General features: G+C 62.7%; 106 protein-coding genes and 2 other RNA genes (2 of these 108 running past the window's edge). 41 read left to right on the top strand and 67 right to left on the bottom strand.

All coding sequences use genetic code 11. The annotated features are described in order from the left end of the window. From CO676_RS08285 to CO676_RS08275, 3 genes are all read right to left on the bottom strand, one after another. Positions 1 to 2,664 carry the 5' portion of an AAA family ATPase gene (locus tag CO676_RS08285; protein ID WP_144340123.1) on the bottom strand. 411 nt of this gene lie to the left of the window's left edge, so 2,664 of the gene's 3,075 nt are visible here — the first part of the coding sequence; it begins with the start codon at positions 2,662 to 2,664; the stop codon falls past the left edge of the window. Positions 2,665 to 2,945: 281 nt separating this feature from the next. Then, positions 2,946 to 3,578, bottom strand: coding sequence for a LysE family translocator (locus tag CO676_RS08280; protein WP_097520366.1), 633 nt, complete (start codon positions 3,576 to 3,578; stop codon positions 2,946 to 2,948). Between the two features lie 36 nt (positions 3,579 to 3,614). Further along, on the bottom strand, positions 3,615 to 4,742 hold the full coding sequence (locus CO676_RS08275) for an ATP-dependent RecD-like DNA helicase (protein WP_097520280.1): 1,128 nt from the start codon (positions 4,740 to 4,742) through the stop codon (positions 3,615 to 3,617). A 295-nt stretch (positions 4,743 to 5,037) separates the two neighbouring features. Between CO676_RS08275 and CO676_RS08270 the strand changes: the two genes are divergently transcribed. The 4 genes from CO676_RS08270 (at position 5,038) to CO676_RS08255 (ending at position 8,036) form a co-directional block, all read left to right on the top strand. Further along, positions 5,038 to 6,126 carry an AbrB family transcriptional regulator gene (locus CO676_RS08270; RefSeq protein WP_097520278.1) on the top strand — a complete coding sequence of 363 codons (1,089 nt, stop codon included), beginning with the start codon at positions 5,038 to 5,040 and terminating at the stop codon, positions 6,124 to 6,126. 188 nt (positions 6,127 to 6,314) lie between these two features. Beyond that, a complete protein-coding gene (locus tag CO676_RS08265) occupies positions 6,315 to 6,689 on the top strand; it encodes a hypothetical protein (protein ID WP_097520275.1) in 375 nt (124 codons plus the stop codon). Then, positions 6,673 to 7,227, top strand: coding sequence for an RNA polymerase sigma factor (locus tag CO676_RS08260; protein ID WP_097520273.1), 555 nt, complete (start codon positions 6,673 to 6,675; stop codon positions 7,225 to 7,227). The genes CO676_RS08265 and CO676_RS08260 overlap by 17 nt, the downstream gene beginning before the upstream one ends. After that, a complete protein-coding gene (locus tag CO676_RS08255; protein ID WP_097520271.1) occupies positions 7,224 to 8,036 on the top strand; it encodes an anti-sigma factor in 813 nt (270 codons plus the stop codon). The genes CO676_RS08260 and CO676_RS08255 overlap by 4 nt, the downstream gene beginning before the upstream one ends. Before the next feature lie 284 nt (positions 8,037 to 8,320). On the opposite strand, the gene CO676_RS08245 is transcribed toward CO676_RS08255, so the two are convergent. The 4 genes from CO676_RS08245 to CO676_RS08230 all read right to left on the bottom strand — a co-directional run bounded on the left by CO676_RS08245 (position 8,321) and on the right by CO676_RS08230 (position 10,670). Further along, a complete protein-coding gene (locus tag CO676_RS08245; protein WP_161623539.1) occupies positions 8,321 to 8,716 on the bottom strand; it encodes a nitrile hydratase accessory protein in 396 nt (131 codons plus the stop codon). After that, on the bottom strand, positions 8,685 to 9,344 hold the full coding sequence (gene nthB, locus CO676_RS08240) for a nitrile hydratase subunit beta (RefSeq protein WP_097520269.1): 660 nt from the start codon (positions 9,342 to 9,344) through the stop codon (positions 8,685 to 8,687). The genes CO676_RS08245 and nthB overlap by 32 nt, the downstream gene beginning before the upstream one ends. Then, the gene (nthA, locus tag CO676_RS08235; protein WP_014765094.1) at positions 9,341 to 9,985 is read right to left on the bottom strand and encodes a nitrile hydratase subunit alpha; all 645 of its coding nucleotides are present in this window, start codon (positions 9,983 to 9,985) and stop codon (positions 9,341 to 9,343) included. The genes nthB and nthA overlap by 4 nt, the downstream gene beginning before the upstream one ends. Positions 9,986 to 10,076: 91 nt before the next feature. Next, positions 10,077 to 10,670, bottom strand: coding sequence for a LysE family translocator (locus CO676_RS08230; protein ID WP_014765095.1), 594 nt, complete (start codon positions 10,668 to 10,670; stop codon positions 10,077 to 10,079). A gap of 447 nt (positions 10,671 to 11,117) precedes the next feature. On the opposite strand from CO676_RS08230, the gene CO676_RS08225 reads away from it, so the two are divergent. Then, entirely contained in the window at positions 11,118 to 11,792 is a 675-nt protein-coding gene (locus CO676_RS08225; protein WP_014765096.1) for a hypothetical protein, read from the top strand. Between the two features lie 82 nt (positions 11,793 to 11,874). Here the strand turns inward: CO676_RS08225 and CO676_RS08220 are convergent, their stop codons facing one another. Then, complete coding sequence (locus CO676_RS08220; protein WP_014765097.1) at positions 11,875 to 12,102, bottom strand: hypothetical protein; 228 nt, start codon at positions 12,100 to 12,102, stop codon at positions 11,875 to 11,877. Between the two features lie 151 nt (positions 12,103 to 12,253). Beyond that, positions 12,254 to 12,463: a cold-shock protein gene (locus tag CO676_RS08215; protein ID WP_014765098.1), complete on the bottom strand. Its 210-nt coding sequence runs from the start codon at positions 12,461 to 12,463 to the stop codon at positions 12,254 to 12,256. Between the two features lie 305 nt (positions 12,464 to 12,768). On the opposite strand from CO676_RS08215, the gene CO676_RS08210 reads away from it, so the two are divergent. Beyond that, positions 12,769 to 13,614 carry an aldo/keto reductase gene (locus CO676_RS08210; RefSeq protein ID WP_097520266.1) on the top strand — a complete coding sequence of 282 codons (846 nt, stop codon included), beginning with the start codon at positions 12,769 to 12,771 and terminating at the stop codon, positions 13,612 to 13,614. Between the two features lie 160 nt (positions 13,615 to 13,774). Here CO676_RS08210 and ilvN read toward each other — a convergent pair whose 3' ends face one another. Both ilvN and CO676_RS08200 read right to left on the bottom strand, forming a co-directional pair. Beyond that, complete coding sequence (gene ilvN, locus CO676_RS08205; RefSeq protein ID WP_012708543.1) at positions 13,775 to 14,347, bottom strand: acetolactate synthase small subunit; 573 nt, start codon at positions 14,345 to 14,347, stop codon at positions 13,775 to 13,777. A gap of 21 nt (positions 14,348 to 14,368) precedes the next feature. After that, positions 14,369 to 16,147, bottom strand: coding sequence for an acetolactate synthase 3 large subunit (locus tag CO676_RS08200; protein WP_097520263.1), 1,779 nt, complete (start codon positions 16,145 to 16,147; stop codon positions 14,369 to 14,371). A gap of 383 nt (positions 16,148 to 16,530) precedes the next feature. On the opposite strand from CO676_RS08200, the gene CO676_RS08195 reads away from it, so the two are divergent. Together CO676_RS08195 and CO676_RS36975 are read left to right on the top strand one after the other, a co-directional pair. Then, complete coding sequence (locus tag CO676_RS08195; RefSeq protein ID WP_179875435.1) at positions 16,531 to 18,513, top strand: ATP-binding protein; 1,983 nt, start codon at positions 16,531 to 16,533, stop codon at positions 18,511 to 18,513. A gap of 443 nt (positions 18,514 to 18,956) precedes the next feature. Then, positions 18,957 to 19,388: a hypothetical protein gene (locus tag CO676_RS36975; RefSeq protein WP_041415502.1), complete on the top strand. Its 432-nt coding sequence runs from the start codon at positions 18,957 to 18,959 to the stop codon at positions 19,386 to 19,388. A gap of 13 nt (positions 19,389 to 19,401) precedes the next feature. Here CO676_RS36975 and miaA read toward each other — a convergent pair whose 3' ends face one another. Then, positions 19,402 to 20,313: a tRNA (adenosine(37)-N6)-dimethylallyltransferase MiaA gene (gene miaA / locus CO676_RS08185; RefSeq protein WP_086018022.1), complete on the bottom strand. Its 912-nt coding sequence runs from the start codon at positions 20,311 to 20,313 to the stop codon at positions 19,402 to 19,404. Here miaA and serB point away from each other — a divergent pair. Next, positions 20,312 to 21,199: a phosphoserine phosphatase SerB gene (serB, locus tag CO676_RS08180; RefSeq protein ID WP_097520258.1), complete on the top strand. Its 888-nt coding sequence runs from the start codon at positions 20,312 to 20,314 to the stop codon at positions 21,197 to 21,199. The two genes, miaA and serB, sit on opposite strands and share 2 nt — an antisense overlap. Then, complete coding sequence (locus CO676_RS08175; protein WP_097520257.1) at positions 21,196 to 21,756, top strand: GNAT family N-acetyltransferase; 561 nt, start codon at positions 21,196 to 21,198, stop codon at positions 21,754 to 21,756. Before serB ends, CO676_RS08175 begins: the two co-directional genes overlap by 4 nt. A gap of 109 nt (positions 21,757 to 21,865) precedes the next feature. Here CO676_RS08175 and CO676_RS08170 read toward each other — a convergent pair whose 3' ends face one another. The 8 genes from CO676_RS08170 to CO676_RS08135 all read right to left on the bottom strand — a co-directional run bounded on the left by CO676_RS08170 (position 21,866) and on the right by CO676_RS08135 (position 28,456). Next, positions 21,866 to 23,371 carry a Do family serine endopeptidase gene (locus CO676_RS08170; RefSeq protein ID WP_014765105.1) on the bottom strand — a complete coding sequence of 502 codons (1,506 nt, stop codon included), beginning with the start codon at positions 23,369 to 23,371 and terminating at the stop codon, positions 21,866 to 21,868. A gap of 201 nt (positions 23,372 to 23,572) precedes the next feature. Continuing rightward, entirely contained in the window at positions 23,573 to 23,959 is a 387-nt protein-coding gene (locus CO676_RS08165) for an ACT domain-containing protein (RefSeq protein ID WP_014765106.1), read from the bottom strand. Positions 23,960 to 23,965: 6 nt separating this feature from the next. After that, a complete protein-coding gene (locus CO676_RS08160) occupies positions 23,966 to 24,151 on the bottom strand; it encodes a DUF2065 domain-containing protein (protein ID WP_012708553.1) in 186 nt (61 codons plus the stop codon). A gap of 7 nt (positions 24,152 to 24,158) precedes the next feature. Beyond that, positions 24,159 to 25,091 (bottom strand): protease modulator HflC, encoded by a 933-nt coding sequence (locus CO676_RS08155; protein ID WP_014765107.1) that lies wholly within the window; start codon positions 25,089 to 25,091, stop codon positions 24,159 to 24,161. Further along, a complete protein-coding gene (gene hflK, locus CO676_RS08150; RefSeq protein ID WP_041414515.1) occupies positions 25,088 to 26,170 on the bottom strand; it encodes an FtsH protease activity modulator HflK in 1,083 nt (360 codons plus the stop codon). The genes CO676_RS08155 and hflK overlap by 4 nt, the downstream gene beginning before the upstream one ends. A gap of 204 nt (positions 26,171 to 26,374) precedes the next feature. Beyond that, the gene (locus CO676_RS08145; protein ID WP_097520254.1) at positions 26,375 to 26,914 is read right to left on the bottom strand and encodes a dihydrofolate reductase; all 540 of its coding nucleotides are present in this window, start codon (positions 26,912 to 26,914) and stop codon (positions 26,375 to 26,377) included. Then, a complete protein-coding gene (locus tag CO676_RS08140) occupies positions 26,907 to 27,512 on the bottom strand; it encodes a glutathione S-transferase (protein ID WP_097520252.1) in 606 nt (201 codons plus the stop codon). The genes CO676_RS08145 and CO676_RS08140 overlap by 8 nt, the downstream gene beginning before the upstream one ends. Positions 27,513 to 27,661: 149 nt before the next feature. Next, entirely contained in the window at positions 27,662 to 28,456 is a 795-nt protein-coding gene (locus CO676_RS08135; RefSeq protein ID WP_097520364.1) for a thymidylate synthase, read from the bottom strand. Between the two features lie 178 nt (positions 28,457 to 28,634). Here CO676_RS08135 and CO676_RS08130 point away from each other — a divergent pair, with 178 nt between their 5' ends. After that, positions 28,635 to 29,063 carry a gamma-glutamylcyclotransferase family protein gene (locus tag CO676_RS08130; protein WP_097520250.1) on the top strand — a complete coding sequence of 143 codons (429 nt, stop codon included), beginning with the start codon at positions 28,635 to 28,637 and terminating at the stop codon, positions 29,061 to 29,063. A gap of 39 nt (positions 29,064 to 29,102) precedes the next feature. Here CO676_RS08130 and CO676_RS08125 read toward each other — a convergent pair whose 3' ends face one another. From CO676_RS08125 to CO676_RS08115, 3 genes are read right to left on the bottom strand one after another with little or no spacing between them, the layout of a single operon-like run. Further along, on the bottom strand, positions 29,103 to 29,321 hold the full coding sequence (locus CO676_RS08125) for a hypothetical protein (RefSeq protein ID WP_097520363.1): 219 nt from the start codon (positions 29,319 to 29,321) through the stop codon (positions 29,103 to 29,105). Positions 29,322 to 29,371: 50 nt separating this feature from the next. Continuing rightward, positions 29,372 to 29,614, bottom strand: a complete 243-nt coding sequence (locus tag CO676_RS08120) for a hypothetical protein (RefSeq protein ID WP_097520248.1) — start codon at positions 29,612 to 29,614, stop codon at positions 29,372 to 29,374. Positions 29,615 to 29,633: 19 nt separating this feature from the next. Beyond that, positions 29,634 to 29,840 carry a hypothetical protein gene (locus CO676_RS08115; protein ID WP_097520361.1) on the bottom strand — a complete coding sequence of 69 codons (207 nt, stop codon included), beginning with the start codon at positions 29,838 to 29,840 and terminating at the stop codon, positions 29,634 to 29,636. Positions 29,841 to 30,239: 399 nt separating this feature from the next. Here CO676_RS08115 and ssrA point away from each other — a divergent pair. The 4 genes from ssrA to CO676_RS08095 all read left to right on the top strand — a co-directional run bounded on the left by ssrA (position 30,240) and on the right by CO676_RS08095 (position 31,866). Beyond that, positions 30,240 to 30,597: a transfer-messenger RNA gene (gene ssrA / locus CO676_RS08110) on the top strand. Between the two features lie 198 nt (positions 30,598 to 30,795). Further along, positions 30,796 to 31,314: an SspB family protein gene (locus CO676_RS08105; protein WP_097520247.1), complete on the top strand. Its 519-nt coding sequence runs from the start codon at positions 30,796 to 30,798 to the stop codon at positions 31,312 to 31,314. Between the two features lie 16 nt (positions 31,315 to 31,330). Beyond that, a complete protein-coding gene (locus tag CO676_RS08100; protein ID WP_097520245.1) occupies positions 31,331 to 31,540 on the top strand; it encodes a DUF4169 family protein in 210 nt (69 codons plus the stop codon). Positions 31,541 to 31,635: 95 nt separating this feature from the next. After that, positions 31,636 to 31,866, top strand: coding sequence for a ribbon-helix-helix domain-containing protein (locus tag CO676_RS08095; RefSeq protein ID WP_097520243.1), 231 nt, complete (start codon positions 31,636 to 31,638; stop codon positions 31,864 to 31,866). Between the two features lie 40 nt (positions 31,867 to 31,906). Here the strand turns inward: CO676_RS08095 and CO676_RS08090 are convergent, their stop codons facing one another. Together CO676_RS08090 and CO676_RS08085 are read right to left on the bottom strand one after the other, a co-directional pair. Further along, a complete protein-coding gene (locus tag CO676_RS08090) occupies positions 31,907 to 35,638 on the bottom strand; it encodes an AsmA-like C-terminal region-containing protein (RefSeq protein WP_097520241.1) in 3,732 nt (1,243 codons plus the stop codon). A 63-nt stretch (positions 35,639 to 35,701) separates the two neighbouring features. Then, a complete protein-coding gene (locus tag CO676_RS08085) occupies positions 35,702 to 37,108 on the bottom strand; it encodes an FAD-linked oxidase C-terminal domain-containing protein (RefSeq protein WP_097520239.1) in 1,407 nt (468 codons plus the stop codon). 484 nt (positions 37,109 to 37,592) lie between these two features. On the opposite strand from CO676_RS08085, the gene CO676_RS08075 reads away from it, so the two are divergent. The 8 genes from CO676_RS08075 (at position 37,593) to CO676_RS08040 (ending at position 44,550) form a co-directional block, all read left to right on the top strand. Continuing rightward, positions 37,593 to 38,033, top strand: a complete 441-nt coding sequence (locus CO676_RS08075) for a DUF1772 domain-containing protein (RefSeq protein ID WP_097520236.1) — start codon at positions 37,593 to 37,595, stop codon at positions 38,031 to 38,033. A 225-nt stretch (positions 38,034 to 38,258) separates the two neighbouring features. Further along, on the top strand, positions 38,259 to 39,458 hold the full coding sequence (locus CO676_RS08070) for an ABC transporter substrate-binding protein (RefSeq protein WP_014765122.1): 1,200 nt from the start codon (positions 38,259 to 38,261) through the stop codon (positions 39,456 to 39,458). A 119-nt stretch (positions 39,459 to 39,577) separates the two neighbouring features. Then, the gene (locus tag CO676_RS08065; RefSeq protein ID WP_014765123.1) at positions 39,578 to 40,444 is read left to right on the top strand and encodes a branched-chain amino acid ABC transporter permease; all 867 of its coding nucleotides are present in this window, start codon (positions 39,578 to 39,580) and stop codon (positions 40,442 to 40,444) included. 4 nt (positions 40,445 to 40,448) lie between these two features. Then, positions 40,449 to 41,435 (top strand): branched-chain amino acid ABC transporter permease, encoded by a 987-nt coding sequence (locus tag CO676_RS08060; RefSeq protein WP_014765124.1) that lies wholly within the window; start codon positions 40,449 to 40,451, stop codon positions 41,433 to 41,435. Positions 41,436 to 41,437: 2 nt separating this feature from the next. After that, positions 41,438 to 42,217 (top strand): ABC transporter ATP-binding protein, encoded by a 780-nt coding sequence (locus CO676_RS08055; protein ID WP_014765125.1) that lies wholly within the window; start codon positions 41,438 to 41,440, stop codon positions 42,215 to 42,217. Between the two features lie 3 nt (positions 42,218 to 42,220). Next, positions 42,221 to 42,943: an ABC transporter ATP-binding protein gene (locus tag CO676_RS08050; RefSeq protein ID WP_014765126.1), complete on the top strand. Its 723-nt coding sequence runs from the start codon at positions 42,221 to 42,223 to the stop codon at positions 42,941 to 42,943. 9 nt (positions 42,944 to 42,952) lie between these two features. Further along, the gene (locus CO676_RS08045) at positions 42,953 to 43,708 is read left to right on the top strand and encodes an aspartate/glutamate racemase family protein (RefSeq protein ID WP_097520234.1); all 756 of its coding nucleotides are present in this window, start codon (positions 42,953 to 42,955) and stop codon (positions 43,706 to 43,708) included. 131 nt (positions 43,709 to 43,839) lie between these two features. Further along, the gene (locus CO676_RS08040; RefSeq protein ID WP_161623540.1) at positions 43,840 to 44,550 is read left to right on the top strand and encodes a GntR family transcriptional regulator; all 711 of its coding nucleotides are present in this window, start codon (positions 43,840 to 43,842) and stop codon (positions 44,548 to 44,550) included. Between the two features lie 18 nt (positions 44,551 to 44,568). Here CO676_RS08040 and CO676_RS08035 read toward each other — a convergent pair whose 3' ends face one another. Continuing rightward, the gene (locus tag CO676_RS08035) at positions 44,569 to 47,709 is read right to left on the bottom strand and encodes an efflux RND transporter permease subunit (RefSeq protein ID WP_014765129.1); all 3,141 of its coding nucleotides are present in this window, start codon (positions 47,707 to 47,709) and stop codon (positions 44,569 to 44,571) included. Beyond that, positions 47,706 to 48,899 carry an efflux RND transporter periplasmic adaptor subunit gene (locus CO676_RS08030; protein WP_097520231.1) on the bottom strand — a complete coding sequence of 398 codons (1,194 nt, stop codon included), beginning with the start codon at positions 48,897 to 48,899 and terminating at the stop codon, positions 47,706 to 47,708. Before CO676_RS08030 ends, CO676_RS08035 begins: the two co-directional genes overlap by 4 nt. A gap of 257 nt (positions 48,900 to 49,156) precedes the next feature. Here CO676_RS08030 and CO676_RS08025 point away from each other — a divergent pair, with 257 nt between their 5' ends. The 3 genes from CO676_RS08025 to CO676_RS08015 all read left to right on the top strand — a co-directional run bounded on the left by CO676_RS08025 (position 49,157) and on the right by CO676_RS08015 (position 53,182). After that, complete coding sequence (locus CO676_RS08025) at positions 49,157 to 49,978, top strand: cyclase family protein (RefSeq protein WP_097520228.1); 822 nt, start codon at positions 49,157 to 49,159, stop codon at positions 49,976 to 49,978. A 21-nt stretch (positions 49,979 to 49,999) separates the two neighbouring features. Then, on the top strand, positions 50,000 to 50,410 hold the full coding sequence (locus tag CO676_RS08020; RefSeq protein WP_097520226.1) for a carboxymuconolactone decarboxylase family protein: 411 nt from the start codon (positions 50,000 to 50,002) through the stop codon (positions 50,408 to 50,410). Between the two features lie 126 nt (positions 50,411 to 50,536). Next, a complete protein-coding gene (locus CO676_RS08015) occupies positions 50,537 to 53,182 on the top strand; it encodes a UvrD-helicase domain-containing protein (RefSeq protein WP_097520359.1) in 2,646 nt (881 codons plus the stop codon). Positions 53,183 to 53,192: 10 nt separating this feature from the next. Here CO676_RS08015 and CO676_RS08010 read toward each other — a convergent pair whose 3' ends face one another. Next, positions 53,193 to 53,654 (bottom strand): GNAT family N-acetyltransferase, encoded by a 462-nt coding sequence (locus tag CO676_RS08010; protein ID WP_014765134.1) that lies wholly within the window; start codon positions 53,652 to 53,654, stop codon positions 53,193 to 53,195. Positions 53,655 to 53,740: 86 nt separating this feature from the next. Continuing rightward, positions 53,741 to 54,451, bottom strand: a complete 711-nt coding sequence (locus CO676_RS08005) for a phosphoribosyltransferase (RefSeq protein ID WP_014765135.1) — start codon at positions 54,449 to 54,451, stop codon at positions 53,741 to 53,743. Positions 54,452 to 54,734: 283 nt separating this feature from the next. Here CO676_RS08005 and CO676_RS08000 point away from each other — a divergent pair, with 283 nt between their 5' ends. Beyond that, positions 54,735 to 55,970 carry a GGDEF domain-containing protein gene (locus CO676_RS08000; protein ID WP_097520224.1) on the top strand — a complete coding sequence of 412 codons (1,236 nt, stop codon included), beginning with the start codon at positions 54,735 to 54,737 and terminating at the stop codon, positions 55,968 to 55,970. 83 nt (positions 55,971 to 56,053) lie between these two features. Beyond that, entirely contained in the window at positions 56,054 to 56,554 is a 501-nt protein-coding gene (locus CO676_RS07995) for a CreA family protein (protein ID WP_097520222.1), read from the top strand. A 100-nt stretch (positions 56,555 to 56,654) separates the two neighbouring features. On the opposite strand, the gene CO676_RS35950 is transcribed toward CO676_RS07995, so the two are convergent. From CO676_RS35950 to CO676_RS07975, 4 genes are all read right to left on the bottom strand, one after another. Next, a complete protein-coding gene (locus CO676_RS35950; RefSeq protein WP_097520221.1) occupies positions 56,655 to 56,957 on the bottom strand; it encodes a hypothetical protein in 303 nt (100 codons plus the stop codon). Positions 56,958 to 57,245: 288 nt separating this feature from the next. Next, on the bottom strand, positions 57,246 to 57,629 hold the full coding sequence (locus CO676_RS07985; RefSeq protein ID WP_097520219.1) for a hypothetical protein: 384 nt from the start codon (positions 57,627 to 57,629) through the stop codon (positions 57,246 to 57,248). Between the two features lie 266 nt (positions 57,630 to 57,895). Then, complete coding sequence (locus CO676_RS07980; protein WP_097520217.1) at positions 57,896 to 58,360, bottom strand: chemotaxis protein CheW; 465 nt, start codon at positions 58,358 to 58,360, stop codon at positions 57,896 to 57,898. A 2-nt stretch (positions 58,361 to 58,362) separates the two neighbouring features. Then, entirely contained in the window at positions 58,363 to 60,441 is a 2,079-nt protein-coding gene (locus CO676_RS07975) for a methyl-accepting chemotaxis protein (RefSeq protein WP_097520215.1), read from the bottom strand. Positions 60,442 to 60,695: 254 nt separating this feature from the next. Between CO676_RS07975 and CO676_RS07970 the strand changes: the two genes are divergently transcribed. The 4 genes from CO676_RS07970 to CO676_RS07950 all read left to right on the top strand — a co-directional run bounded on the left by CO676_RS07970 (position 60,696) and on the right by CO676_RS07950 (position 64,990). Beyond that, positions 60,696 to 60,842, top strand: coding sequence for a hypothetical protein (locus CO676_RS07970; protein ID WP_179875415.1), 147 nt, complete (start codon positions 60,696 to 60,698; stop codon positions 60,840 to 60,842). A 152-nt stretch (positions 60,843 to 60,994) separates the two neighbouring features. Then, the gene (locus tag CO676_RS07965) at positions 60,995 to 61,594 is read left to right on the top strand and encodes an SCO family protein (protein ID WP_014765143.1); all 600 of its coding nucleotides are present in this window, start codon (positions 60,995 to 60,997) and stop codon (positions 61,592 to 61,594) included. A 131-nt stretch (positions 61,595 to 61,725) separates the two neighbouring features. After that, a complete protein-coding gene (locus CO676_RS07960) occupies positions 61,726 to 62,601 on the top strand; it encodes a 50S ribosomal protein L11 methyltransferase (protein WP_014765144.1) in 876 nt (291 codons plus the stop codon). A gap of 553 nt (positions 62,602 to 63,154) precedes the next feature. Further along, positions 63,155 to 64,990: an aminopeptidase P family protein gene (locus tag CO676_RS07950; RefSeq protein WP_097520211.1), complete on the top strand. Its 1,836-nt coding sequence runs from the start codon at positions 63,155 to 63,157 to the stop codon at positions 64,988 to 64,990. 236 nt (positions 64,991 to 65,226) lie between these two features. On the opposite strand, the gene CO676_RS07945 is transcribed toward CO676_RS07950, so the two are convergent. The 5 genes from CO676_RS07945 to panC all read right to left on the bottom strand — a co-directional run bounded on the left by CO676_RS07945 (position 65,227) and on the right by panC (position 68,583). After that, complete coding sequence (locus CO676_RS07945; RefSeq protein WP_041414520.1) at positions 65,227 to 65,466, bottom strand: hypothetical protein; 240 nt, start codon at positions 65,464 to 65,466, stop codon at positions 65,227 to 65,229. A gap of 113 nt (positions 65,467 to 65,579) precedes the next feature. After that, complete coding sequence (locus CO676_RS07940; protein WP_097520209.1) at positions 65,580 to 65,888, bottom strand: AzlD family protein; 309 nt, start codon at positions 65,886 to 65,888, stop codon at positions 65,580 to 65,582. 3 nt (positions 65,889 to 65,891) lie between these two features. Further along, positions 65,892 to 66,608 carry an AzlC family ABC transporter permease gene (locus tag CO676_RS07935; protein WP_014765150.1) on the bottom strand — a complete coding sequence of 239 codons (717 nt, stop codon included), beginning with the start codon at positions 66,606 to 66,608 and terminating at the stop codon, positions 65,892 to 65,894. A gap of 275 nt (positions 66,609 to 66,883) precedes the next feature. Continuing rightward, positions 66,884 to 67,705, bottom strand: coding sequence for a 3-methyl-2-oxobutanoate hydroxymethyltransferase (gene panB, locus CO676_RS07930; protein WP_097520207.1), 822 nt, complete (start codon positions 67,703 to 67,705; stop codon positions 66,884 to 66,886). Between the two features lie 2 nt (positions 67,706 to 67,707). Further along, entirely contained in the window at positions 67,708 to 68,583 is an 876-nt protein-coding gene (gene panC / locus CO676_RS07925) for a pantoate--beta-alanine ligase (protein WP_097520205.1), read from the bottom strand. A 369-nt stretch (positions 68,584 to 68,952) separates the two neighbouring features. Between panC and CO676_RS07920 the strand changes: the two genes are divergently transcribed. Further along, the gene (locus tag CO676_RS07920; RefSeq protein WP_014765153.1) at positions 68,953 to 69,357 is read left to right on the top strand and encodes a VOC family protein; all 405 of its coding nucleotides are present in this window, start codon (positions 68,953 to 68,955) and stop codon (positions 69,355 to 69,357) included. Positions 69,358 to 69,465: 108 nt separating this feature from the next. On the opposite strand, the gene ligA is transcribed toward CO676_RS07920, so the two are convergent. The 25 genes from ligA to CO676_RS07790 all read right to left on the bottom strand — a co-directional run bounded on the left by ligA (position 69,466) and on the right by CO676_RS07790 (position 99,817). Beyond that, positions 69,466 to 71,619 (bottom strand): NAD-dependent DNA ligase LigA, encoded by a 2,154-nt coding sequence (gene ligA / locus CO676_RS07915; protein WP_097520204.1) that lies wholly within the window; start codon positions 71,617 to 71,619, stop codon positions 69,466 to 69,468. Positions 71,620 to 71,788: 169 nt separating this feature from the next. Next, positions 71,789 to 73,462: a DNA repair protein RecN gene (gene recN, locus CO676_RS07910; protein ID WP_014765155.1), complete on the bottom strand. Its 1,674-nt coding sequence runs from the start codon at positions 73,460 to 73,462 to the stop codon at positions 71,789 to 71,791. A 35-nt stretch (positions 73,463 to 73,497) separates the two neighbouring features. Then, complete coding sequence (locus tag CO676_RS07905) at positions 73,498 to 74,364, bottom strand: outer membrane protein assembly factor BamD (RefSeq protein WP_097520202.1); 867 nt, start codon at positions 74,362 to 74,364, stop codon at positions 73,498 to 73,500. Positions 74,365 to 74,701: 337 nt separating this feature from the next. Then, positions 74,702 to 75,655 carry a UDP-3-O-acyl-N-acetylglucosamine deacetylase gene (lpxC, locus tag CO676_RS07895; RefSeq protein WP_097520198.1) on the bottom strand — a complete coding sequence of 318 codons (954 nt, stop codon included), beginning with the start codon at positions 75,653 to 75,655 and terminating at the stop codon, positions 74,702 to 74,704. 328 nt (positions 75,656 to 75,983) lie between these two features. Next, entirely contained in the window at positions 75,984 to 77,753 is a 1,770-nt protein-coding gene (gene ftsZ / locus CO676_RS07890) for a cell division protein FtsZ (RefSeq protein ID WP_097520196.1), read from the bottom strand. Between the two features lie 101 nt (positions 77,754 to 77,854). After that, positions 77,855 to 79,186, bottom strand: coding sequence for a cell division protein FtsA (ftsA, locus tag CO676_RS07885; protein WP_097520195.1), 1,332 nt, complete (start codon positions 79,184 to 79,186; stop codon positions 77,855 to 77,857). Continuing rightward, the gene (gene ftsQ, locus CO676_RS07880) at positions 79,183 to 80,112 is read right to left on the bottom strand and encodes a cell division protein FtsQ (RefSeq protein ID WP_014765160.1); all 930 of its coding nucleotides are present in this window, start codon (positions 80,110 to 80,112) and stop codon (positions 79,183 to 79,185) included. The genes ftsA and ftsQ overlap by 4 nt, the downstream gene beginning before the upstream one ends. Beyond that, positions 80,100 to 81,026: a D-alanine--D-alanine ligase gene (locus CO676_RS07875; RefSeq protein ID WP_014765161.1), complete on the bottom strand. Its 927-nt coding sequence runs from the start codon at positions 81,024 to 81,026 to the stop codon at positions 80,100 to 80,102. Before CO676_RS07875 ends, ftsQ begins: the two co-directional genes overlap by 13 nt. Before the next feature lie 347 nt (positions 81,027 to 81,373). Continuing rightward, a complete protein-coding gene (gene murB, locus CO676_RS07870; RefSeq protein ID WP_097520193.1) occupies positions 81,374 to 82,348 on the bottom strand; it encodes a UDP-N-acetylmuramate dehydrogenase in 975 nt (324 codons plus the stop codon). Between the two features lie 3 nt (positions 82,349 to 82,351). Then, entirely contained in the window at positions 82,352 to 83,761 is a 1,410-nt protein-coding gene (gene murC, locus CO676_RS07865; protein WP_097520191.1) for a UDP-N-acetylmuramate--L-alanine ligase, read from the bottom strand. Beyond that, entirely contained in the window at positions 83,758 to 84,879 is a 1,122-nt protein-coding gene (gene murG / locus CO676_RS07860; RefSeq protein WP_097520189.1) for an undecaprenyldiphospho-muramoylpentapeptide beta-N-acetylglucosaminyltransferase, read from the bottom strand. The genes murC and murG overlap by 4 nt, the downstream gene beginning before the upstream one ends. Before the next feature lie 3 nt (positions 84,880 to 84,882). Beyond that, entirely contained in the window at positions 84,883 to 86,037 is a 1,155-nt protein-coding gene (gene ftsW, locus CO676_RS07855) for a putative lipid II flippase FtsW (RefSeq protein WP_014765165.1), read from the bottom strand. Positions 86,038 to 86,122: 85 nt separating this feature from the next. Beyond that, complete coding sequence (gene murD / locus CO676_RS07850) at positions 86,123 to 87,514, bottom strand: UDP-N-acetylmuramoyl-L-alanine--D-glutamate ligase (protein ID WP_097520188.1); 1,392 nt, start codon at positions 87,512 to 87,514, stop codon at positions 86,123 to 86,125. Positions 87,515 to 87,519: 5 nt separating this feature from the next. After that, complete coding sequence (mraY, locus tag CO676_RS07845) at positions 87,520 to 88,620, bottom strand: phospho-N-acetylmuramoyl-pentapeptide-transferase (protein WP_014765167.1); 1,101 nt, start codon at positions 88,618 to 88,620, stop codon at positions 87,520 to 87,522. Between the two features lie 110 nt (positions 88,621 to 88,730). Further along, complete coding sequence (locus CO676_RS07840) at positions 88,731 to 90,206, bottom strand: UDP-N-acetylmuramoylalanyl-D-glutamyl-2,6-diaminopimelate--D-alanyl-D-alanine ligase (protein ID WP_097520186.1); 1,476 nt, start codon at positions 90,204 to 90,206, stop codon at positions 88,731 to 88,733. Position 90,207: 1 nt separating this feature from the next. After that, positions 90,208 to 91,668 (bottom strand): UDP-N-acetylmuramoyl-L-alanyl-D-glutamate--2,6-diaminopimelate ligase, encoded by a 1,461-nt coding sequence (locus tag CO676_RS07835; RefSeq protein ID WP_097520184.1) that lies wholly within the window; start codon positions 91,666 to 91,668, stop codon positions 90,208 to 90,210. 67 nt (positions 91,669 to 91,735) lie between these two features. Beyond that, the gene (locus CO676_RS07830; RefSeq protein ID WP_097520182.1) at positions 91,736 to 93,484 is read right to left on the bottom strand and encodes a penicillin-binding protein 2; all 1,749 of its coding nucleotides are present in this window, start codon (positions 93,482 to 93,484) and stop codon (positions 91,736 to 91,738) included. Further along, positions 93,484 to 93,885, bottom strand: coding sequence for a hypothetical protein (locus CO676_RS07825; protein WP_014765171.1), 402 nt, complete (start codon positions 93,883 to 93,885; stop codon positions 93,484 to 93,486). Before CO676_RS07825 ends, CO676_RS07830 begins: the two co-directional genes overlap by 1 nt. A 6-nt stretch (positions 93,886 to 93,891) precedes the next feature. Continuing rightward, entirely contained in the window at positions 93,892 to 94,917 is a 1,026-nt protein-coding gene (rsmH, locus tag CO676_RS07820) for a 16S rRNA (cytosine(1402)-N(4))-methyltransferase RsmH (RefSeq protein ID WP_097520180.1), read from the bottom strand. Positions 94,918 to 94,931: 14 nt separating this feature from the next. Continuing rightward, positions 94,932 to 95,372, bottom strand: coding sequence for a division/cell wall cluster transcriptional repressor MraZ (gene mraZ, locus CO676_RS07815; protein ID WP_097520178.1), 441 nt, complete (start codon positions 95,370 to 95,372; stop codon positions 94,932 to 94,934). Positions 95,373 to 95,753: 381 nt separating this feature from the next. Next, an RNA gene (gene rnpB / locus CO676_RS07810) (RNase P RNA component class A) lies at positions 95,754 to 96,151 on the bottom strand. Between the two features lie 72 nt (positions 96,152 to 96,223). After that, on the bottom strand, positions 96,224 to 97,411 hold the full coding sequence (locus CO676_RS07805; RefSeq protein WP_097520176.1) for an FAD-binding oxidoreductase: 1,188 nt from the start codon (positions 97,409 to 97,411) through the stop codon (positions 96,224 to 96,226). 177 nt (positions 97,412 to 97,588) lie between these two features. Further along, entirely contained in the window at positions 97,589 to 98,122 is a 534-nt protein-coding gene (locus CO676_RS07800; protein ID WP_014765175.1) for a transglycosylase SLT domain-containing protein, read from the bottom strand. Between the two features lie 226 nt (positions 98,123 to 98,348). After that, a complete protein-coding gene (locus tag CO676_RS07795; RefSeq protein ID WP_097520174.1) occupies positions 98,349 to 99,113 on the bottom strand; it encodes an N-acetylmuramoyl-L-alanine amidase in 765 nt (254 codons plus the stop codon). Continuing rightward, positions 99,110 to 99,817, bottom strand: a complete 708-nt coding sequence (locus CO676_RS07790) for a DnaJ family molecular chaperone (protein ID WP_014765177.1) — start codon at positions 99,815 to 99,817, stop codon at positions 99,110 to 99,112. The genes CO676_RS07795 and CO676_RS07790 overlap by 4 nt, the downstream gene beginning before the upstream one ends. 317 nt (positions 99,818 to 100,134) lie before the next feature. Here CO676_RS07790 and CO676_RS07785 point away from each other — a divergent pair, with 317 nt between their 5' ends. From CO676_RS07785 to CO676_RS07775, 3 genes are all read left to right on the top strand, one after another. Beyond that, positions 100,135 to 101,349: a pyrophosphate--fructose-6-phosphate 1-phosphotransferase gene (locus CO676_RS07785; protein WP_097520172.1), complete on the top strand. Its 1,215-nt coding sequence runs from the start codon at positions 100,135 to 100,137 to the stop codon at positions 101,347 to 101,349. Positions 101,350 to 101,452: 103 nt separating this feature from the next. Next, entirely contained in the window at positions 101,453 to 102,094 is a 642-nt protein-coding gene (locus CO676_RS07780) for a LysE family translocator (RefSeq protein ID WP_097520170.1), read from the top strand. A 116-nt stretch (positions 102,095 to 102,210) separates the two neighbouring features. Then, positions 102,211 to 103,218: a lytic transglycosylase domain-containing protein gene (locus tag CO676_RS07775; RefSeq protein ID WP_097520168.1), complete on the top strand. Its 1,008-nt coding sequence runs from the start codon at positions 102,211 to 102,213 to the stop codon at positions 103,216 to 103,218. Positions 103,219 to 103,266: 48 nt separating this feature from the next. Here CO676_RS07775 and CO676_RS07770 read toward each other — a convergent pair whose 3' ends face one another. Then, entirely contained in the window at positions 103,267 to 104,634 is a 1,368-nt protein-coding gene (locus tag CO676_RS07770; protein ID WP_097520166.1) for a serine hydrolase, read from the bottom strand. Between the two features lie 213 nt (positions 104,635 to 104,847). Here CO676_RS07770 and CO676_RS07765 point away from each other — a divergent pair, with 213 nt between their 5' ends. The 5 genes from CO676_RS07765 to CO676_RS07745 all read left to right on the top strand — a co-directional run bounded on the left by CO676_RS07765 (position 104,848) and on the right by CO676_RS07745 (position 110,165). Beyond that, positions 104,848 to 106,098 carry a DUF3419 family protein gene (locus CO676_RS07765; RefSeq protein WP_097520164.1) on the top strand — a complete coding sequence of 417 codons (1,251 nt, stop codon included), beginning with the start codon at positions 104,848 to 104,850 and terminating at the stop codon, positions 106,096 to 106,098. Beyond that, a complete protein-coding gene (locus CO676_RS07760) occupies positions 106,095 to 106,787 on the top strand; it encodes a class I SAM-dependent methyltransferase (RefSeq protein ID WP_097520162.1) in 693 nt (230 codons plus the stop codon). Before CO676_RS07765 ends, CO676_RS07760 begins: the two co-directional genes overlap by 4 nt. Positions 106,788 to 106,940: 153 nt before the next feature. Continuing rightward, positions 106,941 to 107,720: a GH25 family lysozyme gene (locus CO676_RS07755; RefSeq protein ID WP_097520160.1), complete on the top strand. Its 780-nt coding sequence runs from the start codon at positions 106,941 to 106,943 to the stop codon at positions 107,718 to 107,720. 147 nt (positions 107,721 to 107,867) lie between these two features. Further along, a complete protein-coding gene (locus tag CO676_RS07750; protein ID WP_097520357.1) occupies positions 107,868 to 109,085 on the top strand; it encodes a lytic murein transglycosylase in 1,218 nt (405 codons plus the stop codon). A 141-nt stretch (positions 109,086 to 109,226) separates the two neighbouring features. Then, positions 109,227 to 110,165, top strand: coding sequence for a DMT family transporter (locus CO676_RS07745; RefSeq protein WP_014765186.1), 939 nt, complete (start codon positions 109,227 to 109,229; stop codon positions 110,163 to 110,165). Positions 110,166 to 110,662: 497 nt separating this feature from the next. Here the strand turns inward: CO676_RS07745 and metF are convergent, their stop codons facing one another. The 3 genes from metF to ettA form a co-directional block, all read right to left on the bottom strand. Beyond that, positions 110,663 to 111,595 carry a methylenetetrahydrofolate reductase [NAD(P)H] gene (metF, locus tag CO676_RS07740; protein WP_097520158.1) on the bottom strand — a complete coding sequence of 311 codons (933 nt, stop codon included), beginning with the start codon at positions 111,593 to 111,595 and terminating at the stop codon, positions 110,663 to 110,665. A gap of 2 nt (positions 111,596 to 111,597) precedes the next feature. Then, entirely contained in the window at positions 111,598 to 112,617 is a 1,020-nt protein-coding gene (locus tag CO676_RS07735; RefSeq protein ID WP_014765188.1) for a metalloregulator ArsR/SmtB family transcription factor, read from the bottom strand. Between the two features lie 307 nt (positions 112,618 to 112,924). Next, on the bottom strand, positions 112,925 to 114,014 hold the 3' portion of the coding sequence (gene ettA, locus CO676_RS07730; RefSeq protein WP_014765189.1) for an energy-dependent translational throttle protein EttA. Its footprint extends 560 nt past the window's final position; 1,090 of the gene's 1,650 nt are visible here — the last part of the coding sequence; its start codon lies off the right edge, out of view — the gene reads right to left on this strand; it ends in the stop codon at positions 112,925 to 112,927.

Genomic DNA, 114,014 nt, shown 5'->3' with positions numbered 1-114,014 from the left:
CCCGGAGAGCGACCGCATTTCATGCTTTCTCGCGAAGTCCGCCATGCGTTCAGCCACGTCAGTGAGGCGCGCGAAATCCTCCCGATAGAATGCGGACACCGCTTCCGTGTCGAGCGAGTGCGCCTTGCTCGGTGCGTGCCCGATCCGGTCAACGAAAGTGATCATTCTTGAAAGCGCCGCATCCGATGCGCTTGTCCTGCCTGTTAACCACAGTGACAATGCCAACTGCCCCAGACCGCAAACCTTGGCGTCGTGCCCGCCATAGAGCGTCCGGTTCGTCTTTGCCGTACGCTCGTCATAAAGTGCCAGTCCCGCCAGGATAGCGTCTTGCGTCTGCCGGTGGTGGCCAAGGTTAAAATCGATTGCCCAAATGCAATGGTTGATCTGCAGCCTTATCTCCGGGTCCTCGGCCTCGGCCAGCATCGATTGCACCTCGAGTGCACGATCATGCATGACCCGAAAATCCGAACCGGTAAGCCACCATCCCCAGTGTATGGGAAACCATCTGGACTGCTCCGACATTGGCTGCCGGCGCGCAATCGCCACACCGTCCTCGTACAGCTGACGCGCCGGTTGCGAACTCATCCCGACCATCCCGATAAGAATCGGCCCCAGCGCCGTCAGCGCGGCAAGCTGCAAGGTCTCGACCGGGCGCCCATCGCCCAATTGGCTGCAAAGTCTCAGCGCATGTTCCAGATACTGTCGCGCCTCGATCATTGCCGAGCGGCTCGAACTCTCCTTTCCGGCGGCAATAAGCAGTTCGATCGCATTTTCGAGGAGACCGGCCCGCTCCGCATGTTCGGCAAGCGCGCCGGTGTCGATCCAGGCGGCCATGCCGCGGTTCTGGTTGACGGCGCCAAAGAGCCGCCGGTGCAGCATCTGCCGTTGCTTGCGCAACAGTGCATTGTAGATCGTCTCCTGGATCAGTACGTGGCGAAAGCCGTAGGCTACGCGTCCGGGCGCCCGAACGCGCGTCAGGAAGCCGGTCTCGCATAGCATGTCGGCTGCACTGGCGATTGCCTTCTTGCTGAAGTCGGGTAGAAGCAGGCGCAGCAGCGGCAAGGTCACCAGCGTACCGGCCGCAGCCGCCGCTCGCGCCACCTCTCTGGCCGGACCTAAATGCTGCAGTCGCGCATCCAGTATGGATTCGAACGCCGACAGATGAACCGGTTTCATGTTTTCCGACAGGCTCGCCTCATCTGCTTCGGCATTCTGGGACGCCCACTGGCAGATTTCCTCGATGAACAGGGGAACGCCACCGGATATCCGTTCGGCCACTTCGAAGAGCTCCGGCAGCCTCTCCAACTGATGCGCCGGCCACTTCGCCCTGATCGCCAGCTTCGTCTCGTCGCTGTCGAGTGGCCGCAGCGACAGCCGCAGCAGGTTTGCCGCGTCCAGCCATTCGACAGGCGAACCGCGACGCGCCGTCAAGATAAGGAAGATTGGAAACTGACCGATGAGACGGGCCGCTTCGCCGAGTAGGTCCCGCGAGGTCGGGTCTATCCAATGGATGTCCTCCACGGCCACGACCACGGGGCCGCTTCGGCAGATTGCTTCAAGCGTTCGCAAGAGCGCCCGGTGCGCCTTTTCGCGAATCGTCTTGGGATTGTCATTCGACAGAAGCTGGTTTCGCCCCTCTGCTCCAAGCAGATAGGCGAAGACATCGATCGCCTCCCTGTCCTCAATGCCGTTACGCCCGAACAACGTCGCCACTTCGGAAGCCGTGACGCCCATCTGGCCGCCCCTCGCCATCGAACCGGGAAAGCTGTGTAGCAGGGGATGAAGCGTCGAGCGCAATCCCCCGGGCAGGCACTGGAAGAAGAACAGCTTCGACCGCCGATCCCGCGTCCTCCTGCGGATCTCCCGCAGCAGCCGGGACTTGCCAATACCGGCGTCGCCCTCGATGAGCAGACTTGCGCCCCGCCCGGCAATAACGCCATCCCAGGTACGAACGATCGTATTCAACTCGCTCTCGCGGTTGATGAAAGGGCCGCCGAGCCGGCCATAGGCATGGAAGCGACCGACCTCGATCTTATGTCCCAGCGCCCGCCATACTTTTTCGGGCGCCGAGAAGCCCTTGAGCGCCTTGCTGCCCTGGAAGACGAAGGCATGTGATCGCCCGGCGAGGTTGCGAGTCTCTTCGGAAACCAGGACGCTGTTTGGCTCGGCGATGACTTGAAGACGAGCCGCCATGGCGAGCGCAGCACCGGTGACGGGCTCCTGGAGCCAACTCTCGCGCTCCATGTCGCGGATAAGTGCCGCCGACGTTGCGATGCCGACGCGGACCCGAAGATCGTCCCGCCCGCGCTCTTGACCAACACGCTTGCAGGCGTCGACGATATCCAGGCCGGCTCGGATGGCGAGCGAAGCCGCATCCTTGGCGTCGAGGTCGATCGGAAACAGCGCCACACCTCCATCGCCAGCCTCGTGCTGCATCACGCCGGAGTGCGAGGCGATCGACTGCCTGCTCGCCCCCTGAAAGGCGGACATCAGTTCCTGATAATCCTCGATATCCATGACGTGCAGAAGGTCGGTCGACCCGACGAGGTCGTAGCAGAGTGCCGTAACGATATGGCGCTCGCTGCCATGCGCCGAAGCACCGCCGGCACGCGCCGTGCGACTGACCGCTTTTCGTGGTGTATTGGTCCGGCTTTCGCGCAGCATGCACCACCACCCCATTTTCGGCAGCGCGCTCCCCTCGGACTTAAACGCGCATGTTCAACACAAATATTCTGCTTCTTGTAATTCCTGAAATATCTGGTTTGAGGAGGCGCGCTGCAAAGCCCACTTCGCTCTTTTTCCCTTAGCGTGACCAAGGCTGATCGCCGAACCGGTCTATGTCAATCGGCGGAGAGTTGCAACGATCCGATCTCTCTATTTGAGCCTGCACGATGGCATGTCGAGATCAAAGTGATCGCTGCCGTATGACGAAAGCGGCCATTCTGTCAGCTCTTCTGCAGGGCGAGATGGGCGCCCAATCCGATGAGCGTGGCGCCGCCGACGCGCTGAACCAGGCGCTGGGTGCGACTTGAATGCCTGATCCTCGATACGAGCACGCTGGCGAGCATGACGCAGAGGATGTCCGCCGACGAGAACATCAGGTTGACGATCGACCCGAGGACAACGAATTGCACCCATACGGGAAGTGTGGCAGACGTGTCGATGAACTGCGGCAGGAAGGCAACGAAGAAGATCGCGGTCTTCGGATTGAGAACCTCGACTGTGACGCTCTCGAAAAGGGCACGCCGGCCCGATTTCGCCTGCACCTCCGGCAATACCACGTCGCCTTGAGCCTTGGCACGGAAGAGCGAAACACCCATCCAGATCAGATAGGCGGCACCGGCCAGCTTGACGGTCAGATAAAGTGTCGGCACGGCATGAAAGAGGGCCGAAAGCCCTGCAGCAGCCGCAGCGACGTGCACATAGCCGCCGATGTGAATGCCGAGCGTCGCCATCACACCGGACCAGCGGCCGCGCGCCACTGTCTGGGCGGCTGCGTAGAGCATGGCCGGTCCCGGCACATAGGCGAATACGGCGGTGGTGACGAGAAAGGTGATCAGCAAACCGGTCGACGGCATTAGCGGCTCCATTGGAGGCAACTCTTCGCAGAACGATTACCTGACGATCGTCAGCCGCTCCGCCGCGCGGGTGATCGCCGTGTAGAGCCAGCGTTCGCGCGTATCGCGGAAGGCCCAGCTCTCGTCGAAGAGCACGACATTGTCCCATTGCGAACCCTGTGCCTTGTGCACGGTCAGCGCATAGCCGTAGTCGAACTCGTCGTAACGTTTGCGGGTGGACCAAGGAATCTCGCCCTCGACCTCCTCGAAGGCCGCTTTCAACAGCTTGATCTTCGCCGCGCCGCGATCCATGTCATCGTCTTCGGGACGGATCATCAGGTTGATCCCCGGCTTCACCGTCTCTTTCGACGAGCTCATCACCTGCCAGAGAGAACCGTTGAGCAGGCCTTTGGCCGGATCGTTCCTCAGGCAGACGAGCTTGTCGCCCGATTGCGGATACTCGCTCGAAAAACCCTTCAGCTCGCGCAGACGTTGGTTGTAGCGCCGCCGCGTCCGGTTGGTGCCGACAAGCACCTGGTCGGCTTCCAGCACCAGCGGCTGGGTGACCTCACTCTTGGAGATGATCTGTGCCGTGCCGTAGTCGCCCTGCATGATCTCCTTGCCCTCGCGCACATGCATGGCGAGCTGGATGATAGGGTTGTCGCGCGCCTGGCGGTGGATATCGGTCAGCAGATAGTCCGGCTCGTGATTGGTGAAATAGCCGCCGCCCGACACGGGCGGCAACTGACCCGGATCGCCGAGCACCAGGATTGGCGTGCCGAAGCTCATCAGGTCCTTGCCGAGCGCCTCGTCGACCATCGAGCATTCGTCGATAATGATCAGCGCCGCCTTGGCGACGGGGCTCTGGCGGTTGATCGCGAACATCGGCGCGATCGAGGTCTTGCCGGTCTCCTCGTCCTCGACTTCCTCCTCGCCGCGTGGCCGGTAGATCAGCGAGTGGATCGTCTTGGCGTTGCTGGCGCCCTTCGAGCGCAGCACCTGCGCAGCCTTGCCGGTGAAGGCCGCGAACAGGACCTCGCCGTCGACATGCTCGGCGAAGTGCCGGGCGAGCGTCGTCTTGCCGGTGCCGGCATAACCGAACAGTCGGAAGAGCGGCGAACGGCCTTCCTTCAGCCAACGCGAAACGGCCTTCAGGGCCTCATCCTGTTGCGGAGCGAATTGCATGGCCTGAAGTGTCAGGATTCGGTGTCTTGGCGCAAGCCCGGATTTCTATCTGCCCCTCGACGGCGACGCCTCGGCGCTCACAATGCCGCCCGGCGGCGCTTGCGCGAAATCTTCTGCGGCTCGAGAGCCTTCAATCAGTCTCATGCGCTGCGTCCGGAAGCCCACTCTCGATGAATATCGCTGTGGCAGTTTCTTGCCTCGGCACCTTGAATCGGCGCGCGCGATGCTGCTAACAAACCGGCGGCTGCATACAGTGTGCACGCGCAGCGAAAGCCGTCCTCGCCGGAGAACGCCCTTGAAGCCGGAACAGCCCGCAACGCCGATGACGCCTGAAAGCACCGGGCTGGGTCGCTTGCCCCGCGTAGGGCAATGGTGTCTGCTGGCCGTGCTTTCACTGATTTTTGCTACCCTTCTCGAATTAGTGGGCATTCCGGCCGGGCTTCTGATGGGACCGATGGTTGCCGGCGCGTTGGTCGGCATGAACGGCGGCACGATCCGCCTGCCCCGCCAGTTCTTTTTCTGCGTGCAGGTCATCCTGGCGATGATGATCGCCGGCTCGATGCGACCCGACCTGTTCGCCACCTTTTCCAGCAATTGGCTGCTCTTCCTCGCGGTCATCTTGTCGGTGATCGGCGTCAGTACGCTCTGCGGCTGGACGATCACCCGGATGCGCATCCTGCCCGGAACGACAGCGATCTGGGGCTCTTCGGCCGGCGCCGCCTCGACCATGCTGCTCATGGCCGACGCCTATGGCGCGGATACCCGTCTGGTTGCCTTCATGCAATATTTGCGGGTCGTCTTCGTCGCCGGCGCCGCGACGATGGTTGCACATCTCTGGGTCAGCGGCACAGCAGCCGAGACCGCGACCCGCTGGTTTGCGCCGGTCGCCGGCCTGCCCTTCCTCGCGACGCTTGCCGTCGGGATTGTCGGCGGCTTCCTCGGCAAGGTCCTGCGTGTACCGGCCGGTGCCTTCCTCGTCCCCTTTGCCATCGGTTCGGCTCTCAACGTCTCCGGCATGTTGACGATTGAACTGCCACAATGGCTGCTGGCGCTGTCCTTCGCGCTGCTCGGCTGGAACATCGGGCTGAGCTTCACCCGCAGCATCATTGCGCATGCGCGCCGCGCCTTCGTGCCGACGCTCATCTCCATTCTCGTGCTCATGGCGTTTTCCGGCGCGCTCGCACTGCTGCTCATCAGGGTGGCCGGCATCGATCCGCTCACAGCCTATCTCGCCACCAGCCCCGGCGGCCTCGATTCCATTGCCGTCATCGCCGCCTCGAGCAATGTCGATCTCCCCTTCGTCATGGCGCTGCAGACCGCGCGGCTCTTGATCATTACGCTTATAGGCCCGGTCCTCGCCCGCTTCGTCGCCGACCGCGTCTGACCGAGAAACCGACCGCCCGCTCCTTCGTCACGCTCACAACTATCGCGGGCGGGCGGGGAATAAATCCGGCACCATTCGTGTCTCATCCGTGAACCTGAAACGGGTTCCGCGTATGACGCATACCGTCGGCCACCCGTCGGGAGCGTGGCATTGCGCGAACTTCATCCGATTGAGGAAGGAAAGCTCCCATGAGAACGTTTGCATTGGCCATAGCGATTTCGTTTGCCATGACGGCCTCGGCTTTGGCGGCACCGCCGGTCAAAACGGTCGAGAGCGAGAAAGGTCCGGTCCTCGCCGCGGCAAACGGCATGACGCTTTACACGTACAAAGACGACCAGAAGGGTGTCTCCAGCTGCTATGATGCCTGCGCAAAGAACTGGCCGCCCTTCATGGTGGAGGGCGACGGAATGGCAGAAGGTGCCTATTCCATCGTCGAGCGCAAGGACGGCAGCAAGCAATGGGCCAAGGACGGTATGCCGCTCTATTTCTGGGTCAAGGACAAGAAGATGGGCGACATCACCGGTGACGGTGTAAAGGGCGAATGGGATGTCGCACGGCCGTGACGGTTCGGAGGCGGACGCGGGTGCGGACGCTTCCGCGCCCGACGCCTTCGAAGAAAACGTCCTCACTCTGATGCCGGCGCTCAGGCGCTACTCGCGCAGCCTCGCCCGGTCCGATTCGGACGGCGAGGACCTGTTGCAGGACTGCGTCGAAAAGGTGCTGGCGCGGCGTCAGCAATGGCGAGGCGTGAACCTGCGTGCCTGGGCTTTCACGATCATGACGAACCTCTATCGCAACCACCACCGCCATCGCGCGCTGCATCCCGAGGTCGAGTACGAAGAGGCGCTGGCCCTCGTTGCCGAAGACCAGGACGCCGATCCCTTGCAAAGCCGCCGGCTCGAACGCGCGCTGGACCGGCTGTCGGCGGAGAACCGCTCCGTGCTGATGCTCGTGGTGATCGAAGGCTATCGCTATCAGGATGTGGCGGAGATGATGGCCATTCCGATCGGCACGGTGATGTCGCGCCTGTCGCGGGCCCGCCGCCAGCTCGCCGAAGCGATGAAAGCCGACAATGTGATTGCCCTGCGGAGACCGAAATGACGGACGAATTCAACACCGTCTCCGAAGACGAACTGCATGCCTATGTCGACGGCCACCTCAACCAGCCGGAGCGGGGGCGTATCGAAGCCTGGCTGGAACGGCATCCGGCCCGCGCGGAAGAAGTCCGCGAATGGCAGGCCCAGACGGCAGCGCTTAAAGAACATTTCGCACCCTATGCCCGCGACGAAGCGGGCGATCGGCAGCTGCTTTCCGCCCGTCGGCACCAGGGCAAGGCCGTCGCCTCATCCCCCGTCCCCTTACTGCGGCGCATCGCCGCCGGTCTTCTGATCTTCGCCGCAGGAGCCCTTGCGGGCGTCTACACTCCCGGGATTCTCGCCCCGGATCGGCCGCCTGAGACGGCTGAGGGCCCCGACAGCCTGCCCCGCCAGGCGCAATCCGCCTTCCAAGTCTACGCGAGCGAGGTGCGCCATCCGGTCGAGGTCGGCGCCGACCAACGGGTGCATCTCGCGACCTGGCTCGGCAAGCGGCTCGATTATGGACTGAAGATCCCCGATCTTGCGGCGCTCGGATTTTCGCTCGTGGGCGGCAGGCTGATCCCCGTCAACGACACGGCGGGCGCGATGCTGATGTACGAGGATGGCTCCGGCCAGCGGGTAACCGTTCTTCTTGGGCGCAACAGGGACAATCGCGAAACGAGTTTCCGTATTGCGCGCCAGGGCGGCCTAGAAACCTTCTACTGGATCGACGGCGAGATCGGCTATGCTGTCACCGGCGAAGTGCCGCGCGATCTCCTGCAGAAGGTCGCCAACGAATGCTATCGCCAGTTCGAGGGGTCTGAAGCCTCCTAGAGCCTTTCCTGGTTAAATTGAACCATTCTGTTGGCTCAAGCGGAGCGGAATGTTTGCTCGGCTGGCGCGCGGCGTAGCCAACGCTACGGCGAAGCCGGCCGAGCAAACAGGCCGCCCGCTTCAGCCAACCCGAAGGGCCGGGCATCTTTCCGCAAGGATCAGAGGCGATCGCCTCGGCCGTACGTCCGAGTACGACTCTCGGCAATCGCCTCTGCCCTGTCGAAAACCTGCTCCGGCAGAATGTTTCCATTTAACCAGGAAAGGCTCTGGCGCCCCGACTTGACCTAATCTTGTCGCAGCGGATCGTTCTCAAGGACGATGGGCTTGCCATGCGGCGTGGCTTCGGCAGCACGCTGCCAGCTTCGGACCAGCGCCTCGAGTTCCGGACCCGAGGTGATGGAGAGCTTCGCGACCAGGTGGCTGAGCGCCGCCACCCAGCAATCATAATAGTCGCTGCCATCCACCTTTCGGCCGGGCCTATGGAGTTCCGTCGAAAGCGCCTCGGCCCATTCATGCCAGGAAAACACGCCCTGCTCATGCAGCCGGACGGTCATGGCAAAGGCGGCCGCCTGCCAAGGCTCGGCAAAGATTGGATCGCCGTCCGCCGATTTAGGCAGTTCGGCGGAGGCGACCAGCGGAGATGTGGTGTTACACGCGCTCAAGATAGCTCTCCCAGGCATCGATCGAGACAGTGAGCGTCGGATCGGCGCCCTCGCCCCAGATCTCTCCGCCATCAAAGACGACCGTGTAAACCCATTGTGGGTTCTCGCCCCTGCCATGGGCGTTATCGTCCGGGAAAACAAAACTGCCCTGCACCGCTTCCACCACGCCCGTCTTGGCACGGGCATAGCGCGGCAGGCGCGTATGAGTCTCGGGATGGAAATTTTTCGTACGCACGGTTTCCCCGACGACGAAACGCGGTGGCGTTTGCACCGGTCGGTCACAAGGCCCCCCCTTGGCGAGCACGCCCGCGACCATATCGGCCTTCAGCACCCGCTTCGGCTCCCGCCCCTTTTCAAGCATTTGGCCGACATCAAGCTCCGCTTGGGTCACGAAACCGTGGCGCTTCAGAAGCGTTTCCAGCGCACGAGTCCAGATCTCGTAATAGCTCGCCGCAAGATAGGTCGCAGGCGGCAGGCTCTCGCGCGCATGACGGCTCTCATCGATCGTCCAGGCACCAAAGGCACCGCAGGAGAGCGTTATACCGAGGGCCCGCTTCTCCCAATCCGCGTGGAAATAGGGCTCATCCTTTTCCGGTGCGATCGGGCCGAGGCCGTGCTGGCCGCCAAGGTCATGCGGTCCGTTCATCGCGCAGCCTCCGGTGACAAAGCCAACCCGGTCCCAATCATCGCGTCGCGCGTGACAAGAGCGGCCAGTTCCTCCTCTCCGAAGCCTTCCGTGCCGTCGGGCCGTTCGGGGACGACGATGTATCGCAGTTCCGCTGTCGAATCCCAGACGCGGACCTTCTTCTCCGCCGGCAGCTCGAGCCCGAATTCGGCAAGCACGCCGCGCGGATCGATGACGGCGCGCGAGCGATAAGGCGGCGCCTTGTACCAGACGGGCGGCAGGCCGAGCACGGCCCATGGGTAGCAGGAGCAGAGCGTGCAGACGACGAGGTTGTGCGTATCGGGCGCGTTGAAAACGGCGCGCATATGTTCGCCCTGCCGCCCGGTGAAGCCGAGGCTGGCGATCGCGGCAGTGGCGTCGCGCTTCAGCCAGCTGGCAAAGTCCGCATCACTCCAGGCCTTGGCGACGACGCGGGCGCCGTTGCGTGGCCCCACCTTCGTCTCGTAAGTCTCGACGATCGCATCGATTGCCGCCGGGTCGATCAGCCCCTTTTCCGTCAGCACCGTTTCCAGCGCTTTCACACGCGCTTCCATATCGGTGAAACGGTTGTCGTGCTCGTGATGGCCGTGATCGTCTTCATGACCATGATGATGCTCGGCCATTCGGTCGCTCCTCTACCGGAAATCCGATTATTTCTAATGCACTAGGGTGAAGATCGGAATCACTATTTGAAGAATTTTCCGGTCATTGTCTTTACTTCAACATCGGCCAAAGACTGACGACGAGCAGTACGGCCATGGTTATGTTGAACCATTTGAGCCGCGTCGGCTCCGCGAGCCATTGCCGGAGCGCCGACCCGAAGCCTGCCCAGGTCGAGACACTCGGCACGTTGACGAGCGCAAAGACCAGACCGACGACGAAGACGCTCAAGAGATAGCTGTCGCTGCTCGTATAGGTGGCCATCGCCGAGACCGCCATTACCCAGGCTTTCGGATTGATCCACTGGAACGCGGCCGCCTGCAGAAAGGTCATTGGCGCCGCACTCGCCTTGCCCTCGCCAAGCGAGCGCGAGGATCCGATCTTCCAGGCGATCCAGACGAGATAGGCACCCCCGGCGAATTTCAGCGCGGTATGGAGCAACGGCACGGAGTGAAGCAGTGCACCAAGCCCCAGGCCGACCGCGATCAACAGAACGAAGAAACCGCTGCCGATGCCGAGCATATGTGGGATCGTACGGGCAAAACCAAAACTCACGCCCGAGGCAAACAGCATCATGTTGTTCGGACCGGGCGTGATCGATGTCGTGAAGGCGAACAGGAACAGCGCCAGTAGCGTATCCAGTTGCATGCATTTCCTCCTGCAAGCGCGGCGCGGCACGGCCGTAGCGATGCGCCCTATCTCGCTGATTTGACGTGGCATTCTGCCCGAGCCGGAATCCGGCCGCGCAATTTAGGTCAGCCTACCTGACCCAAATGCTAAGACCAGCCATTTCTTGTCATGGTAACAAACCGGATTGAAGAGACCGACTGGCTCACCGGCCGATGGGACGATGCACGGCGCTTTCGCCATCGCAACCCCGACGCACATTTCGGCTCGTAGCGTTGTCGTTCCTTAAACGGCGGTAACGCGTTGCATAAACAAGGTGCTGGCGACTAATATGCGGTGCTCCGACGGAGACCTGACGAAATAGTGTTGATTTGGCGGCAGGCGTACTCTGAAGGAGCACGCGCAATTTGCTCGTGGGATCAAGATGATCGCGCCGTACGAGCTAGACAGCGAGCGTTCGCGGCAGCAATGGGCGTTGAAATGGGGGATGCATCTTCACGCAAGGCAAAGGCATGGCACGGCTTCGCTTGCCTGATCTTCCTGCTCGGTCAGCCGCAAGCCGTTCGTGCTTCTGACTGGTTCGATTGGTATGGCATTACAGGGCCATGCGATGGCGACTGCAGTTTCATGATCTTTGGCGGCAAATTCGTCGAGACGCCGATGGATGAAGTCTTCCTCCAAGGCAACCTGGCTCCGTCCGAATGGAATTTTGGCGACAGCGGATTGCTGGGCATTGCGGCATCCCGAAGGGTCGCAGGCCTTCTCGACAACACATTTCAAGTCGAGGCCGAACTCGGATTGGCAAAGCGTTTTGGCGCAATGGATGAGTATGAGGCATGGGCGGCAGCCTATCTGAGATATGCCTCTTTTCCCTGGAACGACTATCTCTACACCACTGTGGCCGTTTCAACCGGCCTTAATTACGCCAGTGGCATCGCGGAATTCGAGACGGAAAAGTCAGACGATGGCGATGGCAGCCGGCTTCTACATTATTTCGCACCCGAAATTACCTTCGCTGCGCCGGAGGACAAGTCCAAGGAACTGGTGATACGATTCCATCATCGCTCCGGTATCTTTGGCCTGGTGAACGATACCGGCGGTGGTGTGCAGTACCTGACTGTCGGCCTAAGGTTCAGATTTTGAGCAGGCCCGCCCGTCGCTCTCTGGTTATGGTTACAAGCCGGATCAGGCAAGCTTGCGGGGGGGAAGCGTCCGGCAGGCTCGCTTACTTGCGCTTTCGCGTATCCCTCTTCTTTGTAGGTTCGGCAACGGAATTCGCCGCCTCCGCGGCTTCCTTTTCCAGCCTCAGCTCCCTGAGGCGGGCCGTCTTTTTCAGCCGCGCCGCCGCCTCCTGTTCGATGATTGCGCGCGAAGCAAGCGTCGCCTGGTCCGCGCGGTCCGACGGATTTTTCTTTTCATTCTTGAACAGACGATTGGTAGCGGTGTCCTTCATTGCGTTCTCCTTTCCGAGAGCAATAAAAAAGGCCGGGCGAACCCGACCTTCCCTATCATCTCAACCGGCCAGTGCCAGTACATCCGTGGTCAAAGGCTGGGAGATGATAATCCTGTGGGATGCGATGATGAGCACAATCGCGAGCGCACACTTAAAGGGCGCGCAAATTTTCCGCCGACGTCTTGCCCGTACGACGATCCTGCGCAAGCTCATAGCTAACTTTCTGACCATCCTTGAGGGTGGATAGCCCCGCGCGCTCTACCGCCGAGATGTGTACAAACACATCTGCCGCGCCGTCATCAGGCTGGATGAACCCAAAGCCCTTGGTGCTGTTGAACCATTTTACTGTACCAGAAGCCACGTGGCTACCTTTCAATCGCTTATTGAAGAACAACGCCGCATTTCAGCAACGTATTGCTACCGATTTGTCAGGATTTTCGTGACAATGCGCAGCAGCGCAGAAACAAATACCGTCGATCAACATCGTTGGTCAATATGTAGGTCAGGAGTATGTTTCTTACAAGCCAGGATATGATTTTTCTCTTGCCTCTCCATAATTGCCTTAACGGTGACGAGAGTCGTAGTGTGGCTTGAGCCTTGACCCCTCCGGTGGACTTTTTGGGACCGGATTCTAGGGGGAGTTGAACCATTCGCAGGACATCCTCCATGCACGATCCGATTTCCTCCATCACTTTCCCCGATGGACGCAAGGTTCCGGTTCTCGGTCAGGGAACCTGGCGGATGGGCGAGATCCGAACAAAGGCGGCTGACGAAATCCGCAGCCTGCAGCTCGGACTCGACCTCGGCATGACGCTGATCGATACGGCCGAAATGTACGGTGACCGCGGCGCCGAACGGATTGTCGGCGAAGCGGTCGACGGCCGGCGCGACGAAGCATTCATCGTCAGCAAGGTACTGCCCTCCAATGCCAGCCGATCGCGCACGATTGCGGCCTGCGAGCGCAGTCTGCGCAATCTCGGCACCGACCGTATCGACCTCTATCTGCTGCATTGGCGCGGCGGCCATCCGCTCGCCGAAACCGTCGCCGCTTTCGAAGACCTGAAGAAGGCCGGCAAAATCCTCGCCTGGGGCGTTTCGAATTTCGACGTCGACGACATGAAGGAGTTGCAGTCGGTTCCGAACGGCGGCAGCGTCGCGGCAAACCAGGTGCTCTACAATCTCGCCCGCCGCGGCATCGAGTACGACCTGTTGCCCTGGTGCCGGGACCGTGGCGTGCCCGTCATGGCCTATTCGCCGCTCGACGAAGGACGTCTGCTGCACGATGCCGACCTGGTCCATATCGCCAAGGCGCATCAGGCAACTCCCGCCCAGGTCGCTCTCGCGTTTCTCAAGACCCGCTCCGGCGTAATCTCCATACCGAAGACCGGCTCTGCCGAGCGTGCCCGCGAAAACCGCGATGCCATGGATATCCATCTGACCGCGGAAGACCTCGCCGAGATCGACCGGCTCTTCCCGCCGCCAAGGAGGAAAATGCGGCTCGACGTGATTTGATTTAAAGAGTTCGAGGGGTGAGCGGCCCCTCATGCCGCTGCCGCGACCTTCTCCCCGTTTTCATCGGGGAGAAGGAGCAAACCGCAATCACCCAAGTCCCCTCTCCCGCTTGTGGGCTAGGGGCAATACGCCAGCCCAGCAGGTCAATCGAGCACGCGCATTACATTCCCTGCGGCCCGCGGTTCATCGCGGCAATACCGGTGCGGCAGACCTCGATCAGGCCGAGCGGCTTCATGATGGCGATGAATTGCTCGATCTTCGAAGGCTTGCCGGTGATTTCGAAGACGAAGTGATCGATATTGGCGTCGATGACCGAAGCGCGGAAGGCATCGGCAAGCCTGAGTGCCTCCACGCGATGCTCGCCCGAACCGTGCACCTTGACGAGCGCCAGCTCGCGCTCGACCGGTCGGTCATGACCGAGCCCGGCGGCCCGCACGGTGAGATCGACGACGCGATGCACCGGCACGAGCCGTTCGAGCTGGTTCTTGATCTGCTCCAGCACGTGCGGCGTGCCGCGGGTCACGATAGTGATGCGTGACAGATGCGCCTCGTGCTCCGTTTCTGAAACCGTCAGGCTCTCGATGTTATAGCCGCGGCCGGAGAAGAGGCCGATGACACGGGCGAGGACGCCCGGCTCGTTGTCGACGAGGACGGAGAGCGTGTGCGTCTCCGCAAGTTCCGTCTCCTTGGCGATGAAATAGGCGGAGCCGGTCGGCTGAAGATGTGCACTCATTTTTTCTTTCCTACCTTTTCATCAAACGAGTTGGCGGCCCTTGGCGTCGATCGCGTTCGCTACCGCTTCGTCGGTCGCCTCGTCGGGGAGCAGCATTTCGTTATGCGCCTTGCCGGACGGGATCATCGGGAAGCAGTTGGCGAGGTTGGCGACGCGGCAGTCGAAGATCACCGGTGCCGGCGTGTCGATCATCCGCCGGATCGCATCGTCCAGGTCGGCGGGCTTCTCGCAGCGGATCCCGACGCCGCCATAGGCTTCGGCCAGCTTGACGAAATCGGGCATCGCTTCCGTGTAGGAATGCGACAGGCGGTTACCGTGCAGGAGCTGCTGCCATTGCCGGACCATGCCCATGTACTGATTGTTGAGAATGAAGATCTTGACCGGCAGGCCGTACTGAACGGCGCAGGACATCTCCTGGATGCACATCTGGATCGAGGCGTCACCGGCAATGTCGATGACGAGGCTTTCCGGATGCGCCACCTGGACGCCGATCGCGGCCGGAAAGCCGTAGCCCATCGTGCCGAGGCCGCCCGATGTCATCCAGCGGTTCGGCTGCTCGAAGCCGAAGAACTGCGCCGCCCACATCTGGTGCTGGCCGACCTCGGTGGTGATGTAGGTCTCGCGGCCCTTGCTGAGCTCGTAGAGCCGCTGGATCGCATATTGCGGCATGATGACGTCGTCGTTTGGCGTGTAGGCCAGCGAATTACGCGCCCGCCACTTCGCAATTGAGCCCCACCAATCGTTCAGGCGTGCCTTGTCGACCGTCTTTGCGGCGGCCCGCCAGAGCCGGACCATGTCTTCGAGGACGTTCGCGACATCGCCGACGATCGGAACGTCGACGCGGACGTTTTTGTTGATGGAAGACGGATCGATGTCGATGTGGATCTTCTTCGAGTTCGGCGAAAAGGCATTGAGGCGGCCGGTGATCCGATCGTCGAAGCGCGCCCCGATGCAGATCATGATGTCGCAATCATGCATCGCCATGTTGGCCTCGTAGGTGCCGTGCATGCCGAGCATGCCGAGCCAGTTCTTGCCGGAGGCCGGATAGGCGCCGAGGCCCATCAGCGTCGAGGTGATCGGGAAGCCGGTGAGCTCAACCAGTTCGCGCAGGAAATGCGAGGCCTCAGTCCCGGAATTGATGACGCCGCCACCGGAGTAGATGACCGGCTGGCGCGCCGACTTCATCAGCGCGATGGCTTCTTCGATCTTCTTCAGGTCGCCCTGGGTCTTCGGCTGGTAGCTCTTTTGCGTCGGAACGGCTGATGGCGGCGTGTAGGTGCCGGTCGCGAACTGGATGTCCTTCGGAATGTCGACGACGACCGGGCCGGGACGGCCGGACTGGGCGACGCGGAACGCCTCATGGATGATGCGGGCGAGATCGTTGACGTCCTTGACCAGCCAGTTGTGCTTGGTGCAGGGCCGCGTGATGCCGACCGTGTCGCACTCCTGGAAGGCATCAGAACCGATCAGCGGCGTCGGAACCTGACCCGAGATGCAGACGAGCGGGATCGAATCCATCAGCGCGTCCTGGAGCGGCGTCACGGCGTTGGTGGCGCCTGGACCGGAGGTGACCAGCATGACGCCGACCTTGCCGGTGGAGCGGGCATAGCCTTCGGCCATGTGGCCGGCGCCCTGCTCGTGGCGAACGAGAATGTGCTGAATGTCTTCCTGCTGGAAAATCTCGTCATAGATTGGAAGCACGGCGCCACCGGGATAGCCGAAGATGTGTTCGACGCCATTGTCCTTCAGAGCCTGGAGAACGATCTCCGCCCCTGTCATCTGGTTTTCAGTTCCGCTCATTGGCCTGCTTCCGTCCCTTTTGTAAGGTTTGGGGTGATTAGCTTGTTTGAGGACATAAAAAAAGGCCCCATCAGGAGCCTCGTTCAGCGCATGGGTGGCTACCGCCGGATGGTTACACCATCCTGCCCATGCGCCGTCCCACCACAAGAATAACCGCGAAGTTTTTCATGGGCCGATTTGATAAACAGAAATCCGTGACCCGTCAACGCCGATTTGCCGGGTTTCTCCCGCCACACGTTTGTCGTGAACCGAGTGGAAGGGACACCGCAACCACTTATTAAAGCCGCTCCACTATTCTGGAACGCTATTAGTCGAGGTGTGCATTGCCCAACAGTGAAACTCAAGCGCCGATCAGCGCCGGAGAACAGGAACGCCGCGACGGCATGAAGCCGGGAAACCGTTTCCTCGGCCGGGTCGTCGCCTGCAGCGGCTCGCGCGCTACGATCGCGGCGATCGCCGAGCAGGGAGAGACTTCGCTCACCGAACTCTGGTCGGTCGGCCGGCTGATCTCGATCTCGGTCGGCACAAACCGTGTCGTCGCTCTCGTCTGTTCCATGCAGACCGCCGCCGAAGAATGGAGCGAGGAGACCAACATCACTTTTCGCATCGAAGTCGAATTGATGGGCGAAGTCTTCAAGGGCCCCGACGGACGCGAAGAGTTCTCAGCCGGCATCAGCCGCTATCCCTATCTTGGCGCGATCGCGCATCGGATCCGAGCCAGCGACCTGGCACGCATCTATGATTCCCGGCAGTTGGACAGTTGCGTTATCGGTAAGCTGACGCAGGACGAAAGCCTCGATGCCACCATCCACGTGCCTTCGATGCTCGCCAAGCATTTCGCCATCGTTGGCACGACAGGCGTCGGCAAGTCGACGGCAGTCACCCTGCTCCTCAACAAGGCGATCGCCGCCGATCCGAAGCTGCGCGTCTTGATCCTCGATCCGCATAATGAGTTCGCCGCTGCCTTCCCGGAGAACGCGGTGGTCATCGAGACCGACACGCTCGACCTGCCCTTCTGGCTCTTCCGCCTGGAGGAATTCGCCGAAGTGATCTTTCGCGGACGGCCGCCGGCGGCGGAAGAGCTCGACATCCTGCGCGACGTGATCCCGGATGCGAAGAAAGCCTTCAAGGGCGGAGAGACCGGCCTGATGCGCCGCCAGACCGAGAAAAGCTCGATCACGGCCGACACGCCGGTCCCTTACCGCATCGCCGATCTCCTGGCGATGATCGACGAGCGCATCGGCCGGCTCGAGGGCCGCACCGACAAGCCGCACCTGCGCTCGCTGAAGGTCAAGATTGTCTCGGCAATCAACGATCCGCGCTATCATTTCATGTTCTCGTCGAACACGATCACCGACACGATCCAGGATACGATCGCCAAGATCTTCCGCATACCCGGCGAAGGCAAGCCGATCGCCACCTTCGAACTCGCCGGCATCCCTTCCGAGGTTGTCAATTCCGTCGCTTCGGTGCTCTGCCGCATGGCGTTTGAAATTGGCCTCTGGAGCAATGGCGGCATCCATATGCTGGTCGTGTGCGAGGAGGCGCATCGTTACGTGCCGGCCGACCCGACGCTCGGTTTCCTGCCGACGCGCCAGGCGATCGCCCGCATCGCCAAGGAAGGTCGAAAATACGGCGTGTCACTCGGCATCATCACGCAGCGCCCCGGCGAGCTCGACCCGACCATCCTGTCGCAGTGCTCGACCGTTTTCGCCATGCGGCTGGCCAATGACCGCGATCAGGAAATCATCCGCTCGGCGATTTCCAATTCGTCGATTTCGACCACCAGCTTCATCTCCTCGATCGGCAATGGCGAGGCGATCGCCTTCGGCGAGGCCGTGGCGGTGCCGATGCGCATGCGCTTCAGCCGGGTCGAAGAGGAGCGGCTCCCCCGTGCTCACGGCATCATCGACAAGGTTGACGAGGATGCGCCGCCGGTCGTCGACCTTCGTTCGATCGTCAGCCGCATGCGCGCCATGAACGGACCGGATATTACGAGCTTCCAGCAAAGCTACCTCGCCGCACAAGGCAGCCCGGCGCCGCTCCACGAGGATGATGCCGCCGATGCCCTCGACAACGCCGAGCCTGCCGAGTTCGGCTACGATCCGCCGGAGCGCGCACTCGAATCCTATCGCCCGGACATGTTGCCGCGCAGGCCGGAGCCGACCGATCCGCAACTCGACCGCTTCAATCAGATCCGCGAGCAGATCCTGTCCGGGCAGGCGGAAAGAGACGCCGCGCGATCGCTGCACATGCCGGCACAGCTGGAACGTGGCTTCACGGCGCCCCCAACCGAACCGCATCGCCCGGGATCATTGCGCGAAAGCCTGTTGAAGCGCCCTCTCGGCAGCATCATCCGCAAATAACAGCGATCTCCACGGATCGGATTTCGACCTCCGACGTTGTTGCATAGACGCCTGGCGTGACCAACACGACGGAGGATCTCATGGACGACCGCGAGGCCTGGGAACTGGAACGCAGGCTGTGGCTCGAAGGAGCCGGAGCATACCAGCACCTGCTCGATGACGAATGCCTGATGGCCTTTGCGCCGGTGGGCATCCTCGTTGGGGTGGAAATCATCCGGGCTCTTGATGGCGCCCCGCGATGGAAGAATGTCGAGATGACGGAGCAGAGGAGCGCTCGGCCCAACGATAGCGTCCTGGTGCTCGCCTATCGGGCCGAGGCCCGACGCGAACCCGATGTCTTCTATGCGGCCTATTGCACGTCGACCTATGCACGAACCGGCGAGGACTGGCGCCTCATTCAGCATCAACAGGCGTCGATCACGCCATCGCAACAGGAGGAGGCGATGGACGACGTCCTTCGGAGCTTTTTCGCACGCTATGAAAGCATGGCAAATCGGGTGCTCGCCAGGAAAATGGATGTAGGCGATACGACCTTTGCCTTCGCATCGGATTTTATCGCGGCTTCGCCGGTGGGCGTCATGGCCGGAAAGAACGACGAGAGCCTGAAAACGTCGATGGAGAAGGGCTATGCCCGTTACCGGGCGATTGGCACCAGGGAGCTCAAGATCCGCGACCTCAAGATCACGCCGATCGATGCGCTGCATTTCCTCGTCCGGGTCGACTGGCGTTCGGTCTATGAGCGGGATAAGAAGCCGGATGTCACAATCGATTTCGAGGTCCACTATTTCGTTCAGCTGCGCAATGGCGAGCCGAAAATCTTCGGCTGGGTGAGCGGTGACGAGGAGGCGGTGCTCCGGGAACATGGGATAGGTTGAGAAAAACCGCCCGCTATAAAACTTCATCTGGTTGCGCAATCCGCTGCCAGCTGTCATCGAGTTGGTTGCGGAACCAGGTCATCTGCCGCTTGGCATATTGCCGTGTCGCCGCTGCTCCCGTCGCGATCACCTCTGCCTCATTCATTTTGCCCTTCAGCATCGCGGCGATCTGCTGCACGCCGATCGCCTTCATCACCGGCATGTCCGGCGGGAGCTTCAGACCGAGGAGCGCCCGCACCTCTTCCACGGCGCCGCTTGCAAGCATCATCTCGAAGCGCCGGTCAATGCGGCTGTGGAGAAGCGTACGGTCCGGCAGGACGACGATCTTCTGCGCTCGGGTCGGATCGACGATCACCGGGCCGCGGCTCTGCTGATAGAGACGAATGGGCTTGCCGGTCGCCTCGACGACCTCGAGCGCCCGCACGATCCGCTGACCGTCGCCGGGCCGCAACTGTTCTGCCGTCTGCGGGTCGCGCCGCTCAAGCTCGGCGTGGAGGGCCGCCGCCCCCTCTAGCTTTAACCGCTCTCGCAACCCCTCGCGGATCTTCGCAGGAATCTCGGGCATGTCCGACAGGCCGCCGGTCAGGGCCTTGAAATAGAGACCGGTTCCGCCGACGAAGACGGGCAACCGGCCCTCGCCGCGCAGCTTGGCGTTCAGCGCCTCGGCGTCCCGCAGCCAGGCGCCGGTCGAATAGAGCCGCCCCGCGGGCACATGGCCGTAGAGAAAATGCTCGATGCCGCCCATCTCGGTCTCATCCGGACGCGCGGTCAGCACCTTCAGGGTGTCGTAGACCTGCATGCTGTCGGCATTGACCACCACCCCGCCGTGCCGCTTAGCCAGCGCCACCGCAAGCGCGGACTTGCCGCTGGCGGTTGGCCCGGTTATCAGGATCGCATCCATATCTCGATCAAGGTTTTTCATCATGGCTCTCGTTGCCACGCTTATCGCCAATCCGTCAAATCCTGTCCTGACGCCCGCGCTGGCGGAGGCGGCGGCCGAAGCCATCCAGGCGTCCGGGCTCTACTGGCTGGCCGACGGCATTGCCTGCGACCTCGCGCTCAAGGACGGCACCGATCCACATGAGGCCGAAGCGCGGCTGCGGGCTTCAGTGGATGGAGCGGCCGTTGACGTCGCCGTGCAGGATGCCGAAACCCGCCGCAAGAAGTTTCTGATCGCAGACATGGATTCGACCATGATCGGACAGGAATGCATCGACGAACTCGCCGCCGAAGTCGGTCTCAAGGAAAAAGTCGCGGCGATCACCGCCCGTGCCATGAATGGCGAGATCGCCTTCGAGCCGGCGCTGATAGAGCGCGTGGCGCTTCTGAAAGGCCTCCCCGCCACGGTTATCGCCGAGGTGATCGCCAAGCGCATCACGCTCACCCCCGGTGGGCGCGAGTTGATTGCCACCATGAAGGCGAAGGGCCACTACACGGCGCTCGTTTCCGGCGGCTTCACCGTCTTCACCGGTCCGATCGCCGAAAAGCTCGGCTTTGACGAAAATCGTGCCAACGAACTCCTGGAAGAGGACGGAGCCCTGACCGGCGAAGTCGCCCGTCCGATCCTCGGCAAGCAGGCCAAGGTCGACGCGCTTATCGAGATTTCCGAACGGCTCGGCATCTCGACGGCGGATACCATTGCTGTCGGCGACGGAGCCAACGATCTCGGCATGTTGCAGCTTGCCGGCAGCGGCGTGGCGCTGCACGCCAAGCCGGTCGTTGCCGAACAGGCGAAGATCCGCATCGATCATGGCGATCTCTCCGCCCTTCTCTATCTCCAGGGTTATCGCAAGTCGGATTTCGCGAGGTGATCATCCGCGAGACCGAGCGTCTGAGAATCCGCAGCTGGTGCGAGGGCGACCGCGATCTCTTCGCCGAGATCAACAGTGATCCGAAGGTAATGGAGTTTTTTCCGCTTCGACGCAGCCGCTCGGAGTCCGACGCACTGTTCGACCGCAACGCTCGGAGGATCGGCGAGACCGGTTTCGGGTTCTTCGCTCTTGCGCTGCGTGACAGCGACTTGCCGATCGGCTTCTGCGGCCTGGCGCGGACCGATCTTGAGCCGCATCTGCCCGACGGCACGATCGAGATCGGCTGGCGCCTCGCCGTCTCCCATTGGGGCAAGGGCTACGTGACCGAGGCGGCGCTGGCGCTTCTCGAGCACGGTTTCGGCGAAAGGAGGCTGAGCGAGATCGTCTCCTTCGCGGTGGCGAAAAATATCCGCTCGACGGCCGTGATGAAGCGAATAGGCATGCGGCCGGACCCTCTGCGCGACTTCGATCATCCAACCGTGCCCGACACGCATGCGCATCTGAAGCGTCACGTGCTTTATGCGATCACAGACAAGGAGTGGAAGCGCCGAGCGTAGACGGAGACTCCCGCGCCGACGTGCCGTGATTGACGCACAGCGCCACGCTTTTCTCGGACTTGCAAGCTTGCCAGCTCTTCACCGATGTCCAGGGTCGACTTTCGCCTGGCTACTCCATCCGCACCGTAACGAAGCGCAGCTCGCCGGTCTTGTTGGCGATCATCAGCAATGCGTTGCGGCGGCCGTCGGACTTCAGTGCCTCGACGCGCGATGTGACGTCCTCCGGTTTGTCCATAGCCTCCTGGCCGACTTCGACGATGACGTCACCCGCCTCGACGCGGCGCTCGGCCGCCGGCGAATTCGGCTGGACTTCGGTCACGACGACGCCGTTGACGTTTTCGGCAATGCCGAAGCTCTTGCGGCGATCGGCGTCGAGCACGGCGAGTTTCATGCCGAGTATGACGTCCGTCGCCGGTAGTGTGGCGGCGGGCGGTTCGCTTGGCTTGACGCTCTCACCCTTCAGTTCCCCGCTGCCCCCCGCGCGCGCCAGGTGTTCGCCATCCTCAAGCCGGCCAAGCGTCACGCGCACCGTCTGCTCCTTGCCGTCCCGGATGATCACCACCTCGACCGCCTTGCCGACAGGGCTTTCTCCGACCGCGCGCATGAGATCGCGCATTTCTCCGACCTCGTTGCCATCGAAGCGGATGATGATGTCGCCCGCCTTGATTTCGCCATGCGCAATCGGGCCGCCCTCGATGATGCCGGAAACCAGCGCCCCCCGGGGCGCCTCCATCTTCAGGCTTTCGGCGATGTCGTCGGTGACCGGCTGAATCCGCACGCCAAGCCAACCGCGCCGCGTCTCGCCGAACTCCTTGAGCTGGTTGACGACGTTCATCGCAAGCTCGGTGGGCACTGCAAAGCCGATGCCGACCGACATGCCGGTTTGCGAAAGGATCGCCGTGTTGATGCCGATCACCTCGCCCTGCATGTTGAACAGCGGTCCGCCGGAATTGCCGCGGTTGATTGCGGCATCGGTCTGGATGAAGCTGTCATAGGGTCCGGCATTGATGTTACGGCCGCGCGCCGAAACCACGCCGACCGAGACGGATACGCCGAGGCCGAAGGGGTTGCCGACGACCATCACCCAATCGCCGATCCTGATCTTTCGTGAATCGCCGAAGGACACCGCCGTGAGCGGCTTCTTCGGTTCGACCTTGAGCACCGCCAGATCGGTCTTGGTATCGGTGCCGACGAGCTTCGCCTTCAGCCTGGTTCCGTCGGAGAGGTTGATCTCGATATCGTCGGCATCTTGGATCACATGGTTGTTGGTGACAACGTAGCCGGACGGGTCGATGATAAAGCCGGACCCCAACGAGTTGACCGTGCGAGGGCGTCCGCCCTCGCCTTGGCCCTTGAAGAATTCGTCGAAGAACTCCTGGTGCGGCGATCCCTCCGGCACCTGAGGCATCGGCGCATTGTCATCCTCGCCCTTGACGTTCTGCGAGATGGAGATGTTGACCACGGCGTCGAGCAGGCTTTCGGCAAGATCGGCGACCGAGGGTGGGCCGGCGGCCGGCCGCGGCAGCGCCGTCTCGGCAAGAGCCGTATTGGAAAAGAGCAGTGCCGTCGCAGCCGCCAGCATCAGGCCGCGGAAGATTTCAGGTCGTTTCGACAAGTCGCTGTGCTCCTCATTCCATCACGCCGACCATGGCTTTCGGTGGTCCGCGATCACTGCGCAATCCGTTCCATCCGTTTCGGCGAATTATACCACTGCCGCAAGGCGTTGCGGCGGCTACTTTGCGCAGCAAACGATCGTCTTCTGAAGATACGGCGGATTTCCGGAGCGTCCAGACACGATTTCCTGATCTTTGACAGATCAGGTGGTGATTTCGTGGCCGTGTTCCTTCAGCGCCTGCACCGCCTTCTCGAGATCGGAGCCGGCAACGAAGATGTAATCGGTGCTGAAGGTCGAATTGGCGAAAACGCCCACACTGGCTGCCGAGAGCGGGCGAAGCACCGAAGACAGGACACCCGGCACGTCGAAGCTGAAATGCTGCTCTATGCGGAAACAGCGCCAGCCAAGCGAACTTTGAACGCTCGAAGGGACGCGGGCGGCGCGGCAAACAAGTGTCATTTCCTCGCGCGAACTCGAAACTGTCCAGAACCCCGGGCCGGGCAGCCACTCCGGAATAGCGGACCCGATGTTCAGGCGGGTAATCGCATATTCGGCATCGACCAACCGGATCAGCAGTCTATGTGTCATTTCGCATTACCCTCGAAGCAACCAAACAAGTCCGACGCCAACGGCCACAGATGTGAGTCCGGCGAGGCGCAGCTGATGCTCCGGGACATACGGCAAACGCTTCGCCAATTCCACAAGAACCAAAGGGGCCAGTGCGTACACCAGCCCCTCGATGATCAGGAAGAATGCAAAGCCGGTCAGAAGATCGGACATTGCCCGCTCAATCTGCGGTCGCAGGTGCCGCCGGCACGGTTGGCGACAGCGGCGGCGTTGCCCCGTCCGCGCTGTTGAAATAACGGAAGAATTCCGAATGGGGCGACAGCACCACGGTTGTATCCGGATTTCCGATCGCCTGGGCATAGGCCGCCATCGAGCGGTAGAACTCGAAGAAGCCGGGATCGCGTGTAAAGGCGTCGGCAAATATTCCCGTCCGCTCGGCTTCGCCCTCGCCTCGAAGAATTTCCGAATCACGCTGGGCTTCCGCGACGATCTCGACCACCTGGCGGTCGGCAATCGCGCGGCGTCGCTGGCCCGCTTCATTGCCGCGGGCGCGGATCAGTTCGGCTTCAGCCAGGCGCTCCGCCTTCATCCGCTCGAAGGTCTGTTGCGACACTTCCTGGGTCAGGTCGGTGCGGCGGATGCGAACGTCCTCGATATTGAGACCCAGCGATTCGGCGTCTGCCCGAAGATCGGTACGGACCTCGCGCATCATCGATGCGCGCTCGTCCGATAGCGCCGCCTCGAAGCCCCTCAGGCCGTAGACGCGGCGCAGCGACGCATCGAGACGCGTGCGAAGGCGCGCTTCGGCAGATTCCCGGTCGCCGGAAACCGTTTCGCGGAAACGGCGAGGGTCGGCGATCCTGTAGACCACGAAGGCGTCCACCTCGTAGAACTTGCCGCCGGAAACCTGCACACGGATATTGTCGAGGTCGAAGCGAAGTGCCTGGTCCTCGACATACTGCACGCGGTCGGCATCCATGAAGGCGAAGGGAAGCTTGAAATAAAGGCCCGGCTCGGTCTTCACGTCGCGGATTTCGCCGAAACGAACGACGATCGCCTGCTGGCGCTCATTGACCACGAACACCGACGAGTAGACGACGACCAGTACCGCTGCGACAACGATGAGGATGATTGAACTGCGATTGTTTATCATTGGGTACCTCCCGACTGCGAGGGTCTACCGATTTCGTTGAGCGGCAGATAGGGCAGCACGCCCTGGCCGTTCTTCTCATCGAGAATGACCTTCTTCGACTTGCCGAGAACATCCTGCATGGTTTCGAGATAAAGCCGCCTGCGCGTGACTTCCGGCGCCTTGGAATAGGCGTCATAGACCGAAATGAACCGCTGCGCCTCACCCTGGGCTTCCTTGACGACGCGGTCCTTGTAGGCGGCCGCCTCTTCACGGATCTGCGCTCCCTGACCTCGCGCCTTGCCGAGTATCTGGTTGGCATACTGATTGGCTTCCTCGAGGAAACGATCCTCGTCCTGCTCGGCGCGCTGCACCTCGTCGAATGCGTCGGCCACTTCGCGTGGCGGCGCCGCGTCCTCGATCGCAACCGTGTTCACCGAGATGCCGGCACCATAGGTATCCATGGTCGCCTGGATCGTGTTCTTGACGTCGGCAGCGATCGCCTGACGGTTGTCGCGGAAGATGTCCTGCGCCGGGCGACGGCCAACGACCTCGCGCATGGCGCTTTCGGCCACCTGCTGCAACGTGTCGGCCGGGTTCTCGACGTTGAAGAGATAGGATTTCGGATCGGTGACCGAGAACAGTACGGAGAACTGCACATTGACGATATTCTGGTCGCCGGACAGCATCAGGCCCGCGCTCGACTGGGCGCCGACGCGGCTGCCGATATTGAGCTGCTGCTCCGTCACCTTGACGATCTCGACGGTCTCGAGCGGCCAGAAGTGATAGTGCAGGCCGGGCATGGAGATTTCCTCCTTCGGCTTGCCGAACCGCATTTCGACGCCGCGTTCATCCGGTTGGACGGTGTAGATCGAATTGAGCAGCAGGAAGCCGACGATCAACAGACCGACGATGACGAAGACGCCGCCGTTGAAGCCGCCCGGAACCACGTTCTTCAACTGATCCTGGCCGCGACGGATGATCTCTTCCAGATCCGGCGGCCCGCCTCGGCCGCCGCGCGGCTTATTTCCCTGACCCCATGGCCCTTGATTGCCGCCGCCGCCCCAAGGGCCGCCGCCGCCATTCTGATTGCTCCAGGGCATCAAAACCTCTCTTCAAAGAAAATTCTCTCGCTCAACGCCCCGCAGATTTGCGGCCGGTCGCGACGTGATCCCGTTATAGGTATCATGTGCATTGCTTTCAACGCGATACGGGCGAGTTCACGGTAAATGGCTAAAAATAGTTGACGGCTTCTCGACGCGACCGGAAAGGAACGAAGCGGGGATGCTCCGCCGCTGAGACTTCTGCTATTTTGACAGCGTTTCGCGTCGCCGCCACGTGACAAAATGCATCGCATGGCTGTCCTTCTCGCCACGCGGCAGGTCCTCTTCGAATACCTTCTCGAAAGACCGAGGATCGATCGGCGGGAAACGCGTATCGCCCTCCACCTCCGCCTGCACCTCCGTCACGTGCAGCACGTCGGCGAGATCGACCGACTGCCGGTAAATCTCACCCCCGCCGATGATACAGATCTCGTCGGCATCGAGCGCCGCGGCATGCGTCCGCGCCCTCTCGAGCGCTTCCGGAACTGACGAGACAGTCTCGGCTCCGGCAGCCGTGAAACTGGGGTCACGGCTGATGACGATGTTCGGCCGGCCGGGTAGCGGACGACCGAGCGACACCCAGGTCTTGCGTCCCATGATAACCGGCTTGCCGATCGTCAACGCCTTGAAACGCTTCAGATCCGTTGAAAGCCGCCACGGCAGGTCGCCCTCGCGTCCGATCACGCCATTGGTCGCGACCGCAACGACGATGGCGATCTTCGGTTCCGGTCTTGCATCAGTCATGGAAGCCACTCGGTTTGCTGTCGATTTCGCGGGCCCGCAGAAGCGCCGGGCGATCGGTGACGACGCGAATGTAATGATCGATGACGTCGCTTTCCGGCAGGATCTTGCGCATCCATTGCAGAGCGCTTGCGAGCAGCAGGTCGGCCGCACTCATCCTCTCGCCAATGAGATAGGGTTGGCGCGTCAAGACATCGATCACATGCGCGCACATCTCGGTGTAAAGGCGCGCCAGCGCCGGGTTGTTGACGGTCACGCCGGAAATATGCGCAAGCGCCGTCGGCTCCATCACGCCGGCATAATAGGCGAGCCAAGACAGGTAGGCGCCGCGATCCTGGTGACCGGGCGGTCGCCCAAGGCTGCAGTCCGGGTAGAGATCGGTCAGATATTGCGCCACCGCGGCCGACTCCCAGACCAGTGTCCCGTCGTGCAGGAGGGCCGGCACCTGCTTGTGCGGATGCGGATTGTTCTCGTCCGGCCCGCCGGAGCCGTCCCAGCGGCGAATATTGACGTAGCGAATTTCGTATTCGGCCCCGAGTTCCTCGAGCAGCCAGATGATCCGCGACGAGCGCGACAAGGGTGCATGGATCAGCGTCAGCATCAAAACCTCCCGTCCCCGCCGGTCGTCGCCGGCTTTTTCGGAGCATGGCCGGGTCGATCAGGCGGCCCCATGCTTCGCTTATTCGCAGAACATATGGGCCGCGCTCGACAAATCCAGTCCGGATGCCACCTGTCACGTTCGCGTCGTGATCAGACCGCGACGGGCGCCTTTATATGTGAATCGGCTTCGTAGCCAACGAGCGTAAAGTCTTCGAACTTGAAGGAAAATATGTCCTTCACCGCCGCATTGATCTCCAACTTCGGCAGCGCCTTCGGCGTTCTCGTCAGTTGCACCCGCACCTGTTCGAAGTGGTTATGGTAGATATGCGCGTCGCCGAGGGTGTGCACGAAGTCGCCGGGTTTCAGCCCCGTCACCTGTGCCACCATCATCGTCAGCAGCGCATAGGACGCGATATTGAAGGGCACGCCCAGGAAGATGTCGCCGGAGCGCTGATAGAGCTGGCAGGAGAGCTTGCCGTCCGCCACGTAGAACTGGAAAAGGCAGTGGCAGGGCGGCAGCGCCATCTCGTCGACGAGCGCCGGGTTCCAGGCCGAGACGATGTGCCGGCGGGAATTCGGATTGGTTTTCAGGCCCTCGATCAGCCCGGCGATCTGGTCGATGTGGCCGCCGGCCGGCGTCGGCCAGGACCGCCACTGGTAGCCGTAGACCGGACCGAGTTCGCCCCGTTCATCCGCCCATTCGTCCCAGATGCTGACGCCGTTTTCCTTGAGGTAGGCGATATTCGTTTCGCCCTTCAGGAACCAAAGGAGTTCGTGAATGATCGAACGCAGGTGCAGCTTCTTGGTCGTCAGCACCGGAAAGCCTTCCGAGAGATCGAAGCGCATCTGATAGCCGAAAACAGAACGCGTGCCGGTGCCCGTCCGGTCGCCGCGGTCGGTTCCATTGCTCATCACGTGGTCGAGAAGCTCGAGATACTGCCGCATGGTCCTTCGCACCGCCGATTCGTTCGTGTCTTGAAAATAGGACGAAGCCACCGGGGAACCAATGGCGCGGCGACGTTTTCCCGCAATTTGGCGTTACATGGGATGTGGCGCTGTGCGAAGGCCCGCGAAACAGCCGGTAGCCTTACGTGTTGGGAGGACCAACGCTCGGAGCTTACGCTTGATAGCCACACCTCAGCTCGTCTTCGTCTTCGGCACATTGAAGAAAGGCTTCCCACTGCACAGGCGCGGCCTGGCCCATGCCAACTTCATTGGGCTTTATCGCACCGCCGCGAGCTACCCGATGCTAATCGCCGGCCCGTGGTTCGCCCCGATGATGTTTTTTGAGCCGGGCCGTGGCTTGCGTGTCAGCGGCGAACTCTATCAGGTCGACCCCGCTACGCTCGAGCGTCTCGATCGCATGGAGTCCATCGGCAGGCCGGGCAATTTCCGGCGGCGTATACGCATCGTGCCGAGGCGGCCGGGCCGCAGTTGCCGGGCCCTCGCCTATTTCAAGGCGAGGTTTCTGGCTGCCTCGGTCCACAGCGGATATCTGCGATCCTATGAAGACAGACACTTCGTGCCGCCATGGCGTCGTGAAGCTCCTTAACGTCCGTGCGCCGGACGCGCGCCTGTTCCGACAAACCGCCTATTTCGCAGGCCGCCGGTTACCGGCATGGTCCTGGTATTGCTCTGTCTTCGTCGCGTTCTGGTCGAGGCCCCGCGCTCCTGAGTGTTGTGCCTTGTCGCGGTTGGACAGGACATCGTTCTCGCCGAGCATCCCTTCTTTCAGGTCTGTCCGGGCGCCGCTGCCGGCGCCCTTTCCCTTATCCGGTTTTCCCATGTTCTTGCGACTGGCATTGGCCATGGCCATCTCCTTTCGCCGTAAAAACTTTCGAATTTGTCGAACCCGGCGATCTATCGGCCGGTGTCCTTGTGGTGCCTGCTTTCCTGGTTTTCTCCTCTCAGGATGCTGCGGTCATTCTCCTCGCGCGCATCCGCATGCGCCGTGTCGAGCTTGTGCCCCTTGCGCTCGGCCCTGCGCAAGGCATCGGAACGTTTGAGCTCCGCTTCGGCATCGAGGTCCTTGCCGGCATTCGATGTGTTCTCGCGGGCTTGAATGATACGTTGCTGCTGTTCGTGCGTCTTCCTGCCGACCATGATCAGATCTCCTGATTGCTCATTTGTTCGTTCGGCCGCGGTGGCCAGGATTCGCGCCGCCTTGGGGCGTCGGGTCATTCGCCACATCGCCTTCGGTCGTGTTGTCTCGCTTGAGGCTTTCGTATTCCGATGGTCCGCGAATGCCCTTGGACTGACCGATTCCGGGATCCTGCTTGAGGTCCTTGTCGCTCGGCCGCTGTGTTTTCGGATGCTTGGAAGATGTCATCAGCGTGCCCTTCCCTTCCTGCCGATCTTGCCGCACCAACGAGGTCGTGGCCCGGTCTCCCTTCTTAACCGGAGCCGGCAGCGAATGTTCCGAGAATGGCGCGCCTCGCAGAAACGAACACGGAAGCGTTTCCGTCCACTTGCGATTAGAGCTCTGAGGAGAACGGGGATTGAAAGGGTGACGATGCGCGAGCTCGGTGTCGACGTCTCGACAAAACCCTGCACGAGACGAGTGCCTGGCTCCGGAGGATCTTCGCCATGCCGCAGGGTAGGCGCCCGAGCAAGGGGGTGGGTAATGCCCCATCCCCTTGCCTCTTCCGATCACTCTTTTCGAGCATGTCAAGCAATTTGGAGGCGGCCGCGGACGGCGAGAACTATCGCCCTCATTTCCCTTTCCCCACCCCTTTTCTTGGGCGTCGGAAAGACCTATATGACAGAAGCCGTCTTCGGGCGGCTATGGCAATAAACGGGCGATGCAATAAACCCATTGGACCCGGGGGCGGTACCCGGCGCCTCCACCAAAAACCGGTCGGCTGGACCGGCTTTTGATGGGGGCGAAATAGGATCGACAAGGGCGTAAAGATCGACTTTTTGCTCGGCATTGTACCACCGTTATCGGGCTAAACTTATAGTTGCAAACGACAACTATGCTGAAGCACGTCTCGCTGCCTAACGGCGGTGCGGCACTTCAAATCAAGCCCTTCCGGGTAGCACCGTAAGGCGGGGTCCGAAGGCACCTGGCAACAGAAGCCTTCACCTTCTCCCCCGTGCTGAAATGGTCTATAGATGCCTCGATAATTGACTCGTCACAGACAGACGGGCAATGAGACGAGAAACGGCTAGGGCATTCGCCCTTACGCCGACAGCCCGAACAGGGCATTGAATTGCTGTATGAAACGCGATTTCGATCCGAGCCATCATGCGGTACAGTGAGTTTGAAGAGAGACGGGGATCACATGGGCCAGGACCACATCCGCTACGACATTCTGGCGCAGGACGCGCTTCGCGGCGTCATCCGCAAGGTGCTGACCGAAGTTGCCGCTACCGGCCACTTGCCTGGTGACCACCATTTCTTCATCACCTTCCTGACCGGGGCTCCCGGCGTACGCATCTCCCAGCACCTGAAGGCGAAGTACCCGGAACAGATGACGATCGTCGTCCAGCATCAGTTCTGGGATCTGAAGGTTTCCGAGACCGGTTTCGAAATCGGCCTCTCCTTCTCCGATACGCCGGAGAAGCTGGTGATTCCCTTTAATGCGGTCCGTGGTTTCTACGATCCATCCGTAAATTTCGAGCTCGAGTTTGATGTCGCCGCCGGCGAGGAAGACGAGTCGGAATCGGCGGAGATCACCGCTTACCCGGTCAGCGAAGCCGATGAGCCGACTTCGCAGAAGGGCCCCGAAAAGCCGGGCGACAGCCCGAAGGGCGGCGGCGGCTCGGTCGTCTCGCTCGATTCCTTCCGCAAGAAGAACTGATCACTGGAGCGTCGTAATGACCGGCGACGTCGTCAATCTGCGTCAGTTCCGCAAGCGCCAGGCCCGGGCCGAGCGCGAGAAGCAGGCCGAACAGAACCGGCTTTCATTCGGCCGAACGAAAGCGGAGAAGTCCCTCACGACGGCGTTGAACGAAAAGGCATCGAAGACGCTTGATCAGGGCCGCTTGGAGGCGCACCGGCCTGTCTCGGACGGGGACGAGGACTGACCCGCCCGAACGGAAAAGCGATTCTCCCACAAGGGCTTGGAAACGTTTCCGGAATCGGTTTGCCAACGCGCTCAATCGACTTGTGAGGCCAGGGGATGATCGCCAAGCATTCGGCGACACTGCACGGACACCGCACCAGTTTCACGCTTGAGGAACCCTTTTGGCAGGAACTGAAGTCGATCGCCAAAAGCCGCGGCCTGCCGCTCGCGCGATTGATCGCGGAGATCGACGACGGCCGCGACCCCGAGGGAAACCTGTCCTCTGCATTGCGGCTTCACGTGCTCGCTTGGATCAAGGCCCAGGCAAAAGCCGCGGACGCCCTTTGAACTGCCGGGCTTCGGTCGCCTGCAAGCTCCATTCTTAGACCTACCGCACCGTGATGTCGGGCAGCATGTCGAAGTTCAGCCCCTGCCCCGCTGGCGGACCTGCGTTCTGCCTGGCGGGGGGTAGCTCATTGCGCTGAACGTCCTGGGCCGGCGCTCCTTGAGGCGGCGCAGCGCGCGGCGGGAGTTGCCGCAAGCGCTGGCGTTCCTCTTCGGCCATCCGGCGCGCGGCTGCTGCCTCGGCCTTCATCCGCGCCGCTTCCACCGCCGCGGCCTGGCGTCGGCGTTCTTCAATTATCGTCCGCCGCCGCTGGAGCTCGCGCTCGGCCGCCCGTGCCCTGTAAAGCGCGACCTCGCGGCGCAGGCGCTGCTTTTCAAGAACGTTCGCCTGCAGTATCTCCACCCGCCGGCGCTCCCGTTCGTAAGCACGAAGCGACAGGAAATTGGCAAGGTCGGTGACATCCACGCTGACACCCGGCGCCGCAAGGAGCCCGGCATAGCCGAAACGCACGCGCGGCTCGGCGCCGGCAAGGGTCTCTTCGCCTGGCCGGAAGGTAAGGTCGATCGCGCCACTCATGCGTTCGGCCGGAAGGTCGAAGGAGACTTCTCCGGAGAAGGCGGCGTTGCCGTCCGCAGCGGTTACGTTCTGCGCCCTGACGGTCCCACCGGCGATGCTGAAAGGCACCTTGACCGCACCGACGACCGATTGCCCGCCGAAAAGAATGTCTTCAGCGGCTTTGCGGATGGCGTCCGGCGAGATCTCGGTTTTCATCGCGTCGGCCGCTGCCATCAACTGCGGCAGCGCCGCCGTGTTGATGCCATTGAGCGTCACGCCATTGAACGTCGCCGTTCCCGAACCACTGACCGAACTTGCCATCGCCTTCGGCGTGGCACCTGAAGCTTCCATCGCGACGGAAAGGTCGAAACGACCGGTCGCCACGGGCCCGTTCTGCCGCGCCCAGCCGACAGCAGCCAGATCGCCGCCCTTCAGGTCGAAGCGCGAGCGCAGGAAACCCGAGCCGTTTGCATTGCCCACTTGCAGCCGCCCCTCGAGCTTGCCCCCCAGCCAGTCTCCCGCCGCATCGGTCAAGGCGAACTCATCGCCCTTCCATGCGAGCTTTCCGCTGAAACCGGCAACGTCACCATAGAGGCCGGGCCAAAACCGCTTCGCCGTGAGGTCGATGGCGACATCGAGACCGGTCCAGGCGGGCGGTGCCAGCGGCGCCGTCGACAATCCGCCGACCGAGGCGTCGTGAACCTGTCCGAGAATCCCTTCGCCCAGCCAGCCGAGATCGAGCATATCGAGCGCCAGTTCGCCTCGCGCCGTCCCCTGAACCTTGCGGTCGATGGTCAACGCCCCGGTAAATCCGTTCTGGTCGGCTTTGCCTTCGATGGCCGAGAACGCGACCTTCTCCGGATCGGCAACGAAGTCGGCGGACAGCTTCATCGGCAGCCCGCTGCCCATCTGCGGCAGTGCGATGCCTTGCAGCAACAAATAGGGCTCGAAATCCTCCGTCTGAAGCGTCAGCTTGCCCTGCCCCTCCAGATAGTGATCGCGCGAAAGATCGACGGTACCCTTGGCGGCGACCTGCGTCTTTTCGGTCGTGAAGGTCAGCGAGCCATTCGCCTGGGACCCTTCCGTGCTCTGCAGTTTGACGGCGAGAATACCGTTGGCGTCCGCATCGAACGGCAGCGGGTCGAGTCCGGCCTGGCCGAGAAGAACGGGGGTCTGCGGGTTCTCGAGCGTCGCCTCCAGCAGCATGCCTTTGCCGGCAAGGGCCTGCGCGACGTCCGGCGCCTGGTAGCTGGCGGCAATCTTGCCGCCATTGGCTGTGCCGATCACCCCGAAGGTGAAGGGCGCGTTCCCCTCCTTGCTGCCCGCCGTCAAGGTCATGTCGAGGGCCGCGTCCGAATAATAGGGCCCGGCCTTGACCAACCGGGCCAAGGCCGGGTGAGCGATCGTGTGCCGTCCGACCAGTTCCAGGAATGGCGTCAGCTCCTCGGCGGCAAGCTTCATCTTCGCCGAAATCACCGGCTTCTCGAAGCCGCCGCTCATGCGACCGGAAAAGGCGAGCTGGGCGCCGGACAAATGACCGATTGCCACCCGTTCGGCCTGCAACTGACCGTTCTTCAGCGTCAGGACCGCCTGCACCTCGCGCGCCTCCTCGCCGAAGGCGGAGAACGTCTCGGCGGAAAGTTCGGCGGCGATGGCATGACTAAGCAAGGTTGCGGTCGAAGCATCCCCGGCGACGAGACCGGCCAGCGCCTGCAGCGCCTCCAGGTCGATACGGTTGCCCTTGAGCTGCAGCGACAGCGTCGGCTGCTGTTCGGCAAAGGACTGGCGCTCCAGCCTCCCCTTGAGCGTCGCCGGGCCCGCAGCCACTTCGAGCTTTTCGAATTGCTGCAGGGTGTCGGTGAGATTGACGGTCGCGGCAAAGCCCGCCGTCTTCAGCTGGCGGATGGCGGGGTCGACCGAGCCGGCCAACCAGTTGGCGAGCCCCGACGGTTGGTTCGAGGCGACGACGATGTCGCCGCGAAAGGCGCGCTGTCCCTTGAGGTTCAGCCGGCCCTTGGCCTCGAGTTGGGTACGGCCGGGCAGGAGCGCCACCGCGTTGTCGATGACCCAACCCGCACCGTCAGGCCTGACATCGAGACGAATGTCGCGCACCGTGGTGTCGCCAATGACGATTGCCGGAAGTTTCAGGCTCGCACGGCCGGGCACCTGCGGAATAGGAATATCCGCCGCGATCGCCATCATCCTTTCCACCCGCTGTCGCAGGGAAACAGCCGGATCGCGGCCGGTCTTGCCGCCTCGGCCGGAATTGCCGATGCGGCTGACGTCGATCTGCTGCCCGTCGGCGATCAACAGGAACTTCTGATCCTTGCCGGTGTCGAGCGTTGCCTCGCCGGTGACGATATAGGGATCGTCCGGCGGGCCCACTTCGAAGTGATATTCCGGCACGCGGATGCTTTCATTGGTGAGCTGGAATTCGCCGTTGATGCGCAGCGCCCGGCCGGTCTTCGCCTCGTCGGCCGGCCGATTTTCCGTCAGCGTGAACCGGCCCGCGTAGAGCGGCCTGAAATCGACGACCTTGAGTTCGCCCTCGAGTTCGACCCCGAAGGGCCGCTTGTCCGGCGTCAGCCGCGCCCGGAGGCCAAGCGCCCCTTCCTCGTTTACCGCGTTGCTCGTGAAGGAGAAGCTGCCCGCCTCGCCATCGAGCGCGGCACGGCCCTCGACCTTCCAGGGACCCGCCAGCGAGCGTGCCGAGACATCGGCGGAAAGGTCGCTAACACGGCGCGTCCGCCCGGTCTGCTCGTCGACGAACTCGATCTCGCCGTCGGCGATCTCGACATTTTCCAGCACCACGGTGTTGGCCGGGATCGCCGCGCGCGGCCCACGCGCCCAATCGAGCGTACCATCCGGCTGCAGCCGCAGTCTCGCCTTGGGGCGGTCGAGGCGCATATCGAAGATCAGCGCCTCGCCGCTCAGAAACGGTGCGAGTTCGGCGCTCATCGAGAACTGGGCGACCTGAATCAACGGCGCCCCGCCGTCTTCAGCCCCGACGCGCACGTCATTGAGCGTCACCGTCGGGAAGGGAATGAGGCGCGCATCGACGCTGCCGTGCACGACCACGGGCTTGCCCATGATTCGGCTCGCCTCACGCTCGAAATCGGTGCGGAAATCGGTCCAGTTTATGAACAATGGTGCGATCAGCGCCACGAAGAGCGCGACAACCAACAGGCCGCCAATGATTACGAAGATTCGCGCCAGCACCGTGTCACATTCCCATCTGTTCCGTTCGCGCCCCTCTTGCGAGTTTCATCCCATCCGCCTGGATCACGCAAAAATCTTGCCTGGGTTGAAGATGTTGTCCGGATCGAGCGAACGCTTGATCTGCCGCATTAGATCGAGCGCCCCGCCAAGCTCTGCTTCCAGGAACGGCATCTTGCCCTGGCCGATCCCGTGCTCACCCGTACAAGTACCATCCATCGACAACGCGCGGCTATTCAGCCGTTCGACGAAGGCCTCGACCCGCGCCACGTCGGCGGCGTCCTTGTCATCGAAAAGCACGCCGACGTGGAAATTGCCGTCGCCGGCATGGCCGACGATCGGCGCGATCAGCCCATGTGCGGCGATATCCTCGTGTGTCGCCGCGACGCAATCAGCAAGACGCGAAATCGGCACGCAGACATCGGTCGCCAGGATGGCGGCGCCAGGCTTGAGGCTCTTCTGGGCCCAATAGGCGTTGTGCCGCGCCTTCCAGAGCTGCGCGCGCGCTTCCGGGTTGGTGGTCCAGACAAACCCTGTAGAACCGAATTCCGACGCTATTTCGGCGAACTGGCGTGATTGCAGCTCGACGCTCTCGGCGCTGCCATGAAACTCGACGAAGAGCGTCGGCGTCTCGGCATAGTTCAGGCCGGAATAGGCGTTGCAGGCCCTCATCTGCAGCGCATCGAGCAGTTCGATACGGGCCACCGGTATCCCGGACTGGATCGTCAGGATGACTGCGTTGCAGGCGTCGGCAATCGTCGGGAACGGGCAGACGCCGCCCGATATCACCTCCGGAATGCCTTGCAGGCGCAGGGTGATCGAGGTGATGATGCCGAGCGTTCCCTCCGCCCCGACGAAGAGCCGCGTCAGGTCATAGCCGGCCGAGGACTTGCGGGCCCGGTGCGCGGTTCTGATTTCTCGTCCCCCGGCGACGACCGCGGTGACCGCAAGCACGTTCTCCTTCATGGTGCCGTAGCGCACCGCGTTTGTCCCGGAGGCACGCGTCGAGGCCATGCCGCCGATCGAGGCGTTCGCGCCGGGGTCAATCGGAAAGAAGAGGCCCGTGTCGCGCAGATAGGTGTTTAGTTCCTCGCGCGTCACGCCCGGCTCGACGGTGCAGTCAAGGTCTTCGGCATTGACCGAAAGGACGCGGTTCATCCGCATCATGTCGACCGATATGCCGCCATGGGGCGCATTGACATGGCCTTCCAGCGAGGAGCCGGTGCCGAAGGCGATGAGCGGCACGCGATGCGCCGAGGCGACCTCGACGATCGCGCGGACTTCGGCGGCGTTTTCGGGAAAGACGACCGCGTCCGGAAGCTGTGCCGGGATGTAGGTGGTCGTGTTGGCGTGCTGGGTCCGGATTGCCTCTCCCGTCTGGAAGCGATCACCGAACCGTTCACTGAAAAGCACCTTGGCCGCAGCGATCCCGCTTTCGTTCCTCGACCCTGCCTTGATCGCCTTCAACGGCACGACATGTCCCTTCCCATGCGACGTACACCCTGACAACGCAGATCGTCGCAACGTTTTGAACGCCCGCACAATCTATCCTCAATTCGATGCCGAATTAAGGAATTATGTGGTCGCCGCATGCGGAAAGGCTCCGGCTGCCCACCCGCATGCGAGAATCGATCGCGACGGCCACGAGCCCTCCGGCAACCGTCTTGATATGGCCGTTCCCCGAAGAGGCTCTATCGACCTCCCGGCGGCCAACTCCCAGCGCCGATCGCGAAGCGCTTTCATTTCAAGGCGCTACTGTGCAAATCGGAATCGGTTTGTCCAGAAATTACGTCATCCCATGCGGTTCACGCACATCAAATCACCGGCGCTGATACCGGCTTGTCACAGCCCCCCGCAGCGCTTGCGCAACGGAATATTGGCGGACGGCCATCAGCCTATAATGCAGCTTTTGTTTGCGAGGCCTTCGGGTATCATGTCTGAAAACGGGAGAACGTCGATGTTCGGCCTGCTCGCTTTGCTCACGGCATCCGTCTTCTTCGGCGCCGCCATCTATATCAACATTGCAGAACAGCCAGCCAGGCTTCGTCTCGACCACCGCGCCGCCCTCGCAGAATGGGGCCCGGCCTATCGCCGCGGCTTCGAGATGCAGGCTTCGCTGGCCATCATATCGGGCCTCCTCGGCGCCGCCGCCTGGTGGCAGAGCGGCAACCCCCTTTGGGGCCTCGGCGCGGCAGTCATCATCCTGAACTGGCCCTATACCCTGCTGCTGATCATGCCGATCAACAACCGCCTGGAGAACACGGCGCCGGACCAGGCGAGCGAGGCGACCCGTGAGCTCATCATGCGTTGGGGCAAGCTCCATGCCGGACGCAGCGCCCTCGGCGCTGTCGCGGCGGTGATTTATCTCATCGCCGCTGCCGACGGAATGTCGAGCTGACGTCCTGCATGGAATGACGCATATCCTTGCGACTGACCCAACCGCGTCCGTTTTCTCACATCTGCTTAGTGCAACGAGTTTGCTGGCTCTTCAGCGCGTTCGGTCAGGCGCCGTTAGTTTTGTATACAAAAGTTCGCAGAAAAGTTGACAATAATGTATTTTAGGATTTCCCTTACTCATCCGCATCGCGACAGCGCGCGCAGGATCGGAAAGATGGGGAGTGAGATGATCAACAGACGCTCGACATTGAAATCGCTGGCGCTTGGCGCCGTTTCGTTGCTCGCAATAACGGCCGGAGGTACTTTCTCCGCGCAGGCCGAGAACAAGGAACTCAAGATCGGGTTCGTCGGTGTGACCAGCGGTCCCGCCGCGGCTTGGGGGACATCGAATGTCCGCTCGATGCAGACGCGTGCCGACTGGCTGAATGAGACCGGCGGCGTGAAGATCGGCGACGATACCTACAACATCACCATCGTCACTTTCGATGACCAGAAGGATCCCAAGCGTGCCATCGCCGGCATGGAGAAGATGGCCCAGGAAGGTATCCACTACGTCGTCGGGCCAAATGTCGATGACGGTGCGGCCGCTGTCCGTCCGGTGGCGGAGTCCAAGGGGATAATCTATTTCCCCTACGCTTTTCCAAAGGCACTCTACACGCCGCCCGCCTCCAACGCGGTGCTTGGCATGGTCGCCAACTATCAGTCCGGGCCTGCGATCTACAAATACCTGAAAGAAAACAAAGGCGTGAAGAAGGTCGCGTTCATTGCCGCCAATGAATCCGATCCCCTGAGCCAGCGCGACAGCGGCGTCGCCGCCGCAAAGGAACTCGGGCTCGAAGTGGTTGCCGAGAAAGATACATACCAGAATGACACCCGTGATTTCACGCCGGTGCTGACGCCTATCGTCCAGTTGAAGCCGGATCTGCTCGTGCTCTCCGGCGTCGCTCCGGCAAATGCACCGCTCTTGATCCGCGCGGCGCGGGAGCTCGGCTATGAGGGGCTGATCTCGGCGGAAACGGCGCAGGACGCGACCGTGCTGCAGGAAGGCGCGGGCGAGCTCGCTAACGGCTTCATCTCGGTCGGTGGCGCCTCGACGCCGGAAATCCGCACGCCGGTGATGGAAGAGTTCATCGATCGGTACACCAAGAAGTTCGGCGAGTACAACGACGAGTCCAACACGAAGGTCTATGCGCTCGAATACATTATCGAAACGCTCAAAGCGAACCCGAAGGCGGTCGATAACGTAGACGAGTTCAAGAAGACGATGGACACCTTCTCGGCGCCCAATCCCTACGCCAAGGACAGTACGCTGAAATATGTCGGCACCACCTCGTTCGGCCAGAAGCGGCAGCTCTCCGTGCCGATGGTTGTCACCGAGTTCAAGGACGGCGCCTTCCAGACGCTGTTCGTCGGTGAAGTCGACTGACATACGCCCAATGAAGCAGCGAAAGGGGCGCGGACGAGACCCAACCGGTTCGGCCGCGCCCTGGCACCTCAATCGAGCGCTCGGCAGTGCCCGAGTCTTCATCGGCTGGATCCGCCGCCATGGAACAGGTGATTGCCAACGGACTTTACCTCGGCGCTCAATACGCGCTGATCGCGCTTGGGTTGACGCTGATCTTTGCACTGATGAACGTGCTGAATTTCGCGCACGGGCAGATGTATGTGCTGGGCGGCTTCGTGACATACACGATCTATGGCCAGCTGAAGCTGCCTTTCGTCGTTGCGCTGATTTGCTCGGGCGTGACCCTCGCGGTCATCGGTGCGCTCATGGAAAGGTTCCTCTTCCGGACGGTAATCCGTCGCAGCAAGCGCGAGGAAAGTACGATGCTGCTTGCGGCGGCGACGGCGTTTTTTCTGGATGCCGTCATGCTGCTTCTTTTCGGCGAGAAGCAGCGCGGTGTACCTAAGATCATCAGCGGCGTCTTCGTCTCCGAGAGGGTAATCCTGCCCTACGACCGCATCCTCGTCGGCGTCATCGCCATCCTGATGATCGCAGCCTTTATGCTCTTCATGCAGTACAGCAAGCCTGGCCGCGCTATGCGGGCATTGGCGCAGGATCGCGTCGCCGCCCAATTGATGGGCGTTAAGGTCGAGCGCTATTCGATGATCGGCTTTGCGTTGGGCGCCATGCTTGCAGGGGTCGTCGGCGGATTGCTCGTCAGCATCACCGGTGTCAATTCCGGCATCGGCGGACCGATCTCCATCAAAGCCTTCCTGATGGTCATGATCGGTGGCGCCGGGGTAGTCGGCGGCGCGATTGCCGGGGGTTTCATTCTCGGCATGATGGAATCCGTCGGCCTCACCGTGCTGCGCGAATATGGCGACATCACCTATCTCGTCATTTTTGCCCTGCTGATGATCTTCCTGAGCATCCGCCCCCACGGGCTGATGGGAAAGCCGTGGGGCTGATCTCATGCGCAAGACTCGAACCGCCATCTTCAAGATCGTTTCGGCAGTGCTCTTTCTGCTCTGCCTGCTCGTCGCAGTACCGCTACTGATCAACGCCACCGGACGAAGCGATCTCTATTACACGCTTACATCGGTCGCGCTGCTCAGCATCATCAGTGCGGGCGTCTGGATCACCTTTTACATCGGTCGAATCAATATCGGCCAGGGCGCCTATGCGCTGATGGGAGGCTATGTCTCCGCCATTCTGGTCATGAAGTACGATACGTCCTTCTGGCTGACCTTGCCGTTGGCGGGCCTCTTCTGCGCCGCCGCGAGCGTACTCATCGGGCTGCCTATCCTGCGGCTGCGCGGCGTCTATTTCGCCATGGTGTCGCTCGTATTGACCGAAGTTGCACGCCTTCTCGCTCTCGCCCTGCCGATTACCAACGGCGCCAGTGGCATCGTCAGCATTCCGCTGCCGTCCCGCCTCAGTCTTTTCGGCCTCACACTCATTCCGGATTTTGCGACATTGGCAAATCCTCGCCTGGCCTTCTACATCGCGTCCGTGCTGCTGATGGCGCTTTGCTTCCTCGGCCTCTATCGACTCGCCCACTCGCGTATTGGCCAGCTTTGCCAATCACTGCAGCAGAACGAGGAGCTCGCTTCGTCGATCGGCGTCAACATCGCCTATCTGCGCGTCGTCGCCTATGCGCTCTCCTCGTTCCTCGGCGGCGTCGGTGGAGCGATGTTCGCCTCGATCTCCCAGTCGATCTATCCATCGAGCTTCACCGTCGCCGATTCCGTCAATTTCATGCTCAACTGCTTCCTCGGCGGTCTCGGTTACGTTCTAGGACCGATGCTTGGCACCTTTGTCCTCTATTTCGGCTGGGATCTGCTGTTCCAGACGGGTGAATTCCAGTTGCTGATCTTCTCGACGGTGCTGATCGTGCTGATACTGGCGCTGCCGAACGGCCTCCTGAGCCTGGCCCTGCCGCGAAAGAGGAACCTCTAGCGATGCCGGATATCCTGGAAATCCTTGCGCTCACCAAGCGTTTCGGCGGCCTTGTCGCGGTAAACGACGTCTCCTTCTCTGTCCGCGAAGGCGAGATCCTCTCGGTCATCGGGCCGAACGGCGCCGGCAAGTCGACCTTGTTCAAGCTGATCTCGTCCTTCCTCAAGCCCACCGACGGCGAGGTGCGCTTCAAGGGAGAGCGCATATCCGGATTGGCGCCGCACATCACCGCTCGCAAGGGCGTGGTGAGGACCTTCCAGGAAACCACGATCTTCAAGAACATGACCGTGCGAGACAACGTCGTGACGGCCCATCATCTGCGCTCACGCGCCAGCCTTGCGGGCTTCTACTTCGCCAGTGCTGCCGCGCGCACCGACCTTGAGGCGTTCGGTTCGTCGGCGGACGAAATCCTCTCCTTCCTCGGCCTTGCGCCAATGGGCGGCGAGATCGCCAGTACCCTACCGCATGGCCATCTGCGCGCGCTCGGCATCGCGATCGCGCTCGCTACCAATCCTTCCGTCATCCTCCTCGACGAACCTTTTGCCGGGATGAACCACGATGAGACCCGGCGTGCGGTCGAGATCGTGCGCAAACTCCGTGAACGCGGCATCACGGTGCTCCTGGTCGAGCACGATATGCCGGCCGTCATGAATATTTCCGACCGTATCGTGGTGCTCAACTTCGGCCAAAAGATCGCCGAGGGCACGCCGGCCGAAATCCAGCAGAACCCTAAGGTGATCGAGGCCTATCTCGGTGCCGAAGACGAATCGATCGGAATGTAACCCATGGAACCGCTGCTCAAATTCGATGGCGTCGAGCTCTATTACGACCACGTCTATGCGCTGAAGGGCGTCTCCATTGAGGTCCATGAGGGCGAGACCGTCGCGCTGATCGGCGCCAACGGCGCGGGCAAGTCGTCCATCCTGCGCGCCATCACCGGCCTGCGGAAAATCCGCAAGGGCGAGATCCGCTACCACGGCAAACGCATCGACGGGGTCGCCCCTGACGAGATCGTTCGGATGGGCATCTCCATGGTGCCCGAGGCCCGCCGTGTCTTTCCTTTCATGACCGTGCGCGACAATCTGCTGATGGGCGCGTTCACCCGCAGCGATAAGGCCGAGATTCAGCGGAGCGTCGATATGGTGCTGGCGCGCTTCCCGCGTCTCAAGGAGCGATATTCGCAGCAGGCCGGGACGATGAGCGGTGGCGAACAGCAGATGCTCGTCATTGGCCGGGCGCTGATGGCGCGCCCGCGTCTACTGCTGCTCGACGAGCCGTCACTCGGCGTCGCCCCTAAGCTGGTTCAGGACATTGCCCGTTCGATCGTGGCGATCAATCGCGACGAAAAGGTCAGCGTCCTGCTTGTCGAACAGAACTCGCGCATGGCTCTGCGCATTTCGCAGCGCGCCTACGCACTGACGACCGGCAAGGTGGCGCTCAGCGGTAAGTCGGCCGAGTTGCTGAGCGACGAACGGGTCAGGCATCTTTATCTCGGCGGCGAATTCTAGGCGGGTGACATGCGCATTCTCGTTATAAACCCAAACACCACCGCTTCAATGACCGACAAGATCGGCACAGCGGCGGAGGCTGCGGCCTCGCCGGCAACTGAGATCGTGGCGGTGAACCCCGAGGACGGCCCCCCGAGCATCGAGGGTTATTTCGACGAGATCTTCGTCGTGCCCGGCATCATCGCCGAAATGGCAAAGGCGGGCCCAGTCGATGCCTATGTGATCGCCTGTTTCGACGACACGGGGCTCGACGCGGCGCGCTGCGCCACGGAAGCGCCGGTGATCGGCATCGGGGAGGCGGCCTTCCACCTCGCCACGCTGGTTGCGGGCAAGTTCAGCGTCGTCACGACGCTCGCGCGCTCGGTGCCGGCGATCGAGCACAACCTGTCGAAATATGGACTCGCCGCGCGCTGTGCCAAAGTCCGCGCGTCGGACGTGGCCGTTCTGGATCTCGAGTTGCCGGGCTCGGACGCGCGCCACAAGATTTCCGCCGAAATCGCGCGCGCCGTCGTCGAGGACAAGGCGGAGGCAATCGTCCTTGGTTGCGCGGGAATGGCAGATCTCGCTCACGCTCTCTCGATCGAGCATGGAGTACCGGTGCTCGACGGGGTGGCCTGCGCCGTCAGGCTGGCGGAGACGGTATCGGCGCTCGGGCTCAGGACATCGAAGATCGGCGGCTATGCCGAACCGCGCGCGAAACAATTTTCCGGACGTTACGCGCCATGGTCTCCGCCGATAGGAAAGAAATCGGTCGGCGCCCCGTAGGCCGACTCCGTCCGAGGCTGCCCCATTGGCTGGATTGACCGACGAGGGCACCCTGTGAGAATTCTCGAGCTTCGAGTCGGAAGCGCAGAACGTATTGGTCAGCGTACCGCATGAGGCAAGCTCACCAGACGATGAACATGTTGACAACACTCAGGCCCGAAAGAGATCACAAGAAACCGGCGGCGCGCTGGTCACCGATCTATCACGGTCTGCGGGATGCAATCGTCAGCCATCGACTGGCACCAGGCACGAAATTGCCGGAGGATGAACTCGCCTCGATCTATTCGGTAAGCCGCACTGTCATCCGCGCCGCGCTTCAGGCCCTTGCCCACGACTGGCTGGTGCGCCTGGAGCCAAATCGGGGTGCCTTCGTCGCGCAGCCGTCGCCAAAGGAGGCACGCGAAGTATTCGAGGCCCGTGCGCTGATCGAGCCCCGAGTAGCCGCACTCGCCGCCCAGGTTGCCAGGACCGAGGACGTGACTCTACTCCGCGGCCATCTCGAAAGGGAGCATGCGGCGCTAGACGCCGGCCGCGACAGCGACGCCATCATGCTGTCGGCCATGTTCCACGTCGGAGTTGCCGAAATCGCCGATCAATCCGTCCTGACCGGTTTCGTGCGCGATCTCGTGTCCCACTCCTCACTGATCATCGCTCTTTATTGGCGGCGTAGGGACACGACCTGCGAGAGCCACGCACATCATGCCCTTGTCGACGCCATCGAGGCCGGCGATTCCGACACGGCCGCCCAACTGATGAAGGATCACCTGCACGACCTGCTCTCCGGCCTCGATCTCAATCGCACGGGCCGAAAACCGGAGAATCTCGCTGACATCCTGAGCTGACGTCTCGGAGTCCGTCCCTCAACCTTTGAACGCCGCCGCCGCATCCATTTCCTCGTGCAGCTTGCGCTCCTCGTCCGCATGCGGGCTGGTGAAGCGGGCGATGACGAGATAGGCGACCGGGGTCAGATAGAGCGTGACGATCACCGCAAGTCCAAGACCGCCGACGAGCACCCAGCCGAGGGCGATGCGCGCTTCCGCCCCCGCGCCGCTCGCCAGCACCAAAGGCACGGCGCCGACGATTGTTGCGATCATCGTCATCATGACCGGCCTGAGGCGGATATTGGCGGCGTTCTCGATGGCGCTGCGCACGTCTTGACCGCGGTCACGCAGCTGGTTGGCGAACTCGACGATCAGAATGCCGTTCTTCGCCATGATGCCGACAAGCATGACGAGGCCGATCTGGCTATAGATGTTCAGCGTGTTGCCGGTCATGATCATCGCGAAGACGGCGCAGGCAAGGCCGAGCGGCACCGTCGACATGATGATCAAGCCACTGACGAAGCTTTCGAACTGCGCCGCCAGCACCAGGAAAATGATGACGATCGCAAAGCCGAAGGTGATGAACAGGCCGCTGGCGTTCTCGTCGAGCGTCGCGGCTTCCGCAAGCGGCATGATCCGCGACCCCGGCGGCAGCAGCGGCTCGGCCATCTCTTCCACCATCGACAGCGCCTCGCCCAATGCCAGGTCCGATTTCAAGCCGGCCGACAGCGAAACGGCGCGAAGCTGGGATTCACGCGCAAGCTGCGGCGCCACCGCCTTCTCCTCGACCGTTGCGATCGACGACATCGGCACGATCCGACCGTCGCCGGCCTTGACGAAGATGTTCTGAAGGTCGGTCGGGTCGTTGAGCGGCGTGGTGGAGGAGAGCAGCTTGACCGGATAGGCCTCGCCCTCGACGAAGATGTCGACGACGCTGCTACCGTCGAGCATCGCCTGCATCGCCCAGGAAAGGGCACTGATGTCGACGCCGAGGTCGGAGGCGCGCTCGCGGTCGATCGTCACGGACAATTGCGCCTGGTTGGCCTCGTAGTTCAGCCGCACGTTTTCGAAGCGGCCGGTATCTTCCATCGCCCGGACGAGCTTGGCCGACGCATCGCCGAGCTTCGTGTAGTCGTTGCCGACCAGGGCCACCTGGAGACCACTGCCCGCACCTCGAATACCGAGGCTGTTCGCCTGGATGGTGGAGGCCCGCACCGAGGGAACCGTGGCGGTCACCTTGTTGATGTCGGCGACGATCTGCTGTTGGGCTCGGTCACGCTGTTCCCAGGGGGCGAGCGTCAGCACCATGAAGCCGCTATTGGCAGAGCCGCCCTGGCCCGAAATCGAGAACACGTTGGTGATCTCGCCGGATTTGACCAGCGGCTGCAGGCCATCTTCGATGCGGCGCATCTGTGCCTGCGTATATTCCAGCGAGACGCCTTGCGGCGCGTTGATCCTCAGCATCACCTGCGAGCGGTCTTCGTTCGGCGTCAGCTCCGACTTCAGCGTCATGAAGCCCGCCGCCCCGGCCACAGTGAAGAAGGCGGCAACCGTGAAGACGACAAGCGGCGCATTGAGGCAGGCCCGGAGCGTGACGCGATAGAAGGCTGCTGCGCGCTGGCCGAAACGGGCCATCGGACCCTGGTGCGGATGCGCCTCGCTGGTCAGCATGCGCGAGGCAAGCATCGGGCAGAGCGTCAGCGAAACGAAGGAGGAGAGCAGGATCGAGAAGGCGAGCACGAAGCCGAATTCGCGGAAAAGCCCACCGGTCTGCCCCGGCAGGAAGGAAAGCGGCACGAAGACGGCCGCCAGTGTCGCGGTGGTCGCCAGAACGGCGAAGAAGACCTCGAGCGTCCCGTGCACGGCGGCCGCGCGGGGACCCAGCCCCTCCGCCCGGCGGCGCACGATGTTTTCCAAGACGACGATCGCGTCATCGACGACGAGGCCGGTCGCAAGCACGATCGCGAGCAGCGTCAGGATGTTGATCGAAAAGCCGGCGAGATAGATCGCCGCCACGGTGCCTATCAGGGCGATCGGCATGCTGATCGTCGGTATCAGCGTCGCGCGCCAGTCGAGCAGGAAGAGATAGATCACCAGCGTGACGATGAAGACGGCGACGCCGAGTGCAATCTCCACCTCATGGATTGCACCATTGATGAACACCGCATCGTCGCTGGTGATCTTGAGCTCGGTCCCCGGCGGCAGGATGTCCGAGGAGATCGTATCGACCACCTTGCGCACGCCTTCGGAAATATCGACGGTGTTCGACTGGGCCTGGCGGATGATGCCGAGGCCGATGCCCTGGCGGCCGTTGGAGCGCAGTGCCGAGCTGCCCGTGTCCGGGCCAAGGGTCACCGTCGCTACATCGCGAAGCCTGACATTGCTGCCGAGGATCAGGTTCTCGAACTGCTCGGGCGTCTGCAGGTCCGCCGTCGCGCGCACCGAAATATCCTGGCTGGCGCTCGTCAGCGACCCGGCAGGCACATCATAGGAGGCATTGGCAAGCGCCTCGCGCAGATTGGCGACGGTAACGCCGCGCCCGGCGAGCTTGGCCTGATTGAGGTCGATGCGGAAGATCTTCTCCTGGTCGCCATAGACGGTGACATCGGCGACGCCCTCGACCGCCGCCAGCCGGTCGCTGATCTCGTTCTCGACCAGCAGAGTCATGTCTTCCATCGACATGGTGTCGGAGGTCAGCGCCAGACGCATGATCGGCTGGCTGTCGGAATCGGCCTTGACGATGCGCGGCTCCTCCGCGTCATCCGGCAATTGGCCGGTGATCCGCCCGAGCGCGTCGCGGATATCGTTGGCCGCCTGGCCGATGTCGGTCGTGTCGGAAAATTCGAGCGTCACGCGGCTGCGGCCGAACGACGACGAAGAGGAGATGCCCTTGATGCCCTGGACGCGCGACACAGCGCCTTCGATGACCGAGGTCACCTCGCGGTCGATCGTCTCGGGCGAGGCGCCCTCGAACTCCGTCGTGACCGATATGACCGGTTGGTCGACCTGCGGCAGCTCGCGGATTTCGATGCCGTTCCAGGCGGCAAGACCCGCGACCACGATCAGCATGTTGACGACGAGCGCGAAGATCGGCCGGCGGATGAAGAGCGCGGTGAAGCCGGTCTTTCCGCCCTGCCCGCCGGCCGAACTGCCATGGTGGCCGCCTATGCCGATGTTCATTGCGTGTCCTCCGCCACCTTCTGCTCGCGCTCGGACCTCGCTTCACCGGCGATGCGGACCGCGCCGCCATCGCGCAGCCGCTGCACACCCTCCGTCACGATACGGTCGCCCTCGGCGACTTGCGCCTCTACGAGTACCCTGTCGGGATTGCGCTGGATGATTTTGATCGGCACCCGTTCGCTCTTGTCGCCATTGACGCGCCAGATATAGGACCCTTCCGAACTCCACTGGACTGCCAGCGGATCGACGGTCGGGTAACGATCGCCGTCAAAGGCCATCATGACGGAAAAGGACATGCCGGCGCGCAGCATGTCGTCCGGATTCTCCAGCCGCGCTCGCACCCTGAGCGTCCTACTCGCCTGATCGAGACGGTTGTCGATCGCATGGATGGCGCCGTCCAACTGCCGCCCGGGCTGCGCCACTGCATTCGCCGTGACGGGCTGCCCGACGGAAATCTTGCTGGCAAAGCGTTCCGGCACCCAGAAGTCGACAAGGATCTGCGATCGGTCGTCAACGACTGCGATCGGCGTCGATGTGGTGACGTAGTCGCCGACATTGATGGTGATGATGCCGACGATGCCCTTTGAAGGCGCGACGATGTCGCGCCGCTTGAGATCCAGTTCTGCCGTCCTGAGCGCCAGTTCGGCCGCCTGCATGGCGATCTCCGCGTCGCGGACCTCGACCGCAGTCACCGCGCGCGCCGTTCCGAGATTGCGATAGCGCTCGACCTTTTCCCGGGCGCTGTCACGCGTCAGCCTGGCCTGCTCGGCGGCAATCATCTGCTCGTCGTTGTCAAGCCGCGCGATGATCTGGCCTTCCTCGATCCGGTCGCCGGATTTTACCAGGATTTCCGTGAGATTGCCCGTCGAAGCAGGCGTCACCGTAACCGAACGGATGGCTTCGCCGTTGCCGATGGCGTTCAGGCGGTCGTTGACGATCGCGCTTTCCGCCGGCCTCACGACCACGAGCGCCCCGTCCGAGAAGCCGCCGCGCCCACCTTCTCCGCGCCCGCCATTGCGCTGTCCTGCGGCGCCTTCCCCCCCTTGCGATCCCGAAAGCGCATCGATCAGCGGATGCGAAACACCGATCGCCCCCAGAGTTTCTCCCGCTCCGGGTACAAAGCGCACCCAGACGGCGCCCCCGACGACGAGAACGACGAGGCTGATCGCCAGTTGCTTCAAAAAGCGCATTCATGTCTCCGAATAAGATACGCGCTCCAGCGCGGCGCGTACCGGCGGAACGTTCCGAGTTGTCGAGAGTATCGTTATTAGCGCGCCTTCGGGCAATCTCGGAACGCCATCATTACGCATTTGTAATGAAAGCAGAATTTGATGTCCGCATCATGGCGCTCCAGCGCTCAGCTCCACCGGATAACCAGGGTTTACAGCCGCCGCGGCTCGGCTATTCTGCCGCTGAAGCCGGACGTTGAAGCGCGGGGAGAAAGCACATGTGCGATGCATGCGTGATCGAATCGGTAAAGCAGCAGATGTTGTCGCGACGCGGCTTCTTCCGCGCCACCGCAGTGGGAACAGCGGGCGTTGCAGCCGCCGGGATGGGAATAGCGCCGTCGGCGCTCGCAGCCGGCCATGCCAGCGCCACCGACCTCACCCATGAACTCCATGAAGAGTTCCCGACCTTCTTCGGCCAGCAGCAATTCTTCCGCGAGCAGAAATTCAACTATGCCGAACACACGTTCAACCTGTTCGAGCTCCGGCTGAACGAACACACCGGCACGCATGTCGACGCGCCGCTGCATTTCTCTGTCGATGGTCTTTCGGTCGCCGAACTGCCGGTCGAGAAGCTCATCGTGCCGCTCTGCGTCGTCGACATTCGCGAGAAGGCCGCGGCCGACCCGGACGCGCAGGTGACGCCGGACGAAATCAAGGCATGGATCGCCACCAACGGCGACATCCCGGAGAACGCCTGCGTCGCCATGCTCTCCGGCTGGTCGGCGCATGTGAGTACGGACAAGTTCCGCAACCCGGACAGCGAGGGCAAGCTGCACTTTCCGGGCTTCCACGTCGAAACCGCCAAGTTCCTGCTCGAGGAAACGAAGGCGGCCGGGATCGCCGTCGACACGCTCTCGCTCGATCACGGCATATCGCCAGATTTCGCCACCCACCGCGCTTGGCTGCCGGAGGGCCGCTGGGGGCTGGAGGCTGCAGCCAATCTCGACAGGCTGCCGGCCAAGGGCGCGACGCTCGTTCTCGGCGCGCCGAAGCACCGCGGCGGCACCGGCGGTCCGGCGCGCGTGTTCGCCCTCGTCTAGGAACCGCGAGAAGGAGGCAGCATGAGCACCGTCGCCCCGCCGTCCGATCCGGAAGCCAACCCGCGCGTGAAGGCGGTTTTCGACGATATCCGCGCCACCCGGAAATCGGACTTCGTCAACAATATGTGGCTCTGGCTCGCCTTCGATCCGGACCTCCTGGAACGCACCTGGGCGGAGGTCAAGGCGGTGATGGCGACGCCCTCGGCGCTCGATCCGCTGGTGAAGGAAATGCTCTATATCGCCGTCTCCGTCACCAATGGCTGCGGCTACTGCATCCATTCGCATACGGCCGCCGCCAAGGCGAAGGGCATGAGCGAGGCCGCGCACGCCGATCTGCTGCGCGTCATTTCGCTGGCCGCCAAGACCAACCAGCTGGCGACCGCGCTGCAGGTTCCTGTCGATCCGGTCTTCGACGCCATGGCCGATCGATAGCGACGTCAAAGCGCGCTCCTGAAAACGCCAGTCTTTCCACAGGCTTGCTCGGATGCGACGAGACTCCGGAATAAAAGAGGAACATCCTTTCTGGCCTTTCGGTCCCGAATCACTACATTGGGCCGCATGAGCAAAGGTTTCGACGACATTCCCTTCTTCGACGAGGAGCCGGCGCCGCGCAAACCCGCGCCTGCCGCCGGCGGCATCGCCGCGCGCGCCATGGCCGCCCGCGACAAAACCCAACGGCCGGACTATTTCTCCGGACTCAATCCGGAACAGCGCGAAGCCGTCGAAACGCTTGAGGGGCCGGTCCTGGTGCTCGCCGGCGCCGGTACCGGCAAGACGCGCGTGCTGACCACCCGCATCGCTCATATTCTTTCGACCGGCCGCGCCTACCCGTCACAGATCCTTGCCGTGACCTTCACCAACAAGGCGGCGCGCGAGATGAAGGAGCGCATCGGCGTGCTCGTCGGCCATGCGGTCGAAGGCATGCCCTGGCTCGGCACCTTCCACTCGATCGGCGTCAAGCTCCTGCGCCGCCATGCCGAACTCGTTGGGCTGAGGTCCGATTTCACCATCCTCGATACCGACGACGTGGTCCGCCTGATCAAGCAGCTCATCCAGGCGGAAGGCCTCGACGACAAACGCTGGCCGGCCAAGCAATTCGCCGGCATGATCGACACCTGGAAAAACAAGGGCCTCGACCCGGCGCACATCCCCGAAGGCGACGCGCGCGCCTTCGCCAACGGCAAGGGCCGCGAGCTCTATGCCGCCTATCAGAACCGGCTGCTAACGCTGAATGCCTGCGACTTCGGCGACCTGCTCCTGCATCCGATCCGGATGTTCCGCGCCAATCCGGACGTGCTCAAGGACTATCACGGCAAGTTCCGCTACATCCTCGTCGACGAGTACCAGGACACCAATACGGCGCAATATATGTGGCTGCGGCTCTTGGCGCAGCGGCACCAGGGGTCGCGGGGAAAACACCAAGTTTCGCCTCAAGAACACCCCTCCCCAACCCCTCCCCACAAGGGGGAGGGGCAAGGCCGTGCGGCCTCCTCCCTTTCCACATCGCACGCGAGAGATGAGGACACGGCGGCGCGTCAGTCTAGCCCTTCCCCCTTGTGGGGAGGGGTTGCGGAGGGGAAATCCCACGGCACGGCGGAAGGGAAGCCCCACGTCAACATCTGCTGCGTCGGCGACGACGACCAGTCGATCTATGGCTGGCGCGGCGCCGAGGTCGACAACATCCTCCGCTTCGAGAAGGATTTCCCCGGAGCCAAGGTCATCAAGCTCGAGCGCAACTACCGCTCGACCGAACATATCCTCGGCGCCGCCGCGCATCTGATCGCCCACAACGAGGGCCGGCTTGGCAAGACGCTCTTCACCGAGCGCAGCCATCCGGACGACGAGAAGGTGCATGTCCACGCCGCCTGGGATTCGGAAGAGGAAGCACGCGCCGTCGGCGAGGAGATCGAGCAGCTCCAGCGCCAGAAGCACAAGCTGAACGACATCGCGATCCTGGTGCGCGCCTCCTTCCAGATGCGCGAATTCGAAGACCGCTTCGTCACCCTCGGCCTCAATTATCGCGTTATCGGCGGCCCGCGCTTCTACGAGCGGCTGGAAATCCGCGATGCCATGGCCTATTTTCGCCTCGTCTGCCAGCCGGCCGACGACCTCGCCTTCGAGCGCATCGTCAACACGCCGAAGCGCGGCCTGGGTGATACCACCGTTCGCAACCTGCACGACTATGCTCGCGCCCGCGACATTCCGATGCTTGCCGCCGCAACCGAGATCATCGACACCGACGAGCTGAAGCCGAAGGCACGCAAGGCGCTGTTCGACGTCGTCACCGATTTCCGCCGCTGGCAGACTTTGCTCGAAACGACGCCGCATACGGAGCTTGCCGAGCAGATCCTCGACGAGAGCGGCTACACCGCCATGTGGCAGGCCGACAAGTCCGCCGAAGCGCCGGGGCGGCTCGAAAACCTCAAGGAACTCATCCGCTCGATGGAGGCCTTCGAATCGATGCGCGGCTTCCTGGAGCATGTCGCGCTCGTCATGGATGCCGAGCAGAACGAGGACATGGATGCCGTGTCGATCATGACGCTGCATTCGGCCAAAGGCCTGGAATTCGACACCGTCTTCCTGCCGGGTTGGGAGGAAGGGCTGTTCCCACACCAGCGCGCCCTCGACGAAGGCGGCCGCGCCGGCCTCGAGGAGGAGCGCCGCCTCGCCTATGTCGGCATCACCCGGGCCAAGCACCGCTGCCATATCTGGTTCGTCTCGAACCGCCGCATCCATGGCCTCTGGCAGTCGACGATGCCCTCGCGCTTCCTGGACGAACTGCCGATTGACCATATCGAAGTTGCCGAGCAGGACGTCTCCTATGGCGGCTACAATCGCGGCGGCTACGGCCAATCGCGCTTCGACAAGGCCGACCCCTTCGAGAACACCTACCAGACGCCCGGCTGGAAACGCGCCCAGCAGCACCGCACAGACGCCACCCGCGACAACTGGGGTACCCGCTCCGGTCACGCCGTCGAGCGCATCGGCTACGGCGAGTCAGGTCCCCGCACCCGCACCATTGAAGGCGAACTCATCGCCAAGTCGACGACCGCGGAACCCTCGCGCTTCAGTGTCGGCGACCGCGTCTTCCATCTCAAATTCGGCAACGGCAACATTGCCGCGATCGAAGGCAACAAGCTGACGATCGATTTCGACCGCGCCGGTCAGAAGCGCGTGCTGGATGGATTTGTCGAAAGAGTGTGACGGGGCGACCTCAAATCACCATCCGATACATCACGAAGCCGGACTTCTCGGCGACCTTGTCGTAGAGGCGCATCGCCTTGAGGTTCGTCTCGTGGGTCAGCCAGTAGACGCGCGACGTGCCGGCTCGTCTTGCCGCTTCGAAGACCCCGTTGATCAGCGCCTCCCCGACCCCGCTGCCGCGCGCCGCCTCGTTGATGAAGAGGTCCTGGAGATAGCAATTCGGCTGGATTGCCGTGGTGGTACGGTGAAAGATGAAGTGCGTGAGCCCGACCAGCCGGCCCTTGCTCTCGGCAACCAGGGCATGCATTGGTTCATAGGCATCGAAGAAGCGCGACCAGGTCATGTAGGTGATGTCCTGAGCGAGAGCGCTTTCGCCCGAGCGTCCGTAAAAGGCATTGTAGCCTTCCCAAAGCAGCAGCCACTGGTCGTAATCGCTCCGGACGAGCGGGCGGATGGATAGGTTTACGCTCATTGCAGACCCCACCGGAAAGGCCGTTACGGGGGCGCAGCATAACCGTTGATATCGGCGAGGTCTATGTGCCAGCCGCGTGCCGTTCATCACTCAATTTCATCTGAACCCGTCGAGCCGTTTCCCTCTGCGCTTCCTGGGCCCTCCCCCTTGGCGCGCCCCATGAGGGCGATCACCTCGGCGTCGGTGGTTTGCTCGAAATCGTCGTAGTAGATGCTGACGGCATGGAAGGGATGGGGCGTCGCGAGGCAGACGACCCGGTCGACTTGACGGCGGAGGCTGGCGATCGCACTCGGCGGAGCCACCGGAACGGCGATCATCAGCGCCGCAGCGCCCGCCTTCCGGAGTGCCTGAACGGCAGCGCTTACTGTCCCGCCGGTGGCAATCCCGTCGTCGACGATGACGACGTTGCGTTTCTCCGGCGAAATGCGCGGCCGATCCCCCAGATAAAGCCTGCGGCGGCGCTCCAGTTCGAGGCGCTGACGCGCCGTCTCGGCTTTGAGATATTCCTTGGAAGGACTGACGAGGCGCATCGCTTCGGCATTGAGGACCAGCTGCGGCTCGTCGCCATCCACGAGCGCGCCGAGACCGAATTCGGCATGTCCGGGAGCACCGATCTTCCGCACGATCAGGAGTTCGAGCGGGGCACCGAGGATCGCCGCCACCTCGAAGGCAACCGGCACGCCGCCGCGCGGCAGCGCCATCACCAGCGGATCGGCAAAGCCCTCCGGTCCTATCGCCGCGGCGAGTCTTCGGCCGGCATCGACCCTGTCTGCAAAGCAAAGGCTCTCATGGGACATGGCGTACGCTCCGGACCATCGTCCGACGAGTTGAACCGAGGCACTTCGCGAAACGTGATCGGCCCTTCGCCGTCCATGCATTGAGCGAAAGCCCAGCCCTCCTCGACCCGAATCCATTGTTCCGTTCAAAAATTTCATCGCAACCAATGCGAGAAAAGCTAAACGCTAAAATTGCAGCGAATTTGGCCGGCCTTCGTTAACACGGCCCCGCTACGAATTTCATCACGCATACGGCTGGCCCGAAAGCCATCCGCTTCATTTTAGCACGACAGGCCGTTTCGAAATGAGCATTTTCCCTGCCATATCGGTCATTGCGCATTTGGCACTTCTGCCCGCCCTTCTAAGCCTGCGAAGCTCCGAGACAGCAGGGGCGCGGGAATTCTCGATCGCCTGTGCACTATCGGCGATTGCAATTGCTCTGCTGACGGCGGCGACGTCGTTCAGCGTCCCCCTCGTCGCGATACCCGGCCATGCGGCGATGACAGCTGCCTTTTTCGCCATTCTTCTTGGTCTTCGCCGGCTCGTCGACCAGTCGGTCTCCATCGGCTTCTGTGCCACGCTCGCATTTGCGGCCGCCGCGGCCGGCCTTCTCGTCGATCTGGGCGGTCAAGACAGCTTCGGCGTACGCATGTTCGTCATCGCCGGCTGCGGCGCGGCTCTCCTTGTCGTCATCGGCCTGCCAATCCTTGACGGAGGGGCCAGGGAAAAGCCGGCATTTCGAGCCGTGGCAACCGGCTTGCTGGCGGTTGCCCTTACGGGGCTCGTTCACGCCGTCGGGTCCGCGCCCGAAGCGTCCCCTGACGCCCCCTTCTCCGCCGCAGCGCTCGCCTTCGAATTCTCCCTCGCCTTCCTGCAGATATTCTTCCTCCCCGCCCTTTTCGTCGCCGTGATCCTGACGATTGACAACCGCGTTATCGCCAGCCTGAGAACAATGCTCGCCCGCGACCCTTTGACGGGCGCCTTGTCGCGCAGAGCGCTGATCGAAGACGGAGAACGCACGATCGCCGACTGCCTTGCCCGTCATCGCCCGGCTGCCTTCCTCCAGCTCGATCTCGACTATTTCAAGCAGATCAACGATCACTACGGCCACGCTTGCGGCGACATGGCGCTCGCCCATTTCGTCGAGACCGTTTCCGCATTCCTCGACGGGCGCGGTATCTTTGGGCGGATCGGGGGCGAGGAATTCGGGATCGTGCTGCCGGACCATACGGAGGAGCGGGCGACAGCCGTCGCCGAAGCGATCTGCCGCACCGTACGCGACACGCCAGTCGGCCGCGCGCATCAGCGCATCCGCTTGACGGTCAGCATCGGCATCGCTGCCGCATTAGCCGGCGACACGATCATGGACGTGATGATCCGCGCGGATCTGGCACTTTATGACTCCAAGGCCGATGGCCGCGATCGCTGCTCGATCGCCAGGCATCGCCAAGTCGATGCGAGCGCCCGCGCACTTGCAGCGGCTGCCGCGCAACTCAGAGAAGCCGACACTCACCGGGAGCAGTTGCGCCAGACTGCATGAGAGGCCAAGCAGCACGGGATCCGGCGTCTTGCATTGCCGACGCGACCACCTATGTGAACGATGCCGTTCATTGGAGGATACCCATGTTCCGCCGCACCCGCACCCTGCTTATCGCTGCCTCGCTGTCCTTGATGGCCGCGACCACCCTGCCTGTTCGCGCCGAGACGGTGGGCAAAGTCGGCGTCGACTGGATCGGCAACGATATCAAGATCGACGCCGTGCGCGATCCGAAGGTGAACGGCGTCACCTGCCACGTCACCTATTTCGACCGCAGCGTCATCGATCGCCTGAAGAACGGCAACTGGTTCGAGGATCCCTCGAATAACTCGATCGCCTGCCGCCAAACCGGGCCGATCGCCATCGGCGATATCGATCTGTCGAACGAGGGAGAGGAAGTCTTCCGTTCCGGCCTGTCGCTGATCTGGAAGGATCTGCTCGTGACCCGCATCTACGACAAGGCCAATGACACATTGATCTATCTTGCGCACTCGCGCCAATTGACCGACGGGTCTGCCAAGATGTCGATCACGACCGTGCCGCTCTTCGGTCAGACCGTCACTTGGGAAAAGGGCCGCCCCCAATAGACACTGCCGCCGCGATCAATCGCGGCGGCAGTAGGGGTGCTTCAAAGCGAACCTGGCTGAACCACCCGGTCCGGAGACCAGGCCCGATAGCTCCAGACCTTCAGGGTGTCGGCGGGAAGATACCGCGGTAATATTGGCCCTCGCCCGTCTCGTATCTTTCCCTATAGGTAGCACCGCCGCTCGGATAAACACGCTGGCCGTCGATGCTACCCGTAGGCATGACATCGACATTCGACGGGGCGGCCCTTCGGGGCATCAGCACTCGCGTACGGTTCTGCGTTCCCGGAGGATTATTCGTATCGATCCCTTGGTAATAACTGTCTGCAAAGGCCGGTACGGCAACACTAACAAGTGCGGACGAGAGGGCGAATGCGGCGAATGACGTTTTCAGAGAAAATCTCATGACGTTAACTCCTATCTCCGTTCAGCATCCTCGCCTCCTGACGGATGCAACAGTAGCAGCATACGGCCTCCTAGCGGATGCTGCAGTTACCAGGATAACACCTTTCGGAGCCTCGGCTTCCTCCGCACAGTCAATGTTTCGTCACGTTTGCTCATGCTACCGTGATACAGATTAAGCAACTTTAACTTGACGCCCATGGCAGACGACGGCTCGTCGACGTCTGGTCGTCGAGTGGCAAGTTCGTTGTTTGACGGCAGGGGTCGGCGTTGCTTGCCGGCCTTTGGCCGCTCAGGGAACTGGTGCCGGAGGGATGATACCCTGGTAGTAGTCGCCCTGACCGCCACCCTGGTACTCATTCTCGTAATGCTCACGGACCTGGGAAGGCGATCCGCCGAAGCGGCGCATCGGCACCGGCTCGACATAGATGCTGCCCGTCGGCGCCGGATCGACGTAGATGCTGCCGGTCGGCGCTGGATCGACATAGACCCTGGGCTCGACGTAATACGGGCTCTCAACCATAGGGACGTACACCGACCCTCTGTTCTGGGCTCCCGGAGGATGATGCGGGTCGATGCCCTGATAAAAGCCATTCGCAAGGGCCGGCACGCCAGCCCCGACGAGGGCGGATGAAAGGACAAATGCAGCGAAAGATGTTCTCAGAAAAACTTTCATGGCATTGCTCCTGTGTCCGTTGCAGCATCCAGCTCCAACGGATGCTGCAACTATCAATATAGGACCTCCTCACCGATGCTGCACTTGCCATAACTCGTTTCCCGTGCAGGTGTTCCTCGCCAGCGCTCGACAACTCGTCACGCTCGCTCATCTCAGCGCGATCCGGAATTGCCCCTCGCTCGACCTGCGCCGCTGCGATGAGGCTCATGCAACAAGGGGCCCGCTTTAGCAGGCCCCTTTGGGGAAAACATGGCTTGCGTTCAAGCCTATGCGGCCTGGGACAGTTCGTCGGCAATGACGGTATCGAGGTTGAGGAAGCAGACCATCGATTTCTCGAGCGCGACGATGCCGCGGCAGAAGGCGCGCTGGGCTTCGGGGATGATTTCCGGCGCCGGCTGCAGGTCTTCGCTGCGGATCGTCATCATGTCCGAAACCTGCTCGACCAGAAGGCCGACGAGCTTGCCGGCGATGTCGGTGACGATGATCGCCGAACGTTCCGACGGCTCGGTCATCTTCATGCCGAGGCGGCACGCCATGTCGATGACGGGGATCACCGCGCCGCGGAGGTTGATGAGACCGAGCACGTAGGGCGGCGTGTGCGGCATCGGCGTCACCGGTGCCCAGCCACGAATTTCGCGGATCGCCATGATATCGATGCAGAATTCCTGGTCTCCGAGGTGGAAGGAGACGATTTCGAGATAGGCGCCAGACTGCTTGATTGCGTTGCTCATGATCAGAATTCTTCCCAATTGTCACCGGAGGCCGTGACGGAGGGCACGGAGGCCGATGTGTTGCCGAAAGCGCCCGCCAGCTTGCCCATGAGAGCCTTGGCGGGAGATGGAGCCGGACGGGCGGATGCCTGCGCTGCCGCCGGCTGACGAAGCGCAACGGACTTTGCGGCCACTGCCTTGCTTGCGCCGGGTTGAGCGTTCGACCTTGCCGGGCTTGGCTTGATCGACGGCGCTGCCGTCGCTGGAGCGGCAACCCGCATTGCCGTCTCGCTGACCCGTCCGTTGCGGAATTGGCTGAGAAGATCGCTGAGCTTCTCAGCATCCTGTGCGAGGGTATGGCTCGCCGCATTGGTCTGTTCGACCATTGCGGCGTTCTGCTGCGTCATCTGGTCGAGTTGGCTGACTGCGGCATTGATCTCGTTGAGCCCGGTCGACTGCTCGCGCGCCGCCTGCACGATAGAGCTCATATGTTCGTTGATGCGCACGACATTTGCCCCGATGCGTCCGAGCGCGTCGCCGGTCGCCTGGACCAGCTTGACGCCGGTTTCGACCTCGGTGCCTGAGCGCGACACCAGCGCCTTGATGTCCTTCGCGGCACCCGCCGCACGTTGCGCGAGTTCACGGACTTCCTGGGCGACAACGGCGAAGCCCTTGCCAGCCTCGCCGGCCCGCGCGGCCTCGACGCCGGCGTTCAGCGCCAGGAGATTGGTCTGGAAGGCAATTTCGTCGATGACGTTGATGATCTTGCCGATCTCGTTGGATGCCCCCTCGATACGAGCCATGGCGGAGATGGCCTCACCGACGATACGGCCCGATTCTTCGGCGTTGACGCGCGTCTCGCCGACCATACGACTTGCCTCTTCGGCGCGGTCGGTCGCCGTTTTGACGGTAACTGTGATCTCTTCCAATGCTGCCGACGTCTGCTCAAGCGATGCCGCCTGCCTTTCCGTCCGGCGCGCCAGGTCGTCGGCGGCGCTGCGCATCTGTCGGCCGTTGGAGTCAATCGAGACCACATTCTCCTTCACATTGCTCAGAACATGGCTGAGCCGTTCGACCGTGTTGTTGAAGTCGCGGCGCAACGTGTCGAGCCCCTCCTCGAAAGGCTCGCGAATCGCGACTGCGAGATTGCCTTCGGCAAGCTGATTGAGCGCCCGGCCGAGAGCATCCGCTGCGGCCTTTATGCGACCGACCACCTGCTCGCGCTCGACGGCCTGGCGCTCGCGGTCCTTTTCCATCTCGTCTCGGCTTGCGGCGGCATGCTGTTCGAGGGAGCGCTTTTCCGTCGCCGCGGTCCGGAACAGGTCCACCGAGCGGGCCATCTCGCCGATCTCGTCGCCACGATCGAGGGCTGCCACGGCCGATGTGAGGTCGCCCGAATGGATGCGCCGCATGCTGTCGCGCAGGCCAAGGATCCCGCGGCGAAGCGCGTTTCCGTGGAACCAGATCAGCGCCAGCATGCCACCCATGGCCAGGAAACCGACGACCGTTTGCAAAATGAGTGCGTTGCTCGAGGCGACCCGCGCCTCCTCGGTCCGCTCCGTGGCGAGGCTGGCCGCGGCGTTCGTGATTTCCGTCAGCAGGGAATTCATGCGCTCGCCGCCGCCGTCGATCGCGTCGTCCAGACGAGCGAAATCCCTCGCCGGCGCACCCGCCTCCACCAATCCCTTCAGGTCCACTTCGATCGCCTTGCGCAGTGCGGCGAGATCGGATTCGAAACTCGCGAGAAGCTCGGACTTGCCGAGCAGCCGCGCCAGGATTTCAAGTTCTGGCGTCTTCGCGTCGAGCAGTTCGAGAGACGCTTTTATCTGTGCTGCCCGTTCCGGCTGGATCTTGCGCTCGTCGCGATCGATGATCGAATCCATCGCGATCAGCACCAACCCTATGCTCGCGAACCGCATTGCCCCGGCCGTTTTCATGCCGTCCTCTGCGACGATTGCCTTCTGGAGCGCAACTTCCGAGCGGCTATTCTGGTAAAATCCGACTCCAAGCAGGGAGCCAAAGCCGAGGAAGGCCGCAGCCGCGAGCGTCGCCAGCCGCTGGCTGACCGAGAGGGTGCGCTTTTCAGAAGGAGAAGTGATCATTGAGTGGCAGTCCGTGGCAAATGGACCTGCCCGACGCGAGCGCGGTCCTCCGTTGCGATCGATGCGGATAGCCGGGCTCGATCAACCGGATGACCTCATGTCATGTCGAAGTGGTGCACTTCTCCGCGTCTGCCGACAGTGTCAAAGAGACCTTAAACATTCGCTAATACAAGGGGCCATTTCCTCCAATGGGTTGATCGGACCACTCTTTCCTTGCCGTTTCAGGATGCTATGATCGTCTCATGCGTACAGACATGAAAAAGTCGCTCTCGCCTCTCGTCCTCGCCCTCCTCACGGGCGCGCTCGCGCTCGTCTTCCTGTTCGCCTTCCAGGGCTGGATCGCCCATGGGGCGGATATCTTCCTCTCGCTCGCGCAGGCGGGCATTTCCTGGTGCTTCTGAAAAAAAAAGGGGCAAAGGGCGGGAGTAGCCGCCACCGCTGAGCGAGGAAACGCCTGCGGCAATTGTGCCTTTGCACCGCCGCTGCCGAAGCGCTATCAAAGCCTCGTGTTCATCGACGGCCGACAATCGGCCGCAACAGTCCGGTGGCAATGATGAAGTCAATACGCATCGCCCTTTGGGCAGCCATCCTCGTCATGGTGGCCCTCCTGGGTTGGCTCACCTACGACATGACCCAGTCGAAACAACAGGCGTCTGCCGGCCCCTTCGGCGTGCCCTTCACACTGGTCGCCCAGAACGGTCAGCCGATCACCGAGAAGGCGTTCGCCGGCAAGCCGACCGCCCTCTTCTTCGGCTTCACCCATTGCCCGGAAGTCTGCCCGACAACGCTGTTCGAATTGAATGGCTGGCTTGAAAAGGTCGATCCCGAGGGCAAGAGCCTGCAGGCCTATTTCATCACGGTCGATCCGGAACGCGATACGCCGGAAATCCTCGGTCAGTACGTCTCCAACGTGTCGAAACGCATCACCGGCATTTCCGGCCCGCCGGACAAGGTGCTGGACATGGTCAAAGGCTACCGGGTCTACTACAAGAAAGTCCCGGTCGACGAAGCCAAGCCCGACGGCGACTACACCATGGACCATACGGCCTCGGTCTTCCTGCTCGACGCCGACGGAAAGTTCCGCGGCACGATCTCCTATGGCGAAAACCCCGAGACGGCCGTCACGAAGCTTGAAAATCTCGTAAAGAGCTGATGGCAGCGTCATTCCATCCAAAGCGCCGGTCACTCCGGCGCTTTGCGTTTGTGCGCCAATCATGTTAGCGGCGAAACCCGCGCGCCTGATCGAGACGCGCAATTGCCGCCAGGCAGCCAAAGGAAAAAACCTTGAGCGAGATACGTCTTTTCGTCACCACCACCGAGACGCAGGCGGGAGCCGTTCTCGACGTCATGAGCGTGAACTTCGAAGACGAGGGTTACGCGGTCGCGACCATGGAGATCGACGAGAAGCGCGACGTCTGGGAAGCCTCTGTCTATATGATGGCGGACGAAGAGGCGAGTGTGAGGGCCCGCCTTGCCGATGCGCTCGCCGCCGATTTTTCCCACCTTCCCATCGAGCGTGAGGTCCTGCCGGAGATCGACTGGATCGCCAGGTCGCTGGAGGGCCTCGCCCCGGTGCGCGCCGGCCGCTTCGTCGTCCACGGCTCCCATGACCGGGACAAGGTGAAGACCGGCGAGATCGCCATCGAAATCGATGCGGGTCAGGCCTTCGGGACCGGCCATCACGGCACGACCGCCGGCTGCCTGGAAATGCTTGCCGGCGTGGCACGCTCGCGCCGTATCGGCAACGTCCTCGACCTCGGCACCGGGAGCGGCGTGCTGGCGATTGCCGCCTGGAAGCTCCTGCGTGTGCCGGGGCTTGCGACCGATATCGATGCGATCGCGACCCGCGTCGCCAGCGAGAATGCGCGCCGCAACGGCGTCGTCGCCGGCCTGACCTTTGCTACCGCGCCCGGCTTTCATTCGACCGCCTTCGGCGCGCATGGTCCTTTCGATCTCGTCATTGCCAATATTCTGGCGCGGCCGCTGATGAAGATGGCGCCCCAACTCGTCGCCAATCTCGCGCCCGGCGGCTCGGTCATCCTTTCCGGCATCCTCGCCGAACAGCGCTGGAAGGTGCTTGCAGCTTATAACGCCCAGCGGCTCAAGCATGTGCGGACGATCTGGAGAAACGGCTGGGTGACGATCCACCTGACGAAATAGGCTTCCTCCATATCCTCGACAGCACCGCCTCGCGTGGCGCTTCCTACCGTGGTGCAACTTCGGCGCTCGATAGACCAACAAACGAAAAAGGCCGCCCGATCCATCATGGCGGGCGGCCTTTTCGAAACAAAGGCGATGCCGAAGCATCGCCTGCTGGCCGGCTTGTGACCGACCATGCCCGCGAGCTTGAGGAGGAGGAGCGCTCGAGCGGGCTCTACCGTTCCGAAATTGGCCACCTTGAGGGAGGAGGAGAACAGACGACCAATTATCTCGGAACTGCAGTCTTTTGAACTGCCGGACGTTCGTCCGTGTTCGTTGGCGCGCTTATAACCCATTATTTCAATAGAGAAAGATACATTGGCGCATGGGAGCCATGCACCTCACGCATATGTATGATAAATGCGCGATCCCAAATCATCATCCTGCACGCGTTGAAGCGCCCGGCGAGCGGGTTGTTCATGGCAGGATGTCGCCTCTTTCCCCCGAAGCGACCTTTCCGCTAACATGGCGCCACATTCCCTGCGGTTCTCCGCCAAACCCTATGGAAATAATCATGTTTCAGTCCTTCGAAGTCACCTCCACGCCCCAGTTCGGCAAGGAGCGGGCCACCGCCTTGCGTGCCGCTTTCGCGCCGCTCGGGATCGACGGGTTCCTCGTACCGCGGGCCGATGAGTTTCAGGGCGAATATGTGCCGGCCTCGTCCGAACGGCTCTCCTGGCTGACCGGCTTCACCGGATCGGCAGGTGTCGCCCTCATCACGCAGCGTGAAGCAATTGTCTTCGTCGACGGCCGCTACGTAACCCAGTTGAAGGAGCAGGTGGACGGCAGCGTCTTTACCGGCGGCGACCTCGTCGGCGAGCCGCCGCATGTCTGGCTGGAGGCGCACGCACCGAAAGGTTTCCGTCTCGGCGTCGATCCCTGGCTGCACACCGCGGCCGAAGTCCGCCGTCTCGAAAAGGCGCTTGCGACAATCGGCGGCGCGCTCGTCGTTCTCGACCACAATCCGCTCGACTGGCTCTGGACCGCCAGGCCTGCGGCTCCCCTCGGCCGCGTCACCATCCAGCCGATCGAGCATGCGGGACAATTGGCAAAGGACAAGATCGCCGCGATTGCCGCGACCGTCGCAAAGGCCAAGGCGGCCGCCGTGGTGTTGACCGACCCCTCCTCCGTCGCCTGGACCTTCAATATCCGTGGTAGCGACGTGCCGCACACGCCGCATCCGCTGGCGCGGGCCGTCATTCATGCGAATGGCCGCGCCGAGCTTTTCCTCGACAAGCGCAAGACCGGCATCGAACAGGAAGCTTACCTGACCCAGCTTGCGGATATCGTGCCCCCCGGGAATTTCGACGAACGGCTGGCATCCCTCGCCTCGGACGGCGCCGCGATCATGATCGATCCGGATCTCGCTCCCTTCGCAATCGGCGAACGGATCCGCTCCAAGGGCGGCTCCGTCATCGAGGCCACCGATCCCGCCCGCCTGCCCCGTGCCCGCAAGAACGCAGCAGAGATCGCCGGTTCGCTGCGCGCGCATCTGCAGGACGGCGCGGCGATGGTCGAATTCCTCGCCTGGCTCGACAGAAGCGAGCCCGGCAGCGTGACGGAGATCGGCGCGGCGGAGAAACTGGAGGCAGTGCGCGCCACGGTCGGCGAGCGCATGCAGAACCCGTTGAAGGACATTTCCTTCGACACCATCGCAGGCGCAGGCTCGCACGCCGCGATCATGCATTACCGCGTCACCACGGATACCGACCGGCCGATCGAGGCGGGGACCATGTTCCTCATCGACTCGGGCGCGCAATACGTCAATGGCACGACCGACATCACCCGCACCGTTGCAATCGGCAGCGCGCCGGAGGAGCAGAAACGCTTCTTCACCCTGGTGCTGAAGGGCATGATCGCGATCAGCACGGCACGATTTCCCAAGGGCTCTCGCGGCGTCGATCTCGATCCGCTCGCCCGCATCGCGCTCTGGAAGGCCGGTGCCGACTATGCGCACGGGACCGGCCACGGAGTCGGCTCCTACCTTTCGGTCCATGAGGGCCCGCAACGGATCGCCCGGCTTGCCACCCAGGAACTGCTGCCCGGCATGATGCTTTCCAACGAACCCGGCTATTACCGTCCCGGCGCCTTCGGCATTCGTATCGAAAATCTTGTCGTCGTCCGGGAGGCCTCGGAAATCGACGGCGGCGATCAGCCGATGCTCGGCTTCGACACGCTGACCTACTGCCCGATCGATCGCCGGCTCGTCCTGCCGGCCCTTTTGACGGAAGAGGAACTCGGCTGGCTGAACGACTACCACGCCGAGACCCGGGAAAAGCTGCTGCCGCTCATCGCCGATGATGAAACGCGCGACTGGCTGAAGGCCGCGACGGAACCGGTTTCACGCTGAGTCAGAGGGGCGTATGGCGGTTGCTAAGGGAGGCCCGGCGGCGTGGGCTGGGGCTACAGGGGGGCAGCCGGGCCTCCGTTGGGAGGTTCGATGTCTCTACCAACAACGCCGTTATAGGCACCCCGGCGCCCCCGTGTAACCCGAGAATTTTACTGGATTGCATGCGAGCTACCGAATTTTCCCGGGACAAACTCTAAAAAGGAAGCGGAAATGCCGGGACGGGCCCGCCTTTCCCTTCAGATTCCCAGCATTTTCTTTGCTTCGCCGAGCGCCGCCTCCGAACCGGCGTGATCGCCGGACTGGTGAAGCTGTTCACCCTTCTGCCGCAACTCCATGACCTTCGCCTTGTCAGCTTCGGAAAGAGAGGCGTTGGGCATAGCCGCGTCGATTGCGGCCATCGTCGTGGGGCACTGGTTGGCAAAGGCGGCCATAGGCGCGAGCGCCAACATAAGGGCAATTGAGATCCTGGTAATCATTGTCGCTCCTCCACAGCCGGAGGGTACATGCCTCTCCGGCATTGAAGGAATGATAGTCCAGGACCGTGCCTGCGCCAATGCACCGCCTTCCCACCCGCGCGCCGGCGCTTGATCTACAGGATCAGATGCCGGACCACCATCACCGCAACCCAGCCGACGAGCAGCATCCGGAGCGTCGAGAAGCGGAGCCCGGCCGCAAAGGCGACAAGCATCGAAGCGGCGACGTCGAAGCCGCCATAGACGAAGGCCGGTGCCACAAGTGTCGTCAGCACGGCGGCCGGAACGGCGTTCAGCGCCGCCTCGAGGCGTGGCGGGATCTGCTTGAACTGCGTGATCAGCACATAGCCGCCGACCCGGGTGGCGAAGGTGGCGACCGCCGCGGCGATGATCAGATAGATCAGGTTGAGATGCTCAGCGTCCAAGGTTCAGGCCCCCTTTTCCACGGCATGCATCTCACGCGGCTCCCGTTCCAGCGGCAAGCAGGCGGCGAGCAGGACGCCGGCAAGCGCGCCGATGCTGACATGCCAGGGCGAACCGACGAAATGCATGGCAGCAACCGAGGCGACCGAGCTGGCTGCGACAACGGGCAGGAAGCGGTCGCGCTTGCGGAAGCCGAGCACCAGTCCGAGGAAATAGATGGGCAGCAGCACGTCGAGGCCGATCGCCTTCGGATCGCCGATCAATTGCCCGAAGGCTGCACCGATTGCCGTATTGATAAGCCAGGGGAAATAGATGACTAGGCCGAAGCCGAGATACCAGGAAAAGCTGACCGGGAGGCCATGCTCGGCCCGCCTTTCGCTCTCCGCATATTGCGGATCGATCAGCAGGAAGAAGGCGAAGAACTTCTGGACCAGCGTGAAGTGGCGGATGTGCCTGGCGATAGAAGCCGAATAGAGCACGTGGCGGAAATTGACGGCGAAAACCGAAAGCACCACTAACCAGGGCTGGACATTGTTGCCGAACAGCTCGATGCCGACCATTTGGCTGGCGCCGGCATAGACCATGGCGCTCATGAACACCGCATCGGCGATGGTAAAACCGTTGTCGACGGCCAGCGCCCCGAACAGAGCGCCGAAAGGCGATGCCGCCACCATGATCGGGAAGCCGCCGCGAAGCCCCTGACGGAACTCGTTTCTGTCCATAAAATGCTCTCCCGTCGGAGCACGATGCGCGACTAACGCACCCGAAAGCTCTTGTGCGGGACAGATAGGCCTTGTGGCAGGCTGGGACAATTCAATTGCGCTGATGCAGTGATTGAAATTTATGATGGTTAGAAGAGCAGGCGCGCCCCGGACCATGAACCGCCAAAGGCGGCGTAGCTCCCACTCACCCTCATTCCTGAGCTCGTCACGGGAAGCCAGCCACGGCGCGTTGGCGCCATGAATGACCCGCTGCCCAGTCGCCATTCAAGACCGGTCTAGCGCTTCACCTGGAACGTATGCTCGATTCCCGGGAAGGTGCGAGCCTTCACCTCGTTGGCATAGGCTTCCACCGCCGTCGAGATCGCCGGAGCGAGCTCGGCGAAATGCTTGACGAAGCGCGGCTTGAAATCGTTGAAAATGCCAAGCATGTCGTCGGAGACGAGGATTTGGCCGTCGCAAGCCGGCGACGCGCCAATTCCAATGGTCGGGCAACGCAGGGTCGCGGTGATCTCGCGGGCGACCGGTTCCACGGTACCCTCGACCACGATTGCAAAAGCGCCGGCGTCGTCGATCGCCTTGGCATCGCGTCGGATCTTCGCCACTTCCTTCTCGTTGCGTCCGACGGAGCGATAGCCGCCGGTGGTGTTGACCAGTTGCGGCATCAGCCCGACATGGCCAAGCACCGGAATGCCGCGGCTGACGAGGAAATCGACCGTCTCAGCCATTTCCGCCCCGCCCTCGAGCTTGACCGCGCTGCAACCGGTTTCCTTCAGGATGCGTGCGGAAGTGCGGAAGGCCTGCTCCTTCGATTCCTGATAGGATCCGAACGGAAGGTCGATGACGACGCAAGCGCGCTCAGAGCCGCGCATCACCGCCTGGCCGTGGGCGATCATCATGTCGAGCGTGACGCCGACGGTCGTGTCGAGACCGTAGAGCACCATGCCGAGCGAGTCGCCGACGAGCAGGAAATCCACATGCGGGTCGAGCAGCCGCGCGATCGGCGTCGTATAGGCGGTGAGGCTGACGATCGGCCGTTCACCCTTCAAGGCTTCGATACTGGCGGGGCTGAGCCGCCGCTTCGTGGTCTGGACGCTCATTCTCAGGCAACCTTTGCAAAACGGGCGGATTTCGGAGCGATGACGCGATTGTCGAGCAGCTTCGTCGCGCCGAAGCGGACGAAGAGCAGGAGTAGCACCGGCTTTTCGCCGATCTCGCTGACCGGCTCAAGCGATTGCGGATCGCGGAGTGCCACGACCTCAGGTCGCGCCAACGGCTCGCTCGATAGGAATTCGGTGACGCCCTTTTCGACAGCCGCCGGATCGGTGACGCCGCTGGCGATCAACCGCTCGGCCTCGTCCAGCGCCTTCGGCACGATCGCGGCGGCCTGGCGCTGATCCGCAGTGAGATAGACGTTGCGTGAAGAACAGGCGAGCCCGTCGGCTTCGCGCACGGTCGGCACGCCGATGACGGTAACAGGCTGGGCGAGATCCTCGACCATCCTGCGGATAATCTGGAGCTGCTGGAAATCCTTCTCGCCGAAATAGGCGCGATCCGGCTGGACTATATTGAAGAGCTTGGTGACCACCGTCGCAACGCCGGCGAAATGCCCGGGGCGCACCGAGCCTTCCAGCTCGGAGCCGAGCTTCGGAAGGTCTACGACGGTTTCCATCGGATGCGGATACATATCGGCAACACCCGGAGCGAAGAGAAAATCGACGCCGCCTTCGGACAGCATCGCCTCGTCGCGGGCGAGATCGCGCGGATATTTGGCGAGATCCTCATTCGGGCCGAACTGCAGCGGATTGACAAAAATGCTGGCGACGACCACGTCGTTCTCATCGCGGGCGCGGCGCACCAGTTCCATGTGGCCGACATGAAGATAGCCCATGGTGGGAACAAGGCCGATCGATTTACCGCCGCGCCGGTGCTCTGCAAGGGCTGCGCGCAACTCGGCGATGGTGGTTATGGTCTTCATCTCCGGACCCTCCAATCCGCCGGGACGGGAAAGAAACGTCCCGTTTCGCTGATATGGCGAGCGGCCAGCCCCGCGAAAAGGCAATTGCACAAATTTTGGCTGCAAGGTCTATCTTGTGCAGCGCAAAAACACAAATGGAAATGGTGCGAAGGGGGACCGCCGAGAGGGACAGCAGGTCGATTGCCGGCGGCCTGCCTTGGAGCAGTGGATATTATCCTCGCTTCGAAACTACACGCCGATGCCGGACCGATCTCGATGCTTGAAAGTCGGTGCCGGGACGCCAGTTAGATTTCACTTCCGCCTGTCGGCCGGCGAGGTCGTGTTTCGTCCTTGTCGGCAGAGACCAACATCAGTCACGAGGAGCACCCCATGCGCATGATTTTCGTCAATCTGCCGGTCAAGGACCTGAAAGCCTCCCGGGCATTCTTCTCCTCCCTCGGCTTCACCTTCAACGAGCAGTTCTCGGACGACTCGGCCGCCTGCATGGTCATCGACGACAACATCTTCGCCATGCTTCTGACCGAGCCGCGCTTCCGCGACTTCATCATCGGTGAGATCAGCGACACGGCGAGGGCTACGGAAGTTATCACCGCGCTCTCCGCCGGGAGCCGGGCCGAATGCGACGAAATGTTCGACAAGGCGATCGCCGCCGGCGGCAAGCCGTGGAAGCCGGCGATCGACTACGGATCAATGTACGGCGTGAGCTTCCAGGATCCCGACGGCCATGTCTGGGAGTTCATGTGGATGGATATGTCGGCGCAACAACAGGGCTGATCAGCCGAGTGCTTTCGTCAGAGGACAGTCGGATCCAGCCGAGGGCATAGTACTCAAGCGGCGCGTCTGCGCCATGGAGCGCTGCCACACCTAATTGAAAGCCCGGAGTTAACCACCAATCAGCGCCAGCCACTCGTCCTCGTCCATGGTCTGGATGCCGAGTTCGCGGGCCTTATCGAGTTTCGAGCCGGCGCCGGGGCCGGCCACCACGATATCGGTCTTCTTCGAGACCGAGCCCGCCACCTTGGCGCCGAGGCTTTCCGCCTTCGCCTTGGCCTCGTCGCGCGTCATCTTTTCGAGCGAGCCGGTGAAGACCACCGTCTTGCCGGCGACGGGGCTGTCCGTTGTGACTCGCGTTTCGGCACTTTCCGGCGTCACCTCTTCGAGCAGGTCGGAGACGACCTTGAGATTGCGCGACTCCTTGTAGAATTCGACGATGGCGCGGGCGACGACCTCGCCGATCCCCTCGATGCTATTGAGCTCGTTCCAGGCGTCGCCGACGAGGCTCCCCGCCTCGACCATCGCCGCGCCGAAATGTTCATAGCTGCCATAGGAACGCGCGAGCAGTTTGGCCGTCGTCTCGCCGACATGGCGAATGCCGAGCGCGTAGATGAAGCGGTGAAGCGCGATCGAGCGGCGGGCATTGATCGCCTCATAGAGTTTCCTGACGCTGACCTTGCCGAAACCCTCGATGTTTTCGAGCTTGGTCAGCGACGCCTCCTGCCGGCGCTCCAGCGTGAAGATGTCGGGCGCGGTGCGGATCGACAGCGCCGAATCCTCGCTTTCGAAGAAGAATTCGATCTGCTTCGATCCAAGCCCCTCGATGTCGAAGGCGTGGCGCGATACGAAATGCTTCAGGTGCTCGACGGCCTGGGCCCGGCAGACGAAGCCGCCGGTGCAGCGGCGCACCGCGTCCACCTTTCCGGTCTTCTCGTTGATGTCGCGCACCGCATGGCTGCCGCAGACCGGGCATGTGGTCGGGAACCTGTAGGGCTCCGCCGCCTCCGGCCGCTCGTCCATCACCACGTCGACGATCTGCGGGATGACGTCCCCTGCCCGCTGGACGATGACCATGTCGCCGATGCGGATATCGCGCCGCTCGCGGATCGGCTCGCCGCTGTTGCCGACGCCGCGGATATAGTCCTCATTGTGAAGCGTCGCATTGGTGACGACGACTCCCCCCACCGTGATCGGCTCCAGCCGCGCAACCGGAGTCAACGCACCGGTGCGGCCGACCTGGATGTCGATGCCCCTGAGCCGCGTGAAGGCCTGTTCGGCCGGGAACTTGTGCGCCGTCGCCCAGCGTGGGCTCCGTGAGCGGAAGCCGAGGCGCGCCTGCAGATCGAGCCGGTCGACCTTGTAGACGACGCCGTCAATATCGTAGTCCAGATCCGGCCGCTCGCGCTCGATGTGGTGATAGTGCTCGAGCAGTTCGTCGGCCGAGGATATTCGCTGCATCAGCGGATTGACCGGGAAGCCCCAAGCTTTGAACGTCTCGACCATGCCGAACTGCGTATCGGCGGGCATGGCCGACATTTCCCCCCAGGCATAGGCGAAAAAGCGCAGCTTGCGGCTCGCCGTCACCTTGGCATCGAGCTGCCGCAGCGACCCGGACGCAGTGTTGCGCGGATTGACATAGAGCGGCCTGCCCTGCGCCGCCATCTCCGCATTGAGCGCAGCAAAATCGGATTTCGCCATATAGATCTCGCCGCGGACCTCGACGACATCGGGCGCATCGGCCGGCAATGTCTGCGGGATCATCCGGATCGTGCGGATATTGGCGGTGACGTTCTCGCCCGTCGTACCGTCGCCGCGCGTTGCCGCCGTCACCAGCCGCCGGTTCTCGTAGCGCAGCGACATGGAAAGCCCATCGATCTTCGGCTCGGCCGTAAAGGCAATGGAATGGTCCGGCAGCTTGCCCAGGAAGCGGTAAATGCCGGCGACGAAATCGCGGGCGTCCTCATCGGAAAAGGTGTTGTCGAGCGACAGCATCGCCCGGGCGTGGACGACGGGCTTGAAGGTCAGCGACGGGGCCGCACCGATCTTCCTCGAAGGGCTGTCATCGCGAATCAGCGCCGGAAAGTGTGCCTCGATCGCGTCATTGCGGCGCTTCAGCGCATCGTAGTCCGCGTCCGAAATTTCCGGCGCATCCTGCCCGTGATACAGCGCATCGTGGCGCGCAAGTTCCGCCGCAAGGAAGGTGAGTTCCTCCGCTGCTTCGACTTCGGTCAGTTGCTCGACGGGCTTCTTCTCACTCAGCATGGATGGCGACTCCGGATCTGCGAGTCGCTTTTTACTGCATGATTCCTCAAATCGGAATCAATTTGAGGAGAAAATCATCCAGCAATTCAAAGTGCTACGGCGAGCTTTGCGCGCCTGAAAGACGCGCGGTGCCGTAGAGTAAACCTGCGCGAAAGAAAGGTGGTTGCGGTCAGCCGTTGCCCGCCAGCAACCGCGCTGCCGCCGCCCTCGCCTCCTCGGTGATCGAGGCGCCGGCGAGCATGCGGGCGATTTCCTCGGTGCGCGCCTCGTCGTCCATGCGGGCGACGCGGGTGGCGATCATTTCGGCCCTTTGCGCCGACGGCCCCTTCGAGATCAGCAGATGTGTCGCGGCGCGCGCGGCAACCTGGGGTGCGTGGGTGACGGAAAGCACCTGAACGGTCTTCGAAAGCCGCTTCAGCCGCTGGCCGATGGCATCGGCAACGGCGCCGCCGACGCCGGTGTCGATTTCATCAAAAACAAGCGTCGGCGCCGAACCGCGATCGGCGAGCGCCACCTTCAGCGCCAGGAGGAAACGCGAAAGCTCGCCGCCCGAAGCGACCTTCATGATCGGCCCCGGCCGCGTGCCGGGATTGGTCTGAACATGGAACTCGACGACATCGATGCCCTCCGCCGACGGCGAGTTGGAATCGCTGGCGACCTCGACCATGAAACGGGCGCGCTCGAGCTTCAATGCTGGCAGCTCTTCCATGACGGCGGCCGAGAGCGCGGTCGCCGTGTTGTGGCGCTTTTCCGAAACAGCGCGTGCCGCCGCGTCGAAAGCCGCTTTGGCGGCGGCCACTTGCACTTCGAGCTGTTTCAGTTTCTCCTCGCCGGCGTCGAGATCCGCAAGCTCCGCGATCATCCTAACGGCAAGCGCCGGCAGTTCGGTGACGGGCACCGAATATTTGCGGCTGGCGGCGCGCAGCGCGAAAAGCCGCTCCTCGACGCGCTCCAGTTCCTTCGGGTCGAATTCCGTGTCGCGCAGCGCCCGTTCCACCGCCATCTGCGCGTCGGAGAGCTGGTTCAGCGCCCCGTCCAGAAGCTCGACGGTCTCTTCCAGCAAGCCCGGCGCCTCGTGGCTCTTGCGTTCGAGGCGCCGCACCAGGGAGGCGATCAGCGGAACCGGCGAAGCGTTGCCGTTCAGGAATTCGGATGCTTCGCTGATGTCGCCGGCGATACGCTCGACCTTCATCATGCGTGCCCGGCTTTCGGCGAGTTCCTCCTCCTCGCCATCCCTTGGCGCCAGCGCCTCCAGTTCCTCGACGGAGGAGCGCAGATAGTCCGCCTCCCGTGCTGCCGCCTCGACGCGCTCGCGGTGCTTCCTCAGCCCCCGCTCGGCGTCTCGCCAGGCGCGATAAAGCGTCCCGACCTCTTGCGCCGCCTCGGTGGTCCCGCCGAAGGCATCAAGCAGCGCGCGGTGCGCGTCGATGTCGACAAGCGCCCGATCATCGTGCTGGCCATGAATTTCGACGAGCACCTGTCCGGCCTGGCGCATCAATTGCACGCTCACCGGCTGGTCGTTGACGAAGGCCTTGGTGCGGCCGTCCGCCGACTGCACCCGGCGGAAGATCAGGTCGCCGTCATCGTCGATGCCGTTTTCGCGCAGCAGAAGCCGCGCCGCATGACCGGGCGGGACGTCGAAGACGGCAGTCACCTGCCCCCTCTCCTCGCCATGGCGCACGAGCGAACCGTCACCGCGGCCGCCAAGCGCCAGCGACAGGCTGTCGAGAAGAATGGATTTGCCCGCGCCAGTTTCGCCGGTCAGCACCGAGAGCCCCGCGTCGAAGCTGAGGTCAAGCCGTTCGATCAGGACGATATCGCGGATCGAGAGCTGGGCGAGCATCCGGTGTCATATCTTCCTTGGCAGCGCTGAGACAGTCAGGCGCCGATGAGTTTCTTGCCCGCCCGCGCGATCCAGGACGTGCCGCTTTCGCGCGGTTCAAGACCGCCCGACTGCAGCAGCTTATAGGAATCGGCGTACCACTGGCTGTCCGGGTAGTTGTGCCCGAGAACCGCTGCCGCCGTCTGGGCTTCTGCCGTCACGCCCATGGCGAAATAGCCCTCGACGAGACGCGCCAGCGCTTCCTCGACCTGGTTGGTGTTGGGATACTGCTCGACGACGACGCGGAAACGCGAGATGGCGGCAAGATACTCCTTGCGCTCGAGGTAGTAGCGGCCGACCTGCATCTCCTTGCCGGCGAGCTGGTCGCGGGCGAAGCGGATCTTGGCCTGCGCGTCGTCGACATATTCGGAGTCCGGATACTTGTCGACGACCACCTGCATCGCGTCGATCGCCCTCTGGGCCGGCTTCTGGTCCTGCGTCACTGCCGGAATCTGCTTCGTGTAGGCGAGGCCCTGGATATATTGTGCATAGGCCGCGTCTTCCGACTGAGGATAGAGGTTCAGATAACGGCTGGTTGAGTTGATGGCGTCCTGATACTGGCCGTTGCGGTAGGCGACGAAGGCGTTCATCACCAGCGCCTTGCGGGCGTATTCGGAGAACGGATGCTGTTTGTCGATGGCGTCGAATTTGCGCCCCGCTTCCGTCGTCTTGCCGGCGTTCAGGTTGGCGAGGCCCTGGTTATACAGCACTTCCGGCGGATCGGTTTCCGCGGTGAGCTTGGTGATATCGATATCCGGGTCGTTCTGGCAGGCGGTGATCAGGCTGCTGCCGGCGATAGCCGCAAGGACGACCGCGACGACGCGCACTGATTTTCTCATGTCAACAGAAACTGCAAGGACCATCGGATATTCCCGTTTCACCTACAGCGTCGCGCGTCTTATCAGACGCGCAAAGGTCGCTGTAGCACTTTAGATTGCTGCATGTCTTTGTCCTTAGATCGAGGTCGATTTAAGGAGACATGCAGTAGCGGTTGGCATCCGCCAGACTTGCGCGTTTTAGAGCAAGTTGCCTCCAGACCGCAACGTCATGATCGGCAATTCATGCAAATTTGTGGCGCTTCGGGTGGGTTTCCGAGGCGTATGCACTCTTTTCCACCGAGTTCCGCCGCGCTTCGCTGAGACCGGCCGTGAAAAAGCCGGCCTTTCGGCCGGCGACTGGAGACGTAGTGAACTTTTTTTCTCAGGCAGACCAGGGCGCAAAGCCCGGAGCCGCGACCGCCACCAACTCGCGCGAGCGTGTGCGCTGGCGCTGCGACGCAGTTTCCACAACCTCGTAGGCGGTCGGGTCGCTCAAGAGTGCCTTGAGAGCATTGGCGTTCATCTTGTGGCCACCCCGATAGGAACGATAGCAGCCGAGGAACGGCGCGCCCGCCAAGGAAAGGTCGCCCACGGCGTCGAGCGTCTTGTGGCGAACGAACTCGTCCGTGTAGCGAAGACCTTCGACATTGACGACCGTGTTGTCGTCCGAGATCACCACGGAGTTTTCGAGCGAAGAGCCAAGTGCGAAGCCGGCAGCCCACAGCCGCTCGACGTCACGCATGAAGCCGAAGGTCCGCGCCCGCGACAGTTCCCGCTTGAAGACCGCCGGCGTCATGTCGCCCTTCCAGGCCTGACGGCCGATCAGCGGGCAATCGAAATCGATCTCGACTTCGAAGCGCATGCCGTCATAGGGCGTGAATTCAGACCAGGAAGCACCGGATTCGATGCGAACCGGCTTGAGGATGCGGATGTACCGGCGCTTGACCGCGAGCGCCCGGATCCCCGCCTGCTCGATGGCGTCGATGAAAGGCTCGGAACTGCCATCCATGATCGGCATTTCCGCGCCACTGACTTCGATCAGCAGGTTGTCGAGGCCAAGCGCATAGACCGCCGCCATGACGTGCTCAATCGTTGCGATCGATGTCGCAGGCGAAAGTCCGAGGACGGTGCACAGGTCGGTATTGCCGACCTGCGACGAGACGGCTCTGAACTCGCTCACCCGCCCGCCGGGAAGCACCCGCTGAAACACGATGCCAGCATCCGCCTCGGCCGGATGGAAGGTGATCTCCACCTCGACGCCGGAGTGGACGCCAAATCCCTTGAGGGTTATCGGGCTTGCGATCGTCGTCTGAAACCCGAGCAGTTCGATTCCCATTCTCTTCGTCACTTTCAATCAACTAGGGCCGAAGCCAAACTCTTTCGGGACGCCGCGATATCAGCGCAGACCAATCAATCGTGGCCCGGCAGCTGTCGGCCGAAGCCAAGTTCTTCGAACTAACAGCGTCCGATGGAATCGCATGCGTCCCCTTTCCGCTGCTGAAAATAAGAGTTCGGAGGCACCATTCCAAATCACTGTTCGTTTCGCTTTGTTACGCAATTCATATGCGCACAATGGAATGTTCAACCTATTGAGACAAAACGACAAAGTGAAAATGCCCGGGCTGTCGCCCGGGCATCGGCAAGGTGAAGGAACGGACTGCGAATCAGTTCGATTGACGGCGCAGGAACGCCGGGATCTCGAGCTGATCGTCCTCATTCGAGCGCATCTGCGCCGCCGCGCGGCCATGATCGTCGAGCTGGCCGCGGCGCGGAGCGTAGAGGCTCGCCTCCGGAGACAGCGGGCGGCGCTGCTGGGAAGCGGCGCTCGGTGCCGCCGACGTCATGTCGGAGGAGACGTTCTGGCTTTCCCGCTCACGCAGCCCAAGCGAGCTGGTGATCCGGTTGAGAAGGCCCATCGGACCACGCTCTTCCTGAAGCGCCGCCGCTGGCTGTGCGCGATGGTCGATCTCGGCCTTCACGACGGGCGGAAAGTCCTCGACTTTCGGCATGCGCACCGGCTCGGCCTGCTGGCGAACGACCGGAGCAGGCTCCTGGCGAACCGGCTGCGGTTGGATCTGCGGCTGAACCTGAGCCTGCATCGGAGTTTCGACGGGCCGCGGCATCGGCTGCGGCGCGCGTGCTACGGGAGCGGCTTCCACCGGAGCGGCGCCGGCAAAGAGTTTGCTCTGCGGGCGAAAGGTCTCTTCCTGGACCTGAGGAGCCGGTACGGCGACCTGGGCGCGCGTAGCGATATCGAGCTCCCGCTCCATTTCCGCTTCGCGGATCGCCAGCGCGATGTGGTCGACCGTGTTCTGTTGAACCGGCTGCTGCACCGGTTGCGGCTGCGGCGCCGGCTGTTGAGCGACGATCTGCTGCTGCGGCTGGGCCTGAACGGCTGCAGACGGACGGACGATCGGCTTCGGCGCTACCGGACGAAAGTCGGCAGAGCGGCCGGAGACCTCCGCAGCTCCACGATCGATGCCGGTTGCCACCACGGATACGCGGATCAGGCCTTCGAGATCTTCGTCGAAGGTCGCGCCGAGTATGATGTTGGCGTCCGGATCCACTTCCTCGCGGATGCGCGTGGCTGCCTCGTCCACCTCGAAGAGGGTGAGGTCGCGGCCGCCGGTGATCGAGATGAGCAGGCCTTGAGCGCCCTTCATCGAGGTTTCGTCGAGCAACGGATTGGCGATCGCGGCTTCTGCGGCGGCCATGGCGCGGCCTTCGCCAGAGGCTTCGCCCGTGCCCATCATGGCGCGGCCCATTTCGCGCATCACCGAGCGGACGTCGGCGAAGTCGAGATTGATGAGGCCTTCTTTGACCATGAGGTCGGTGATGCAGGCAACGCCCGAATAGAGAACCTGGTCGGCCATGGCGAAGGCGTCCGCGAAGGTCGTCTTGTCGTTGGCGATCCGGAACAGGTTCTGGTTCGGGATGACGATCAGCGTATCGACCGACTTCTGCAGGTCGGCGATGCCCTGGTCGGCGATGCGCATGCGACGCCCGCCTTCGAATTGGAAGGGCTTGGTGACGACGCCGACGGTCAGGATGCCCTTGTTGCGGGCGGCCTGGGCGACGATCGGCGCCGCGCCCGTGCCGGTGCCGCCGCCCATGCCGGCGGTGACGAAGCACATATGCGTACCCTGCAGATGATCGATGATCTCATCGATGCATTCTTCGGCGGCCGCACGACCGACTTCAGGCTGCGAGCCGGCGCCGAGACCCTCGGTGACGGCAACACCCATCTGGATGATTCGTTCGGCCTTGGTCATGGTGAGCGCCTGCGCATCCGTGTTGGCGACGACGAAATCGACGCCCTGGAGGCCCGCGGTGATCATGTTGTTGACGGCGTTGCCGCCGCCGCCGCCGACGCCAAAGACCGTGATACGGGGCTTCAGCTCGGTAATGTCCGGCTTTTGCAGGTTGATGGCCATAGTACCGTTCCTTCTCTTTTTCTGGCCGCCTTGCCGAGCCGGCCAAACCCTTCAAACTGAAATACCTGTCTTGCCCGGCGCCTGACTTGCGCCGGCGAAACTCAGAAACTCTCTTTCAACCACTGGCCCATCCGGGCGATACGGCTGTTGCCGCCGCCGAGGGCTGAGAACACGCCGCCCTGGCTGGCATGCGTCTCGAGATCGGCGACCTGCGGATAGATCATCAGCCCGACGGCCGTGGAGAATGCCGGACCCTTGGCGGCGGCCGGCAGGCCGGAAACGCCGAGCGGGCGACCGATGCGAACGTTGCGCGCGAGGATCCGACGCGCGGCTTCCGGAAGGCCGGTCAACTGGCTGGCACCGCCGGTCAGCACGATCCGCTTGCCGACGATCGGACTGAAACCGGACCGCTGGATGCGGTCTCGGATGAGCTCCATCGTTTCCTCGATCCGGGCGCGGACGATGCGCGAGACAAGCGCGCGCGGCACATGGGTCGGCTGGTCGCGGTCGTCCTCGCCGATCGGCGGAACAGAGACGATGTCGCGCTCGTCGGCGCTGTTCGGAAGCGCCGATCCATGCACGACCTTCAGTCGCTCCGCATCCTCGATTCGGGTCGAAAGTCCGCGCGCCAGGTCGGTCGTCACATGATGGCCACCAAGGCTGACGGCATCCGCATGGACGAGCTTGCCTTCGGCGAAGACCGAGATGGTCGTCGTGCCGCCACCCATGTCGATCGCCGCGCAGCCGAGCTCCACCTCGTCGTCGACGAGGGCGGCAAGACCGCTGGCATAGGGCGTGGCGACAATGCCTTCGACCGAGAGATGGGCGCGATTGACGCAAAGCTCGAGATTCTTCAGGGCCGCCCGTTCGACCGTCAGGACATGCATGTCGACCCCGAGCGCGTCGCCGAACATCGCCAGCGGGTCGCGGATACCGCGCTCTCCGTCGAGCGAAAAGCCGGTCGGCAGCGAATGGAGGACGGCCCGATCGGTTCTGAGCGACTGCTGGCCCGCGGCGGCAAGCACCTTCTTCAGATCGTTCGCGTCAACTTCCTGGCCGCCGAGGTCGATCGTCGCCGTATAGACGTCGCTCTGCAGGCGGCCGGCGGAGACATTGACGATGAGGCTGTCGATCGTCAGCCCCGCCATCCGCTCCGCCGCGTCGACAGCGAGCCGGACGACGCTTTCGGCGGCATCCAGATCGGCGATCACGCCGTTCTTCACGCCGCGCGACTTCTGGTGGCCGATGCCGATGATCTCGATATTGTGGGTGCGGCCGGGCAGTATCTGGCTCTCGGCGCGCGGCGTCAGCCGGCCGATCATGCAGACGACCTTGGTCGAGCCGATGTCGAGCACCGAAACGACATGCGACCGCTTCGAGGACAGCGGCTTCAGGCGCGGAAGGCCGAAACTGGCGGAACCGAACAGACTCATATCCGCTTCTCCTGCGCCTTCAGCATCTTCTCCCTCGCCTTCAATGCCACTTCCCGGCGCGCAACCGCTTCCGGTGTGAGTTGTACGGTCGTGCGGTCCTCGAGCCTCAGATCGACGGCAGCGATATCGCGCTCGAGAAGCTGATGACCCTCTTCCATCTCCGCGAGAACCCGCATCGCCTGGGCGACGTCCTTCTCCGGAAGCTTCACGACGATGCCGTTGTCGAGACGCAGATCCCAGCGCCGGCTGGCGACACGCACGAATGCCTTGACGCGCGCACGGAACTCGGGCCAGCGAGAAAACTCGTCATAGAAAGCAGCGGCAGCGGTTTCGGCATCGCGGCCGACGAAGAGCGGCAGTTCGGCGAACTTGTTGTCGCGAAGAGGGGCAATCACGCTGCCGCTACGCTCGATGAGCGACAGATCCGACCCGTGCTGCCATATGCCGAAGGCCTGGCGCTCTTTGAGATTCACCTCGATGGTAGCCGGGTAGATCTTGCGTACGGTCACGCTCTCCACCCACGGCAATTCACTGATCAGCCGACGCGCCTCGGCGATATCGAGGGCCACAAGCGAGGTCGTTCCGTCAAGACCGAGCTGCTGGAGAATGTCGATCTCGGAGGTCTGCTCGTTGCCGGAGACCCGGACGTCTTCGATGGCAAAGCCGGCGGCCGTCGTCGAAACCTGCGCGAAGTTCTGCGTGTGACCGCCGAGCGACATGCCGTAGAGCCCGGTCGCCAGGAGAAAGGCGACGGCAGAGACCGTGCCGGTATGAGCAGGAAAGCGGACGCGGCCGGCGCCAAGGCTGACCAGAAAACGGACGCCCTTGCGCAGCGGGCGCGGCAATACGAGCGCATCGTCACCCTCGGCCGCAACGCCGAGCGCAGGACGAACCCTTCTGCCCCTTCTGCCCCTCAACGCAAGCACGATGCGTCCTCCACCATCCACCTTAGAAACTCACCAAACTGAAGGCCCGCATGTTGCGCCATTTCTGGCACCAGGGAGGTCGGGGTCATGCCGGGTTGCGTATTGATCTCCAGCCAGATCAACTCGCCCTCGCCATCGCCACGATCATCGAAACGGAAGTCCGATCGGCTGACGCCGCGGCAACCGATCGCCTGATGCGCCTTCACCGCTAAGGATTGTATTTTTTGGTAAATATTTGGTGAAATCCGCGCCGGAATGACGTGTGTTGAACCACCTTTTACATATTTGGAATCATAGTCGTAAAAGGCATGCCCCTGCGGAATGATTTCGGTGACGCCGAGTGCCACGTCGCCCATGACGCCGCAGGTGAGTTCGCGGCCGGCAATGTAGCGCTCGACCATCACGCGGTCGCCGTAGCGCCATTCGCTGGATGTGATGACCTGGGGCGGATGCGACTGGTCTTCCTTGACGATGACGACGCCGAAGCTCGACCCTTCCCGCACCGGCTTCACCACATAAGGCGGCCGCATAGGATGGACGTTCCCGAACTCGCGGCGGTCCATAATCAAAGCGTCGGCAACGGGAATGCCGGCGGCCTTGGCGACATGTTTCGCCTGCGCCTTGTCCATCGCTAGCGCCGAGGCAAGGACGCCGGAGTGGGTATAGGGAATCTCGAGATATTCCAGGATGCCCTGGATTGTCCCGTCCTCGCCGAAGGGCCCATGCAGGGCATTGAAGACGACATCCGGACGCAAATCGGCGAGCACGGCGGCAACGTCACGCCCGACATCGACGCGCGAAACCCGGTAACCCTCGGCCTCCAGGGCATCCGCACAAGCCGCCCCGGAAGACAGGCTCACCGGCCTCTCCGAGGAAAATCCGCCCATCAGGACAGCAAGATGCCTGCCGCTCATTCAGACCCCCAAACAGTACGCCACTATCGCAAAGCTTGCTTGCGCCTGGCTGTTTCCGACAGCCCGAGTCGCGAGATCTCCGCGTCAGGCCACTACAACGACATTATGGTTAATGAATCGTTTACTTTGGTTAATTCTTCTTGCGGGAGCACTGTCTTCCGCCTCAGGAGAATCAACCAACATCAAGGGCTTCACGACTGAATCGGCGCTTTCTATGGCGACACGTAAAATGCGCAGAGTTGCAGGTTTCATTTGCGAAGCTGCGCTAACTGATGGGGCTCAGCTACAAGAATGAAAAAGGCCGCGGCGGTTTCCCGTCGCGGCCTTTTTCACTCTTCCTTCTCGCCTCAGCCCGCGGCGCGGCCGAGGAATTCCTTGATCTCGTAGCCCGGCATGAAATTGCCGATGCGCTTGATCTCCCACTCCAGCTTGATGCCGGAATGCTCCAGCACGCGGGCGCGCACCGTCTCGCCGAGATATTCGAGCTCGTAGCCGCTCGCCTGGCCTGTGTTGATCATGAAGTTGCAGTGGAGCGGCGACATCTGGGCTCCGCCGATCATCAAGCCGCGGCCGCCGGCCTCGTCGACCAGCTTCCAGGCCGAATGGTCTTTCGGATTCTTGAAGGTCGAACCGCCGGTCTTCTCGCGGATCGGCTGCACGGTCTCACGATGCTGGCGCACCGCATCCATGTCGCTGCGGATCTTCGCCTTGTCCTCCGGAAAACCTTCGAAGATCGCATGCGTGAAGATCAGATCCTTGGCGGCGGCGGTGTGCCGATAGGCATAGCCCATGTCGGCATTGCTCAACACATGCTTCTTGCCCTTGCGGTCGACCGCGTGGACCTCGACGACGCGTTCCCGGGTCTCGCCGCCATTGGCGCCGGCATTCATCCTCAGCGCGCCGCCGATCGAGCCAGGAATGCCGTAGTAGAAGTAGAAGCCGCCGATGCCATGGTCGAGCGCCATCGCCGCGATGTTCTTGTCCGGGCAGATCGCCCCCGCCATGATGCGGTTCTCCCCGACGATCTCCAGATCGCCGAAGCCCTTGGCGGAGAGGCGAATGACGACCCCCGGAATACCGCCGTCGCGCACCAGCAGGTTCGATCCGACGCCGATCACCATGACCGGCACCTCTTCCGGCACCAGCTTCAGGAAAGCGACGAGATCATCCGTGTCGTGCGGCTGGAACATCAGCTCGGCAAGCCCGCCCGCACGAAACCAGGTGACGCGGTCCATCGGGGCATCGGGCGTGATACGACCGCGAATTGCACTGACGCCGCTTCCGAGCGCGTCCAGGAGTTTCTGACCGTTAACCTGCTTCATGCTTCAACTTCCTGAAATATCCGCGAGTTCCTTGGGAAGCGCCGCGGCCCAATAGGTGATGCTGCCAGCCCCCAAGAGAACCACAAAGTCACCCGGCTGCGCAATCTTCGAGACGGCCGGCGCGAGTGCGTCCTGACCGGCGAGGTAGCGGGCGTCGCGATGGCCGGCAGCCTTGATACTGTTGACAAGCGCTTCGGAATTGACGCCGTCGATCGCGTCCTCGCCTGCCGCATAGACCGGCGCGATCAGAATAGTATCGGCATCGTTGAAGCAGGCGGAAAAATCCTCGAACAGGCTCGACAGGCGCGAATAGCGGTGCGGCTGGTGAACGGCGACGATGCGCCCCTGGCAGGCCTCGCGCGCCGCTCTCAGGACCGCCTTGATCTCGACCGGATGATGGCCGTAGTCGTCGAAGATGCGCGCTCCGTTCCATTCGCCGGTGAGCGTGAAGCGCCGCTTCACGCCGCTGAAGGAGGCAAGCCCCCTGGCGATCGCCTCCGGCTCCATGCCGAGGCGCTGAGCGACGGCGACAGCGGCCGTGGCGTTCGAGACATTGTGCCGGCCGGGCATCGGCAGGCGCAGGTCCTTCAGCTGGATCACCTGTCCGGTGCGCCGGCGGCGGATCTCGACATCGAAGACAGAGGTTGCGCCATCCATTCGGATATTGTGATAGCGCACGTCCGCCTGCGGGTTCTCGCCATAGGTCACGACCTTGCGGTCCTCGATCTTGCCGACCATGGACTGGACTTCCGGATGATCCAGGCAGAGAACGCCGAATCCGTAGAAGGGCACGTTCTCGACGAATTGCCGGAAGGCAGCACGCACGGCGTCGAAATTGCCGTAGTGGTCGAGGTGCTCCGGGTCGATATTTGTGACGACGGCGATATCGGCCGGGAGCTTCAGGAAGGTGCCGTCGGATTCGTCCGCCTCGACGACCATCCACTCGCCGGCGCCCATGCGCGCATTCGTGCCGTAGGCATTGATGATGCCGCCATTGATGACCGTCGGATCGAGACCGCCCGCGTCGAGCAGCGCGGCCACCATCGAGGTGGTCGTCGTCTTGCCGTGCGTGCCGCCGATGGCAATGGCATTGCGGAAGCGCATCAGTTCGGCCAGCATCTCGGCACGGCGCACCACCGGCAGGAACTTCTCGCGCGCCGCAATCAATTCGGGATTGTCCTTCTTGATCGCCGTCGAGACGACCACCACCTCGGCGTCGCCGAGGTTTTCCGCCTTGTGACCGACGGAGATCTTGATGCCCTTTTCGCGCAGGCGCTGCACATTGGCGCTGTCCGACTGGTCCGAGCCCTGCACCCGATGGCCGAGATTGTGCAGCACCTCGGCGATGCCGCTCATGCCGATGCCGCCGATCCCGATGAAATGTACGAGCCCGATCGTCTTCGGCATTTTCATGTGCGTGCTTCCTTGAATTTGGCGACTGTCGAGCCGCTGGCAATAGCCTCTACCAGGGATGCAAGCAAGCGCGCGGCATCCGGTTTCCCGGTTTCCCGGGCGTTCGCCGCCATCTGCGCCAGCGCCCCAGGGGTGTTCATGGCGTCGGAGAGGATGCCGGCCAGCCTTTCGGCGCTGAGCTCCGCCTGGGCGATGACCCGCGCTCCGCCCTTGGCGGCAAGCGCCGCGGCATTCGCTGCCTGATCGTGGTCGAGCGCGTAGGGATAGGGAACGAGAATGGCCGGACGGCCGATCACCGACACCTCGGAAACGGTCGAGGCGCCGGAACGGCAGACCACCAGTTGCGCCGATGCGATGCGGGCGGCCATGTCGGTGAAGAAGGGTGACACCTCGGCCGGAATTCCGAGCTTGTCGTAGGCGGCGGCGACACCCTCCCGGTCTTCCGGCCGCGCCTGCTGCGTCACCTTGAGCCGCCGGCGCTGAGCGTCGTCGAGCCGGCAGATCGCCTGCGGCACCGCCTTCGAGAAGAATTGTGCCCCCTGGCTGCCGCCGAAGACGACGAGATGGAACGGCCCGCCGTCCGGCGCCGCGTAGGCGACGCTGGCCGCCTCCAATACGGCGGGGCGGACCGGGTTTCCGGTCGTCACCGTCTTCGCCGCGAACTCTCCGACCCCTTCGGGAAGAAAGCCACCGGCAATCGCCTGTACCCGCGACGCGAGCAACTTGTTGGCACGCCCCATGACGGCATTCTGTTCGTGAATGAGCGACGGAACACTCATGCCGGTCGCGGCCAACAGCGGAGGCACCGTCGGATAGCCGCCGAACCCCACGACCGCCTTGGGCTTGTGGCGGGCAATCAGGCGCCGCGCGGCGCGTAAACCCGTCCAGAGCTTCCAGGCCGATTGCGCCAACTTGATCGGATTCTTCAAGCTGATCGTGGCGGAAGGCACGACATGCACCTCCTCGGCCGGGAATTTTCCGGCATAGCGCTCGGCACGGCTATCGGTCACGAGATGCACGGCATAGCCCGCCGCCTTCAGTTCATGCGCAAGCGCCTCCGCGGGAAAGAGGTGCCCGCCGGTCCCCCCGGCGGCGAGAAAAATGATGCCCTTGTCCATGTCTTACTCCGCCGGCACGCCGACGCCGGATCGAAAGAGGCTGCGCTCGACCGCGCGTTTCTCCGGCCGATGACGGGTGAGCGCCAGGACGAATCCGGCGGTCACGCAGATCGCCACCATCGACGAGCCGCCATAGGAGATCAGCGGCAGGGTCATGCCCTTGGCCGGAAGCAGTTCCAGGTTTACGCCGATATTGATCATCGACTGGATGCCAATCTGCAGCACCAGGCCGGCGACTGCAAAGCGGTTGAAATCGTTGCGTTCGCGGAAAGCATGGTTGAGCCCGCGCATGACCAGGAAGGCGAAGATCACCACGATGACCATGCAGAAGACGATGCCGAACTCCTCCGCCGCCACCGAGAAGACGAAGTCAGTGTGGCTGTCGGGGATGATGCGCTTGACGATGCCCTCGCCCGGGCCGCGGCCGAACCAGTCGCCGCGGATGATCGCGTCGCGCGCCGTATCCACCTGGAACGTATCGCCCTCACCGGTCATGAACCGGTCGATACGGCCGGCGACGTGCGGCAGCATCGTATAGGCGACGAAGAAGCCGCCCGCGGCCGCCCCGGCCAGCACGATGATCCAGAGCCAGGGCATGCCGGCCATGAAGAACATGCCGCCCCAGACCGCCGCAGTGAGGATCGTCTGGCCAAGGTCCGGCTGGGCGACAAGCAACGCGCCGACGATGCCGAAGAGCAGGATCGACAGCAGGTTGCCGGGGATTTCCGGCTGCTTCGCATGCTCGGCAAAAAGCCAGGCGCAAACGACGACGAAGGCCGGCTTCATGAACTCGGACGGCTGGATCGAAATGCCGGCGATCGAAATCCACCTGAGCGAGCCCTTAACCTCTTCGCCGATGAAGAGGACGAGAACCATCATACCGAGCGATGCAGCAAGGAGAATGATCGCCGCGCGCCTGACCTGTCGCGGCGACAGAAAGGATATGCCCACCATCACCACCAGCGACGGGAGAAGGAAGACCGCGTGACGCTTGACGAAGTGAAAGCTGTCGAGCCCGAGCCGCTCGGCGACCGGCGGGCTGGCCGCAAAGGAAAGCATGAAGCCGACGCCCATCAGGAGGATGAAGGTCGCCAGGAAGAACCTGTCTATCGTCCAGAACCAGTCGGCCACGGGGCCACGTTCGGCTCGGCTTACCATCTGTCTGTCCTCTTTTCCGGCGCACTATACGCCAAGTTCCTAATTCCCGGCTCCGCCGCGCCGATCCCGTCCAGGAAATCTCGCCTCAGATGAGCATGGTCACGCCTTCGAGCGCCGCCACATGGTCGACAAAGGCATCGCCGCGCATCTCGAAATTCTTATACTGGTCGAAGCTTGCGCAAGCCGGGGAAAGCATCACGGCGCCAGGACCCTGGCGATCGCGCGCCGCATCTGCCGCCGCGTGTGCGACCGCCTTTTCCAAGGTGCCGGAAATCTCGTAGGGTACCGCTTCGCCGAGCGTCGCCGCGAATGCGGGCGCCGCCTCACCGATCAGGTAGGCCTTGACGATCGCCGGGAAGAACGGCGTCAGCGAGGCAATCCCGCCTTCCTTCGGCAGTCCGCCGGCGATCCAATAGATCCGCTCGTAACTCGAAAGTGCCGGGGCCGCCGCATCGGCATTTGTCGCCTTGCTGTCATTGACGAAGACGATTTCGCCTCTCTTCGCGATCGGCTGCATCCGGTGCTTGAGGCCGGGAAAGCTCTCAAGCCCATTGACGATGTCCTGCTCGTCGACACCGACGGCAAGGCAGGCGGCAACGGCCGCCGCCGCATTCTGGGCATTGTGTCCGCCCCGCAGCGTCTGGATGCCGGAAAGGTCGGCGAAGCGCGCCGACGAGCCGCCCTCGGCCCGCATGAGTGACGACCCTTCGGCATAGATCCCATCGGCCAGTACATGACGGCGCGAGATGCGCACGACCCGGGTTCCGGCCCGCTCCACGCGGTCGGCGACCAGGCTCGAGAAACTGTCGTCGACGCCGACCACGGCCGTGCCGCTTCCCGCCACCAATCGTTCCTTGATGTCGGCATAGTGCTGCATGGTACCGTGCCGGTCCAAATGGTCGGGGGTGAGGTTGAGAAGAATTCCCGCCGTGGGGTCAAGCGTCGGCGCAAGGTCGATCTGATAGGATGAGCACTCGACCACGTAGAAGCGCCCCGCCTTCGGCGGATCGAGCGTCAGCACGGCCCTACCAATATTGCCGCCAAGCTGGGTGTCCCGCCCGCTGGTCTTCAGGATATGGGCGATCAGCGCCGTCGTCGTCGATTTGCCGTTGGTGCCGGTGATGGCGATGAAAGGGCATTCGGGCGCATGGGCGCGCCGCTCGCGCACGAACAGCTCGATGTCGCCGATGATCTCGACACCGGCTTGGTGGGCGAGATCGACGGTCCAGTGCGGCTTCGGATGCGTCAGCGGCACGCCCGGCGAAAGCACGAAAGCGGCGAAAGCGTTCCACTCGACATGGCGCAAATCCGCCGTTGCGATGCCTGCCGCGGCGGCCTTGGCGACGCTGTCGGGGTTGTCGTCCCAGGCGGTGACCTTTGCGCCGCCCGCTACCAGCGCCTCGGCCGTCGCCAGCCCAGAACCGCCGAGGCCGAAGAGCGCGACTCTCCTGCCCTTGAATGTGGTGACGGGGATCATCTCGCTTACCTGAGCTTGAGGGTCGAAAGACCGACCATCGCCAGAATGACCGCGACGATCCAGAAGCGGATCACTATCTGGCTCTCCGTCCAGCCCTTCTTCTCGAAGTGGTGGTGGATAGGCGCCATCAGGAAGACGCGCCTGCCGGTGCGCTTGAACCAGAAGACCTGGAGGATCACCGAAAGCGTCTCGATGACGAAGAGGCCGCCGATGATGATCATGACGATCTCGTGCTTGGTCGCGACGGCAACGGTGCCAATCAGGCCGCCGAGCGCAAGCGAACCGGTGTCGCCCATGAAGATCGCCGCCGGCGGCGCATTGAACCAGAGGAAGCCGAGGCCGGCGCCGATGACGGCACCGAGGACGACCGCGAGTTCGCCGGTGCCGGGCACGAAATGGATCTGCAGATAGTTGGCGAACACGGCGTTACCGGCGAGATAGGCGATCAGTCCGAAGGCTGCGGAGGCGATCATCACCGGCACAATGGCGAGACCATCGAGACCGTCCGTCAGGTTCACGGCATTGCCGGCGCCGACGATGACGAAACCACCGAAAAGCACGAAGAAATAGCCGAGATTGAGCATCAGGTCCTTGAAGAAGGGGAAGGTCAGCGACGAGCCGAAGGTCGAGCCCGCGCTACCGGCAGACTGCGCCGCCTGCATCATGAAGAAGACCGCGATGGCTGCGATGACGAATTCGATGCCGAGGCGCGCCTTGCCGGAAAAGCCTTTGTCCGACTGCTTGGTGACCTTGAGATAGTCGTCGTAGAAGCCGATGGCGCCGAAGCCCAGCGTTACCAACAGCGTCGACACGACATAAATGCTTGAGAGATCGGCCCAGAGCAGTGCCGAGCCGACGATGCCGGCGAGGATCATCAGTCCGCCCATGGTGGGCGTGCCAGCCTTCTTGAAGTGCGTCTGCGGGCCGTCGGCGCGGATCGGCTGACCCTTGCCCTGGCGAATGCGCAGTGACGAGATTATGGCCGGCCCGAACAGGAACACGATCAGCGCGGAGGTGAAGAGAGCTGCACCCGTGCGGAAAGTGATGTAGCGGAAGAGATTGAAGAATTGAAAGTGGTCCGCCAGTTCCACGAGCCAGATCAGCATAAGGGACCTTTCCCCAAAGGTTTAGACTTGGACATCGCCCAACAGAATCATCTGATGAACGATACCCACTTGCGCATGACTATGTTAGGCCAATTCCCCTGGCCCAGGCCTTATCCACCAGCATTGGTGGCACTGCCTCTATACTTCGCCTCTATACTTTCCCCCGCTTCGGCCTTCTCTTCGGGATAGGCATCGAGAAGAGCCTGAACGATCTTGGCGCAGCCGGTGCCCTTCGATGATTTGACCATCACCACGTCGCCGGCAGCAACCGCGCCGAGTGCGTAAGAGGTGAGATCTCCGACCGCCTCGCGGTGAACGACCGTAACCTCGGCCGGCAAAGCGTCACGCAGATGCGCCATGTCGGGCCCGGCGAGCCAGACGTCGGCAATGCCCGCCTCTACGATCGGCTCCGCCAAAGCGGCATGTACAGCCGCGGCGTGCTCGCCCATCTCCAGCATGTCGCCGAGAATCGCGATACGGCGGCCGCCGGCCGCCGGATCGGCATCGCGCAGGAGGGAGATCGCCGCCCGCATCGACGCCGGGTTGGCATTGTAGCTTTCGTCGATCAGCGTCAGGTGACCCGCGCCAATCTTCAGGCGGTGCCGCAATCCCCGGCCCTTTTCAGGCTGCATGGTCGCGAGCGAGGCAACGACGCGATCGAGGCCCGCGCCGGCGAGTTGCGCGGCGGCAATCACCGCCAGGGCATTCTCGGCAATATGCCTTCCCGGAGCGCCGATCGTGACTTCCAGTGTTCGGCCGCCGATGCCGGCCCAGAGGACGGATCGATCCGCGCCCGCGGCGAACTCGATCAGCCGATATTCCGATTTTGGGTTGGCGCCGAAGGCGTGGATGTGACCAACGCCTGCCGCCGCGGCTGCCCTTTCGAGGAGATCGAACTGCGGACTGTCGCGGTTGATCACCGCATGGCCGCCCTTGACGACGCCCTCGAAGATCTCCGCCTTCGCCGAGGCGATCTCGTCAAGACTGGCGAAGTTGCCGAGATGGGCAGCGGCAATGCTGGTGACGACGGCCACATGCGGACGTACCATCGCGGTCAACGGCCGGATCTCGCCATGATGGTTCATGCCGATCTCGAAGATGCCGAAATCGGTCGTCTCCGGCATCCGCGCAAGCGTCAGCGGCACACCCCAATGATTGTTGAACGATGCGACGGAGGCATGGACGCGGCCGAGCGGCGACAGAACGTGCCGCAGCATCTCCTTCGTCGTCGTCTTGCCGACCGAGCCAGTGACGGCGATGACCTTCGCGGCACTGCGGTCGCGCGCGGCGCAGCCGAGGCGGATCATCGCCTCCAGGACGTCATCGACGACGATCATCGGCGCGATCAACCGCCCGAGCGCCGGAAGCTTGCCTTCACTGACAACGAGCAGCGAGGCGCCGTTGGCAAGCGCGAGGCCGGCATAGTCGTGTCCATCGACCCGATCGCCCCTGATCGCGAAAAAGGCCTCGCCCTTGGCAATCGTGCGGCTGTCGATCGAGATGCCGATGATCCCATCCGGCAGGTTTCCGACCGGGCGGCCATTCATGGCCGCAAGCAGATCGCTGCATGTCCAGAGCCAGCTCACATCACAGCCCTCCCAGCGCCTTGCGTACTTCCGCGTGATCGGAGAATGGCAGCGTCACGGAGCCGATTGTCTGCCCCTCCTCATGCCCCTTGCCGGCAACTATCAGCGTATCGCCGGCTTGCAGCATGCCGACGGCGGTCCGGATAGCCTCGGCGCGGTCGGCGATTTCGGTCGCTCCTGTGGCACCGGCCATGATCTCCGAGCGGATCACTTCGGGGATTTCCGAGCGCGGATTGTCGTCGGTGACGATGACGACGTCGGCGAGCCGCGCGGCAACTTCACCCATGATCGGCCGCTTGCCCTTGTCACGGTCGCCGCCGCAGCCGAAGACGACGATAACCCGTCCGGTGGTGAACGGGCGCACGGATTCAAGCACGTTTTCAAGCGCGTCGGGCTTGTGGGCATAGTCCACATAGGCAAGCGCGCCGTCCTTCGTCTGGCCGACCAGTTCCAGCCGGCCGGAGGCGCCCTGCAGTTTTTCGAGCGCCGAGAAGGCCGCCTTGGCGGCGATCCCGGTGGACATCGCAAGGCCGGCGGCGACAAGGGCATTGGCCACCTGGAAATCGCCGGCGAGCGGCACATGGATTTCGAAGATGTCGTCGCCGACATGGACTTCCGCCGACTGCTTGTGGCGGAAATGCTCGACCCGCTTCAAGCTGATGAAATCGCCGTTACGGCCGACGGTGCGCACGTCGTGCCCGGCCTTGCGGGCCGCGGCAATCGCCTCGGCCGACCATTGGTCGTCGGCAAAGATCACCGCCGGCGAACCTTTCGGCAACAGTGCGCCGAAGAGGCGCATCTTCGAGGCCATGTAGTGCTCGACGGTCGGGTGGTAGTCCATATGGTCGCGGCCGAGATTGGTGAAGGCGGCGGCGGCGAGCCGAACCCCATCGAGCCGGCTCTGGTCGAGACCGTGGCTGGAGGCCTCCATCGCCGCGTGGGTAATGCCTTCGTCGGCAAGTTCGGCAAGCAGCTTGTGAAGCGACACCGGGTCCGGAGTGGTCAGCGAACCATAGTCGTTGCGTCCCGGCGCCGTGACGCCTGTGGTACCGATCATCGCTGCCGAAAGCCCGGCATGCGCCCAGATCTGACGCGTAAACGAGGCGACCGAGGTCTTCCCCGCAGTGCCGGTCACCGCCACCATCGTCTCGGGCTGGCGCCCGTAGAGGCGGGCCGCGGCCTGCGCCAGGAAGCGACGCGGTTCGGCAAGCTCGAAGACCGGTGTGCCGGCCTCCCCTCCAGAGCCCTTTGCGGCAATTACCGCCGCCGCGCCGCGCGACAGGGCGTCGGCGATATAGGCGGTGCCATTCGCTTTCGTGCCGGCGACGGCCACGAAAAGATCGCCCGGCTTGACCTGCCGGCTGTCGGCGGTGATGCCGGCAATGTCGATCTCCGCGTCATTGCCCTTCAGTTGCGCCAAAAGTTCCGGGAAAGTCGTTCCCGCCAGGTCCCTGATCTTCATGAACTGCACGTCTCACACCGATATCAATCCGCCGAAATCGCGAATCGTCCGCATTCTCATTTCACGGTCAATAAGACACAAGCAAGGCAGAACCGTCTTCTCCGAATTTCGGTTCGACACCGAGCAGCGGTGCCGAGCGGCTGATAATGTCGCGGACCATCGGCGCGGCATTGGAGCCGGCGGTGCGTCCGCCGCCCTCGCCGGTCGTCGGCGCGTCGATGAAGGTCAGCACGATGTACTTCGGATCGTCGATCGGAAACGCCGCCAGAAAGGCGTTGAAGTTCAGGTCATTGGCGTAGCGGCCATTGACGACCTTGTCGGCCGTGCCGGTCTTGCCGCCGACATTGAAGCCCGGGACGAGCGCCCGCTTGCCGGAGCCGGCAATGCCATTCCAGCGAAGCAGGTAGCGCATGTCGTCGCTCGTGCTCTTCTTGACGACCGCAGTCGCGAGTTCGCTCGCCTGCTCCTCGGTGCGCGGCAGGAAGGTCGGCGGGATAAGCTTGCCGCCATTGACCAGAGCAGCGCCGGCTACCGCCGTCTGCAATGGCGTCGTCGAGACGCCATGACCGAAGGAAATGGTGATCGAGCTGATCTTCTTCCACTCTCGCGGCTGGCTTGGCGCTTTGACCTCCGGAAGCTCCGTCGGCAGTTTCGTGAGCAGGCCCAGGCGGGTCAGGAATTCCTTATGCCCAGGAATGCCCACGAGGTCGGCGATTTTGGCCGTGCCGATGTTGGAAGAATACTGGAAGATCTCCGGCACGGTCAGCACGCGGCGCTTACCGTGGAAGTCCTTGATAGTGAAGCCGCCGATGCGGATGGGCGCCGTCGCGTCGAAGCTGTCGTTGAGCGTTACCTTCCCGGAATCGAGACCCATGGCAATGGTGAAGGTCTTGAAGGTGGAGCCCATCTCGAACGTGCCGTTCGACATACGGTTCATCCAGCCTTCTTCGGCCCCCTCCGCAGGCTTGTTGGGGTCATAGTCCGGAACAGAGGCCATCGCCAGCACTTCGCCGGTGTGCACGTCCATGACGACGGCGCCGGCAGCGATTGCCTTATAGTTCTTCATGCCGGAATCGATGACGTCGCGCACGATGTTCTGGACGCGCACGTCGATCGAGAGCTTGACCGGTTCGAGCTTGGCGTCGCTGGTCATGCCGATCGCCGCCAGATCGGCAAGCCCCTGGCTGTCGATGTAGCGCTCCATGCCGGCGACGCCGCGGTTGTCGATGTTGACATGTCCAAGGATATGAGCGGCCGTCGGGCCGCCGGGATAGAAACGGCGCTTCTCTGGTCGGAAGCCGATCCCGGGAATACCGAGCGCCAGGATTTCGCTCTGCTGCTTCGGCGTCAATTGCCGGCGCAGCCACTGGAAACGCGAGTTCGATTTGAGCTTGTTGTAGATCTCTCGAGCGTTGAGGTCGGGCAGAACCGTCGCGAGCCGCTCCACCGCCTCGTCGGCATCGACGATCTTGTGCGGCTCGGCATAGAGCGACACGGTGCGGATGTCGGTCGCGAGAATCTCGCCGTTGCGATCGAGGATGTCGGGACGCGAGGCCAAAAGGTTGTCGGCGCGCCCGATCGAGGAAACCGTCTCCGGCTGCGCGACACCGTATTGCACCAGCCGCCCGCCGATCACCGCATAGGCGATGCCGAAGCTCGCAATGACGATCGCAACGCGGCTTTTCGCCTGGCTGGCGCTCTTCTTGCGGGTGCCCTGGAACGTGACGCTGACGCCCGCCTCCGCGGGGCGGTTGTTGCCACCGGCCGAGAAATGCGCCTTGCTCTTCAACACCATGATACGGGAGAGAAACGACATCAGCGCGCCACCGAACCTGTTTCGATATTATCGGCATTGATGACGGCGGCGACGCCATCGTCCTTCTTGCCTTTCCCCTTCTTGTCCTTGCCCTCCTCCGGAGGCGGCACATCCGCCTTCAGCATCGGCAGTTCCTCGGGTCTGGCGAGTTGTGTCGAGGGCGTCGGCGTGAGCTGCAGGTCGACGGCGAAGGCGCCGACGAGCCGCTCCAGCCGGTTGGGCTGGGTCAGCAACGCCCAGTCGGCCTTGAGCAGGTCGATCGTGTCCTCCTCCAGCTTGATCGCAGCATCAAGTCTGCGGACCTCCTCGAGCTTGTTCTCGGCCTGGTGCTTGATCGTGTAGGTGACCGTGGCGGCCCCCGTCATGATGACAATCAGCACGATATCCAGCGTTCTGAGCATCGTCTCTTAGCCCCCTAGTCTGGCAAGGCTCGCCAGCTCCGGCAGGTTGAAAATGGACAGATCGGTTCCCGGCGACGGAGCCTGCGTGCGGATACCGGCCCTGAGTTTCGCCGACCGGGCGCGCGGATTGCGGGACGATTCTTCCTCGCTCGCCGCAACCATAGGCTTGCCGACTGGCGTGAAGGTTGCGTCGCGTGCCGTCACCAGCGGAAGGTGGCGAGAACCGCCCGCCTTTCCGGAGCGGTCCTGGAAGAATGTCTTGACGATCCTGTCCTCGAGAGAGTGAAAGGTGACGACGACGAGCCGCCCGCCGGGCTTCAGAGCCTGTTCGGCGGCAAAAAGCGCATGGGCGAGTTCGCCGAGTTCGTCGTTGACGAAGATGCGCAGCGCCTGGAAGACGCGGGTCGCCGGATGGATCTTGTCCTTCGCCTTGCGCGGCGTCACCGTCTCGATGAGATTGGCGAGATCGCGGGTCTTTTCGAAGGGCTGCTCGGCGCGACGCTTCTCGATCGCACGCGCGATGCGGCCCGCCTGCTTCTCCTCGCCCAGAAAGCCGAAGATGCGGATGAGGTCGGAGACCTTGGCCCGATTGACGACATCGGCGGCCGAGACGCCGGCACCCGACATTCGCATGTCGAGGGGACCCTGCCTCTGGAAGGAGAAGCCGCGCTCCGCCTCGTCGATCTGCATGGACGAAACGCCGATATCGAACACGATGCCGTCGAGCCCGCCTTCCGGCACATGATCCGCCAGCTCGGAAAAGCGCGAATGAATGAGCTTGAGCCTGCCGCCGGCGGCGGCAACCATTGGCTGGCCAGCCGAGATCGCCGTCGGATCCCGGTCGAGCGCGATCACCTCGGCGCCCGCATCGAGGAGCGCCGACGTGTAGCCACCGGCCCCGAAGGTGCCGTCGAGAATGATCTTGCCGGGCGCCGGATCAAGAGCCGCCAGCACTTCGGCAAGCATGACGGGAATGTGACGAACCGGTCCGCCATCGGCTTCAGAAGCTCTGCCGCCTTGATCCGTCACCATTCCGCCTCTCCACTCTAATCCGGACGCAGCCCCCGTCGCTTGCGCCCTTCCCGGGCCTCCGCCTGCGCCCTCGCAAACGCTTGCGGCTCCCAGAGCTGAAAATGATCGCCCCGCCCGACGAAAGTCACGTCGGTCGAGATGCCGGTGAAGTCGCGGATGAAATCCGTCACCATTAGCCGGCCCTCCGGGTCGAGCTTCACGAAGACGCCGCCCCCGTGAACGAGGAGCGACATCTGGTTGGCCGCATCCGAGAACGGATCCTCGGCCGCCATCTGTCTCTCGAACCGGTCCAGAAGCTCCGGCCCACCGACGCTGATCGCCGGAAAGACGAAGTCCTGGAAGCAGTATAGCTCCCGCATCCCCGCCTCCGAAAGCGCGGCGCGGAAAGCCGAAGGTACGGAGACCCGCCCCTTGGCATCGACCCGGTTCGTAGCATGTGACAAGAAGCGGTTCATGACGCGAAACGGCCGCCCCCGACTGACGGGCCACGTTCATCGGCCCGCTCGAACACTCGCCTGCGCTCGCAAAAGACCCCCGCCGGGCACGAGCGCGCCCGCCTGAACCTTCCGAGGAAGGGACCCTGGAATTTCGCGATGAGGGGCCACGACGCGGCCCTTGCGCAGTACCATTATGGGATAACATGGGACCATATGGGCGTCAATGGGAGAAGCTCTTAAACAGTCTCGCGGATGAACCAATATTGATCTGTTGTTAAGTTTAACGAAAGGTTACGATCAGACGCCTATTAGGTTGAATCGAAAGAAAAAGTGCCCCGCAACGGCCGCGGAAGGGACGTTGGCGGAGCACAGTTCATGCATCAAATTGGTTCAGCGAAAAACGCCAGTTGGCCTGTAAGCCGGGTTCTGTATGGCTCCGCCTCCGAGGAAGCGGAACGTGGCAGCCATTCATCTGGGACTGCGCTTGCGCACAGCCTCGTGCAACCCACCCGGATGACCGGCCTGGAAACCGGCTGGGCGCTTGCGCGCCCGTGTCATCCCTATTCGGTTTTGCTCCCGGTGGGGTTTACCGTGCCGTCCATGTCGCCATGTCCGCGGTGGGCTCTTACCCCACCCTTTCACCCTTACTCCGCAGGCGGAGCGGTTTGCTTTCTGTGGCACTTTCCCTGGGGTCGCCCCCGCCGGACGTTATCCGGCACCGTGTTTCCGTGGAGCCCGGACTTTCCTCACCCCGCGGCCTTTCGGCGCTTGCGAGGCGCGGCTGCCCGGCCAACTGACAGAGGCTCATTAACCGACCCGGGCAGCAAGCGCCAGAAAAATCGGCGCTTTCGCTTCCGTGTACCGGTCGCTCATCGATAGGCGATCGCGAAATCGGTCTCGTATTCGCCGACATCGACCCTGCCGCCCATCACCAGCGCGGCACCCAGCCGCCCGATTTCGTCGGAACTCTTCGCTGCCTGACCATTGCCGCCGGTGAGCACGGCAATGCGGTCGCTCGCAAAGCCGATATAGGGATAGCCGTGTCGCGTGAACGAGGTGACGCAGGGTGAAAAATGCGTCGAAACGGGCTTGAAGCCCGCGACCACCTCGGAGAGACCCCCGCGCAGGTGATCGGCCGCCTCGCCGCTGGCGTTGCCACGGAACCATTCCTTGATTGCCGGTTCGCTGGCAAGGATCCGATCCGTCGGATCGCCACCGATCTTGATGTAGTGTTTGCCGTCGGCATAGGCAACCGGGGGCAACAGGTAATAGCTTTTCTCCTGCTCGAATGCCGCGCCGATCAGCGACGGCATGCCGGCAAAACGGGCGAGGTCCTCAGCGCCGACCTCCGCGAAGAGCACCGTGCGTGCCTTGACGGTGAGATCGATCGGCCTCGGCAGCAGCGCAGTCGAGAGCGAAAAGCCACCGGCGGCGACGATGACCCGCCCCGCCTGAACCGATTGACCGTCTTTGGTCGTCACAATCACGCAATCGACAGCCTCTTCGAGCGACACGACCTCGGCGCGGATCACTCGCGCACCCGAATTCTCTGCCGCAATCGTCTGCGCACGGACGAGGGCACGAGGATTGACGTAGCCGGCACCGCGGGCCTCAAGGATGCCGGCATAGTGCTGTGGAAAGCGGAACCAAGGAAAGCGCTTGGCGAGTTCCTCGCCGACGATCAACGGCGCGTCGACGTCGAGCCCGTCACGTGCAAGCACAACTTTATCGAGATAGTCGAAACCGCTGCTGGGCGCGGGAGCGGCGATCAGGCAGCCCACCTCGTAGTAGAATTCGATTCCGCTTGCCTCTTCTATCTCCCGATAACGCTCGATCGATCGGCGGGCGAGACGCGCCCAAATTGGATCGTTGTCGATCGTACGGGTGATGCGGGCATTGTCGTAATGGCTGGCGAAAACACCACGGTGCTTCGCCCAATCGCCCGGCTCGTCCGGTCCGACAAGAGCGACACGGGCACCCCCCAGACTCAAGTGGCGCGCCGCCGCAGCGCCCATCATGCCCTTGCCGACGATTACGAAGTCAAAGCTTTCCGACATGGATATCCCCTCGACGCTTCGCTGCGGGAATAGCATGCCGCCCGGGCAATGACACCGAGCTCTTGCAAAAACAACTCATGCCGGAACGCGAGACCTATCCGGCCATGTCCTCGAACCCACAGGAGTTCCAGAACGCATCATTTTGACGGCCGCCACTTGCAGCGGCTCGGTTCGATTTCAATTGAGAATGCTCTGGACCTTGCCGCAATAGCGCTTCGACACCGGATTCATCCGCTTGGCGCCATGGCCGGCATTGTATTTGAGGATGGTGCCGCAGGTCGTGCCGTCGGAAAGCTCCTGAGCCTTCGCCAGATACATCATGCCGAACTTGATGTTGGTTGCCGGGTCGTAGAGGCCCTTGGCGGTACCGGAATAGCCCATCATCCGGGCCGTGGCCGGCTTGATCTGCATGAGGCCGATTTCACCCGCGCTGCCCCGGGCGCTCGCATCGAAATTGCTTTCGACCTTGACGATCGCATGAGCCAGATCGACAGCGACGCCGTATTGCTTGGCGTAGGACTGGATGAGGATCGTGAATTGGGAACCGCGCGTGAGGTCGAATTGGGGAGCAGGATAGCCTGTCGTCCTAGTCACCGACGGTAACGCCGAAGTCTTGATGGTCTTGTCGACACCCCCTGCATACGACGTACCAATCCCGGCGATGGACATGCCAAGGCATGCCGCCGCCGCAGCAGCAAACGATATTCTCATGTAGTTTGAAGTCTCCGGTCTGGGGAACTGGTCGTACGGCGCACCCCACCGTCACGACCGATTTCCTGATCGTTTTTATTGACAGGAGCATGGGCGCCAGACGCCGCATCTCCTGCGTTGATGCACCGGAAATGAAGGGGCTATCATGGTAAACATGTGGCAAACGCAAAAAAATCGCGCAGCAAAGGTTCGAGGGCGCTAAATAAGGGCGAGCGAAAAGAGCCGCCTAGGTACCGAAATTCGGCAGTGCCGAAAGCAATCTGTGTAGCGTATCAATGGTAGAAACGTCGGCGATGCCGTCTACCCGCGATTGACGGAAATGCCGCTGGAACGCGGCCACCACGCCTTCCGTCCTCTCGCAGAAATCTCCCGTAACTTCAATGTTGTACCCGTAGAGAGAGAGCATCGACTGGAGCGCGCCGACCGGCTGCCCGTGATCGCCACGCTGAAAAAAGCGGCCGCCGCCGACAGGCGCCGGTTCCACCCAGTGGCCGACCCCGCGGCAATATAGCATATGCCAAGGAAAATTTTCTCCGGGATCGACCTTGCGAATCGGTGCGACATCGCTGTGCGCGAGCACTCTTTCGGGGGCGATTTGCCAGCGCTCGCCACAGTCCCGACACAATTCGGCGACCGCCTCGATCTGCGCTTCAGGGAAGCCCGGTAGCCCTCCCGGGTGGCCTGCATTGGCGATCTCAATGCCGATCGAACAGGAATTGATGTCGGCCTCGCCTTTCCAGAAGCTCTTGCCGGCGTGCCAGGCGCGGCGTTCCTCTGGTACGAGCTGATCGATGCGGCCGTCCTCATGAACGAAGTAGTGGCTGGAAACCTGGCTTTCCTCGCGGCAAAGCCAATCGAGCGCCGAGAGCGCCGTTTCCATTCCGGTATAGTGGAGCAGGATCATGTCCGGCCGGCGTCCGTCGGCCCGCTCGCCGTGGTTGGGCGACGGTACGAAACGAGCGCCTGAAAAATCGCAGTTCCTCGCGGTCATGCGGCGCGGCGTTCTCTCTCGATCGCCTCGTAGGCTGCATTCAACGCGGCCATGCGATCGTTGGCGATCGCGTGGAATTCCGCCGGCACGCCCCGCGCGACAAGCATGTCGGGGTGGTTCTCGGAAACGAGCACCCGGTAGCGCCTGCGAATATCGGAGAAATCATCCTTCGGCGAAACACCGAGAACCTGATAGGGATCGCGGTCGTCGCCATGGACATGGCGCGCCATGATGCGCTCGAAATGCGCCTCGTCCATGTTGAAGATATCCGCTACGCGCATCAGAAAGGCGAGTTCCTTGTCGTGCACCGCACCGTCGGACTTCGCGATATGGAAGAGCCCGTCGACGATGTCCTCGAGAATTGGGCAGTTGCGTTCGCAGGACGAGCAGAGCGACGCCATCTTCTCCGCATAGGCCTCGTAGCCTGCCACGTCCTGGCGTGCGAGGTTGTAGAGCCGAGCGACGTTCTTCCCTTGGTCCGCGGGGAACTTGAAGATATCGCGGAAAGCCGCGACTTCGGCTTCGTTGACTATGCCATCGGCCTTCGCCATCTTGGCCGACAAGGCGATCATGGCCACCGAAAAGGCCACCTTGCGGCGGGTCTCCGGATCCCCTTCGAAGAGTGTACGGACCGCCTCGACCACGCCGGCGAGCGCATTGCCGGTGGCCGTTACGATCTTGAGGAGGCTGTCCCAGAATGACATAAGTGCGATTGTTCCCTGTCCCACGACCGAGCATGGCCCGATGTGGTGGCAAATTGCAAGCGGCCGGCTGCGCCAAACATCACGGATGACGGAATTGTGATGGCCCCTCAATAAATCACTTCGCCGTAAATCTCAAGTGAATTGCTCTGATCATGCATTTTGCTGGGCTGATAGTCACTTTTCAGACATCCACAGCCCTGTCATTTTATTTCCATCGGAATTGCGTTAGACCAACCGCGGTCTTTGACCTGCGCAAATTGAATAGGCGGCCGATCTCCTGAAACGATCGCCTGATGCCGAAAATCCGAGGAGGACACATGGCCAAGAAGAAAGTCGCAATGCTGACGGCGGGCGGGCTCGCGCCCTGTCTTTCATCCGCTGTCGGCGGACTCATCGAACGCTATACGGATATCGCCCCCGACTACGAACTCGTGGCCTACCGTTCCGGCTATCAGGGCCTGCTTCTCGCCGACCGCATCGAGATCACGAAAGACATGCGCGAGCGGGCGCATGTTCTTCACCGCCACGGCGGCTCGCCGATCGGCAACAGTCGTGTAAAGCTCACCAACACGGCCGACTGCGTCAAGCGCGGCCTGGTGAAGGATGGCGAAAACCCGCTTCGCGTCGCAGCCGAAAGATTGGCTGCCGATGGGATCACAATCCTGCACACGATCGGCGGCGACGACACCAACACGACCGCCGCCGACCTGGCCGCCTATCTCGGCGCGAATGGCTATGACCTGACCGTTGTGGGCCTGCCGAAGACCGTCGACAATGACGTGGTGCCGATCCGCCAGACTCTCGGCGCCTGGACGGCGGCCGAATACGGCGCACGCTTCTTCGACAATGTGAGCAATGAGCAGAGCGCCGCGCCGCGCACGCTCGTCGTCCACGAGGTGATGGGCCGCCACTGCGGCTGGCTGACGGCAGCGACAGCGCGCGCTTACATTCAGATGGCCGCAGGCAAGGACTATGTCGACGGTTTCATGATGAATGCGCAGTTGAAGAACATCGACGGCCTTTATCTGCCGGAGGTGAAGTTCGATCTCGAAGCCGAAGCAGAACGCCTGCGCCAGACCATGGACCGGAATGGCTATGTCACCCTGTTCGTCAGTGAAGGTGCCTGCCTCGACGCAATTGTCGCGGAGCGTGAGGCCGCCGGCGAGACGGTCAAGCGCGACGCCTTCGGCCATGTGAAGATCGATACGATCAATGTCGGCAACTGGTTCTCGAAGCAGTTCGCCGCCCTGCTCGGCGCCGAGCGCTCCATGGTGCAGAAGTCCGGCTATTACGCCCGCTCGGCGCCGGCGAACGGCGACGACCTGCGGCTGATCCAGAGCATGGTCGACCTTGCGGTCGAGAGCGCGCTCAACAAGGTCTCCGGCGTCACCGGCCACGATGAAGACCAGGGCGGCAAGCTGCGCACCATCGAGTTCCCCCGTATCAAGGGCGGCAAGCACTTCGACACCTCCGCCAAGTGGTTCGGCGAGGTCATGGGGGCGATCGGCCAGAAGTGGCAGACCGCGGACTGATCTGCCGCTCGTTGTAGAGGCCAACTAGCAGTTGACGGCTTCGCGTTTACATGGCTCCCTCCCGATCTCTCGGCTGGAAGCTGTTCAAACGCGGAGCTGTTTCATGTCTTTCGAACACTGGTTTGCATTCGTCGCGGCCTCGGCCGTGCTGCTCGCCATCCCCGGCCCGACGATTCTCATCGTCATCTCCTACGCGGTCAGCCACGGGCGCAAGGCAGCGGGCGCAACCGTTGCTGGCGTGGCACTTGGCGATTTCACGGCGATGACTGCGTCCATGCTGGGCCTGGGCGCGCTGCTGGCCGCCTCGGCCACTATTTTCACGGTCCTGAAATGGATTGGCGCCGCCTATCTCGTCTGGCTCGGTATCAACCTCTGGAAAGCCCCGGTTGCCGGGAGCGGTGAGAATGATAGTCACAATGAACCGCCCGCGGCGGAGCGGCCGCTGCGGATATTCCTGCACGCCTATGCCGTCACCGCGCTCAATCCGAAAAGCATCATCTTCTTCGTCGCCTTCCTACCGCAGTTCTTGGATCTGTCGCGGCCGCTTCTTTCTCAGATGGTGATCTTCGAGACGACATTCCTCGTCCTCGCGGCAACGAACGCCATGCTCTACGCATCGCTTGCCGCTGCCGCGGGAAGCACGATTCGCAGGCCGAATGTCCGGCGGATCGTGAACCGCACCGGTGGCACGCTGCTCATCGGCGCGGGGCTCCTGTCGCTCGGCCTGAAACGCGTGACGGCGTGAAATTCGCCCCGCGCTTGCCGCAACCGGCGGCATGGGTTAATGGAGATTCAAGCGCAGCGGGTGGCAACCGCTGATTTGCATGGGGCTACGGGGCCCAGAAGCACGAAAGTGACCGCATGGCGAAGATCCGTATTTCCCTTTCGAAACAGGCATTTACGGCCATCGCACTGACATCGGCACTTGCTTCGGGGTGCTCCACGGTCGAGCGCACGTCGCTCGAAGAACTGACCGCCGTGCAAACCGTCACGCCCATCCCTAAACCCGGAACGGAGATGACGGCTTACGCGCTGCCGGCACCGATCGGCGCCGCGTCGCCCGCCTCGGCGGCGCTGAGCACGCAGACGGCCTCAGCCACCGCCGGGCCGGCGGACGCCGTTACGGCCGCAGTCACCGCGGCCCAAACGGAAACCGTGCCGGCAACGGATGCGACGCTCGCCTTCGCGGCCCCCCAAACTGTTGCGGTGCCCACGGCCAAGCCCGGTCAGGCCTTCGAAGTGGCCATGGCGACGCCCGCCTCAGCCAATCTCTCACCGGCCGCAGCTTCACCCGCCGCTGAAAGCGCCGGGTCGCCCGCTGCCCCCTCCCTCGGGATTGCCGCCCTGTGGGAATCGGATTTCGACACCGGCGAACCGGTCGGCCTTGAAACGCTGGTGGCCAAGCGCATGATCGTTCCGACGGAGCGGCCCAGGACCGGCGTCATCGGCTCGGCGGTGGGCGCGGTCGCAAGCGTCATTCCCAATTCGCTGAAGCTGACGAAATCCCCGACCAGTTCCAAGCCGGAGCTCGACCGGCTGATCAAGTACTATGCCGAGCTCAACGGCCTTCCCCTCGAACTCGTGCATCGGGTCGTCAAGCGCGAGAGCAACTACAATCCGCACGCCTACAGCAGGGGCAATTACGGCCTGATGCAGATCAGGTACAACACCGCTCGGGGCCTCGGCTACGACGGATCGCCGGAGGGCCTCTTCGATGCGGAGACCAACCTCAAATACGCGACCAAGTATCTGCGTGGTGCCTGGATGGTCGCCGACAACCAGCACGATGGCGCCGTGAAGCTCTATGCCAGCGGCTATTATTACCACGCCAAGCGCAAGGGCATGCTCGACATGCTGGATATGCGGTAGGGCGGACTCGCCCTTTAAAACCCGCAACGTTCCTGATCTGTGCGCCGCTCAATCGAGCGCCGCGATCACCGCGGTATGCAGCTTCTGCACATCGTAGCCGCTGCCTCCCGGCGTGAGCCCAAGCCGGACGACGGCAAGGCGGAGCGAAGGAACGAGCATGATCGATTGCCCGTCATGCCCGAGCATCCAGAACGTATCGGACGGGAAATTGCCCGTCCCGGCGCGGATCCCGTTCTCGGTGAGCCAGACCTGGCCTGAGCCATAGTCGCCGCCCGAAGCCGCAGTCGGAGATCGCATGAAGCGCACAAATCCCTCCGGCAGAAGCGCCCTGCCCTTCCAACGGCCATCGTCCAGCAGAAACTGCGCAAAGCGCGCCCAGTCCTGCGCCGTGGCATACATGTACGAGGAACCGACGAAGGTGCCGCTCGCGTCCGTCTCCATCACCGCGCTGGTCATGCCGAGCGGACCGAACAGCGCCTGCCGAGGATAGGCTAGCGCCGCAGCGGAGCCGCCGAAAGTCTGCATCCACAGGCGTGACAAAAGGTTCGTCGTGCCCGTCGAATAGTTGAACCCGGAGCCAGGTGCGGCTTCAAGCCGCTTCGATGCTGCGAACCCGGCCATGTCGCTTTCGAGAAAGAGCATCCGCGTCACGTCGGTGACGTCGCCATAGTCCTCGTTGAAGGCGAGCCCGCTCTGCATCCCCAGGAGATCGGCAAGCTTGATCCGCGCTCTTTCGTCGCCACTCCATTCTGGAATGAGATTCGCCTTTTCCAGATCCATGCGCCCGTCGGCAATCCGCAGTCCCACGAGTGCCGCAGTGACCGATTTCGCCATCGACCAGCCTAGCAGAGGCGTATCGCGGTCGATACCGCGGCCATAGGCCTCCGCTATCAGGCGCCCGTCCTTGATGACGGCGACCGCCCGCAGGCCAGGACCGGCCAGTTCGGAGTCATCCACGAGTTTCTGGAATGCCGGATGGATCTCCGCCCTGCTTCCCTCGGGCCAGTTGATGTCGGGGCTCTGTGGAGCGGTCGCCGCGCCGCCGACCGCGTTCTCACCTGCCGGCGCGGCCAGCGCCTGCATGGCTCCGCCTGCCGTTACGGTGCAGCCAAATCCCGGACGATGGACGGCCCGAACGGGGGCGGCGAAACCGAAGATGCGTGCCGTCACCGATTGCTGATCGCGATCGACCGACACGCCGACGAACTTGAGCAGCGGGTGACCGGGTGCCTGTACGTCCCCGGCGAGGACCGCCTGCGGGTCGCGCCCCGCCAGGAAAACATTGGAACAAACGATCTTGGCGGCATAGCCGTCACCGACCTTGAGCAGTTCCGGTGGAAAGAAGGCCAACCAGCCGGCGACCGCCGCCACTACGGCCGCGGCCAATGCACCGGTTTTCCGCAAAACACCCTTCATAGACCGCCTCCTGCCGACGACAGGAAAACAGGTTTCGCGAGAAAGGAAAAGCCTCTTCCGCGCTTAGGCTTGCCTGTGGACGATGGCCTGTTCCCCGCCTCTCATTCGCTGCGTGGTCTCGTGGCGGAACGCGCCAGGCCTGTGGGAATCCCGTCATCAAAGTGTAGTCGAGTCACACTAGAAGCGCCTCAGTTTCAACTGGATGGCAGACAAATGACGGAACTCGCCCCCGATGCCGGTTTTGGCGGAAAGAATGCGAAGCTGAAGAGCGCGCTCCTCCAGCACAAGGCCCTGTCCTTTGCCGGGCTATCGGAGCGCCTGTTCGGGCTGCTCTTTTCTGGGCTTGTCTACCCGCAGATCTGGGAAGATCCGGTCGTCGACATGGAAGCGATGCAGATTGGGCGCGGCCACCATATCGTGACGATCGGTTCCGGCGGCTGCAACATGCTGACCTATCTCTCCGCCGGACCGGCGCGCATTGACGTTGTCGACCTCAACCCGCACCACATTGCCTTGAACCGGCTGAAGCTCGCCGTGTTCCGTCACCTGCCGAGCCACAAGGATGTCGTGCGGTTCCTGGGCAGCACCGGTACGCGCTCGAATGCCCAGGCCTTCGATCTCTTCCTTGCTCCGAAGCTCGACCCAGTCTCGCGCACCTATTGGAACGGCCGTGACCTGACGGGCCGCCGCCGGATCGGCGTCTTCGGCCGCAATATCTATCGGACTGGCCTTCTCGGCCGCTTCATCGCCGCCAGCCATCTTCTGGCGCGGCTCCACGGCGTCAACCCGGCGGACTTCGTCCAGGCCCGTTCGATGCGCGAGCAGCGGCAGTTTTTTGACGACAAGCTCGCGCCACTCTTCGACCGCCCCATTATCCGCTGGATCACCGGCCGCAAGAGTTCGCTGTTCGGGCTGGGCATCCCACCGCAGCAATTCGACGAGCTCGCCAGCCTCAGCGATGAGAAGTCGCTCGCCGCGGTGCTGCGCCATCGCCTCGAGAAGCTCACATGCCATTTTCCGCTGCGCGAAAACTACTTCGCCTGGCAGGCTTTCGGCCGGCGTTACCCGCTTCCGCACGAGGGCGAGTTGCCGCCTTATCTGCAGGAATCGAGCTACGAGGCGATCTGCAACGGCGCCGATCGCGTCGCGGTCCACCACGAGAGCTTCACGGATTTGCTGGGCCGCAAGCGGGCGTCTTCGGTTGACCGCTACGTGCTCCTCGACGCACAGGACTGGATGAATGATCGGCAATTGAACGACCTCTGGAGTGAAATCACCCGCACCGCCGCGCCGGACGCCGTGGTGATCTTCCGCACGGCGGCCGAGGAGAGCATTCTGCCTGGCCGTCTTTCCGCCGCACTGCTCGACCAGTGGCACTACGACGCCGAAACCTCATCGAGGCTCGGCGCCAAGGACCGGTCGGCCATCTATGGCGGTTTCCACGTCTACCGGAAGAAAGCATGAGTGCCGCGCAGTCCGCCGGCAACAGCCACGCCCGGCTCATGGATCGGATGTATCGCTACCAGCGCTACATCTACGACTTTACCAGGAAATACTATCTCTTCGGGCGCGATACGCTGATCCGCGAATTGGGCGCAGCGCGAGACAGTTCGGTGCTGGAGGTGGGCTGCGGCACGGGGCGCAACCTGGCGATGATCGGGGACCTTTATCCCGAGGCCCGCCTCTTCGGTCTCGACATCTCCGCCGAGATGCTCGCAACCGCAAAGGCGAAGTTGCGGCGCCAGGGCCGAGCGGATGTAAACCTGCGCATCGCCGACGCTACGAACTTCACCGCCGCCTCCTTCGGTGAAAAGGGCTTTGACCGCGTCGTCATCTCCTATGCGCTGTCGATGATCCCCGACTGGCAGGAAGCGATCGACGCCGCGGTCGAAGCGCTCAACCCGGGCGGCTCGCTGCATATCGCCGACTTCGGGCAGCAGGAGGGATGGCCCGGCGGCTTCCGTCGCATCCTGCAGGCCTGGCTCGAGCGCTTTCACGTCACGCCGCGCGAATCGCTCTTCGACGTCATGCGCGCCAAGGCCGAGCGGGACAGCGCCGTGCTCGAGCTCAAGTCGATCGGCAGGGGCTACGCATGGATCGCCGTGTACCGCCGCCCGGCCGCAGAGCGGGTGCCGTCATCCACAGGCGCTTGAAAGCGGTCGCTCCAGCGATGCAATTGACGCTTGAGCTAACGCAATTTTTACGATGATATGGTGAAAAGGAGGTCAAGCCTCTCTGGGGGACATCACCGTTATGGAAACCATCGCGTGAGGCAGGATCGTCGTTCGTCTCGTAACGGAACCCCCATGCGCCGGCTTCTCCTGGCATTGCTGCCCCTCGCCACCATTCTCTCCGCCTGCACGTCGACCGACTATGACCTCGTGCGGACGGCTTCCATACCGCCGCGCTTCCAGGACACCGATCCGCAGGATTTCGGCGGTCGCACGCCGCACAACCACAGCATCCACGGCGTCGACGTTTCCAAATGGAACGGCGACATCGACTGGATGAAAGTCAAGAGCTCCGGCGTCTCCTTTGCCTTCATCAAGGCCACCGAAGGCAAGGACCGGGTCGATTCGCGCTTCCCGGAATATTGGCCGCGGGCTCGCGCCGCCGGGATCGCCTACGCCCCCTACCATTTCTACTATTTCTGCTCGAGTGCGGACGCACAGGCCGACTGGTTCATCGCCAATGTGCCGAAGAGCGCCGTCCATCTGCCGCCGGTTCTCGACGTCGAGTGGAACGGCGAATCGAAGACCTGCCGTTACCGCCCGTCGCCGGAGACCGTGCGCTTCGAAATGAAGCGGTTCATGGATCGCCTGGAAGCGCATTACGGCAAGCGGCCGATCATCTACACCTCCGTCGACTTCCACCGCGACAATCTCGTCGGCGCCTTCAACGACTATCACTTCTGGGTGCGTTCCGTCGCCAAGCATCCCAAGGACATTTACGTCGACCGGCGTTGGGCCTTCTGGCAATACACAAGCACGGGCGTAATACCGGGCATCGAAGGCCATACGGACATCAACGCCTTCGCGGGCTCCGCCAAAAATTGGAAGAAATGGGTGGCAGCCGTTTCGCAATAGGCGGGATACGCCTTGCGTATCGAAGCGCGGCGGACCGATTTCTTCATTCGGTCATAATGCTCTGAGAAAGCACCGGCATATTGACCTGCGACATATCGCAAGCCCGATGACTACGCCATGCCGTCCGGGCCATCGAAAGGACTTATGATGATCGACAAGGCCCGCAGCGCCCTCCTCACCCTCGGCCTGTTCGCACTCTCCAGCACCTCCGTTCTGGCGCAGACGCAAGCTCAGCCGCAGACCCCGCCGGTTCCCTGTGGTGGCGATCTCGCGACCTTCCTGGAGGGTGTCAGGGCCGAGGCGGTTGGCAAGGGCATCCCAGCGGACGCCGCGGACCGGGCGCTCGCCGGTGTTGCAGTTGACCAGAAGGTGCTGAGCCGCGACCGTGCCCAAGGTGTCTTCAAGCAGACCTTCACGGAATTCTCGAAGCGCACCGTCAGCAAGGCGCGGCTCGACATCGGTGCCCAGAAGATGAAGGAATATGCCGACGTCTTCGCCCGCGCCGAAAGTGAGTTCGGCGTGCCGGCGCCGGTGATCACCGCTTTCTGGGCCATGGAAACGGACTTCGGTGCCGTTCAGGGCGATTTCAACACCCGCAACGCCTTGGCGACGCTGGCGCATGACTGCCGCCGGCCGGAAATGTTCCGGCCGCAGCTCATTGCCGCCATCGAAATGGTACAGCACGGCGATCTGGACCCGGCGACGACCACAGGCGCCTGGGCCGGCGAGATCGGCCAGGTACAGATGCTGCCGGAGGACATCATCGCCTACGGCGTCGATGGGGATGGCGACGGCCATGTCAATCTGAAGAAGAGCGCCCCGGACGCAATCCTCACGGCGGCGAAGTTCATCCAGAGCCTTGGCTTCACGGCGGGGCAGCCCTGGATCCAGGAAGTCAGCTTACCGGATCAGTTGCCTTGGGAAAAGACGGGGCTGCAGCCAGGCATGACGGCTGGCGACTGGTTCGCTCTCGGAGTCGCGCCACGCGACGGCAACACGTCCCACAGCGCGCTCGAAGCAGCGCTGGTCCTGCCGCAGGGACGCAAGGGCGCTGCCTTCCTGACCTATCCGAACTTCAAGATCTATCTCGAATGGAACCAGTCGTTCATCTATACGACGTCGGCCGCCTACTTCGCGACCCGCCTCGCCGGTGCACCGCCCTATCAGGTCGGCAATCCGGAGCCGGGGCTTGGCGACGCGGAAATGAGGGCCTTGCAGACCAAGCTGCAGGCGCTCGGCCACAACGTCGGCAAGATCGACGGTATTCTCGGCTCCGGCACACGCACCGCGTTGCAGAAGGAGCAGTTGAAGCTCGGCCTGCCGGCCGACGGTTGGGCGACGCCGGATCTACTCCAGGCGCTCTGACGTGAATTTCGGAAGCAGGTCGATATTGCAAGAAGCGGGTGGCAACGCCCGCTTCTTCGCATTAACGCTTGCACAATCGCAAATTGCTGGATTGGATACGCACCGCGAATCCAATCCGGCTTCGATTGCAGCAGGGCCGACATGCTTTCATCCGCCAGAACCGCCACCACGCACATGACCTTACGCCTTTGGCTGCTGCTGGCGCTGCTCGGTCTGATTTGGGGCGGTTCTTTCTTTTTCGCCCGCGTCGCGGTTGCCCATGTCCCGCCCTTCACGCTCGTGTTTTTGCGCCTGAGCCTCGCCGCGATCGCCCTGCATGTTTACTTGCGCGGTAACCACGGTCTTTACCCGGCCCTCGTTAGGCGTTGGCGGGAGTTCCTGGTCATGGGCCTCATCAACAACGCCATTCCGCATGCTTTCATCTTTCTCGGCCAGACGCATATCGGCGCCGGGCTTGCTGCCATCCTGAACGCGACGACGCCGGTCTGGACGGTGCTCATTGCCAATATCGCAACCGAAGATGAGAAACTGACGACCGCCAAGATCAGCGGCTGCCTGCTCGGGCTCGCCGGCACGGTCGTGCTCATCGGTCCGAGCGCACTCGCCGGGCTCTTCGGCGCGGCGGGCGACGTGCCGCTCTGGGCGCTCGTCCTGCCGGTTCTGGCGGCCGTGAGTTATGGTTGCTCCGCCACCTACGGCAAGCGTTTTCGCAGTCTCGCACCGCCAGTGACGGCTGCCGGGCAACTGACGGCATCGACGATCGTCATGCTGCCGGTAGCGGCCTTCGCGGACATGCCCTGGACCTTGCCACTGCCGCCCCTCTCCGCCGTGCTTGCGATCCTCGGTCTGGCGCTCGTCTCCACCGCTTATGCCTATATTCTGTTCTTCCGCATCATGGCGGAAGCCGGCGCCACCAACACGTCGCTGGTTACGCTTCTGGTACCGCCAAGCGCCATTCTCCTCGGCTATCTTTTCCTCGGCGAGACGCTGCAGGCGGCGGATGTTGCCGGCATGGCCCTGATCGCAGCGGGCCTCGCAGTCCTTGATGGGCGCATTCTGCGGCCGCGCGCATCGACCTGAGGGGGAATCAAAAGAGCTGCACGGTACGGCTTTGGGACCTTCACAGACCGTTACAGACGTTTATATTAACCTCACGGCAGCAATTGTGAGTAAAATGTGGCAGGGCGAATTCTGCAAATGATTCATGCGCTTAGGGCTGCGAACATTCGAAGCGGGCGAGGCGGATTTCGCAGTGCAGCACAAGATTTGCTTTCAAGCGCCGCCTTTTGGCCCTATGTTTTACCCGTCAACGCAGGGAGGATCCTATGGGACTGACACATTCGTTGAATGTCCTCATGATCAGTGCAGCGTTCGCATTCGTGGCCGTGATGCTTTTTGTCTGATGAAAGGCCGCTGAAGGTCCAAGCCGAAGGGGACTGTAACTTTCGGAAGTCCAATTTGCAGCAGAAGGGATAAGGCAGGCCGCTCTTAGAGCACCCGGTCTTGAGCTGCGATTACAGATGAGCCCATGAACGAAGTTCCGTTCATGGGCTTTTGCTTGGATCTTCGCTTCGGGCCTATGCCGTGGCAACCGCCCGGTAGGAGGATACTGTGGCGCGCTTGGCCGGTCGGCGCGCATAGCCGACCAGATCGCAGACAGCGGCGATAAGCGGCGAGCGGTTCATCGTGTAGATGTGGAAGTCGCGAACTCCCCGGCGTGCGAGATCGACGATCTGTTCGGCAGCGATATGGCTTGCCTCCTTGAAGCGCTCCTCCGGCTGGTCGTCGAGATGAGCGAGCCGCGAGATGATCGCCTCGGGCACCTTTGAACCGCAAAGCCCGGCAAACCGTATAACCTGCGTGAGGTTGTTGATCGGCAGGATGCCCGGCACGACCGGGATATGCACGCCGGCGCGGCGCACCCGCTCGAGGTAACGCTCGAAATCGTCATTGTCGAAGAAGAACTGCGTGATCGCGCGGGTGGCGCCGCTGTCGACCTTGCGCTTCAGCATGTCGATATCCGCCGCGACATCCGAGCTCTCCGGGTGCTTTTCCGGATAGGCGGAGACGGAAATCTCGAAATCGCCACGGGCACGGAGCGCCTTCACGAGCGCCGCCGAGCTTTCATAGCCGCCTGCGAAGGGCTGGTAGGCACTTCCGATGCCCCCCTGGGGGTCGCCCCTCAGTGCCACGAAATGCCGGACACCGCAGGCGACGAACTCGTCGATCACCGCATCGACCTCGGTCTTCGGCGCGCCGACGCAGGTGAGGTGCGCTGCCGTGTTCTGCAGACCCATCTCCCCGATCATGCGCTTGACGGTCGTCAGCGAACGCGCCTTGGTCGAACCGCCGGCGCCATAGGTCACGGTCTGAAATGCCGGCGCAAAGATCGAGAGATCCGCCACCGTCTGGAAGAGCTGGACTTCCATCTCTTCGTTTTTCGGCGGGAAGTACTCGAAAGATAGTCTGAGATTGCCGCGCTCCGCGGGATAAAGCGTCCGTGCGTTCATTCTCAAACTCCCCCTGCATGCAGGCGCTGGCGCGGCAAATCGGCCACGTCGGCCACCCGCTGGTCGCGCGCCAGCCATATCGTAACCGTCAGTTTTCCCTCCTCCCCGCCTTCCGGGGCAAGGTCTGTCGTCTTCTCGAGCATCAGGCCCGCCTTCTCCAGCCAGTCGGTCATCGTCTGGCGCGCAAACCCCAGACGGGCGTGAGCATGCTCATTGCGCAGATATTCGAGACCGTGCGGAGCGAAATCGATGATGACGAGCCGCCCTCCCGGCATGAGCATGCGCGCCGCCTCGGCAATCGCCGCCTCCGGGTCCTCCAGGAAGTGCAGCACCTGATGGATCGTCACGAGATCGAAGGACTGGCCATCGAGCGGCAGGTTGAAAATGTCGCCGTGGCGGATCGAAGCCTTGGTGATGCCGGCCCTGTCGAGATTGGAACGCGCCACCGCCAGCATGTCGCGGCTGGCGTCGACGCCGATGCCGCGCCGGTAGAGCCCCTCGAAGAGCTGCAGGATGCGCCCTGTGCCGGTGCCAAGATCGAGCAGGCTGTCGACCGGCTCGTCGCCGACCATCGTCTTCAGGGCCGTCTCGACATCGCCTTCACTGACATGCAGGCGCCTGAGTTCGTCCCACTCGGCCGCATTGCGGCTGAAATAGGCCTGGGCCTTCTCGGCGCGCGCCTTCTTCAAGGTCGCAAGACGCGTCGAATCCCTGGCAAGGATCGCATCGTCCAGTGCCGCTGCGGCAAGAAGTTCACGAACGAGCGCAACGCGTCCACCCTCCTGCCGCAGACGGAAATAGGCCCAGGCGCCTTCCTGGTAGCGATCGATCAGGGCCACTTCGGCAAGCAGCTTCAGATGCCGGGAAATGCGTGGCTGCGACTGACCGAGAATTTCGGTAAGATCGGTAACGGTGAGGTCGCCGGCCGCAAGGAGCGCCAGAAGACGCATGCGCGTCGGCTCGCCCGCCGCCTTCAAGACGTCGACCAACGCATCCAAGCCAAGTGATCCAACGGTTGCCATTGCCGACCCTCATCAACACATAAAGATATGTTTATGTAATTTACGGGCGTCGCGCAAGCGAGATTTGCGCGGAAAGGCAAGGAGATGGCGTGGAAAGACATGGAAGCGGGCGGACCTTGCGATCCGCCCGCACAAATTTTCTGACGGATGCGGCCGCCTTCGAGATCATGGCGGCTGCCTGACATGAACCTCGGACCCACGCAGGTGCGTTGCCCCCTAACCCGTTCGGCGGCGTGCCCAGCCTGAGCCGTGAACACCGCCTCACGCGCACCCGCCGGTTCTAGCTCGGCGTCGCCGCGAAGGCTGGTTACCGGGTCAGGCGCTTGTAGGTTACCCGCTTCGGGTTGACCGAGTCCGGGCCGAGGCGGCGGATTTTATCCTTCTCGTAGTCCTCGAAGTTGCCTTCGAACCACTCGACATGGCTATCACCCTCGAAGGACAGGATGTGGGTCGCCAGGCGGTCGAGGAACATACGGTCGTGGCTGATGATGACCGCGCAGCCGGCGAAGTTTTCGAGCGCATCCTCGAGTGCCGCCAGCGTTTCGGTGTCGAGGTCGTTGGTCGGCTCGTCGAGCAGGATGACGTTGCCGCCGGCCTTCAGCATCTTGGCGAGATGCACCCGGTTGCGCTGACCGCCCGAGAGCGTGCCGACCTTCTGCTGCTGGTCACCGCCCTTGAAGTTGAAGGACGAGCAATAGGCCCGCGAATTCACCTCGTGCTTGCCGAGCTTGATGATGTCGTTGCCGCCGGAGATTTCCTCCCATACCGTCTTGTTGCCGTCGAGGGCATCGCGGCTCTGGTCGACATAGCCGAGCTGCACGCTCTCGCCGATGCGGAACGCGCCCTCTTCGGGCTGCTCTTGGCCGGTGATCATCCGGAAGAGCGTCGTCTTGCCGGCGCCGTTCGGGCCGATGACGCCGACGATACCGCCCGGTGGCAGCTTGAAGCTCAGCCCTTCGATCAGCAGCTGGTCGTCATACCCCTTGGAAATATTCTCCGCTTCGATGACCACCTGGCCGAGCCGTTCGCCGACCGGAATAATGATCTGGGCGTCGCCCGGACGCCGGTCGGCCGCTGCCTTGACCAGCTCGTCATAGGCGCGGATACGCGCCTTGGACTTGGCCTGCCGGGCCTTGGGGCTTGAGGCGATCCACTCCTGCTCGCGGCTGATGGCCTTCTGGCGGGTCGCCTCTTCACGGCCTTCCTGAGTCATGCGCTTGGATTTTGCCTGCAGATAGGCGGAATAGTTGCCCTCATAAGGAATGCCGCGGCCGCGATCGAGCTCGAGAATCCAACCGGTGACGTTATCGAGGAAGTAGCGATCGTGCGTGATCATCAGCACGGCGCCCGGATATTCGCGCAGGTGCTTTTCGAGCCAGGCGATCGTCTCGGCGTCG

Source organism: Sinorhizobium sp. BJ1 (assembly GCF_002531555.1).
Taxonomy (GTDB): Bacteria; Pseudomonadota; Alphaproteobacteria; order Rhizobiales; family Rhizobiaceae; genus Sinorhizobium; species Sinorhizobium fredii_B.
This window is presented reverse-complemented; position numbering and strand designations above follow the sequence as displayed.

Bases quoted from the DNA above. Each gene is read 5' to 3' on its own strand.
- CO676_RS08280 (WP_097520366.1), bottom strand. From the start codon at position 3,578: ATGCCGTCGACCGGTTTGCTGATCACCTTTCTCGTCACCACCGCCGTA.
- CO676_RS08275 (WP_097520280.1), bottom strand. From the start codon at position 4,742: ATGCAATTCGCTCCGCAACAGGATGAGGCCCTGAAGGCCGTTTCGCGT.
- CO676_RS08265 (WP_097520275.1), top strand. From the start codon at position 6,315: ATGAGAACGTTTGCATTGGCCATAGCGATTTCGTTTGCCATGACGGCC.
- CO676_RS08260 (WP_097520273.1), top strand. From the start codon at position 6,673: ATGTCGCACGGCCGTGACGGTTCGGAGGCGGACGCGGGTGCGGACGCT.
- CO676_RS08255 (WP_097520271.1), top strand. From the start codon at position 7,224: ATGACGGACGAATTCAACACCGTCTCCGAAGACGAACTGCATGCCTAT.
- CO676_RS08245 (WP_161623539.1), bottom strand. From the start codon at position 8,716: ATGCCTGGGAGAGCTATCTTGAGCGCGTGTAACACCACATCTCCGCTG.
- nthB (WP_097520269.1), bottom strand. From the start codon at position 9,344: ATGAACGGACCGCATGACCTTGGCGGCCAGCACGGCCTCGGCCCGATC.
- nthA (WP_014765094.1), bottom strand. From the start codon at position 9,985: ATGGCCGAGCATCATCATGGTCATGAAGACGATCACGGCCATCACGAG.
- CO676_RS08230 (WP_014765095.1), bottom strand. From the start codon at position 10,670: ATGCAACTGGATACGCTACTGGCGCTGTTCCTGTTCGCCTTCACGACA.
- CO676_RS08225 (WP_014765096.1), top strand. From the start codon at position 11,118: ATGGGCGTTGAAATGGGGGATGCATCTTCACGCAAGGCAAAGGCATGG.
- CO676_RS08220 (WP_014765097.1), bottom strand. From the start codon at position 12,102: ATGAAGGACACCGCTACCAATCGTCTGTTCAAGAATGAAAAGAAAAAT.
- CO676_RS08210 (WP_097520266.1), top strand. From the start codon at position 12,769: ATGCACGATCCGATTTCCTCCATCACTTTCCCCGATGGACGCAAGGTT.
- ilvN (WP_012708543.1), bottom strand. From the start codon at position 14,347: ATGAGTGCACATCTTCAGCCGACCGGCTCCGCCTATTTCATCGCCAAG.
- CO676_RS08200 (WP_097520263.1), bottom strand. From the start codon at position 16,147: ATGAGCGGAACTGAAAACCAGATGACAGGGGCGGAGATCGTTCTCCAG.
- CO676_RS08195 (WP_179875435.1), top strand. From the start codon at position 16,531: ATGAAGCCGGGAAACCGTTTCCTCGGCCGGGTCGTCGCCTGCAGCGGC.
- CO676_RS36975 (WP_041415502.1), top strand. From the start codon at position 18,957: ATGGACGACGTCCTTCGGAGCTTTTTCGCACGCTATGAAAGCATGGCA.
- serB (WP_097520258.1), top strand. From the start codon at position 20,312: ATGGCTCTCGTTGCCACGCTTATCGCCAATCCGTCAAATCCTGTCCTG.
- miaA (WP_086018022.1), bottom strand. From the start codon at position 20,313: ATGATGAAAAACCTTGATCGAGATATGGATGCGATCCTGATAACCGGG.
- CO676_RS08165 (WP_014765106.1), bottom strand. From the start codon at position 23,959: ATGACACATAGACTGCTGATCCGGTTGGTCGATGCCGAATATGCGATT.
- CO676_RS08160 (WP_012708553.1), bottom strand. From the start codon at position 24,151: ATGTCCGATCTTCTGACCGGCTTTGCATTCTTCCTGATCATCGAGGGG.
- CO676_RS08155 (WP_014765107.1), bottom strand. From the start codon at position 25,091: ATGATAAACAATCGCAGTTCAATCATCCTCATCGTTGTCGCAGCGGTA.
- hflK (WP_041414515.1), bottom strand. From the start codon at position 26,170: ATGCCCTGGAGCAATCAGAATGGCGGCGGCGGCCCTTGGGGCGGCGGC.
- CO676_RS08145 (WP_097520254.1), bottom strand. From the start codon at position 26,914: ATGACTGATGCAAGACCGGAACCGAAGATCGCCATCGTCGTTGCGGTC.
- CO676_RS08140 (WP_097520252.1), bottom strand. From the start codon at position 27,512: ATGCTGACGCTGATCCATGCACCCTTGTCGCGCTCGTCGCGGATCATC.
- CO676_RS08135 (WP_097520364.1), bottom strand. From the start codon at position 28,456: ATGCGGCAGTATCTCGAGCTTCTCGACCACGTGATGAGCAATGGAACC.
- CO676_RS08125 (WP_097520363.1), bottom strand. From the start codon at position 29,321: ATGGCCAATGCCAGTCGCAAGAACATGGGAAAACCGGATAAGGGAAAG.
- CO676_RS08120 (WP_097520248.1), bottom strand. From the start codon at position 29,614: ATGGTCGGCAGGAAGACGCACGAACAGCAGCAACGTATCATTCAAGCC.
- CO676_RS08115 (WP_097520361.1), bottom strand. From the start codon at position 29,840: ATGACATCTTCCAAGCATCCGAAAACACAGCGGCCGAGCGACAAGGAC.
- CO676_RS08105 (WP_097520247.1), top strand. From the start codon at position 30,796: ATGGGCCAGGACCACATCCGCTACGACATTCTGGCGCAGGACGCGCTT.
- CO676_RS08100 (WP_097520245.1), top strand. From the start codon at position 31,331: ATGACCGGCGACGTCGTCAATCTGCGTCAGTTCCGCAAGCGCCAGGCC.
- CO676_RS08095 (WP_097520243.1), top strand. From the start codon at position 31,636: ATGATCGCCAAGCATTCGGCGACACTGCACGGACACCGCACCAGTTTC.
- CO676_RS08075 (WP_097520236.1), top strand. From the start codon at position 37,593: ATGTTCGGCCTGCTCGCTTTGCTCACGGCATCCGTCTTCTTCGGCGCC.
- CO676_RS08070 (WP_014765122.1), top strand. From the start codon at position 38,259: ATGATCAACAGACGCTCGACATTGAAATCGCTGGCGCTTGGCGCCGTT.
- CO676_RS08065 (WP_014765123.1), top strand. From the start codon at position 39,578: ATGGAACAGGTGATTGCCAACGGACTTTACCTCGGCGCTCAATACGCG.
- CO676_RS08060 (WP_014765124.1), top strand. From the start codon at position 40,449: ATGCGCAAGACTCGAACCGCCATCTTCAAGATCGTTTCGGCAGTGCTC.
- CO676_RS08055 (WP_014765125.1), top strand. From the start codon at position 41,438: ATGCCGGATATCCTGGAAATCCTTGCGCTCACCAAGCGTTTCGGCGGC.
- CO676_RS08050 (WP_014765126.1), top strand. From the start codon at position 42,221: ATGGAACCGCTGCTCAAATTCGATGGCGTCGAGCTCTATTACGACCAC.
- CO676_RS08045 (WP_097520234.1), top strand. From the start codon at position 42,953: ATGCGCATTCTCGTTATAAACCCAAACACCACCGCTTCAATGACCGAC.
- CO676_RS08040 (WP_161623540.1), top strand. From the start codon at position 43,840: ATGAACATGTTGACAACACTCAGGCCCGAAAGAGATCACAAGAAACCG.
- CO676_RS08035 (WP_014765129.1), bottom strand. From the start codon at position 47,709: ATGAACATCGGCATAGGCGGCCACCATGGCAGTTCGGCCGGCGGGCAG.
- CO676_RS08030 (WP_097520231.1), bottom strand. From the start codon at position 48,899: ATGCGCTTTTTGAAGCAACTGGCGATCAGCCTCGTCGTTCTCGTCGTC.
- CO676_RS08025 (WP_097520228.1), top strand. From the start codon at position 49,157: ATGTGCGATGCATGCGTGATCGAATCGGTAAAGCAGCAGATGTTGTCG.
- CO676_RS08020 (WP_097520226.1), top strand. From the start codon at position 50,000: ATGAGCACCGTCGCCCCGCCGTCCGATCCGGAAGCCAACCCGCGCGTG.
- CO676_RS08015 (WP_097520359.1), top strand. From the start codon at position 50,537: ATGAGCAAAGGTTTCGACGACATTCCCTTCTTCGACGAGGAGCCGGCG.
- CO676_RS08010 (WP_014765134.1), bottom strand. From the start codon at position 53,654: ATGAGCGTAAACCTATCCATCCGCCCGCTCGTCCGGAGCGATTACGAC.
- CO676_RS08005 (WP_014765135.1), bottom strand. From the start codon at position 54,451: ATGTCCCATGAGAGCCTTTGCTTTGCAGACAGGGTCGATGCCGGCCGA.
- CO676_RS08000 (WP_097520224.1), top strand. From the start codon at position 54,735: ATGAGCATTTTCCCTGCCATATCGGTCATTGCGCATTTGGCACTTCTG.
- CO676_RS07995 (WP_097520222.1), top strand. From the start codon at position 56,054: ATGTTCCGCCGCACCCGCACCCTGCTTATCGCTGCCTCGCTGTCCTTG.
- CO676_RS35950 (WP_097520221.1), bottom strand. From the start codon at position 56,957: ATGAGATTTTCTCTGAAAACGTCATTCGCCGCATTCGCCCTCTCGTCC.
- CO676_RS07985 (WP_097520219.1), bottom strand. From the start codon at position 57,629: ATGAAAGTTTTTCTGAGAACATCTTTCGCTGCATTTGTCCTTTCATCC.
- CO676_RS07980 (WP_097520217.1), bottom strand. From the start codon at position 58,360: ATGAGCAACGCAATCAAGCAGTCTGGCGCCTATCTCGAAATCGTCTCC.
- CO676_RS07975 (WP_097520215.1), bottom strand. From the start codon at position 60,441: ATGATCACTTCTCCTTCTGAAAAGCGCACCCTCTCGGTCAGCCAGCGG.
- CO676_RS07970 (WP_179875415.1), top strand. From the start codon at position 60,696: ATGAAAAAGTCGCTCTCGCCTCTCGTCCTCGCCCTCCTCACGGGCGCG.
- CO676_RS07965 (WP_014765143.1), top strand. From the start codon at position 60,995: ATGAAGTCAATACGCATCGCCCTTTGGGCAGCCATCCTCGTCATGGTG.
- CO676_RS07950 (WP_097520211.1), top strand. From the start codon at position 63,155: ATGTTTCAGTCCTTCGAAGTCACCTCCACGCCCCAGTTCGGCAAGGAG.
- CO676_RS07945 (WP_041414520.1), bottom strand. From the start codon at position 65,466: ATGATTACCAGGATCTCAATTGCCCTTATGTTGGCGCTCGCGCCTATG.
- CO676_RS07935 (WP_014765150.1), bottom strand. From the start codon at position 66,608: ATGGACAGAAACGAGTTCCGTCAGGGGCTTCGCGGCGGCTTCCCGATC.
- panB (WP_097520207.1), bottom strand. From the start codon at position 67,705: ATGAGCGTCCAGACCACGAAGCGGCGGCTCAGCCCCGCCAGTATCGAA.
- panC (WP_097520205.1), bottom strand. From the start codon at position 68,583: ATGAAGACCATAACCACCATCGCCGAGTTGCGCGCAGCCCTTGCAGAG.
- CO676_RS07920 (WP_014765153.1), top strand. From the start codon at position 68,953: ATGCGCATGATTTTCGTCAATCTGCCGGTCAAGGACCTGAAAGCCTCC.
- ligA (WP_097520204.1), bottom strand. From the start codon at position 71,619: ATGCTGAGTGAGAAGAAGCCCGTCGAGCAACTGACCGAAGTCGAAGCA.
- recN (WP_014765155.1), bottom strand. From the start codon at position 73,462: ATGCTCGCCCAGCTCTCGATCCGCGATATCGTCCTGATCGAACGGCTT.
- CO676_RS07905 (WP_097520202.1), bottom strand. From the start codon at position 74,364: ATGGTCCTTGCAGTTTCTGTTGACATGAGAAAATCAGTGCGCGTCGTC.
- lpxC (WP_097520198.1), bottom strand. From the start codon at position 75,655: ATGGGAATCGAACTGCTCGGGTTTCAGACGACGATCGCAAGCCCGATA.
- ftsZ (WP_097520196.1), bottom strand. From the start codon at position 77,753: ATGGCCATCAACCTGCAAAAGCCGGACATTACCGAGCTGAAGCCCCGT.
- ftsA (WP_097520195.1), bottom strand. From the start codon at position 79,186: ATGAGTCTGTTCGGTTCCGCCAGTTTCGGCCTTCCGCGCCTGAAGCCG.
- CO676_RS07875 (WP_014765161.1), bottom strand. From the start codon at position 81,026: ATGAGCGGCAGGCATCTTGCTGTCCTGATGGGCGGATTTTCCTCGGAG.
- murB (WP_097520193.1), bottom strand. From the start codon at position 82,348: ATGAAGCAGGTTAACGGTCAGAAACTCCTGGACGCGCTCGGAAGCGGC.
- murC (WP_097520191.1), bottom strand. From the start codon at position 83,761: ATGAAAATGCCGAAGACGATCGGGCTCGTACATTTCATCGGGATCGGC.
- murG (WP_097520189.1), bottom strand. From the start codon at position 84,879: ATGGACAAGGGCATCATTTTTCTCGCCGCCGGGGGGACCGGCGGGCAC.
- ftsW (WP_014765165.1), bottom strand. From the start codon at position 86,037: ATGGTAAGCCGAGCCGAACGTGGCCCCGTGGCCGACTGGTTCTGGACG.
- murD (WP_097520188.1), bottom strand. From the start codon at position 87,514: ATGATCCCCGTCACCACATTCAAGGGCAGGAGAGTCGCGCTCTTCGGC.
- mraY (WP_014765167.1), bottom strand. From the start codon at position 88,620: ATGCTGATCTGGCTCGTGGAACTGGCGGACCACTTTCAATTCTTCAAT.
- CO676_RS07835 (WP_097520184.1), bottom strand. From the start codon at position 91,668: ATGAAGATCAGGGACCTGGCGGGAACGACTTTCCCGGAACTTTTGGCG.
- CO676_RS07830 (WP_097520182.1), bottom strand. From the start codon at position 93,484: ATGTCGTTTCTCTCCCGTATCATGGTGTTGAAGAGCAAGGCGCATTTC.
- CO676_RS07825 (WP_014765171.1), bottom strand. From the start codon at position 93,885: ATGCTCAGAACGCTGGATATCGTGCTGATTGTCATCATGACGGGGGCC.
- rsmH (WP_097520180.1), bottom strand. From the start codon at position 94,917: ATGGTGACGGATCAAGGCGGCAGAGCTTCTGAAGCCGATGGCGGACCG.
- mraZ (WP_097520178.1), bottom strand. From the start codon at position 95,372: ATGAACCGCTTCTTGTCACATGCTACGAACCGGGTCGATGCCAAGGGG.
- CO676_RS07805 (WP_097520176.1), bottom strand. From the start codon at position 97,411: ATGTCGGAAAGCTTTGACTTCGTAATCGTCGGCAAGGGCATGATGGGC.
- CO676_RS07800 (WP_014765175.1), bottom strand. From the start codon at position 98,122: ATGAGAATATCGTTTGCTGCTGCGGCGGCGGCATGCCTTGGCATGTCC.
- CO676_RS07795 (WP_097520174.1), bottom strand. From the start codon at position 99,113: ATGACCGCGAGGAACTGCGATTTTTCAGGCGCTCGTTTCGTACCGTCG.
- CO676_RS07790 (WP_014765177.1), bottom strand. From the start codon at position 99,817: ATGTCATTCTGGGACAGCCTCCTCAAGATCGTAACGGCCACCGGCAAT.
- CO676_RS07785 (WP_097520172.1), top strand. From the start codon at position 100,135: ATGGCCAAGAAGAAAGTCGCAATGCTGACGGCGGGCGGGCTCGCGCCC.
- CO676_RS07780 (WP_097520170.1), top strand. From the start codon at position 101,453: ATGTCTTTCGAACACTGGTTTGCATTCGTCGCGGCCTCGGCCGTGCTG.
- CO676_RS07775 (WP_097520168.1), top strand. From the start codon at position 102,211: ATGGCGAAGATCCGTATTTCCCTTTCGAAACAGGCATTTACGGCCATC.
- CO676_RS07770 (WP_097520166.1), bottom strand. From the start codon at position 104,634: ATGAAGGGTGTTTTGCGGAAAACCGGTGCATTGGCCGCGGCCGTAGTG.
- CO676_RS07765 (WP_097520164.1), top strand. From the start codon at position 104,848: ATGACGGAACTCGCCCCCGATGCCGGTTTTGGCGGAAAGAATGCGAAG.
- CO676_RS07760 (WP_097520162.1), top strand. From the start codon at position 106,095: ATGAGTGCCGCGCAGTCCGCCGGCAACAGCCACGCCCGGCTCATGGAT.
- CO676_RS07755 (WP_097520160.1), top strand. From the start codon at position 106,941: ATGCGCCGGCTTCTCCTGGCATTGCTGCCCCTCGCCACCATTCTCTCC.
- CO676_RS07750 (WP_097520357.1), top strand. From the start codon at position 107,868: ATGATCGACAAGGCCCGCAGCGCCCTCCTCACCCTCGGCCTGTTCGCA.
- CO676_RS07745 (WP_014765186.1), top strand. From the start codon at position 109,227: ATGCTTTCATCCGCCAGAACCGCCACCACGCACATGACCTTACGCCTT.
- metF (WP_097520158.1), bottom strand. From the start codon at position 111,595: ATGAACGCACGGACGCTTTATCCCGCGGAGCGCGGCAATCTCAGACTA.
- CO676_RS07735 (WP_014765188.1), bottom strand. From the start codon at position 112,617: ATGGCAACCGTTGGATCACTTGGCTTGGATGCGTTGGTCGACGTCTTG.